The 112892-nt window shown below is 60.6% G+C and carries 109 protein-coding genes, 7 tRNA genes and 3 pseudogenes; 62 read left to right on the forward strand and 57 right to left on the reverse strand.

Annotated features, from left to right (window positions below; translation table 11 throughout):
- Positions 1-272 precede the first annotated feature (272 nt).
- Both glmU and FB009_RS18800 read right to left on the reverse strand, forming a co-directional pair.
- Positions 273-1643: a bifunctional UDP-N-acetylglucosamine diphosphorylase/glucosamine-1-phosphate N-acetyltransferase GlmU gene (gene glmU, locus FB009_RS18795; protein WP_011975561.1), complete on the reverse strand. Its 1371-nt coding sequence runs from the start codon at positions 1641-1643 to the stop codon at positions 273-275.
- A gap of 167 nt (positions 1644-1810) precedes the next feature.
- Positions 1811-3457: a Na/Pi cotransporter family protein gene (locus FB009_RS18800; RefSeq protein ID WP_011975562.1), complete on the reverse strand. Its 1647-nt coding sequence runs from the start codon at positions 3455-3457 to the stop codon at positions 1811-1813.
- A gap of 350 nt (positions 3458-3807) precedes the next feature.
- Here FB009_RS18800 and FB009_RS18810 point away from each other — a divergent pair, with 350 nt between their 5' ends.
- The 5 genes from FB009_RS18810 to FB009_RS18830 are packed head-to-tail and all read left to right on the forward strand — an operon-like array spanning position 3808 to position 9271.
- Positions 3808-5700, forward strand: coding sequence for a peptidylprolyl isomerase (locus tag FB009_RS18810; RefSeq protein WP_011975563.1), 1893 nt, complete (start codon positions 3808-3810; stop codon positions 5698-5700).
- 18 nt (positions 5701-5718) lie between these two features.
- The gene (trpD, locus tag FB009_RS18815) at positions 5719-6732 is read left to right on the forward strand and encodes an anthranilate phosphoribosyltransferase (RefSeq protein WP_011975564.1); all 1014 of its coding nucleotides are present in this window, start codon (positions 5719-5721) and stop codon (positions 6730-6732) included.
- A 9-nt stretch (positions 6733-6741) separates the two neighbouring features.
- Positions 6742-7557, forward strand: a complete 816-nt coding sequence (gene trpC / locus FB009_RS18820; RefSeq protein ID WP_102045594.1) for an indole-3-glycerol phosphate synthase TrpC — start codon at positions 6742-6744, stop codon at positions 7555-7557.
- Positions 7557-8051: a cyclic pyranopterin monophosphate synthase MoaC gene (gene moaC / locus FB009_RS18825; protein WP_011975566.1), complete on the forward strand. Its 495-nt coding sequence runs from the start codon at positions 7557-7559 to the stop codon at positions 8049-8051. The genes trpC and moaC overlap by 1 nt, the downstream gene beginning before the upstream one ends.
- Positions 8051-9271, forward strand: a complete 1221-nt coding sequence (locus FB009_RS18830) for a molybdopterin molybdotransferase MoeA (RefSeq protein WP_011975567.1) — start codon at positions 8051-8053, stop codon at positions 9269-9271. Before moaC ends, FB009_RS18830 begins: the two co-directional genes overlap by 1 nt.
- A 1-nt stretch (position 9272) precedes the next feature.
- On the opposite strand, the gene FB009_RS18835 is transcribed toward FB009_RS18830, so the two are convergent.
- The 9 genes from FB009_RS18835 to pcsA form a co-directional block, all read right to left on the reverse strand.
- Complete coding sequence (locus FB009_RS18835) at positions 9273-9854, reverse strand: hypothetical protein (protein ID WP_011975568.1); 582 nt, start codon at positions 9852-9854, stop codon at positions 9273-9275.
- A gap of 52 nt (positions 9855-9906) precedes the next feature.
- Positions 9907-11199 (reverse strand): hemolysin family protein, encoded by a 1293-nt coding sequence (locus FB009_RS18840; RefSeq protein WP_011975569.1) that lies wholly within the window; start codon positions 11197-11199, stop codon positions 9907-9909.
- A 113-nt stretch (positions 11200-11312) separates the two neighbouring features.
- Complete coding sequence (locus FB009_RS18845) at positions 11313-12065, reverse strand: FadR/GntR family transcriptional regulator (protein ID WP_011975570.1); 753 nt, start codon at positions 12063-12065, stop codon at positions 11313-11315.
- Positions 12066-12319: 254 nt separating this feature from the next.
- A complete protein-coding gene (locus FB009_RS18850; protein ID WP_011975571.1) occupies positions 12320-13390 on the reverse strand; it encodes a BMP family ABC transporter substrate-binding protein in 1071 nt (356 codons plus the stop codon).
- Between the two features lie 40 nt (positions 13391-13430).
- Complete coding sequence (locus FB009_RS18855; RefSeq protein ID WP_011975572.1) at positions 13431-14351, reverse strand: ABC transporter permease; 921 nt, start codon at positions 14349-14351, stop codon at positions 13431-13433.
- A complete protein-coding gene (locus FB009_RS18860) occupies positions 14351-15445 on the reverse strand; it encodes an ABC transporter permease (protein WP_011975573.1) in 1095 nt (364 codons plus the stop codon). The genes FB009_RS18855 and FB009_RS18860 overlap by 1 nt, the downstream gene beginning before the upstream one ends.
- The gene (locus tag FB009_RS18865) at positions 15435-17009 is read right to left on the reverse strand and encodes an ABC transporter ATP-binding protein (RefSeq protein WP_164830079.1); all 1575 of its coding nucleotides are present in this window, start codon (positions 17007-17009) and stop codon (positions 15435-15437) included. Before FB009_RS18865 ends, FB009_RS18860 begins: the two co-directional genes overlap by 11 nt.
- A gap of 106 nt (positions 17010-17115) precedes the next feature.
- The gene (locus tag FB009_RS18870; RefSeq protein ID WP_011975575.1) at positions 17116-18093 is read right to left on the reverse strand and encodes a quinone oxidoreductase family protein; all 978 of its coding nucleotides are present in this window, start codon (positions 18091-18093) and stop codon (positions 17116-17118) included.
- Between the two features lie 34 nt (positions 18094-18127).
- The gene (gene pcsA, locus FB009_RS18875) at positions 18128-18853 is read right to left on the reverse strand and encodes a phosphatidylcholine synthase (RefSeq protein ID WP_011975576.1); all 726 of its coding nucleotides are present in this window, start codon (positions 18851-18853) and stop codon (positions 18128-18130) included.
- Between the two features lie 405 nt (positions 18854-19258).
- Between pcsA and FB009_RS18880 the strand changes: the two genes are divergently transcribed.
- Positions 19259-20470, forward strand: coding sequence for a UbiH/UbiF family hydroxylase (locus tag FB009_RS18880; protein WP_011975577.1), 1212 nt, complete (start codon positions 19259-19261; stop codon positions 20468-20470).
- Here the strand turns inward: FB009_RS18880 and FB009_RS18885 are convergent.
- Positions 20438-21400 carry an AEC family transporter gene (locus FB009_RS18885; protein ID WP_145161879.1) on the reverse strand — a complete coding sequence of 321 codons (963 nt, stop codon included), beginning with the start codon at positions 21398-21400 and terminating at the stop codon, positions 20438-20440. The two genes, FB009_RS18880 and FB009_RS18885, sit on opposite strands and share 33 nt — an antisense overlap.
- Before the next feature lie 29 nt (positions 21401-21429).
- The gene (locus FB009_RS18890; RefSeq protein WP_011975579.1) at positions 21430-22173 is read right to left on the reverse strand and encodes a cytochrome c biogenesis CcdA family protein; all 744 of its coding nucleotides are present in this window, start codon (positions 22171-22173) and stop codon (positions 21430-21432) included.
- 261 nt (positions 22174-22434) lie between these two features.
- On the opposite strand from FB009_RS18890, the gene FB009_RS18895 reads away from it, so the two are divergent.
- From FB009_RS18895 to FB009_RS18920, 6 genes are all read left to right on the forward strand, one after another.
- Positions 22435-22510: transfer RNA gene (locus tag FB009_RS18895), tRNA-Lys, on the forward strand.
- A 428-nt stretch (positions 22511-22938) separates the two neighbouring features.
- The gene (locus FB009_RS33200) at positions 22939-23805 is read left to right on the forward strand and encodes an FkbM family methyltransferase (protein WP_234888284.1); all 867 of its coding nucleotides are present in this window, start codon (positions 22939-22941) and stop codon (positions 23803-23805) included.
- A gap of 11 nt (positions 23806-23816) precedes the next feature.
- Positions 23817-24080: a hypothetical protein gene (locus FB009_RS18905; RefSeq protein WP_011975581.1), complete on the forward strand. Its 264-nt coding sequence runs from the start codon at positions 23817-23819 to the stop codon at positions 24078-24080.
- Positions 24081-24198: 118 nt separating this feature from the next.
- Positions 24199-25083: a non-homologous end joining protein Ku gene (gene ku, locus FB009_RS18910; protein ID WP_011975582.1), complete on the forward strand. Its 885-nt coding sequence runs from the start codon at positions 24199-24201 to the stop codon at positions 25081-25083.
- A 12-nt stretch (positions 25084-25095) separates the two neighbouring features.
- The gene (ku, locus tag FB009_RS18915) at positions 25096-25911 is read left to right on the forward strand and encodes a non-homologous end joining protein Ku (RefSeq protein ID WP_011975583.1); all 816 of its coding nucleotides are present in this window, start codon (positions 25096-25098) and stop codon (positions 25909-25911) included.
- Positions 25912-26171: 260 nt separating this feature from the next.
- Positions 26172-27029 carry a class I SAM-dependent methyltransferase gene (locus FB009_RS18920; RefSeq protein WP_011975584.1) on the forward strand — a complete coding sequence of 286 codons (858 nt, stop codon included), beginning with the start codon at positions 26172-26174 and terminating at the stop codon, positions 27027-27029.
- Between the two features lie 91 nt (positions 27030-27120).
- On the opposite strand, the gene FB009_RS18925 is transcribed toward FB009_RS18920, so the two are convergent.
- Entirely contained in the window at positions 27121-27420 is a 300-nt protein-coding gene (locus tag FB009_RS18925; RefSeq protein ID WP_011975585.1) for a hypothetical protein, read from the reverse strand.
- 227 nt (positions 27421-27647) lie between these two features.
- Between FB009_RS18925 and FB009_RS18930 the strand changes: the two genes are divergently transcribed.
- From FB009_RS18930 to FB009_RS18940, 3 genes are all read left to right on the forward strand, one after another.
- The gene (locus tag FB009_RS18930; protein WP_011975586.1) at positions 27648-28049 is read left to right on the forward strand and encodes a DUF1236 domain-containing protein; all 402 of its coding nucleotides are present in this window, start codon (positions 27648-27650) and stop codon (positions 28047-28049) included.
- A gap of 868 nt (positions 28050-28917) precedes the next feature.
- On the forward strand, positions 28918-29325 hold the full coding sequence (locus FB009_RS18935) for a DUF1236 domain-containing protein (protein ID WP_011975587.1): 408 nt from the start codon (positions 28918-28920) through the stop codon (positions 29323-29325).
- A 234-nt stretch (positions 29326-29559) separates the two neighbouring features.
- The gene (locus FB009_RS18940; RefSeq protein WP_011975588.1) at positions 29560-29874 is read left to right on the forward strand and encodes a hypothetical protein; all 315 of its coding nucleotides are present in this window, start codon (positions 29560-29562) and stop codon (positions 29872-29874) included.
- 56 nt (positions 29875-29930) lie between these two features.
- On the opposite strand, the gene FB009_RS18945 is transcribed toward FB009_RS18940, so the two are convergent.
- Positions 29931-30956, reverse strand: coding sequence for a GlxA family transcriptional regulator (locus FB009_RS18945; protein ID WP_011975589.1), 1026 nt, complete (start codon positions 30954-30956; stop codon positions 29931-29933).
- A gap of 256 nt (positions 30957-31212) precedes the next feature.
- Between FB009_RS18945 and FB009_RS18950 the strand changes: the two genes are divergently transcribed.
- Both FB009_RS18950 and FB009_RS18955 read left to right on the forward strand, forming a co-directional pair.
- Positions 31213-31860, forward strand: a complete 648-nt coding sequence (locus tag FB009_RS18950) for an outer membrane protein (protein WP_011975590.1) — start codon at positions 31213-31215, stop codon at positions 31858-31860.
- Positions 31861-32082: 222 nt separating this feature from the next.
- Positions 32083-32346, forward strand: coding sequence for a hypothetical protein (locus FB009_RS18955; RefSeq protein WP_011975591.1), 264 nt, complete (start codon positions 32083-32085; stop codon positions 32344-32346).
- Between the two features lie 45 nt (positions 32347-32391).
- Here FB009_RS18955 and FB009_RS18960 read toward each other — a convergent pair whose 3' ends face one another.
- From FB009_RS18960 to FB009_RS18995, 8 genes are all read right to left on the reverse strand, one after another.
- Positions 32392-33249 carry a PCC domain-containing protein gene (locus tag FB009_RS18960; protein WP_186447672.1) on the reverse strand — a complete coding sequence of 286 codons (858 nt, stop codon included), beginning with the start codon at positions 33247-33249 and terminating at the stop codon, positions 32392-32394.
- Positions 33249-33995, reverse strand: coding sequence for an SDR family NAD(P)-dependent oxidoreductase (locus FB009_RS18965; RefSeq protein WP_026183471.1), 747 nt, complete (start codon positions 33993-33995; stop codon positions 33249-33251). Before FB009_RS18965 ends, FB009_RS18960 begins: the two co-directional genes overlap by 1 nt.
- A 2-nt stretch (positions 33996-33997) precedes the next feature.
- Positions 33998-35647 (reverse strand): acyl-CoA synthetase, encoded by a 1650-nt coding sequence (locus FB009_RS18970; protein WP_011975594.1) that lies wholly within the window; start codon positions 35645-35647, stop codon positions 33998-34000.
- Positions 35644-36813, reverse strand: coding sequence for an acetyl-CoA acetyltransferase (locus FB009_RS18975; RefSeq protein ID WP_011975595.1), 1170 nt, complete (start codon positions 36811-36813; stop codon positions 35644-35646). Before FB009_RS18975 ends, FB009_RS18970 begins: the two co-directional genes overlap by 4 nt.
- On the reverse strand, positions 36810-37658 hold the full coding sequence (locus tag FB009_RS18980) for an IclR family transcriptional regulator (RefSeq protein WP_011975596.1): 849 nt from the start codon (positions 37656-37658) through the stop codon (positions 36810-36812). The genes FB009_RS18975 and FB009_RS18980 overlap by 4 nt, the downstream gene beginning before the upstream one ends.
- A gap of 3 nt (positions 37659-37661) precedes the next feature.
- Positions 37662-38465, reverse strand: a complete 804-nt coding sequence (locus FB009_RS18985) for an SDR family NAD(P)-dependent oxidoreductase (RefSeq protein ID WP_011975597.1) — start codon at positions 38463-38465, stop codon at positions 37662-37664.
- Between the two features lie 100 nt (positions 38466-38565).
- On the reverse strand, positions 38566-39576 hold the full coding sequence (locus tag FB009_RS18990) for a TRAP transporter substrate-binding protein (protein WP_011975598.1): 1011 nt from the start codon (positions 39574-39576) through the stop codon (positions 38566-38568).
- Positions 39577-39624: 48 nt separating this feature from the next.
- Complete coding sequence (locus tag FB009_RS18995) at positions 39625-41487, reverse strand: TRAP transporter large permease (RefSeq protein WP_145161889.1); 1863 nt, start codon at positions 41485-41487, stop codon at positions 39625-39627.
- 531 nt (positions 41488-42018) lie between these two features.
- Between FB009_RS18995 and FB009_RS19000 the strand changes: the two genes are divergently transcribed.
- The 4 genes and pseudogenes from FB009_RS19000 to FB009_RS33940 all read left to right on the forward strand — a co-directional run.
- A complete protein-coding gene (locus tag FB009_RS19000) occupies positions 42019-42222 on the forward strand; it encodes a hypothetical protein (RefSeq protein ID WP_024311466.1) in 204 nt (67 codons plus the stop codon).
- A gap of 212 nt (positions 42223-42434) precedes the next feature.
- The gene (locus FB009_RS33935) at positions 42435-42608 is read left to right on the forward strand and encodes a hypothetical protein (RefSeq protein ID WP_018208413.1); all 174 of its coding nucleotides are present in this window, start codon (positions 42435-42437) and stop codon (positions 42606-42608) included.
- A gap of 238 nt (positions 42609-42846) precedes the next feature.
- A complete protein-coding gene (locus tag FB009_RS19010) occupies positions 42847-43152 on the forward strand; it encodes a hypothetical protein (RefSeq protein ID WP_011975601.1) in 306 nt (101 codons plus the stop codon).
- 71 nt (positions 43153-43223) lie between these two features.
- A pseudogene (locus tag FB009_RS33940) lies at positions 43224-43418 on the forward strand (IS481 family transposase); the annotation flags it as partial.
- Positions 43419-43462: 44 nt separating this feature from the next.
- On the opposite strand, the gene FB009_RS19020 reads toward FB009_RS33940, so the two are convergent.
- The 5 genes from FB009_RS19020 to FB009_RS19040 form a co-directional block, all read right to left on the reverse strand.
- Positions 43463-43539: transfer RNA gene (locus tag FB009_RS19020), tRNA-Arg, on the reverse strand.
- 30 nt (positions 43540-43569) lie between these two features.
- Positions 43570-43875: an ETC complex I subunit gene (locus tag FB009_RS19025; protein WP_145161892.1), complete on the reverse strand. Its 306-nt coding sequence runs from the start codon at positions 43873-43875 to the stop codon at positions 43570-43572.
- Between the two features lie 53 nt (positions 43876-43928).
- A tRNA-Pro gene (locus FB009_RS19030) sits at positions 43929-44005 on the reverse strand.
- Between the two features lie 93 nt (positions 44006-44098).
- On the reverse strand, positions 44099-44590 hold the full coding sequence (locus tag FB009_RS19035; RefSeq protein WP_011975603.1) for a DUF192 domain-containing protein: 492 nt from the start codon (positions 44588-44590) through the stop codon (positions 44099-44101).
- Entirely contained in the window at positions 44590-45168 is a 579-nt protein-coding gene (locus tag FB009_RS19040) for a cold-shock protein (RefSeq protein ID WP_011975604.1), read from the reverse strand. Before FB009_RS19040 ends, FB009_RS19035 begins: the two co-directional genes overlap by 1 nt.
- 196 nt (positions 45169-45364) lie before the next feature.
- Here FB009_RS19040 and FB009_RS19045 point away from each other — a divergent pair, with 196 nt between their 5' ends.
- From FB009_RS19045 to FB009_RS19070, 6 genes are all read left to right on the forward strand, one after another.
- On the forward strand, positions 45365-45805 hold the full coding sequence (locus FB009_RS19045; protein WP_011975605.1) for a VOC family protein: 441 nt from the start codon (positions 45365-45367) through the stop codon (positions 45803-45805).
- 410 nt (positions 45806-46215) lie between these two features.
- The gene (locus FB009_RS19050) at positions 46216-47517 is read left to right on the forward strand and encodes a YcbK family protein (protein ID WP_011975606.1); all 1302 of its coding nucleotides are present in this window, start codon (positions 46216-46218) and stop codon (positions 47515-47517) included.
- A gap of 176 nt (positions 47518-47693) precedes the next feature.
- Positions 47694-47769 (forward strand) — tRNA-Glu (locus FB009_RS19055).
- Positions 47770-47985: 216 nt separating this feature from the next.
- A tRNA-Glu gene (locus tag FB009_RS19060) sits at positions 47986-48061 on the forward strand.
- Positions 48062-48117: 56 nt separating this feature from the next.
- A tRNA-Glu gene (locus tag FB009_RS19065) sits at positions 48118-48192 on the forward strand.
- 185 nt (positions 48193-48377) lie between these two features.
- Positions 48378-48453, forward strand: a tRNA-Glu gene (locus tag FB009_RS19070).
- A gap of 63 nt (positions 48454-48516) precedes the next feature.
- Here FB009_RS19070 and recJ read toward each other — a convergent pair.
- The 4 genes from recJ to FB009_RS19090 form a co-directional block, all read right to left on the reverse strand.
- Positions 48517-50319 carry a single-stranded-DNA-specific exonuclease RecJ gene (recJ, locus tag FB009_RS19075; protein ID WP_011975607.1) on the reverse strand — a complete coding sequence of 601 codons (1803 nt, stop codon included), beginning with the start codon at positions 50317-50319 and terminating at the stop codon, positions 48517-48519.
- 127 nt (positions 50320-50446) lie between these two features.
- Complete coding sequence (locus FB009_RS19080; protein WP_011975608.1) at positions 50447-51769, reverse strand: homoserine dehydrogenase; 1323 nt, start codon at positions 51767-51769, stop codon at positions 50447-50449.
- A 78-nt stretch (positions 51770-51847) separates the two neighbouring features.
- A complete protein-coding gene (locus FB009_RS19085; RefSeq protein ID WP_011975609.1) occupies positions 51848-53065 on the reverse strand; it encodes an LL-diaminopimelate aminotransferase in 1218 nt (405 codons plus the stop codon).
- A gap of 124 nt (positions 53066-53189) precedes the next feature.
- Complete coding sequence (locus FB009_RS19090; protein ID WP_011975610.1) at positions 53190-53495, reverse strand: hypothetical protein; 306 nt, start codon at positions 53493-53495, stop codon at positions 53190-53192.
- A 109-nt stretch (positions 53496-53604) separates the two neighbouring features.
- Between FB009_RS19090 and phaC the strand changes: the two genes are divergently transcribed.
- From phaC to radC, 4 genes are read left to right on the forward strand one after another with little or no spacing between them, the layout of a single operon-like run.
- Positions 53605-55440, forward strand: a complete 1836-nt coding sequence (phaC, locus tag FB009_RS19095; protein WP_011975611.1) for a poly(3-hydroxyalkanoate) polymerase subunit PhaC — start codon at positions 53605-53607, stop codon at positions 55438-55440.
- A 43-nt stretch (positions 55441-55483) separates the two neighbouring features.
- Entirely contained in the window at positions 55484-56203 is a 720-nt protein-coding gene (sfsA, locus tag FB009_RS19100; RefSeq protein WP_102045590.1) for a DNA/RNA nuclease SfsA, read from the forward strand.
- A gap of 29 nt (positions 56204-56232) precedes the next feature.
- Positions 56233-57072 (forward strand): type I methionyl aminopeptidase, encoded by an 840-nt coding sequence (map, locus tag FB009_RS19105; RefSeq protein ID WP_011975613.1) that lies wholly within the window; start codon positions 56233-56235, stop codon positions 57070-57072.
- Positions 57069-57851, forward strand: coding sequence for a RadC family protein (gene radC / locus FB009_RS19110; RefSeq protein ID WP_145161894.1), 783 nt, complete (start codon positions 57069-57071; stop codon positions 57849-57851). The genes map and radC overlap by 4 nt, the downstream gene beginning before the upstream one ends.
- A 202-nt stretch (positions 57852-58053) precedes the next feature.
- Here radC and bla read toward each other — a convergent pair whose 3' ends face one another.
- Positions 58054-59058, reverse strand: a complete 1005-nt coding sequence (gene bla / locus FB009_RS19115; RefSeq protein ID WP_011975615.1) for a class A beta-lactamase — start codon at positions 59056-59058, stop codon at positions 58054-58056.
- Between the two features lie 61 nt (positions 59059-59119).
- On the opposite strand from bla, the pseudogene FB009_RS33205 reads away from it, so the two are divergent.
- From FB009_RS33205 to sthA, 4 genes and pseudogenes are all read left to right on the forward strand, one after another.
- Positions 59120-59299: pseudogene (locus FB009_RS33205) on the forward strand (helix-turn-helix domain-containing protein); the annotation flags it as partial.
- A 36-nt stretch (positions 59300-59335) separates the two neighbouring features.
- On the forward strand, positions 59336-59875 hold the full coding sequence (locus FB009_RS19120) for a LysR substrate-binding domain-containing protein (RefSeq protein WP_234888285.1): 540 nt from the start codon (positions 59336-59338) through the stop codon (positions 59873-59875).
- A 74-nt stretch (positions 59876-59949) separates the two neighbouring features.
- Positions 59950-60713 (forward strand): annotated as a pseudogene (locus FB009_RS19125) (IS5 family transposase).
- Between the two features lie 549 nt (positions 60714-61262).
- The gene (gene sthA / locus FB009_RS19135) at positions 61263-62666 is read left to right on the forward strand and encodes a Si-specific NAD(P)(+) transhydrogenase (RefSeq protein ID WP_024311462.1); all 1404 of its coding nucleotides are present in this window, start codon (positions 61263-61265) and stop codon (positions 62664-62666) included.
- Between the two features lie 121 nt (positions 62667-62787).
- Here sthA and sufA read toward each other — a convergent pair whose 3' ends face one another.
- From sufA to FB009_RS19170, 7 genes are all read right to left on the reverse strand, one after another.
- On the reverse strand, positions 62788-63180 hold the full coding sequence (sufA, locus tag FB009_RS19140; protein WP_011975618.1) for a Fe-S cluster assembly scaffold SufA: 393 nt from the start codon (positions 63178-63180) through the stop codon (positions 62788-62790).
- A 103-nt stretch (positions 63181-63283) separates the two neighbouring features.
- Entirely contained in the window at positions 63284-63664 is a 381-nt protein-coding gene (locus FB009_RS19145) for an SUF system Fe-S cluster assembly protein (RefSeq protein ID WP_018010696.1), read from the reverse strand.
- 10 nt (positions 63665-63674) lie between these two features.
- Positions 63675-64916, reverse strand: a complete 1242-nt coding sequence (locus tag FB009_RS19150; RefSeq protein WP_024311461.1) for a cysteine desulfurase — start codon at positions 64914-64916, stop codon at positions 63675-63677.
- 12 nt (positions 64917-64928) lie between these two features.
- Positions 64929-66206 (reverse strand): Fe-S cluster assembly protein SufD, encoded by a 1278-nt coding sequence (gene sufD / locus FB009_RS19155; protein WP_011975621.1) that lies wholly within the window; start codon positions 66204-66206, stop codon positions 64929-64931.
- A 22-nt stretch (positions 66207-66228) separates the two neighbouring features.
- On the reverse strand, positions 66229-66984 hold the full coding sequence (gene sufC, locus FB009_RS19160; RefSeq protein WP_011975622.1) for a Fe-S cluster assembly ATPase SufC: 756 nt from the start codon (positions 66982-66984) through the stop codon (positions 66229-66231).
- Positions 66985-67092: 108 nt separating this feature from the next.
- Positions 67093-68562 carry a Fe-S cluster assembly protein SufB gene (gene sufB, locus FB009_RS19165; protein WP_011975623.1) on the reverse strand — a complete coding sequence of 490 codons (1470 nt, stop codon included), beginning with the start codon at positions 68560-68562 and terminating at the stop codon, positions 67093-67095.
- Positions 68563-68716: 154 nt separating this feature from the next.
- Positions 68717-69883, reverse strand: a complete 1167-nt coding sequence (locus FB009_RS19170; protein ID WP_145161911.1) for a cysteine desulfurase family protein — start codon at positions 69881-69883, stop codon at positions 68717-68719.
- Between the two features lie 220 nt (positions 69884-70103).
- Between FB009_RS19170 and FB009_RS19175 the strand changes: the two genes are divergently transcribed.
- Positions 70104-70781: an alpha/beta hydrolase gene (locus FB009_RS19175; protein WP_011975625.1), complete on the forward strand. Its 678-nt coding sequence runs from the start codon at positions 70104-70106 to the stop codon at positions 70779-70781.
- An 87-nt stretch (positions 70782-70868) separates the two neighbouring features.
- Here the strand turns inward: FB009_RS19175 and FB009_RS19180 are convergent, their stop codons facing one another.
- Both FB009_RS19180 and FB009_RS19185 read right to left on the reverse strand, forming a co-directional pair.
- Entirely contained in the window at positions 70869-72065 is a 1197-nt protein-coding gene (locus tag FB009_RS19180; RefSeq protein WP_011975626.1) for a GGDEF domain-containing protein, read from the reverse strand.
- Between the two features lie 90 nt (positions 72066-72155).
- Entirely contained in the window at positions 72156-73304 is a 1149-nt protein-coding gene (locus FB009_RS19185) for an anhydro-N-acetylmuramic acid kinase (protein ID WP_011975627.1), read from the reverse strand.
- Between the two features lie 163 nt (positions 73305-73467).
- On the opposite strand from FB009_RS19185, the gene tyrS reads away from it, so the two are divergent.
- Positions 73468-74721, forward strand: coding sequence for a tyrosine--tRNA ligase (gene tyrS / locus FB009_RS19190; protein ID WP_011975628.1), 1254 nt, complete (start codon positions 73468-73470; stop codon positions 74719-74721).
- 42 nt (positions 74722-74763) lie between these two features.
- Here the strand turns inward: tyrS and FB009_RS19195 are convergent, their stop codons facing one another.
- Positions 74764-78150 (reverse strand): YhdP family protein, encoded by a 3387-nt coding sequence (locus FB009_RS19195; RefSeq protein WP_011975629.1) that lies wholly within the window; start codon positions 78148-78150, stop codon positions 74764-74766.
- A 418-nt stretch (positions 78151-78568) separates the two neighbouring features.
- Between FB009_RS19195 and bcp the strand changes: the two genes are divergently transcribed.
- The 5 genes from bcp (at position 78569) to FB009_RS19220 (ending at position 83465) form a co-directional block, all read left to right on the forward strand.
- Positions 78569-79036: a thioredoxin-dependent thiol peroxidase gene (gene bcp / locus FB009_RS19200; RefSeq protein ID WP_011975630.1), complete on the forward strand. Its 468-nt coding sequence runs from the start codon at positions 78569-78571 to the stop codon at positions 79034-79036.
- A gap of 17 nt (positions 79037-79053) precedes the next feature.
- Positions 79054-79881 carry a ferritin-like domain-containing protein gene (locus FB009_RS19205; protein ID WP_011975631.1) on the forward strand — a complete coding sequence of 276 codons (828 nt, stop codon included), beginning with the start codon at positions 79054-79056 and terminating at the stop codon, positions 79879-79881.
- 141 nt (positions 79882-80022) lie between these two features.
- Entirely contained in the window at positions 80023-81351 is a 1329-nt protein-coding gene (locus FB009_RS19210) for a M23 family metallopeptidase (protein ID WP_011975632.1), read from the forward strand.
- A 196-nt stretch (positions 81352-81547) separates the two neighbouring features.
- Positions 81548-83047, forward strand: coding sequence for a DEAD/DEAH box helicase (locus FB009_RS19215; protein ID WP_011975633.1), 1500 nt, complete (start codon positions 81548-81550; stop codon positions 83045-83047).
- Between the two features lie 10 nt (positions 83048-83057).
- Positions 83058-83465, forward strand: a complete 408-nt coding sequence (locus tag FB009_RS19220; protein ID WP_145161900.1) for an NUDIX hydrolase — start codon at positions 83058-83060, stop codon at positions 83463-83465.
- Between the two features lie 47 nt (positions 83466-83512).
- Here the strand turns inward: FB009_RS19220 and FB009_RS19225 are convergent, their stop codons facing one another.
- Genes FB009_RS19225 through FB009_RS19255 form a run of 7 tightly spaced genes read right to left on the reverse strand, consistent with a single transcriptional unit; the run spans position 83513 to position 89295 of the window.
- Positions 83513-83830 (reverse strand): TfoX/Sxy family protein, encoded by a 318-nt coding sequence (locus tag FB009_RS19225; protein WP_011975635.1) that lies wholly within the window; start codon positions 83828-83830, stop codon positions 83513-83515.
- A 3-nt stretch (positions 83831-83833) separates the two neighbouring features.
- Positions 83834-85450, reverse strand: coding sequence for an NTP transferase domain-containing protein (locus tag FB009_RS19230; protein ID WP_011975636.1), 1617 nt, complete (start codon positions 85448-85450; stop codon positions 83834-83836).
- Positions 85447-86154: an XdhC family protein gene (locus FB009_RS19235; RefSeq protein ID WP_011975637.1), complete on the reverse strand. Its 708-nt coding sequence runs from the start codon at positions 86152-86154 to the stop codon at positions 85447-85449. The genes FB009_RS19230 and FB009_RS19235 overlap by 4 nt, the downstream gene beginning before the upstream one ends.
- Positions 86155-86157: 3 nt before the next feature.
- Positions 86158-86490, reverse strand: coding sequence for an XdhC family protein (locus FB009_RS19240; protein WP_011975638.1), 333 nt, complete (start codon positions 86488-86490; stop codon positions 86158-86160).
- A gap of 56 nt (positions 86491-86546) precedes the next feature.
- Positions 86547-87836, reverse strand: a complete 1290-nt coding sequence (locus tag FB009_RS19245) for a vWA domain-containing protein (protein WP_011975639.1) — start codon at positions 87834-87836, stop codon at positions 86547-86549.
- Positions 87837-87841: 5 nt separating this feature from the next.
- Positions 87842-88771: an AAA family ATPase gene (locus FB009_RS19250; protein WP_011975640.1), complete on the reverse strand. Its 930-nt coding sequence runs from the start codon at positions 88769-88771 to the stop codon at positions 87842-87844.
- A 23-nt stretch (positions 88772-88794) separates the two neighbouring features.
- On the reverse strand, positions 88795-89295 hold the full coding sequence (locus FB009_RS19255; protein WP_011975641.1) for a flavin reductase family protein: 501 nt from the start codon (positions 89293-89295) through the stop codon (positions 88795-88797).
- 190 nt (positions 89296-89485) lie between these two features.
- Here FB009_RS19255 and FB009_RS19260 point away from each other — a divergent pair, with 190 nt between their 5' ends.
- From FB009_RS19260 to FB009_RS19290, 7 genes are all read left to right on the forward strand, one after another.
- Entirely contained in the window at positions 89486-90574 is a 1089-nt protein-coding gene (locus tag FB009_RS19260) for a branched-chain amino acid ABC transporter substrate-binding protein (RefSeq protein ID WP_011975642.1), read from the forward strand.
- On the forward strand, positions 90571-91578 hold the full coding sequence (locus tag FB009_RS19265) for a P1 family peptidase (RefSeq protein WP_011975643.1): 1008 nt from the start codon (positions 90571-90573) through the stop codon (positions 91576-91578). The genes FB009_RS19260 and FB009_RS19265 overlap by 4 nt, the downstream gene beginning before the upstream one ends.
- Positions 91579-91734: 156 nt before the next feature.
- On the forward strand, positions 91735-92415 hold the full coding sequence (gene rpe / locus FB009_RS19270; protein ID WP_011975644.1) for a ribulose-phosphate 3-epimerase: 681 nt from the start codon (positions 91735-91737) through the stop codon (positions 92413-92415).
- Positions 92412-93167, forward strand: coding sequence for a DUF2259 domain-containing protein (locus FB009_RS19275; protein WP_011975645.1), 756 nt, complete (start codon positions 92412-92414; stop codon positions 93165-93167). Before rpe ends, FB009_RS19275 begins: the two co-directional genes overlap by 4 nt.
- Positions 93167-93724 (forward strand): hypothetical protein, encoded by a 558-nt coding sequence (locus FB009_RS19280; RefSeq protein WP_011975646.1) that lies wholly within the window; start codon positions 93167-93169, stop codon positions 93722-93724. The genes FB009_RS19275 and FB009_RS19280 overlap by 1 nt, the downstream gene beginning before the upstream one ends.
- Before the next feature lie 64 nt (positions 93725-93788).
- Complete coding sequence (gene purB / locus FB009_RS19285; RefSeq protein ID WP_102045588.1) at positions 93789-95096, forward strand: adenylosuccinate lyase; 1308 nt, start codon at positions 93789-93791, stop codon at positions 95094-95096.
- Between the two features lie 130 nt (positions 95097-95226).
- A complete protein-coding gene (locus tag FB009_RS19290) occupies positions 95227-95532 on the forward strand; it encodes a PilZ domain-containing protein (protein ID WP_011975648.1) in 306 nt (101 codons plus the stop codon).
- Positions 95533-95601: 69 nt separating this feature from the next.
- Here FB009_RS19290 and FB009_RS19295 read toward each other — a convergent pair whose 3' ends face one another.
- Entirely contained in the window at positions 95602-96411 is an 810-nt protein-coding gene (locus FB009_RS19295; RefSeq protein ID WP_102045587.1) for a DUF2189 domain-containing protein, read from the reverse strand.
- Between the two features lie 162 nt (positions 96412-96573).
- Here FB009_RS19295 and FB009_RS19300 point away from each other — a divergent pair, with 162 nt between their 5' ends.
- Positions 96574-97128 (forward strand): RBBP9/YdeN family alpha/beta hydrolase, encoded by a 555-nt coding sequence (locus FB009_RS19300; RefSeq protein ID WP_024311453.1) that lies wholly within the window; start codon positions 96574-96576, stop codon positions 97126-97128.
- 253 nt (positions 97129-97381) lie between these two features.
- On the opposite strand, the gene FB009_RS19310 is transcribed toward FB009_RS19300, so the two are convergent.
- Positions 97382-97696: a DUF1476 domain-containing protein gene (locus tag FB009_RS19310; RefSeq protein ID WP_011975651.1), complete on the reverse strand. Its 315-nt coding sequence runs from the start codon at positions 97694-97696 to the stop codon at positions 97382-97384.
- 227 nt (positions 97697-97923) lie between these two features.
- Here FB009_RS19310 and purC point away from each other — a divergent pair, with 227 nt between their 5' ends.
- The 4 genes from purC (at position 97924) to FB009_RS19330 (ending at position 100234) form a co-directional block, all read left to right on the forward strand.
- The gene (gene purC, locus FB009_RS19315; protein WP_011975652.1) at positions 97924-98688 is read left to right on the forward strand and encodes a phosphoribosylaminoimidazolesuccinocarboxamide synthase; all 765 of its coding nucleotides are present in this window, start codon (positions 97924-97926) and stop codon (positions 98686-98688) included.
- Positions 98689-98706: 18 nt separating this feature from the next.
- Positions 98707-98949 (forward strand): phosphoribosylformylglycinamidine synthase subunit PurS, encoded by a 243-nt coding sequence (purS, locus tag FB009_RS19320; protein WP_011975653.1) that lies wholly within the window; start codon positions 98707-98709, stop codon positions 98947-98949.
- Between the two features lie 80 nt (positions 98950-99029).
- Positions 99030-99701, forward strand: coding sequence for a phosphoribosylformylglycinamidine synthase subunit PurQ (gene purQ / locus FB009_RS19325; RefSeq protein WP_011975654.1), 672 nt, complete (start codon positions 99030-99032; stop codon positions 99699-99701).
- Positions 99702-99826: 125 nt separating this feature from the next.
- Positions 99827-100234, forward strand: coding sequence for a hypothetical protein (locus tag FB009_RS19330; protein WP_011975655.1), 408 nt, complete (start codon positions 99827-99829; stop codon positions 100232-100234).
- 99 nt (positions 100235-100333) lie between these two features.
- Here FB009_RS19330 and FB009_RS19335 read toward each other — a convergent pair whose 3' ends face one another.
- The gene (locus FB009_RS19335) at positions 100334-100576 is read right to left on the reverse strand and encodes a DUF1127 domain-containing protein (protein WP_011975656.1); all 243 of its coding nucleotides are present in this window, start codon (positions 100574-100576) and stop codon (positions 100334-100336) included.
- An 80-nt stretch (positions 100577-100656) separates the two neighbouring features.
- On the opposite strand from FB009_RS19335, the gene FB009_RS19340 reads away from it, so the two are divergent.
- The 8 genes from FB009_RS19340 (at position 100657) to FB009_RS19375 (ending at position 109202) form a co-directional block, all read left to right on the forward strand.
- The gene (locus tag FB009_RS19340; protein ID WP_018208318.1) at positions 100657-102075 is read left to right on the forward strand and encodes an aminotransferase-like domain-containing protein; all 1419 of its coding nucleotides are present in this window, start codon (positions 100657-100659) and stop codon (positions 102073-102075) included.
- A 95-nt stretch (positions 102076-102170) separates the two neighbouring features.
- On the forward strand, positions 102171-102758 hold the full coding sequence (locus tag FB009_RS19345) for an acyloxyacyl hydrolase (protein WP_011975658.1): 588 nt from the start codon (positions 102171-102173) through the stop codon (positions 102756-102758).
- A 170-nt stretch (positions 102759-102928) separates the two neighbouring features.
- Positions 102929-105160 (forward strand): phosphoribosylformylglycinamidine synthase subunit PurL, encoded by a 2232-nt coding sequence (gene purL, locus FB009_RS19350; protein ID WP_011975659.1) that lies wholly within the window; start codon positions 102929-102931, stop codon positions 105158-105160.
- A 124-nt stretch (positions 105161-105284) separates the two neighbouring features.
- Positions 105285-105518, forward strand: coding sequence for a BolA/IbaG family iron-sulfur metabolism protein (locus tag FB009_RS19355; protein ID WP_003531391.1), 234 nt, complete (start codon positions 105285-105287; stop codon positions 105516-105518).
- Positions 105519-105523: 5 nt separating this feature from the next.
- Entirely contained in the window at positions 105524-105766 is a 243-nt protein-coding gene (locus FB009_RS19360; protein WP_011975660.1) for a hypothetical protein, read from the forward strand.
- Positions 105767-105928: 162 nt separating this feature from the next.
- Positions 105929-106264, forward strand: coding sequence for a Grx4 family monothiol glutaredoxin (grxD, locus tag FB009_RS19365; protein ID WP_011975661.1), 336 nt, complete (start codon positions 105929-105931; stop codon positions 106262-106264).
- Positions 106265-106598: 334 nt separating this feature from the next.
- Positions 106599-107846 (forward strand): multidrug effflux MFS transporter, encoded by a 1248-nt coding sequence (locus FB009_RS19370; protein WP_024311451.1) that lies wholly within the window; start codon positions 106599-106601, stop codon positions 107844-107846.
- A gap of 42 nt (positions 107847-107888) precedes the next feature.
- Positions 107889-109202, forward strand: coding sequence for a multidrug effflux MFS transporter (locus FB009_RS19375; protein WP_018208315.1), 1314 nt, complete (start codon positions 107889-107891; stop codon positions 109200-109202).
- A gap of 57 nt (positions 109203-109259) precedes the next feature.
- Here FB009_RS19375 and FB009_RS19380 read toward each other — a convergent pair whose 3' ends face one another.
- The 4 genes from FB009_RS19380 to rpsD all read right to left on the reverse strand — a co-directional run bounded on the left by FB009_RS19380 (position 109260) and on the right by rpsD (position 112770).
- Positions 109260-110084 carry an inositol monophosphatase family protein gene (locus FB009_RS19380; protein ID WP_011975664.1) on the reverse strand — a complete coding sequence of 275 codons (825 nt, stop codon included), beginning with the start codon at positions 110082-110084 and terminating at the stop codon, positions 109260-109262.
- A gap of 2 nt (positions 110085-110086) precedes the next feature.
- A complete protein-coding gene (gene ttcA, locus FB009_RS19385) occupies positions 110087-110968 on the reverse strand; it encodes a tRNA 2-thiocytidine(32) synthetase TtcA (RefSeq protein WP_011975665.1) in 882 nt (293 codons plus the stop codon).
- A 141-nt stretch (positions 110969-111109) separates the two neighbouring features.
- Positions 111110-112057 (reverse strand): glutaminase, encoded by a 948-nt coding sequence (locus FB009_RS19390; RefSeq protein WP_011975666.1) that lies wholly within the window; start codon positions 112055-112057, stop codon positions 111110-111112.
- A 95-nt stretch (positions 112058-112152) separates the two neighbouring features.
- Complete coding sequence (gene rpsD, locus FB009_RS19395; RefSeq protein ID WP_011975667.1) at positions 112153-112770, reverse strand: 30S ribosomal protein S4; 618 nt, start codon at positions 112768-112770, stop codon at positions 112153-112155.
- Positions 112771-112892 lie beyond the last annotated feature (122 nt).

A 112892-nucleotide genomic window follows, 5' to 3' on the forward strand; every position in this document is an offset into this window, starting at 1 on the left:
GCCGAATCATAGCCGCGATATTCCAGACGCTTCAAGGCTTCGACCAGCCGCTCCGAAACCGGCTGATGTCCAACGATACCAACAATCCCGCACATATCCCTCTCCGCGTCTCTTCACGCCTTAAATGCGTGTCGACTAAAATGCAGCGACCCTTGAGCGTCTGAACAGGACGCGCGGCGCGAAAGGTCACCCGTTGAAATCCTTGGTAGCGAAAATGCGCCGCTAGGCAATCCGTTTTGATTTCACTTTCAATGTCAGTATTTAACGCGCGTCTACTCCGCGGCCTTGGCGATCTTTCGTGCCAGCTTTTCAGCCTTGTAGCGTTCGCGCAAGATCGGTGCCCTGCCCGGCTTCACCTCCTGGCGTGCACGGCCAAAAGCAACGGCGTCCGCCGGTACGTCTTCCGTAATCACGCTTCCGGATGCGATGAGTGCCCCGTCGCCGATCGAGACCGGAGCGACCAGCGCCGAATTGGAACCGATAAAGGCGTTCGCGCCAATGCGCGTGACGTGCTTGTTCACGCCATCATAGTTGCAGGTGATTGTTCCGGCCCCGATATTCGTGCCGGCGCCGACAAAGGCGTCACCGATATAGGTAAGATGGCTGACCTTGGCCCCGGCCCCGATCTCTGCCTTCTTCACCTCGCAGAAATTGCCGACTTTCGAGTTCGCTCCGAGGTCGGCACCTGTGCGCAGGCGTGCAAAGGGCCCGACCGCTGCCCCGGCGCGGACGTGTGCGCCCTCGAGATGGGAGAAGGCGTGGATGATCGCGCCGCTTTCCACGCGCACGCCAGGTCCGAAGACGACGTTCGGTTCCACGAGAACGTCCTGCGCAAGCGCCGTATCCCAGGAAAGGAACACGGTCTCGGGTGCGACCATCGAGACGCCGGCCAGCATCAGTTCGTGACGCCGACGCTGTTGCCAGAGGCGCTCGATATAAGCAAGTTCGGCGCGGGTGTTGCAGCCGGTAAGTTCCTCTTCGGGCGCTTCGACGGCGATCGCTCGGCCGCCGAGGGACCGGACGATCTCGACGAGATCGGTGAGGTAGTACTCGCCCTTGGCATTGGTATTGCCGACGCGATCCAGCAGATCGAGAGCCTTGCGGCCGTCGATTGCCATGAGTCCGCCATTGCAATAGGTGATACGGCGTTCCTCCTCGGAGGCGTCCCTGTGTTCGCGAATGGCGACGAGTGCATCACCTTCAACGATGAGGCGCCCGTATCCGGTTGGATCCGCGGCCTGAAAGCCGATCACGACGACGTCGTTTCCGGCGGCAAGACCGTCACGCGCCGCCTCGAGGGGCGCGGCGGTGATCAGTGGCGTGTCCCCGAAAACGACCAGGATGTCATCATAGCCTTTCGCGATTGCCTCGCGCGCGGCAAGCACTGCGTGAGCGGTCCCCAGCCGTTCCTTCTGGAGAAGGGCGGTGACCGCGACGTCGCCTGTATTCGCGGCGGCGGCCACCGCTTCCGCGTCGCGTCCGACGACCAGCGCCACATCGGAGATCGATGCACTCGCCAGGGCATCCACGACGTGGCTGATCATTGCCCGCCCCGCGACGGGGTGCAGCACCTTCGACATGGCGGATTTCATCCGCGTGCTCTCGCCAGCTGCCAGGATGATCGCCAGGCAAGTCCGTTCCATACTCTGATCTCCTTGGTACTCTCCGGACAGCATCCGGAGCAGAATCGCAGGCCGTAGCCGCGCCGTTTTTCAGGCGTTCCTATCAGCAACATATTGCGAGAACCATAACTCGCACAATCACGTAGCATTAATTCCGTTCAAACCGGATGATACACGGGACTTTGCCGTCAACCCGGCGGCCGCAGCCGGCTTTCCGTCAGAAGGCCGCTTTCCTCGAGGATGGGATAGGCGACGGATGCGATATGCGCGTTGATGCGCTTCAGGTCACGCAGCATGTCGAGGTGCAGCGAACTGGTCTGAAGACTTTCGAGAAGACCGCCGCGCAACCGCTCCAGATGCCGCTCGGCCGAGCGCTTCTCCATATGACGCACGTTTACCTTTACCTCGATGAGATGGCGCGCAAGGTCGGCATTGCGCGTGACGAATATGGTCTGGGCGATGCGCAGATTATCGATGGTGAGATCGAAAAGGCCCTTCAGCTCCTGATAGCCTTCCTCGGAGAATCGCAGCCCCCCCCTCACCTTTTTGGCGATCTGCTCGCAAAGGCCTTTTTCGATGATGTCGCCCATGTGCTCCAGGTTGATGGCATAGTCGATGATCACGATCGAACGGCGGCCATCCTCTTCATTGAGACCATCGCGCCCCAGCCGCGAAAGGAAGATTTTCACTTCCTGCTGCAACAGGTCGACCTGCCGTTCGTATTTCTCAATGTCGCCGAGATCGTTGACGTCATTCCTGCTGAATGCCTCGGAGGCACGCATCAGCATGACCTCGATCAGATCGCCCACTCTCAGGACCTCTCGCGTCGCGCCGGAAAGGGCCATCACCGGCGTATCGAGCGTCGCTTCGTCGAGAAAGTGCGGCCCGGACTCCCCCGCTTCGTCGTCCGGGACGAACCGATTCATGGTGCGGGCGAGCAAGCCGGCGAATGGCCAGGCGACGATGGCCAAAAGGAGATTGAAAAGCAGGTGAATGTCGACGGGCAGGTTCTGTCGCGGCAGCGGCAGACTCTGCAGAAAATCGGCACTGACGCTAACGGCCGGAAGGGCGACCAGGCAGCCGATTCCGCGCACCACGAGATTGCCGAGCGTGACTCGTCGAGCGGCAGGCGCCGAACCGAGCGTGGTGATAACCGGCGGGATCGCCCCCCCGAGATTGGCCCCGAGCACCAGAGCGACGGTCAGTCCGGGTGAAAGCACCCCGGCAGAGGAAAGCGACAGCACCAGCATTACGACGGCAAGACTGGAGGATGACGCAAATGCGAGACCGGCCGATATGATCATCGCCACGGGCAACGCGCTATCGAGCATGCCGAGAAACGCTGCCAGAGCCTGGGACTGGCGCATCGGCTCGGTCGCGGCGCCGAGCAACTCGAGCGAAAGAAGCATCACGCCAATGCCCACAAGCGCGTAGCCCGCGCCCTGGCGGGCGCTCGACCGGCTCAGCCGGTGTGTCGCAACGCCCGCGAGGATGAGCAGCGGCGATAGCCAGCCGATGCCGAGGGCGACGATCCACGCTGTCATCGCCGTGCCGACATTGGCGCCGAGCAACACGATCTGCGCCATCTGCGAGCGGATCAGCCCCTTCTCCACGAAAGAGGCCGTCATGAGGGCCGTCGCCGTCGAACTCTGCAGGCCGAGGGTTGCGACGAGCCCCGTCGCAAAAGCCCGTAAGGGACCGTCCGTGCCGCGCGCAAGGCCTGATCGAAGCCGCGCTCCGAACGCACGCGTGACCCCTTCCTTGACGAGCGACAGGCCGAACAGCAACAGCGCGACTGCGCCGAAGAGATTGACCATCACGATGGTGGACTGCATGAATGACTTCCCGTAATGGCCCGCGGGTTGAAATTCCCACAGGATATGGAAGACACGATTCCCATCAGTTTGCCACAGGACGGCGCGCTTCCAACGCTTAATTTGCAGCCCATTTTAGATTGCCGGCTAACAAATTCCGACATTGCTTTCGTCATTGACGCCTTTGCTGGCTTTGTTATTGAAAGCTGGATGGTCCTTGTCATGCGACGCAGTCACGGGTGAACAGTGCGAACGCAAAGCTGCCAGCGGCAATTAGCACCGAACCGCCCTTCAATTCCTCTCTGGTTTGTTCTAAGGAACGAATTCATTCGGCGTCACGCCAGCGTATCCCAACGAGGTTTTCTGCCCACATGCTCGACTCCCTGAGAAACGCCGCCCAGACCCGGGTCGTCAAAGCCCTGCTGGCCCTTCTCATCCTCTCATTTATGGTGTGGGGTGGTCAGACGTTGATGGTGCCAAACACGCCCAATGCGGTGGTTACCGTCGGCGACATCAAGGTGTCGCCGAGCGACTTCCGGCTGGCCTACGAGCGGCAGGTGGCTTTGCTTTCGAGACAGCTCGGTACGCCGCTGACGCGTCAGCAGGCGCAAGCCTTCGGGGTTGAAAACCAGGTCTATGCCCAACTGGTGGCAGGCGCGGCACTCGACCAGCTCGCCACCGACATGAATCTCGGCCTGTCCGAGGACAGGCTGGCGCGGCTGATCGGCGAAGACCCGGCCTTCCACGGCGTCAACGGCCAATTCGATCGGCTGACATTCTCCAGCGTTCTGCGCAATGCGGGGCTGACGGAGCAGGACTACATTAACAACCGCAGCCAGGTTGCGGTTCGCTCGCAGATCGTCGATGCGCTCACGGACGGCTACACGGCGCCGAAGGTGTTGGTGGAGGCCGTCGACAAGTATCGCCACGAGACGCGCACGGTCGACTATCTCCTGCTCTCCAACGCAAATATCGACGCGGTCAAGACGCCGGGGGATGATGTACTCGCTCCGTGGTTCGAAAGCCGCAAGGCGAATTACCGAGCTCCCGAATACCGCAAGTTCAGCTACATCAAACTCGAGCCGGAGGACCTCGCCGCGTCCGATTCCGTGACGGAGGAAGAGCTCCGCGCCGATTACGACAAGCGCAAGGAAAGCTTCCGCACGCCGGCAACGAGAACGGTCGAACAGCTCGCCTTCCCGTCGCGAGAGGCAGCCGACGCCGCGGCCGCAAAGCTTTCCGCCGGAACGTCCTTCGACGATCTGGTCAAGGCCGAAGGCAAGACGTCGGCGGACGTTCTGCTCGGCGACTTCACCAAGGAGCGCATGCCTGACGCAAAGATTGCCGATGCAGCCTTTGCCGTTGCTCAGGACGGCGGCACCACGCCCGTGGTCGACGGCCCATTCGGCCCGGTCATCCTGCGCGTGACCAATATTCGGTCGGAAGCCGTTCGAAGCTATGATGAAGTGAAGGAAGAACTGCGCAAGGAGATCGCTCTCGACGCGGCGCGCGATCAGCTCGTCGGTCTTCACGACAAGATCGAAGACGAACGTGCCGGCGGCGTGACCGTCAAGGAGATTGCCGAACAGCTGAAGCTCAAGCTTGTCACTGTCGTTGCGGTAGACGCTTCCGGCAAGGATCAGAACGGCGATGATGTGAAGGACCTGCCGGAACCGCGGGCTCTTCTCCAGGAAGTCTTCAAGGCCGACGTGGGCACAGATACGCTCTCGGTCAATATCGGGCGCGACGGCTCCGTCTGGTTCGATGTCGAGGAGATCATCCCGGGCCGCGACCGGACTCTCGACGAGGTGCGCGACGAAGTGGCGGCCGACTGGACCGCGGAGCAGCAGCGTGCGGCGCTTGCGGCAAAGGCGAAGGAACTCAAGGAGCGCGTGGAAAAGGGCGCCAAGCTCGCCGATATCGCGAGCGAACTTGGCCTCGTGGTCGAGACCAAGACCGGGCTGACCCGCTCGACGAACGATGCGACGCTCAGTCCTGCTGCGGTGATCGCGGCCTTCGGAGGCGCGAACGGCCACGTTGCCAATGCTCCGGGGATTGGCGGCGACGGCCAGGTGCTCATGCAGGTCACGGCAGTCGAGGAGAAAGCGCCTGCCGACGCCCTCGACAATGACAGCCGTCAGATCGAAGCGATTGCGCGGGCGAGCGGCGACGACATCCTGGATCAGATGGTCTCGACACTGCAAACCGCCTATGGCGTCTCGATCAACCAGACGCTTGCCGAAACGGCGCTGGCGCAACGGTGACGACGGAGAAGTGAATTCATGAGTGATTTGAAACCGTTCGTCGCCAAAGTCGCAGCGCGCGAGGCACTTAGCCGCGACGATGCACGCGCGGCCTTCGAGATCATCATGTCCGGGGCGGCCACGCCGTCGCAGATCGGCGGCTTTCTCATGGCGCTCCGTGTACGCGGCGAAACGGTCGACGAGATCGTGGGTGCCGTCGGGGCGATGCGTGCACGCATGTTGCACGTGAAGGCGCCGGACGGTTCGATCGACATTGTCGGCACCGGCGGCGACGGCGCCGGCACCTACAATATTTCGACGTTGGCCGCGCTGATCGTTGCAGGCGCGGGGGTGCCGGTCGCCAAGCACGGCAACCGTGCGCTGAGCTCGAAATCAGGAACGGCCGATGCGCTCTCCTGCCTGGGCGTCAATCTCGAAATAGGGCCCGAGGCAATCTCGCGCTGCATCGGCGAAGCCGGTCTGGGCTTCATGTTCGCGCAGCAGCACCATTCGGCTATGCGCCATGTCGGTCCGACGCGGGTGGAACTCGGAACGAGAACGATCTTCAACCTGCTCGGCCCCCTCGCCAATCCGGCCGGCGTTCGGCAACAGCTCGTCGGCGTCTACGCGCCGCAATGGGTCGATCCGCTGGCAGAGGTGCTCCGCGATCTCGGCTCCGAGAGTGTCTGGGTCGTCCATGGCGAAGGGCTCGACGAGATCACGACGACCGGAGTGACCAAGGTTGCGGCGCTCAAGGACGGCACGATCACCAACTTCGAACTGACACCGGCCGATTTCGGGCTCGAGCGCGTTACGCTCGATGCCTTGAAGGGCGGTGACGGCGCCCATAACGCCGCCGCGCTGCAAGCTGTTCTCGACGGTGCGGAGAATGCCTACCGGGACATTTCCCTTGCGAACGCCGCCGCTTCGTTGATGATAGCGGGGCGCGCAAAGGACCTGATGGAGGGCATGGACTTGGCCCGGAAATCGCTTTCGAGCGGCGCCGCAAAGGTCGCCTTGCAGCGATTGATCACCGTTTCGAACGCGGCATGAGGAAAAGACATGACGGACATCCTGCGTCGGATCGAAGCCTATAAGCGCGGCGAGATCGCGGCCGCGAAAGTACGTCTTCCGCTGGCCGAATTGAAGGCGCGGATTGCCGAACAGTCGCCGCCGCGCGGATTCCGTGCTGCACTCGGGGCGCACCGGGAAAAAGGCGACTTCGGCTTGATCGCCGAAATCAAGAAGGCGAGCCCGTCGAAAGGATTGATCCGGCCGGATTTCGATCCTCCGGAACTGGCGAAGGCCTATGCCGCTGGCGGCGCTGCCTGTTTGTCCGTCCTTACCGACGCGCCGAGCTTCCAGGGTGCACCGGAGTTCCTGACGAAGGCACGCGAGGCCTGCCCGCTCCCGGCGCTGCGCAAGGACTTCATGTTCGACACCTATCAGGTTTTCGAAGCGCGGGCCTGGGGTGCCGATTGCATTCTGCTGATCATGGCGTCGCTTGCCGACGATGATGCTCGCCGGCTGGAAGAAGCTGCATTCGCACTCGGCATGGACGTCCTTGTCGAAGTACACGACGCGGAGGAAATGGATAGAGCACTTCGCTTGTCATCTCCGCTCGTCGGTATCAATAACCGTAATCTCAGGACGTTCGAGGTTGACCTTGCCGTCTCCGAAAGGCTCGCGACGATGGTCTCCTCCGACCATCTCCTGGTCGGCGAGAGCGGCGTTTTCACTCACGAAGACTGCCGACGCCTTGAGAAGAGCGGGATTACCACCTTCCTGGTCGGTGAAAGCCTGATGAGGAAGGACGACGTCGAGGCGGCAACGCGTGCGCTGCTGACCGGCTCCGCAAACATTCTGGCGGCAGAGTGATGAGCGGGCCTGCCCTCACCCATATCGACAGCGCCGGCGAAGCGAGCATGGTCGATGTCGGCGACAAGACCGAGACGGTCCGCGTCGCCGTCGCGGAGGGCTTCGTCAGGATGAAGCCGGAGACGTTGGCACTGATTCGCGAAGGAAATGCCAAGAAGGGCGACGTTATCGCAACCGCCCGGCTCGCGGGAATAATGGCCGCCAAGCAGACATCGAGCCTCATTCCGCTCTGCCATCCATTGATGCTGACGAAAGTGTCGGTCGAGATTGCCCCGGATGACGCGCTCCCCGGTTTGCGGGTAGAAGCGATGGCGAAGCTGACCGGCCGAACGGGTGTCGAAATGGAAGCACTGACTGCCGTCAGCGTCGCCTGCCTTACGATCTACGACATGGCCAAGGCCGCGGACCGGGACATGGAAATCGGCGGGGTGCGGCTGGTCAGTAAATCGGGCGGGCGTTCCGGCGACTATCGTCGCGAGGGAGACATGCGCTGATGTCGCTTCTTTCGGTCGAGGAGGCGCTGAAGAGAATTTTGGCAAAAGCGCGACCGCCGCAACGGGTGGAACGCGTGGCGCTCCATGATTGCCTCGGGCGGGTACTCGCCGAAGATGTCGCAGCCCGTCTAACCCACCCTCCCTTCGACAATTCCGCCATGGACGGCTATGCCGTTCGCTACGAGGATATTGCCGCAATCGGAACGGAGCTCACCGTCATCGGGCAATCCGCCGCCGGAAGCGGTTTTCGCGGTCAAATCAGATCCGGCGAGGCTGTGCGGATCTTTACCGGAGCACCTGTGCCTGCAGGGGCTGACACCGTAATCATTCAAGAAGATACGGAAAACCTGCCGGAGGGACGCATTCGCACGCTGTTTGCGCCGTCCAAAGGCCGGCACATCCGCCTGGCGGGCCAGGACTTTCTCGCGGATGACATAGCACTCACGGCCGGAACCGCGCTCGATGCCGGCCGGTTGACGCTTGCTGCCGGGATGAACCATCCGGAGTTGCCGGTTCTTGCACGACCCAGAATCGCAATCCTCGCCACAGGCGACGAATTGCTGCCGCCGGGGAGCGCTCCCGGGGTTGACCAGATCATCGCCTCCAACAGTTTCGGGGTGGCCGCGATCGCCCGGGAGAACGGCGCCGAAGTTCTTGATCTTGGCATTGTCGGTGATGAGCCCGCGGCAATCGCCGCGGCCGTCTCCAAAGCGCACGCGGCTGAAGCGGATGTGCTTGTCACCCTCGGTGGTGCCTCGGTCGGCGATCACGATCTCGTCCAATCGACGCTGCTCGGCTGCGGCATGACGCTCGATTTCTGGCGTATTGCAATGCGCCCGGGAAAGCCGCTGATGGTCGGCGATCTCGACGGTATGACGGTTCTGGGTTTGCCCGGAAATCCCGTTTCCAGCCTTGTTTGCGCCTTGCTCTTCCTCGAACCATTGACGCGAAAGCTTGCTTATCTTCCGGCCCGTTCACGACTGTCCCAGGCACGACTTGCCACCCCGCTGCCGGCCAATGACCGGCGCCAGGACTATATACGTGCCCGCCTGACCCGGGAGGCCGACGGATCGTTCCTGGCCCACCCGTTCCCGCGCCAGGATTCGTCGATGGTCAGCGTTTTCGCCCAGTCCGATGGCCTGATCGTAAGGCCGCCTGGTGCCCCCGAGGCCAAGATCGGAGAGGCATGCAGTGTTTTCAAGTTGAGGGATTCAGTCTGACCTAAAGCTGCGACCGGGAGGGCGTGCGCACCCGCGCCGCTTGCCGGAACAATGAGGCCGATGCGAGCCATAGCGCGACAAACAACGCATTGACCCCAAGGATTTCCAGCGGCGGACTTTCCGGGTATCCCATCCCTGCACTCACCGCTACCGCGGCGACCAGCCCTTGAGCAAGGGACGTCGCGAACAAGGCGCGTGCCATTCCGTTCGGCCGCAGGCGCGCAATGAAGACTCCGATAATGCCCACCGCCGGCACGCAGACGTAAAGGAGGTTGGCGGGCCCATCCTCGGTCCCGATGATCCCGAGTGCGAAATTCATCCAGATCAGGAAGAACGCTGTCGCGAGCGCAACGCCGACGGCAGCGCGGTAGGCGCCGTTGGCCGATATCCTCGTTGCCAACTCGTAGATGCCGCCTGAGCCGGCCAGCATGGCACCTAGAATCGCGAAATCCGCCTCGTCCCACGCTACTTCCCCGGTGACTTGCATTGCAAGCCAGGGTAACAGCATCAGCGCCGCAGCAGCACCCCACGCCGCTCTCCTCCAGGGCCTCCCGCGTCCGCCATCTTCCGCATTCGCTGCCATCTGCCTCACCTCGCGCATTCGTCCGCGTTGCGCGCCGACTTGCCCGGTGGTGTCAGGAAAGTGCCTCACCGGCTCGGCTGACCAGGATTTTGTCGATACGGCGGCCGTCCATATCGATCACCTCGAATCGATAGCCGTGAGCCTCGGCCGTGTCGCCCTCTTCCGGCGACTTGCGCAATTGCTGCACCAGAAAGCCCGCGATGGTTTCGAAATCGCTGTCGGCGTCAATGCCCTCGATGCCGATCTGAAGGTGGATCTCATCGATTGGCGTACGTCCGTCTACGAGATAGCTGCCGTCGTCGCGCAGGTGAATGAGGGCATGTTCGGAATCGTCATAGTTTGATGGAATGATGCCCACGATCGCCTCGAGGATATCGGCGGTGGTGATGATCCCCTCTGTGCTCCCATATTCGTCGACGATCATGGCCATATTGATGCTGGACGTCTTGAAGGCTTCGAGCGCCTTTAAGCAGGAGGCCGTCTCCGGCAGTGTGAGAATGTCACGGACATAATCGCGGATATTGAATTTTCCGGTTTGCGAAACATTCAATATCTCCTTTGCAAGGACTGCCCCGATCACATCGCCCGCAGGCCCGTCGACCACCGGATAGCGCGAGTGGCCGGACTGCCGGATCTTGTGTCCGATCGTCTCCAGATCGTCCTGGATGTCGATGAAGCTCACCTCGGTGCGATGCGTCATAATCGTTTTTACATTGCGGTCGCCAAGGCGAATGATCCGCCGCAGCATCTCGTGTTCGCTCTTTTCGATGGCGCCGCTTTCGACGCCTTCCGCCATGATCGCCTGAACTTCCTCTTCGGTCACGTGATCCGCGTCCTCGGGCCTCATTCCCATGATACGCATCGAAAGGTTGGCCGCGCCTTCGAACAGATAGACTACCGGGGCGACGATACGCGAAAGCAGCGCCATCGGACGGGCGACGAACATCGCCAGCGCTTCCGAGTTTCGAAGCGCCAACTGCTTCGGTATGAGCTCGCCGATGACCACCGACAGAAACGTGATCAGGGTGACGACGAGGGCGACCGCGACCGTATCGCCGTAAGGGCTGATCCAGGCGATGTCGTTCAGGAACGGCGCGATGTTGGCGGCGATTGTCGCGCCTCCATAGGCGCCAGCCAGGATACCGACCAGGGTGATCCCGACCTGCACCGTCGACAGGAATTTGCCTGGATCTTCCGCAAGCCTGAGTGCGGCTTCTGCGCGCGGGATTCCCTGCTTGACCATCTGACGAAGGAGCGGTTTGCTTGCCGACACGAGTGCCATTTCCGACAACGCAAAAAAGGCGTTGATCAAAAGCAGAAGCAAAATGACGAAAAGTTCGGCCATGGTCTCCGGTTCACCGTTTCCAATTGGGCTGCGCTGAAGACTGCCCTTGTTCCAGATAGGCTAGGCCGCGGGCGCGGGCAAGGTCGGCAGCAGGATTTCACGAAGCCTGGAGGTCAGGCTTTCGCCACGCTTCCGCTGAGCGCCTGACGGATACGTGCGCGCCCCACCTTGATCACGTGCTCCATTGCAAGGCGCGCGGTCGCCTCGTCCCGTTTGCCGACCGCCTCGACGATACGGATGTGGTTCCGTGCCACCTCGTCGATGCCGCCTTTCTCGGCGGTGGGTGAACTGAGCTTGAAGACGCCGACAAGGGCGGCCTCGATCAGGCCGCCGACCGTGCGCAGGAAGGGATTTCCAGAGGCTTCAATAACGGAAAGATGGAATTTGAGGTCTGCGGTGGCGAGACTCTCCGGCGTGTGATCTGCGTCCCCCATGGCGACCGCAAGACGCATCATCCCCGCGATCTCCGCGTCCGATGCATTTCTCGCCGCCAGAGCCGCAGCATGCGTCTCGAAGGCGAGCCGCACTTCGCTCAGATGGTAGAGAAAATCTTCGTCGACGCCACATGCGAAATGCCATGTGAGGATGTCGCTATCGAAGAGGTTCCATTCCTTGCGGGGGGTGACGCGTGTGCCGATTCGAGCACGCGGGACGATCATGCCCTTGGCTGCAAGCGTCTTCATGGCTTCGCGCAACACTGTGCGCGAAACCCGAAAGCGCATCGCCAGATCGGGGTCTCCGGGCAGGATGCTGCCGACCGGGAATTCGCCTGAAACAATCGCCTTGCCGAGTTGATCCACGACCTGTGCATGGCTCGTCCGTTTCGGCGTGCCGGATATCACGGTCTCAAGCAGGCTCTTGTTCAATCCATTCCTCCTCGGGAACTGTCCTCCCTGCTCGAGCGCTTCCGTCGCCGCGCCGGCGGCAGATCGATTCACATCAGATCGAATCGAACCACACTAGATCGAATAGACGATTCCTGAAAGCCTGCTGAGAAATGCAGGAAAAACTGCGGATCGAACAAGGTGACACCCCACAGGGAATGCACAGACCCCGCGTCAAGCGCGGGGTCTGCAAATCGTCAAGGTTCTATTCGGCCAACTTGTTCAGACTGGCCCTTTTATTGCGGCAGCTTGTCGTCGACGCCTTCGACATAGAAGTTCATGCCGAGCAGCGTTGCGTCGTCGGCGGTCTCGCCCTCTTTCAGCCAAGGGCTGCCATCCTGCTTGTTGAGTGGACCGGTGAACGGCTTCAACTCGCCGGATTTGATTTTCGCCTCTGTTTCTTCCGCCATTGCTTTCACGTCATCAGGCATGTTGGTGTAAGGCGCCATTGTCAAAATACCGTCCTTCAGGCCATCCCAGCTCGAAGACGTCGACCAGGTTCCATCGAGGAACGCCTTGGTGCGCTTCACGTAATAGGCGCCCCAGGTGTCGACGATGGCGGTCAATTGCGTCTGCGGTCCGGCCGCGATCATATCGGATGCCTGGCCGAAGGCCTTGATACCGCGCTCTGCCGCGACCTGCATCGGCGCCGTCGTGTCGGTGTGCTGGGTGATGATATCGACGCCCTGGTCGATGAGGGCCTTGGCGGCATCCGCTTCCTTGCCCGGGTCGAACCACGTGTTCGCCCACACGACCTTGATCTTGAAATCGGGGTTGACCGCCCGGGCGCCGATGACGAAGGCGTTGATGCCCATCACTACCTCGGGGATAGGAAAGGAGGCGATATAGCCGGCAACGCCCTTTTCGGACATTTTCGCGGCGATCTGACCCTGGATGTAACGGCCTTCGTAGAAGCGGCTGTTATAGGTGGCAACGTTCGGCGCGGTCTTGTAGCCGGTCGCGTGCTCGAACTTCACATCCGGGAATTTCGCCGCGATCTTGATCGTTGCATCCATGAATCCGAAGGACGTGGTGAAGATCAGGCCGCAGCCTGAACGCGCCAGCCGCTCGATCGCGCGTTCAGCGTCCGGGCCTTCCGGCACGTTTTCCAGGAACTGCGTTTCGATTTTGTCGCCGAGTTCCTTTTCCAGCTCCTGACGGCCGATGTCGTGCGCCTGGGTCCAGCCGCCGTCCGTCTTCGAGCCGACGTAGATGAAGCAGATTTTTGCCTTCTCCTGAGCGCTTGCAGCCGGCGCGATACCGAGCACGGCTACCGTGGTTGCGAGGGCGACGAGTAGTTTTTTCATTTTGACCTCTGTCGGTTTGAGAAATGTCCGTCTGTCTTGTTCACCGGTCCGGCACGAACGGCTTGCCGAGCGATGCCGGCGTATTGATCAGGGTCATGCGCCGGTTATGCGAGATAAGAATGAGTACGACGATCGTTGCGATGTACGGAAGCGCGGTCAGGAACTGTGACGGGATGCCGATTCCGAAGGCCTGAGCGTGCAGCTGACTGATCGAGACGGCCCCGAACAGATATCCTCCGGCGACGACTCGCCAGGGTCGCCACGATGCAAAGACCACCAGTGCCAACGCGATCCAGCCGCGGCCGGCCGACATGTTCTCCACCCATTGGGGCGTGTAGACGAGCGACAACTGCGCTCCGGCAAGTCCGGCGCAGGCGCCGCCGAACAGAACGGCAAGGTAGCGGGTGCGAATGACGTTCACGCCGAGAGCGTGGGCCGAGGAGTGGCTGTCGCCCACCGCCCGCAACTTCAATCCCGCACGGCTTTTGAACAGAAACAGGTGAACGCCAACCAAAATCGCGACCGAAGCATAGAATATGGCGTCCTGCCGAAACAAAAGCGGCCCGACGACAGGTATCTTCGACAGGAGCGGAATCGCGATCGGCTGCAGCTTGATCCCCTGCATGCCGAGAAAACTCTCGCCGAGCATCCCGGAGACGCCGAGCCCCAGAAGCGTGAGTGCCAGGCCGGTCGCAACCTGATTGGCAACCAGTGTCAGCGTCAGGAAGCCGAACAGCAGCGAAAACACCGCGCCGGCAGCAATACCGGCAAGGATTCCGGCATAGGGCGAGCCAATGAGCTGCGTCGCGGCGAAGGCGCAGACAGCTCCCATGATCATCATGCCCTCAACGCCGAGATTAAGCACGCCGGACCGTTCGGCGACGAGCTCGCCCAAAGCGGCGAGGACGAGCGGCGTCGCAGCGGTGATGACGCTGAAGAGGATTGCTTCGACTATGCCCATCAGTGCGCCTCTTCAGTCTTGACCGCTGCGAAGCGGTCCCACACCAGCCGGACGCGATAGTGAATGAGCGCGTCGCACGAGAGCACGAAGAACAGCAGCAGTCCCTGGAAGACGCGCGTTACCTTGTCGGATACGCCGATCGAAAGCTGCGCCGCCTCTCCGCCAAGATAGGTCAAGGCAAGGACAAGACCGGCAGCGGCGATCCCCAGCGGATTGAGGCGGCCGAGGAATGCGACGATGATGGCGGTGAAGCCGTAGCCGGGCGAGATCACCGGACGGAGCTGCTGCATCGCCCCGCTCACTTCCGAAATGCCGGCCAGCCCCGCCAGCGCACCGGAAAACAGCATAGAGAACCAGATCATCTTGCGCGAGGAAAAGCCCGCAAAGCGCCCTGCCCGCTCGGATTGACCGAGCACGGTGATTTCGAAGCCCTTCAACGTATAGCGCATCATGAACCACACCAGCACCGCTGCGACGATGGCGAAGGCGAACCCCCAATGCATGCGCCCCGAGGCGAGCATTTCGGGAAGGACTGCATCAGCACCGAACGTCCGCGTTTCCGGAAAGTTCATGCCTTGCGGATTGCGCCAGGGGCCTCGAACGAGCCAGTCGAGAAAGAGCTGAGCCACATAGACCAGCATCAGGCTTGTCAGGATCTCGTTGGTATTCATATGCGCCTTCAGAAAGGCCGGTATGGCCGCAAAAAGCGCTCCCCCTATCATGCCGAGTAGCATCATCAGCGGCAGTAACAGCGGCGACTGCCAATCGTAGAAAAGAACCGGAAGGGCCGAGCCGGCAATGGCGCCCATGATGAACTGACCCTCAGCGCCGATGTTCCAGTTGTTGGAACGGAAGCACACGGAGAGCCCGACGCCGATCAGGATCAGCGGCGCCGCCTTGATCGCCAGCTCGTGCAGCGACCAGACTTCGCTCAGCGGCTCGACGAAAAAGCTGTAAAGCGCTGTGACCGGATTCTTGCCCAGCAATGCGAACATCACGCCGCCGAAGAGGATGGTCAGTGCAAGGGCAATGAACGGCGACAGGATCGAGAACAGCGCCGAGGCCTTCGCTCGCTTTTCGAGTTCAATGCGCATGCGCTGCTCCCGCGCTTTCGGTCTTCCCGGACATGCCGCCCATCAGCAGCCCGATCTTTTCGCGCGAAAGTTCACGCGCCGGATAGGGATCGGAAAGACGTCCTTCGTTGATCACCGCGATTTCCGTCGCCACTTCGAATATCTCGTCGAGGTCCTGGCTGATCACCAGCACGGCGGAGCCGGCTTTTGCGAGATCGACGAGCGCCTGGCGGATACGGCTCGCTGCTCCGGCGTCGACGCCCCAGGTCGGCTGGTTGACGACGAGCACCGCCGGTTGCCGGTCCAGCTCCCTTCCGACGATGAATTTCTGCAGGTTTCCGCCCGAAAGTGAACCGGCCGGCGGGTCGTCGCCGCTCTTGCGCACGTCCATCGCCTCGGAAATGCGCCTCGTTGCCGCCTTGACCGCCCCATGACGGATGATCTTCAAGGCACCTCCGCCGAGGAACGCCTGCCGGTCGGATTGACTGCGCGCCAGGACGAGATTGTCGGAGAGAGACAACCCCGATATGGCGGCATGCCCATGGCGCTCTTCCGGTACGAAACCGGCCCCCATCAGCCGGCGCGCATTGATGTTCCTCGTGCCGACCGGCCGCTGGCGTATCTGGACGGCGTCGTCGTCAGCCACCGGATACTCGCCTGAAAGGGCGTCGAAGAGTTCGCTCTGCCCGTTGCCGGCCACTCCGGCGATGGCCAGCACCTCGCCCGCCCTGACCCTCAGACAGATGTCCTTGAGTGATACGGCAAAGGGCGTGCGCGCCGCGACCGAGAGATGTCGCGCCTCCAATTGCACGTCGCCTCTGGTGCTCGTCCCCTCTGGAGTCACGACGGTTACATCACTGCCGACCATCATCCGTGCGAGAGATGCGGGAGTCTCGGCGCGTGGGTCGCAGGCGCCGGTGACCTTGCCGTGTCTCAGCACCGTTGCGCGGTCGCAGATGCGCTGCACTTCCTCGAGACGATGGCTGATATAGAGGACGGAACGCCCCTCGGATCTCAGTTTCAGGAGCGTCTCGAAAAGCCGGTCGGCTTCCTGCGGCGTCAACACGGAAGTCGGTTCGTCGAGAATGATGAGCTGCGGGTTCTGCAGGAGAGCCCGGACGATTTCGATCCGTTGCCGTTCGCCGACGGAGAGATCGGCGACATGCGCCTTCGGATCGAGCGGCAGCCCGTAAATCTGCGATAACCGTGCTGCCTCCTCGGCAACGCGGGCGAGCGAAACGCTCCCATTCATCGAGAGAGCGATATTCTCCGCAACGGTCAGCGCCTCGAACAATGAAAAATGCTGAAAGACCATGCCGATCCCGAGGCAGCGGGCATCGCTCGGGCTGGTGATGCGGACATTCCGCCCCCGCCATCGGATCTCACCGGACGTGGGCGCGAGCACGCCGAAGAGCATCTTGACCAATGTCGATTTTCCCGCGCCGTTCTCGCCGAGCAGCGCGTGGATTTCTCCGGGTTCGATCTGCAGGTCTATTGCATTGCAGGCCGCGAACGAGCCGAACAATTTCGTAAGCTGGCGAACGGCCAGCAACGGGCCGCTCGCGGTTTGTCCCTTTACAGGCACGCTGCCCTCTTTCCCCTCTTCGATTTCCCCGGCCTTTGCTGCATGCAGCACTGGAACCATTACAGCGACCTACGCGCGTCTGACGCGCGGCGCTGCAAGGTTTCGGTCAGGGAATCAGCAATGTCGTTCCACTTGTTTTTCTTGTTTCGAGATCCGTATGCGCCCGACCGGCTTCGGCAAGCGGATAGGTCTGATTGATATTGATACGCACTTTGTTGCTTTGCACAACATCAAACAGGGAATTTGCACATGCCTCCAGGGCGGGCCGGGTCGCGACATAGGTGAAAAGCGTCGGGCGGGTCGCATAGAGCGCTCCCTTCTGCGCCAGGATGCCGATGTTGAAGGCATCCACCGGGCCGGAAGAGTTGCCGAAACTGGCCCAGAGACCGCGCGGCTTCAGACAGTCGAGCGAGGCAGGGTAAGTGTCACGACCCACCGAATCGTAGACGACGTCGACGCCGCGTCCTCCGGTCAGCTCCTTCACGCGCGTAACGAAATCGTCGGTGCGGTAGTTGATGACATGGTCGTAGCCATGGGCAAGCGCCAGGTCGATCTTCTCCTGTGATCCGGCCGTTCCGATCACCGTCGCCCCGAGTGCCTTTGCCCATTGCCCCGCAATGAGCCCGACGCCGCCGGCCGCAGCGTGAAAGAGCAAGGTCGTGTCCGGGCCGACTTTGAAGGTCTGGTTCAGAAGGTATTGCGCGGTCATGCCCTTGAGCATCATCGCAGCCGCCGTCTCCAGGCTGATCCCATCGGGCACTTTCAGTAGTTGCGACGCGTCAACGTTCCGTTCGCTCGCATAGGCCCCATCTGCCGACGCATAGGCGACGCGGTCGCCGACCGAAAACATGGTGACCCCGTCGCCGACGGCGGTGACTATGCCGGCGCCTTCCTTGCCGGGGATGAAGGGGAGCCCGGTCGCCGACTTGTAGAGACCAGTGCGGAAATAGACATCGATGAAATTGAGGCCGATCGCGACTTGCCGGATCTGCACTTCGCCAGGTCCGGGTGCCGCAAGAGTCACGCCCTCCATTTTCAGAACGTCCGGTCCGCCGAGTTCGCGAACGACGATTGCCTGTGTCATGACAAACTCCTTATTACGCGCAGCCTTTCGCGCTTCAAGCACGCCCGAGCTTCGGGAAGAGCTGCAGTATGAAACCGATGACGTAGAGATAAAGCCCCGTCGCAACGACGCCTACGACCACCCAGGCGGGGGTCTCGAAGTGCAGAAGCAGAGCATACATGCCGAGCGCCGACCAGATGAGGAAGATGCCGAGATTGAGCGGCCTCAGTCTTTCTACACGCACTGGATGAAGGAAGTTGATCGGCAGGAACGTCAATATCACGGACAGGAAAACGACAACCGATGCAGTCACTTCACTCGCCTGGATGACGAAAAGGGTGAAGACGACCATATTCCAGACGACCGGAAATCCGGAAAAGAAATACTCGTCCGTCTTCATCCCCATGTCCGCATAGTAGATTGCGCTTGATACCACGATCGCGCCGGCTGCCACGAAGGACCACGGTTCGCCGATCATCCCGCTCTGGTAAAGTGCGAAGGCCGGCAGCAGCACATAGGTCACGTAGTCGATAACATTGTCGAGCGTATCGCCGGACCAGTTGGGCAAAACTTCCTTGACCTGGACCTTGCGGGCAATCGGACCGTCAATGCCGTCCACAAGCAGAGCCAGGCCGAGCCACCAGAACATGTCGACGAAACGGTGCTCCGCCGCAGCGACAACGCCGAGAAAGGCCAGGAACGATCCGGAGGCTGTAAGGATGTGCACGGAAAAGGCGCGGATCTCGGCGTAAGGAACGCGTCTGTAATTGAAAAACTTCATCTGCGAAGCCGCCCTGTCCCTTGTCCCGTCTCGCGCCGCCAGTCAGCCGTTGTTTCAGCACAGGCGCCGCTTTGGCGGTAATATGCACCGTTTGCCGAGCATCGCCAGCAAAAACAAACCGTTCGCCGCTTTCGGGCTGCATTGACCTGTGGACATGCGGCAAGCGCCGGTGCGCCGATTCTGCCCATTTATTTCAATGGGCTAAGCGGCTAGAACGAATATTGCGATAGGATACGGGGACGGTCACGCAAGCGGATCGGCGGCTGTATTCCTTGCTGTGGCAGACACAGAAATGAGGAACGCGGAAGAAGCCTCGCCATTACTGCAACCGGAAGGCTGCCATGATAGTTAAGTCATGGACGTCGAGACGAAACTGCGGGTAGCCGCATCGGAGGTCCTGTCGACATGGATCACTATGACATTGCAATTATCGGCGCGGGACTTGCCGGTTCGCTGACGGCGATCGCCCTGGCCCGCAAGGGCCACCGGGTAGCGCTCGTCGGTCCGAAACCTGCGATAGCCGACGGACGAACCACCGCGCTCATGGACCAGTCGATCGGATATCTGAAGACGCTCGGCCTTTGGGACGAGACCGAGCCATTGACGGCGCCGCTTGTCGCCATCCGCATCCTCGACGGGACCAGGCGGCTCTTTCGGGCGCCCCCCGTCAACTTCCGCGCCTCGGAAGTGGGACTTGAGGCATTCGGCTATAACATACCGAATTCGCCGTTCCTGGATATCCTGGAAAAGCATGAAATGGCGCTTTCGACGCTCGAGCGTACGACCGCCGCGGCAGCGAGATTCGATCTCGGCGGTGCGGAGGTTCTAATCGGCCTTGGCGATGGCCGCACGATCTCGGCCGATCTGGTAATCGGAGCCGATGGGCGACGCTCGACCGTGCGGGAAGCCGCGGGGATCGATGTGAAAACCTGGTCCTATCCGCAGGCCGCTATCGTGCTGAATTTCGGCCACGAACTGCCGCACCAGGACGTTTCGACCGAATTTCATACAGAAAGCGGTCCCTTCACTCAGGTCCCCCTTCCCGGAAATCGCTCAAGTCTTGTCTGGGTTCAAAAGCCCCATGATGCAGAGGAGACGCTGAAGCTCGCGCCGGACGCGCTTTCGCGCACCATAGAGGATCGCATGCAATCGATTCTCGGCAAGATCACCACCGAAGGAACGCCTCAGTCGTTTCCGCTTTCCGGGCTTGCTGCCCGTCGTTTTGGCAAGGGGCGCATCCTCCTCGTCGGCGAAGCGGCCCATGCCTTTCCTCCGATCGGGGCACAAGGCCTGAATCTCAGCCTCCGAGACATCATGACCCTCGTCGATCTCATCGGCCGGCCGGCCGGAAGCCGCCTTCCGGCAGACACGGGCGACCGCTTCGACGGTCGCCGCCGCGCCGACATCGTCAGCAGGACGGCAAGCGTCGACCTGCTGAACCGTTCTCTTCTTTCGAATTTCCTGCCCGTGCAGGCCTTGCGTGCGGCGGGTCTGCATCTTCTCGCCTCTGCGGGCCCGCTGCGTGGCCTTTTGATGCGTGAGGGGATTCACCCGGGCAGCGCCCTGCAAGCGTTCAAGGAGGGCTTACGGGAACAGATCGGCCGGAAGAGCGCCTGAGCGTATGAGAAAAAGCAGGCCGGTTACCGTCGCGACCGAAAGCAGCGTCGTTATGAGAATTGTTGCCGATGCTCGTTCCTGCCAGACGCCGTATTGGTGGCCGATCACGAAGACATTGGTCGCGGTCGGCAGGGAGGCGAGCAGTACGGCCGTCTGGACCCAGATGGGATCGTAGGCACCGCCGAGGCTGAGCGCCAGATACATTAAAACCGGATGAAGCACGAGCTTGGCCGGGACGATGTAGCCGATCTCGGCTGGAATGCGTTTGAGAGGGCGCAAGGCAAGCGTGACTCCCATCGCAAACAGTGCGCAAGGCGCTGCCGCTTGCGCCAGATAGTCGATCAGCCGCTGGAGCGGCAATGGCGGCTCAAAGGATAGAAAAGCCGCAGCGACGCCGGCGAAGGTCGATAGAATGAAGGGATGAAACGCAATGCGGCGCGCAATGCCGAGCGCGAGAGCTGCGGGCTTCCGTCTGCTGCCGCCCGCCGCAGCCATCATCGCAGGAGCGACGGTGAAATGTGCCGCGTTCTCGAAGCAGAAGATCAAAGCCACCGGAACGGCCGCGGTTTCGCCGAGGGCCAGCAGCGCCAGGCCCGGGCCCATATAGCCGATATTGCCATAGGCGCCGGCGAAACCCTGCATCGTCGCTTCGGCAACGGTATTGCGACGCAGGAACAGACTTATCGCGAAGAGCAGCGCAAAGACGACATAGGTCGTGCCTACGCTGGTCAGAATGAAATCGGCGCGGGTGAGCTCTTCGACCGGCGTGCGCGAGACCAGCTTGAAGAATAGCGCCGGCAGCGCCAGATAGACGATGAACGTATTCAGCCACCCCATCGCCTCGCCCGGATGATCCACGAGACGCGCGGTCAGGTAACCGAGGAAGATGAGGCCGAAGAACGGCAGTACCAGACCCGTAATTTCCGCCATCGCCGTCCCCGCCGTTGCTCCGGGCGTGCTTAGCCGATTTGCGACAGAATTGGGAAGGTCTGTTGGAACCAGATTGCAACGGCGCTCACGAAACCGAAGAGGAAAGCAAAGCCAGTTGCGACGAGCAGACCCCCCATCAGCTTTTCGATGACCCCCAGATGCCGGCGGAAACGCGAAAGAAAACGCATGAAGGCGCCGGAAAATCCCGCAGCGATCCAGAACGGCACCGCAAGGCCGAGCGAATAGATCGCCAGGAGAGCAGCGCCGTCGGCAACCGTATCGCGGGCGGCGGCAACGCCCAGTATCGTCCCGAGCACAGGCCCGATACAGGGTGTCCATCCGAAGGCGAAGGCAAGCCCCATGACATAGGCCCCCGAGAGGGTCGCCGGCTTACCTCCCTGAAAACGTGCTTCGCGTGCAAGCAGTCCAATTCGGAATAGGCCAAGGAAATGCAGGCCCATCACGATGATGATAATCCCGCCTATGCGCGAGAGAAGATCGAGATGCTGCCTGAGCAAGAGACCGATCGAAGACGCTCCGGCACCGAGGGCGACGAAGACCGTCGCAAAGCCGAGCGTGAACAAAAGCGCCGCCGGCAGCACTGCCCTGCGCGTGCTCGCGGCTGCCACGGCCTCGCCGCTCCGGAACTCTTCAACGGAAACGCCGGCCATGTAGCACAGGTAAGGTGGGACCAGAGGCAGGACGCAAGGAGAGAGAAAAGACAGAGCGCCTGCTAGCACGGCGGTCCAGATGGAAATATCTGCGATCGACAATGGTTCAGAACTCCTGCACTCGGCTGGCGCCTTCTTACCCGGATGCGCCGGCTGAAACCAATCACCTTTTGGCGATCATTTTGCCGCACCGGACCACAGCTATGCCGAGGACCGGACCATGCAGCTCATTGGAATCGGGCAGGTCGGATTTGCGCGATCCGACCAAAAATCATCGTGATCGAGTGCAATTTTTGGGTTGACCGGCGCAAAGCGTGCGTGCATATGTCCGGCCACTTCCGCCGGGCCTCAGTTCCGGCATGGGAGCGCGTAGCTCAGCCGGTAGAGCAACTGACTTTTAATCAGTAGGTCCAGGGTTCGAATCCCTGCGCGCTCACCATATAATGGCAAATCATATCAACAGGTTGCGAACATTCCTTGCCATGCGATCCAGGCTGGAATTGCGATACTCACTGCAGATTTCCGCCCTTTCGGCCCATGACACATGAAAATCGGATGGCGGTCACCGCGGCGCAGCCGATGTGAATCCGATGCCATTTCGAAGGCCGCTCCGCCAGTTGGCAACGAGTCAGATCCGCCGCGTCGGAGGCACGATGTTCTATTATTGCTGGTTGTATTGGTACAACTTTTCTATTAATGGCGCGCGCGCCGAGGCAGGTTGTGTCATGGCTGGGATATATGACTACGCGCATTATCAGGTCGCTTCGGAAGAGGTTCCGGCGTGCATTTAAGCCGCGGACGGTTTCTATATTCGGGGTCAAACTTATCGCGGCAGACGAACGTGTTCCCCCGTATCTGCAAGACCTGATGTATCGCGAGGTCTACGAAGACACAGAGCGAAACATCCTTCTAAAGATACTGAAGCCAAGCGCAAGGGTTCTGGAAATAGGGACCGGCGTCGGCTTTATTGCCGCTCTCGCTGCCGCAATTTGCGGTCAGGATAACGTCTCGACATATGAGGCAAACAGCAGCCTTGCCAGCCTCATACGCGACAACTTCCGCCTGAATCAACTAGAGCCACATCTCGTCCTAAAGGCCGTTACTTCAGACGGCCGGACGGTTTCGTTCCATCAGGCCGAAAATGTCATCTCCTCAAGCATTTTCGACCGGAAGATTGTTGGACACACGATTGAAGTGGAGAGCGTGAAGTTTTCCCATATCCTCGATCGTCATCGGCCTGACGTTCTGATCATGGATGTCGAGGGTGCCGAGGACGAGCTCCTCCGCATCCCCGGCTTTGGCAGCGTCCAACATATTCCCGTAGAACTCCAGCCGCACACGGATAAGGTGGATGAGCTGAAGCGCATAGTTGAACTCCGCGGCTTCCGGCAGCGGTTCAGCGACCATCTCTCAGCTAGGCGCATCAAAACTATCAATGCCTTGCGTGCTGCCCCTCCTCTTGCCATGGATGCCGGATTGAAGATACTGGCGCCAGACGCAGTTTTCGCCACGATGGCGCAAGCGTGCCAAGGGGTCCGCGATCAGCTGAGACGTCATGAGAATCTTCATCCTCGCTGGAATTCTGATCGGAGCCTTGCTCGTGTTCTTGCTCGTATCGGGCATTGCAGACATCCCATGCCAGGCAGGCAGCTGGGATCCCGGCAAGTACACCTGCACTCATACGGGAGTCACGTCGTGACAACGAGAGCGCTCGCCCGTTTCACCCGTGCATGATATGAAGCTGCATGACCGACACCGAACAGCAGTATGAGTTTTCAGAATTCTCCGGCCAATTCGTCGACGACGGAGTCGTGGTGGTGATCGGCATCTACCGCCCGGCCGGCACCAACGCGGATTGGACCCTCGAAGTGGTGGATCAGGAAGGGTATTCCACGATTTGGGACGATTCATTCGCTACCGACCGCGAAGCATTCGAAGAATTTCTTGCAACGATCCAGCGTGACGGTATCCGCAGCTTCCTGGAGCAATCCATCCATTCGGTACACTGATCGCCTGGCTGCGGCACCTTTCCTCAGCAAGATGGGGATCGGATGAATATATCGTCCGGTCCGGAACAAAGCAGAAAGCCTGTCGGTTGACTCCCTTGGTTATGCAAAGGAGTTTTTCATGGCAGTCGCTGCACGAGCCCTGTGGAAGGGCTACGTTCGGTTCGGCGAAGTGACCGCCCCAGTGGCGCTCTACACCGCCACCTCGACTTCCGAGCGGATCTCTTTCCACACGGTGAACAAGGAAACGGGCAACCGTGTACGGCGAGAGTTCGTCGACAGCGCGACCGGCAAGCCGGTAGAGAAAGAAGACCAGGTCAAGGGTTACGAGCTCGACAACGACAGATACGTCGTCCTCGATCCGGAGGAAGTTGCCTCTGCAGTGCCCGAGAGCGACAAAACGCTTCGAGTACAGGCATTCATCACCTGTGACGACATCGAAAAGGTCTATTTCGACAAGCCCTATTACCTGACCCCGGACAAAATGGGCACCGAGGCCTATGCACTTTTGCGGGACGGCATGCAGAAGAAGAATGTCGCGGCGATCGCGCAGACAGTGCTCTTCCGCCGAATGCGCACAGTGTTGCTGCGCGCGCACGACAAAGGGCTGATCGCCACCACACTCAACTTCGACTATGAGGTCAGAAGCGCCAAAGAAGCCTTCAAGGACATTCCGGACATTAAGATTGAAGGCGAGATGCTGGAACTCGCAAAGCACATCATAGGCACGAAGAAGGGGACATTCTCGGCCGACGAGTTCGACGACCGCTATGAAGCCGCGCTCGCCGAGCTGATCAAAGCGAAGCTGGAAGGCAAGGCCCTGCCGAAGCGCGCTGCCCCGAAAGTCTCGAAAGCAAACGATCTGCTGGAGGCGCTACGCCAGAGTGCGGGCATGAAAAAGCCGCCGGCAGCGTCGAAGAAGCGTACCGGCAAGGCAGCAGCGGCTGAAGGCAAGAAAAAGGCGGCTGAGGAGGGCGCACCTGCCCAGCGTCGCCGCGCAGGTTAAGAGAGGTGAACGATGGCGCCCCCTCGTCCATATTGGAAAGGCTACCTGAAGCTATCGCTCGTCACCTGCCCGGTCTCGATGATGCCCGCGACAAGCGAGTCCGAGAAGGTCCGCTTCCACACCCTGAACCGCAAGACGAACAACCGCCTCGTCTCCAGATATGTCGACGCGGAAACCGGGAAAGAGGTCGACGAAGAGGACGAGGTGAAAGGATATGAGCGCGCCGAAGGCGACTTCCTCGTAATCGAAGATGAGGAGTTGGAAAGCGTGGCACTTGAAAGTGCCAGGACCATCGACATCGAGAAGTTCGTGCCTCGGAATACGATCGAATGGATCTGGTTGGAGAAACCCCACTACCTGTCACCGTCTGACGAGGTCGGCCATGAAGCCTTCAGCGTTATCCGGGACGCGATGGAGCGCGAGAAGGTCGTCGGCATGTCGAGGCTCGTGATCGGCCGGCGCGAGCGTGCCGTGATGCTCGAGCCATGCGGGAAAGGCATTATCGTTTGGACGCTGCGCTATGGAGACGAAGTGAGAAAGCCGGAACACTATTTCGGTGACATCGCCAACAGCGACAATGACCCCAAGCTGATGAGCCTGATTACGACGCTGATCGAGGAGCGAAGCAAACCGTGGAGCCCCGACATGGTCGGCGATCCAGTGCAGGAGAAACTCCTGAAAATCATCGAGAGCAAGCGAAAGTCGGCCAGGAAAGTCGCCGAGCCGAAGGGCAAGGACAAAGCGCCTGCGCATGCCGGAAACGTCATCGATCTGATGTCGGCCCTGAAGGAGAGCCTCGAGAAAAAAAAGGGCAGCAAGAAGTCATAGCTGGCCGCCGGGATTGTCGATCGGTCTCATTCGCGACACCGTTTTGACACAATAACGCCTATGATAGCCCGTTCGCCGTGGTTTCGGTATATAGGTTTACATATATGCGCATGGCACTAGCAAAGTCGTCCGGTCGACGGACTTAATTTTAGTTCTTAGAAAAATGAGTCCTGACCCCTCCTGCCCGTCGAAGGTGCAGGCGTGGCTCTCTGATTCGTTTGCACAATTTCCTTTATGAATTTTCATCGTGGAGAATAACGATGGATCATCTTCAAACATCTGGTTCTCACCACAGAGCGAAAAGCAAAAGCGAAATCCAGGCGACGGTCCGCCGCCTCGCGCCCTTCCATCACGCCATCGACTTGCCCTTTGGGCTCAGTACGTTTGTTCCTGAACTTTCCCGGCAGACACGAGAACGTACCAGACTGCAGACGTTCCTCGATCACGCCTGGGGAAGTATTCTCACCGCCTGCGGAGGTTCGTTGAAAGGCAAAAGAGTTCTGGACATCGCATGCAATTGCGGCGGCTTCTCGGTCCACGCGGCAAACTCAGGGGCAGACTATGTGTTCGGGATCGATATTGACGCCCATTACGTAGAGCAGGCGAGCTTCGTCGGAGATGCTCTCGGACTATCGAATGTTGAGTTCCAGCAGCTTGATCTTCTGGATCTCGACCCTTCCACTCACGGCAAATTCGACCTCGTCCTCTGCCTCGGCATTCTTTACCACCTGGAAAACCCGGTTCTGAGCATGAAGCGCATTTCAGCCGTGACCGGAGACGTTCTGGTCGTTGACACGACACTTATGAAAGTCCCGATCATCAATCCCGTTCTGGACCGGTGGCCATTGTGGCACATGCGCAGAGTCTCGGGGACCACTTCCGATGCAACCAACATCAGCACATCTCGCTGGCGACCCGATGAATTCTGCCAATTCTCCCCCAACAGCCCTGCTGTCCGGAACCTCTTGGAGTATTGCGGCTTTACCGAGATTGCGCGGCTCAAAGCGAAGGCAAAGAATTTGGAAAAGCGCTACTACAGCGGCCGAAGGGCGACGTTCATAGCGCAAAGACGCAGATCCTCACAGGGGGACGCTTCCCCCACTCTTACGGCGGCATGAATATGCCTCGCCACCATCCCGAGACGAACCGGGCGGGCTCGGATAAAGCGCGTCCGTTTCTCGCCGGTCGATCAGGCATATAAGATCGGCACTAAAAATTGAAATAGACAGTTACGCCCTGCCGGGGATGGTAGCGGTGATAGTCCCGATAGCTGTAGTGCCTGTAATGCCGAGGATAACACCTGCCGTAATAGCGGCAGGAGCGCGAAGCATGTCGCTTGTTCCAGTGGCGCTCCGAGCGCCAATGACGATGGCGCCAATGATTGACCTGCTCGACAGCCCCTGTTTTCACTTGCTCCGGTATAGGCACGAAGATCGGCGCCGCGTTTACCGGCAAAGCGAAAGACGCGGCCAGAACTGCGGCTGCAAAGGCGTATGAGAGCTTTCTCATGGCTGACTCCTTTTTGCTGTTCATCAGATTGATCTTTCGGGTCTGAACCGTCGATGAACACCGCAGTGCCGTACTTTCTGAAGAACTGCGACTATCTTCCAAATATACCCGCGGAGATCGCGTGTTTAATCGGGCGATCGTCTGAGTCGGAATCAGACCAAAGTCCAAAGATTGGAACAGACTCCGTGCTTGCCCGTTGAGTGACGAGTTCAACGAGAGGAAATGCTATGAAGAAGCTAGTATATATTACCGCGACCGCAGCGCTGCTTGCCAGTGGTGCGGCCGCACAGCAGTCCGACGGCACAAACGCAGCGACCGGCATGGTGGGCGGCGCCGCAACCGGGGCCATTCTCGGGGGCCCGGTCGGAGCTGGAGTAGGCGCGGTGGTCGGCGCCACCCTTGGCGGCGCGCTGACCCCTCCGCCTGCCGAGGTGGTCACCTATGTACAGCAGCAACCGGCACCCCCATCAGTGGTCGTTCAGCAACCTGTCGCAGTCGGCAAACCCATTCCTGAAACGGTCGTGCTGACGCCGGTTCCGGAGAACCCGACCTACGCATACGCAGTGGTCAATGAACGCCGCGTCATCGTGGAGCCGAAATCGCGTACGGTCGTCCAGGTTGTCAACTGACCCTGGTTGTCAATGCGGGCATCCCCCACCGCGTGCGCATGTGAAGGCGGAGTTGGGTTTGTACTCAATTCCGCCCTTCGCGCCCCGTCACCAGCGCACCGCGTTTAGCGCTCGCCTGGAACTTACCTGCGCCATGCCCGTTCACTCGTGATGAAAGGAGTTGAGCGATGAATCAGATTATCTATCTCGTTGGCCTGGTCGTTATCGTAATCGCCATCTTGTCGTTCTTCGGCTTGAGCTGAGTTGAAAGTCGAACAGGCCTGGTCGTTACAGCTTACCAGCAGCTCTAACGGAGAATCCGCCGCAGGTTTATTCGCAGCGGAGTACCGGAATCAGAGATTCAGACCTTCCCACCGCCTCTGCTCAGAGATAGCGTCCAAGCCGTAGTTCCGTTGGAATTACATCTTTCCCCGCATTTCGTTTGCCAAGCGGATGCGTGCCTGCCCCGCCATCGAGCGGGGCTTTTTTATCCCCCGATGGCCCTGCATCCCCTGCGATCGGACTTTGGTCCCGCCTTCCTAAGGCTCTTGGCCGACCAATGGTCCGATACGCTTTGCTCCCGGCTGCTATATCGTTCGCGATAAGATTGCAGCCAAACCTTGGCTGCAGAGAGATCGCGAGGCTTGGCAACCAGCCGCCGCTGGACAGCAGACCCGCGAGCGGTCCTAGAGCGGCGGCCCAGTAGTCCCTTCGGGTACCGCCGCTCTGGGGCCTCACTCGAGAGCGTTGCAGCGCCACGCAACAGGTAACGGATTATTTCAGCCGGGTAACTTATTTTTATTGATGAAATACTGATAGCGCGAAATAAAATCAGGAACAATGTTTAAGGATGTTCGTTCTTCCACTGTATAGCAAGGGAGTACGACAGATGAACGCCAAGATCTTCATTGTTACTGCGATCGCAACGGGCATCGTTGCCGCGCCCGCTATTGCAAATGACAGCAATCAAGGTGCCGTAACGGGCGCTGCGGGCGGAGCGGTTACTGGTGCAATCGTTGGAGGCCCCGTTGGAGCCGCCATCGGTGGAGCGGTCGGGCTCGTCGCCGGAGCGGTTATCGCCCCTCCGCCGCAGCAGGTCGTAACTTATGTCCGGCAGCAGCCGGTTCCAGCCGATACGGTCGTCTTGCAGGAACGGATCGCCGTCGGGCGCCCGCTACCGCGCAGCGTTATGCTGACGCCCGTCCCGGAGAACCCCTCCTATGCCTTCGCCGTGGTGAACAACCAACGCGTGATCGTCGACCCTAAAACCTACACGGTCGTCCAGGTCGTTCAATAAGAAACACCGCGACTGCCGGCGGCGCCCGAATGTTGGCACCGCCGGCGCTCTTGCCATTGCGACCGGACCACCGGCAGCGTCGGGCTGTGTGGCTGATACACATCGCTGGCCCGCAAAAATCTATCTTCATTAAAATGCCACTTCCTTCCGAATCGGAATCGCTCTCTACCCAAAGGGAACCAAGAAACTGTCCCACCGTTTCCCAATAGGTTCGCTTTCCGGAGGGCTGCCATCATGTTTACCGCCGTCTTGTTGATCGCCTCGCTCGCGGTGCCCTCGAATCTCGTCTCGGCCAACGCAACGGTGGATGATCTCCAGTCCGATTTCGAAACCGCCGTGGCTTGCCGCCAGATAGACGGACGGAATGTGTGGAAGGGTGAGTTGGCCTATTACATCCAGTCTTATGTCTACGAAGGCGATGTGGCCGCTTCGGCCGACCGGGCCGATGTGGCTGATGCCGTGCTGCCGGAGGACAACGAGCCGGAGACCGTCAAAGCGTTCGAAGAGGCTTGTTCGCTTGCCGGGTCAACCGGACAAGCACGACGCTGAACGCCGGAGAGGAATGAGGAAAAGCGGTGCGGTTCCCGCCCCCGTTTTAAGTGTCGTCAGGGGCGCGCGTGGCGTCCGCCTTCATCTGACATCTCAGAAGCGACGCTTGCGCTGCGTGCGCTGCGCATACCCGTAGGGCTCGTCCCGTATTCGCGTCGGTAGGCACGCGAAAAGGCCGAGAGACTGTCAAACCCGCAGCGAAGGGCGACATCCCGCATTGGAATTCCGGTATCGCGAACGAGCCGGTGGGAGACCTGCAGCCTGAGGCGCAGGTAATAGGCGCCCGGGCTGGTCGAGAGGCCTTTGGCGAAGAGCATTTCAAGCTTGCGTTGTGAGACGGATAGCCGGCGCGCAAGCGCCGCGACCGTCATCGGCCGTTCGAGTGTGCGCTCCATCAGCCTTATGGCCGCGGCGAGCTCCGGATCTCGTGCTTCCATGCGGCCGAGCGAGACGAAGGGCTGTACGTCCGTGGGACTGTGCATCTGATCGTAGACAAAAATGCTCGCTACATCCAGCGCGATAGCCGGCCCCAGCCTCTCCGCAATGAGGTGCAGCATCATGTCGAAAGTCGGCGACGCGCCACCGGAGGTCCAGTACTTGCCGTCGGTCACGAAACGGTCCCCAATCACCTGCAGCTCGGGAAATGCCCGACTGAAATCCTCGAGCTCCTCCCAGTGGGCGGTTGCCTTGCGGCCTTTGATAAGCCCGGAACGCCCGAGCAGCCAACACCCGGACTCAACGCCCGCGACGATATCGAAATGCCGCGCGCATTCCTGCAGAGTAGCGAGGAAGCGCTTGCCTGCATATCTCTCGAGATTGAACCCGCCGATGATGAGAAGGAGATCCCCGACGATCGGCAGGGCGAACCGAGCATCCACCGGAATAGATAAGCCGCAGGTGAGCATCACCGCGTCACCATCGGCCGAGAGCAACCGCCACCGGAAGACCTCGTGCCCGGTCACCCGGTTTGCCGCGCGCATCGGATCGAGGACGGAAGCAAGGGACATGATCGACGACTCGGGCAGGATAATCACCGCGACCTCGATCGTAGATTGTGCAATCCTGTTCGCAACCATGCGCATAACGTCAAATTTTCTGCGCTACATGTCAATTCGGAAACATCCTTTAAGGCATTATCGGCGGGCACATCGATCTCTCTGCGGGCATTTGCAGGCCCGCTCCGAGATGTTCCCCTTTTCCGCGATCTTTCGGAAGGGCCGGCCGGGACGAGCCGCCGGCCCTCTTTTCTCTTCACCCGAGGGCCGCCGGGGGCGTTGTTTTTCGCAGACTCGCATCCGATATGTTGTTAATCTTTGCCGACAACAGGAGGCGTCTGTGATGATCAGAAATGTGCTTGTTGCGATCTTCGCGGCCTTCATGCTTGGCGGAAAGGCGCATGCAGCCGATCTGGCACAGCCACCGGAGCCGACACCGACGGTCGAGACAGTCCACAGCTTCGTCTGGACTGGCGGCTATCTCGGCTTGCAGGGCGGCGGTGGCTGGCTGAACAGCGATCTGAGCGTTCCCGGCGGCGGCGGCTCGAAGCGGTTCAGTGGAGGCCTCTTGGGCGCCTTCGCCGGCTACAATTACCAGCATGGTGACTGGGTCGTCGGCGTGGAGGGCGATGTCAGCTACAACTGGAATGATGAGACCGTCACCGTCTTCGGCACGAACACCGATGTGGGAACGGATGTTTCCGGATCCGTGCGCGCCCGCCTCGGATACACCGTCAACGACAGGACGCTCCTCTATGCCACAGGCGGCTGGGCGGTAACGCGCGGTTTCGTCGACGTTGCCGGCGCGCCGAAGGAGAAGGAAACCTTCAACGGCTGGACCATCGGTGGCGGCGTCGACTACGGGTTCACGGACAGCGTCTTCGGACGCGCGGAGTATCGCTACAACGATTTCAGCGACAAGGATGTCGGCGGCGTCGATGTCGACCTCGACCAGCACCAGTTCACCATTGGTGTCGGCGTAAAGTTCTGATCGCCTGGCGCGTTTCGATCAAGAACCCGGCAATTGCCGGGTTTTTCTGTGGAAGGAATTTCGACCACTTTTCGGGAAGTGCTCCAAACATCGGATGACGCGATTTTCGGATCGACCTAAAGTCGTGAACGTGATTGATTCTACCAGGTTAGAACGGGATGCGGGCATCCAACCGCACACACTTTCCCTCATCCCGCTCCAAGATTTGTACGGGGAGGAAGGATGGGAAAGTTTCTGGAGTTCTTGGGTGGCACGATCGTCATCGGTACGCTTGCTCTGCTGGCGATGACCCTTGTGCCCACTCCCGACGTGAAGACCCTTGTCGCTGTCCTTCCCTGGGCCTTTCCGGCAATCGCCAGCGGCCTCATCCTCGTCGCCTTCGGTGCCATGCTTGGCCATTTAGCCGCCATACGTTCGGCGGCAGACAGGCAGGCCGATATTTTTCAGCAATTGCTCGACCGGCGAAGCACAGCCAAGAAGGAGTGAGCGGTTTAAGGACGCTCTGCCTTACCGTGATCTTGCGATCGACCGTTACTCTTCGACAATCAGCAGTTCGAAGGTAATGCAAACGGCATCGGTGCCATTGGCAATCTCACCCTCGTATATGGCACGTTCCGTGTCGACGATCGCGATATCGAGTCTCGCTTCAGCCTTTCCATTCTGATCCGGTGAAAGCGTCCCCTTGCGAATAAGCAATTCCGATGCGGCCGACTCCATGATCCGGCCGTCGGTGAAAGTGCAGCCTACGAGGCTGCCGATGCCGTGCAAACTTGCCCGTTCGATACCGTGCTCACCCGCCGTGCGCTCGATTGCCTGATGAATTGGTTCATTCGGCTTCATCCGGCAGAGAACAGCGCGCCGTGAGGCGGTCGCAGAGGCGGCGGAATGGGGTACAGGCGTGAAGAGACGGAACCGGGTCTCGCTGTCCTCCAGTTGATCCATGATCGCGCCCGACAGGACCCAGGCTTCCGCCTCCACCGGTCCGCCAAACTGCGTGTCTTTCGGCATGACGTGCCCTGCTCCGCGGAATCCGTCCTCATGCCGCCAGACGCCATGAGCATGCAGGAACGGCTCTCCATCGCGCCGGCCGAATGTCATGACCAGACCCTCGATGATGGCGGGGCCTTTCGGCGCATGTATGTCGCTGTACCAGGCCGCATGAAGGCCGCCGCCGTCCAGGGTGGGCGTGATGTAGGCAAGCGGCTCGAAGGAGCCGCCCCGTACCTGGATTATTGCGCTGTCGAAGCCTGTTTCCGCAAGCGCCTCATGGACGGCGTCGAGCACATTGCGGTCGGGTTTGAAGGTCAGACGCATCCTCTCGGCGTGGCATTCAAGTGAAAGCACCCGTGGCGCAAGCGGTGCGCCGGGCTGGAGAATCCTGCGCATCATCATCCTTTCAGAACCAGGCCTGCATGAGCGAAACCACCATCGACCGCAAGAACCTGGCCGTTGATATAACTGGCTTCTTCCGAGATCAGGAACGCTGCGCTTTGCGCGACTTCGCGCGATGTTCCATAGCGACGCTGCGGAATGCGCTCGTGCCATTGTGCGCGCACGTCTTCCGTATGGACGGCCCGCGACAGAGGCGTATCGATGGCGCCCGGCGCGATGGCATTGACACGAATTCCATCCTGTCCAAGCTCGGTCGCAAGTATGTAAGTGAGCAGATTGACGGCCCCTTTCGAGGCGCCGTAAGCCGCCCGCCCCTTGTTGCCGACGAGGCCCGACACGGAGGAAATATTGACGATCGCACCGGGGGCGGCTATTGCCAGCCAGTGACGTGCGGCTTCACGGCATACGATGAAGGTGCCGGTCAGGTTGACGTCGAGGATGCGGCGGAAATCATCGACGCTGGTGTCGACCGCCGGCCTGTCCATTGCGATGCCGGCCGAATTGATGATCGCTCCGAGCGGCGCGGACGACGCGGCTGCCTTAATGGCCGATCGCACCTGCTCTTCATCCGTTACGCTGCAGGCGAGCGCCTGGGCGGGATCGAGCGAGATGACGCTGCAGGCATCTGCCAATGCACCGGCATTGCGATCGGCAAGATAGACCTTCCAGCCACGCCGGTTCAGAAGCGTCGCTATTTCGAAGCCGATCCCGGAGGCGCCGCCAGTTATGAGGACGGATTTCACGCTCACGGGGCGACACTCCGGCTCTCCGCGCCGCCAGGCGAAAGGTCATTCAGCTCCCCGCGCCGCTCAAGCTCCTCGCGGATCATCTTCTTGGCGATTTTGCCATAGGCCGACTTCGGCATTTCGGGCCAGAAGACGATCTTCTTCGGTAGCTTGTAACGGGCGACTTTCCCGTCCAGCCATTCTCTCAAGCCCGCCGCATCGAGTGTCGCCCCGTCGCGAGCGACGCAAACCGCGACGCCGACCTCCCCCCATACCGGATCGGGAACACCGACGATCGCCGCTTCGCTGATATCCGGATGCATGAGAAGCTTCTCCTCGATTTCGCGCGGATAGACGTTGGATCCGCCGGAGATGAACATGTCGGAAGCGCGACCGGTGATGTAGAGGAAGCCCTGCGTATCGACATGACCGAGGTCACCGGTTCGAAACCAGCCATTGCGAAACGCTTTCGCGTTCGCCTCGGGATTCCGATAGTAGCCGGCAAAAACCGCCGGGCCGATCACGCAGATTTCGCCGCTACAACCCGCCGCGACCTCGTCTCCGTTTTCGTCCTGGATCTGCACCTGCATGCCCGTCCGTTCGAAGCCGCAGGTACCAATTCGCGCATCCGGGCCGTCTCCGAGACTGTGGAAGGCGGGAGGCAGGACTGTGATCGCTCCGGTTACTTCGCCGAGGCCGAAATATTGCACCAGGACAGCGCCGAGTTTCTCGAGCGCCGTCTGCTGGTCGGCGCGATACATCGGCGCACCCGCATAAATGACATAGCGTAGCGACGAATGGTCGTACCGGTCGACCGACGGGTCTTCGACGAGCAGCTTCACGATGGTCGGGACGGCGAAGAGATTGTTCACCCTCCATTTTTCGACGAGAGTCCAGAATTGCGGGATGTCCAGTTTTTCGGACGGGAGAAGAATGGTCGTCGCACCTCGCGCGACCTGACAGAGCTGATGCACGCCGGCACCGTGGGACAGCGGCGCGACGACGATGGACTTGTCGCGATGCGTCGTCGCCGGAAAAAGATCGCCGATATGGTTGTTGACGACAAAGGCCATTTGCCCGTGCGTCAGCACGGCGGCCTTTGGCCGGCCGGTCGTGCCCGAGGTGTAGAAGTACCAGCATGGGTCGTCGCGGTCGACGGCAGCCGGCGAAACGCCCCGTCCGAGATTGCGCGCAACGATTGCGTCATAGTCCTCGCCGATCGGCGATGAACCGATCGAAACGAACGATTCGATCCTCTCGCCCGTAGCGCGGCACGCCTCGGCGTGCGCGTCAAAGGCGGCCTGGAAAATCACCATTCGGGCACCGCTCGACTGCGCCAGATAGGCGACTTCCTCCGGCATTTGCCGGAAATTTGTGGGCACCCAGATCGCCCCCACCCTGAAAACCGCGAACATGGATTCGAACATCTGATTGCAGTTCGCGGAGTGGACGAGAATACGGTCGCCTTTCCGCACCCCGAATTCGTGGACGAAGGCGTATGCCATGGCGTCGACGCGTTCCTCAATCTCCCGCCACTGCCACTGAACGTCGCCGCGAATGAGCGCAATCTCGTCGGGATTTCGTCTTGCCGCCTGCGAAAGCAGGTTTGCGAGGTTCATGACACGCGTCGAAACCGGGGTGACGCCGCCCTGCGGTTCGTCGCTCGTCATTTCACCCGCTCCAGGATCGAGACATAATTCGCTACGGCAGCACCGCCCATGTTGAAAATGCCGGCGAGCCCTGCGTGAGGGATCTGCATCTCACCTGCCTCACCCATGAGCTGCATGGCCGAGATGACATGCATCGAAACCCCTGTCGCACCGATCGGATGGCCCTTGGATTTCAAGCCGCCGGATGGATTGACTGGCAGCCGTCCGCTTCTGGTGGTGGTGCCGTCACGGATTGCTCGGTAGCCTTCGCCGGGCGCGGTCAGGCCCATGGCCTCGTATTCGATCATCTCGGCTATGGTGAAACAGTCATGTGTTTCAACGAAGGAAAGATCTTCGAGCGTGACGGCAGCCTGCGACAGCGCCGCTTTCCACGCCCGTCGTGGCCCGTCGAATTCCGCCATGTCCCGACGGCTGAGCGCAAAGACGTCATTGACATGGCTGCGCGCCCGGAACGCGACCGCCCTTTGCAGAGTCGCAGCCGTTTCCGCAGCGGCGAGCACCAGGGCTGCGGCCCCATCCGAGACGAGCGAGCAGTCGGTGCGGCGCAACGGGGCGGCGACGATCGGGTTCTTCTCCGAAACGGTGTTGCAGAATGAGAAACCGAAATCCCTGCGCATGTGCGCATAGGGATTGGCAACTCCGTTCGCGTGGTTTTTGGCGGCGATCATCGCCAGTTCCTCGGAACGGTCGCCGTAACGCTGAAAGTAATGCTGCGCTATGCGTCCGAAGACGCCGGCAAAGCCACCTTCCACATCGCCTTCCTCTTTGCGGTAGCTGCCGCCCAGGAGAATGTCGCCGACTTGCGCCGTCGGAACGGCGGTCATTTTCTCGGCGCCGATAACGAGAGCAATGCGGCCGCGGCCGGCCTCAATGAAATCCATCGCCGTATAAATCGCCGCCGAGCCTGTCGCGCATGCGTTTTCCAGTCGTACGGAAGGAACATGAGCAAGCGCCTCGTCGGCCATACCGACAAGTGCGGCCTGAAACTCCTGCTTTGAGAAGCCGCCATTCATGACGCCGACAAAGATGCCGTCGATATCAGAGGCAGCCACGCCGGCATGCGCAAGTGCCGGCGCCGCGACCGCAGCCATCAGCGCCTCGGTATCCGGGTAGTCGGTTTTGCCGAACTGGGAGTGGGCCCAGCCTACGATCTGCGCTTCGGTCATCTGGGCGATCTCCTTTTGAGAGGTCTTGCAACGGCTGCAATGTGTCGCGTCCGCCTGTCGCGGAACTGCTCGGCGAGCTTGATCTCGATGCGTGATGCTTCCTGTCTGAGAAGGACCGCCAGCTCGCTCTGTCGCGGCTCCTGCATGCGGCTGTCTATGGCGGCAATGCTGACGGCTCCAGCCACGCCGCCGTCCGGATAGCGGATCGCGACGCCCACCCCCCAGGAATTGGCCAGGATAAGGCCCGGATTGACCGCATAGCCCTGGATGCGGGTAAGTTCGACGCGCCGGCGCAGTTCGTCGGGAGCAAGCATCGGAAACTGGTTCTCGAGCACGGCGGCATTCTGCTCCAGCACGGCTGAAACCTCCTCGTCCGGCAGGGCTGACAGCATGGCAAGAGAGCCGGCGCCGACTCCCAGAGGATGCACGGAGCCCGCCTGGAGTGCGTGGGTGCGAATTGGAAAGCTCCCCTCCTCCCGGTGGAGACAGACCGAGGACGCTCCGCGGCGCACGGAAAGAAAGCAGGAGTCGCTGGTCTTTTGAGCAAGGCGATGCAGGCTTTCCGTCGAAAGGCGCAGCAGCCCGTGCCGGCCCGATGCGAGCGTTCCAAGCACATAGGCTTCTTCGCCGATATAGTAGCGCCGGTCGCGGTCGTCCTGCTCCAGAAGGCCGGCCCTGATCAGGGCCAGCAGCAGGCGACGCACCGTGGGTTTGTTGAGCCCGCTCTTCTCGACCACGGCGCTGAGGGTCATGCCGTCCGCCTGTCGTCCGACCAGCGATAACAGCTTCGTCGCCCGATCGACGCTTTGGGAGCCGGTCATGTCCCTGATGGCGACGTCGTCCATGTCTCAGCGCGCTCCCATGATCGTGCAGCTCTGACCGCCATCGACCGGCAGACAAACGCCGTTGATGAATTTCGCTTCGTCGGAGGCAAGGAAAAGCGCGGCATTGGCGACGTCCCAGGCATCGCCCATATGCCCGCTTGGGAGCGCCGCGTTGCGGGCAGCAACCATTTCATCCGTGGAAGCATAATGCGAGGAGATCTGCTTGTAGATCAGCGGCGTGTCGATCAGGCCGGGGACGACACAGTTGGCCCGGATTCCCTGCCGCGCATATTGAACCGCGATCGCGACAGTCGCCTGGTTGACTGCCGCCTTCGTCGCGTAATAGGCAAAATAGGGGTAACCGGTCCACCGGATAGCGGCAAGCGACGAGATGTTGACGATTGCACCGCCGCCGGCCTCGATCATATGCGGGATCACTGCCTTGGCAGTGCGGAACACCGAGCCGAGGTTGAGATCGACGGATTGCTGGAACTGCGCTTCCGACAGCTCCACCGGCCCACCCATATGCGTTACGCCCACATTGTTATGCAGGATCGAAAGGGTGCCGTATGCCTGCCGCGCGGCAGCAACGGCGGCTTCGATCGATGCGAGGGCGGTAACGTCCGCGGCAATGGCGATCGCCTCGCCGCCTTCTTCCGCAATGATCGCCGCCGTTTCCCCGGCGGCCTCGATGTCGAGGTCGACGCATGCGACCTTGGCGCCCTCGCGCGCATAAAGCACGGCGGCCGCCTTGCCGTTCCCCCAGCCGGGGCCGGAGGAACCTGCACCGAAGACGATTGCCGATTTTCCTCTAAGACGGTCTGCCATTCGAAACCCCGGAAGGCGCCCGCACGCTCGCGTGCCACATCGCTGATCGGTCGGTGAGCGGCCGGATGAAACGGCCGCCCGCCCCTTCATAGTCCGGTCCTCAGCCCAGGCTGGTCCCTACCGCCTTTTCCAGGATGGCCCACGCCTCGTCACCGAACTTGCCCTTCCATTCGGCATAGAAACCCGCCGACCTCAGCGTTTTGCGGAACGCAGCCTTATCCGGATCGGTGAAAGTCATGCCACTCTGCGTCAGTTGTTCGCGGACTGTGTCGTTCACCTTGGCGGTATCGGTCCGCTGGGCCGTGGCCGATTCGTTCAGGTTTCTGGCTGCAATCTCCCTGATGTCTTCAGGCAGTCTCTCCCAGGCCTGCTTGTTCGCCAGCATCCAGAAACCATCCCACATATGGTTGGTCATGGCGCAATGCTTCTGAACCTCATAAAGCTTGGCGGTGGATGCGATTGCCAACGGATTTTCCTGGCCGTCCACCGTGCCGGTGCTGAGCGCCGTGTAGACCTCGGCAAAATTGATCGTGGTCGGTGCGGCGCCGAAGGCTGTGAACATGGATTGCCAGAGCGGGCTCGGCGGCACACGGATCTTGAATCCTTTGAGATCCTCCGGCGTGTTGATCGGCTTATTCGAGCTGGTGATCTGCCGAAAGCCGTTGTCCCAGATCTTTTCCATGGGCACGAGACCCTTTCTCTCGATCTCGCCGCGTGCATAGGCACCGAGCTCTCCGTCCATGGCCTTCCAGACGGTGTCGTAGTCGGGGAAGGCGAAGCCGATACCGCTGATGGCGGCGTTGGGAACAAGGGTCGACAGGATCAGCGGCGAGAGCGAGAAGAACTCGGTTGCGCCGTTGCGAAGCTGCGAAAGGGTTTCGGTGTCGTTGCCGAGCTGGCTGCTCGGGAAGATGTTGATCTTCAGCCGACCTCCAGTCTCCTCCAGAATCTTGTCGGCCGCTTCCTTCAGGCGGATGTTGAGCGGGTGGGTAACCGGCAGGTTGTTTGCCAGCTTGTAGGTGAAGTCCGCCGCATGAGCCTTTGTGCGGATCGACGCCCCGATGGCCACTGCCCCGGTGCCGAGCAGCATCGTTCTACGGGTAATCTTCATCGCTCTGTTCTCCTCCTGATCGTCGATGATGAATGTGGGATGGCGTGCTCACAGCAATGCGAGCGAGAACCAGGGAACGGCGGCGATCAGCAAAAGGCCAAGCACCATCGCGCCGATGTAAGGCCAAATCGCACCCATTGCCTCGTCGGGCGAGACGTTGCCGATCTTGCAGGCAATGTAGAAGCCTATGCCGATCGGCGGCGCCATAAGTCCGACATTCATGGCAGTGACGATGACCATGGAATAGTGGACGTCATGGATGCCCATCGCACGCGCGATCGGGAACATGATGGGCGCTAGGAGGACGATTGCCGGGAGGCCTTCGAGCACGCAGCCGAGCAGCATGAACAAGGCGATCGATACCAACATGAATGTGAACCATCCGCCCGGCAGGCCGCTCATCATGTCGGTGAGCTCGAAGGCGAACCCGGTCTGGGTGAGCGCCCAGGCCATTGCCGCGGCGGTACCGAGAATCAGAAGGATCGCACCGCTCATCGCGGCCGTCTCGACCAGCATCTTATAGGTTCGCCGAATACCGATGCCACCATAGAGCACAGTGCCTATGATAAAGGCGTAGACCACTGCGATGGTCGAGACCTCCGTCGCAGTCGCCGCTCCGCTCGCGACCGCGCTGCGGATGATGAACGGCAACACCAGAGCCGGCGCAGCGATCAGGGCCGTGGCGCCGATGCGTTTCAGCGACGGGCGTATGACGCCATCGACATTTTCGCGGGCCGCCTTGATGCGGGCAAGCGCGGCGAGCGCGACAAGCAACACGAGAGCGATGGCGAAACCGCTGGTGAACAGCGCCGCTATCGAGACGCCTGCCACGGAGCCGAGCACGATCAGCACGATGCTCGGCGGTACGGTATCGGCCATGGCCGCGCCGGTCGCCAGAAGTGCTATCATCTCCTTCGGTTTGTGACCGCGCCGCTTCATCTCGGGAAACAGTGCCGGGGCGACCGTTGCCATGTCCGAGACCTTCGATCCAGATATGCCGGATACCAGAAAGAGCGACCCCAGCAGAACATATGACATGCCGGCCTTCACGTGGCCGAGCATGGACGCAAGAAAATCGACGATCGCCTTCCCCATGCCGGTCGCGTCCAGAATGCAACCGAGGAGCACGAAGACCGGGACCGACAGCAGGATGAGACTGGACATTCCCTCGTCCATACGGCCGATCATGACGACCAGCGGCATCGATGTCGTGAAGGCAAGGAATAGAAGCGTCGCGATGCCGAAGCAAAATGCGATCGGAACGCCCATTGCGAGGCAGACGGCGGCGCCGCCGACGAGAAAAATCAGAATGTTGCCATTGCCGAACGATGTAAGTGCCGGCGAAAGCAGCCAGAGCGCCGATGCTACGGCGGCAACGGCCGCGACCGCTACGTCCAGCGCCCTCGCGGTTCTGAGCAATTGCGCCACGGCCAGCAACACCATCAGAACCATGCCGACGGCAATCGCCGCGGCGCGATAACCGGCAGGAATGTTCAACGCCGACGAGGTGATGTCCATTTCCCCGGAGGCATACATATAGGCGGCAGGCAGCAAGACGAGAAGGAATGCCATGATCGCCACCATGCCGAGCGTCTCGGTGAACTGTCGGGCCCGTTCACCGAGAGCATTGAGAAAGATGGTCAGCCGCAGGTGCTCACAACGGTCGATCGCGATCGCCGATCCGAGCATGGCCAGCCACAGGAAGGCAATCGACGCCGCTTCGTCTATCCAGACGATCGGTCTGGATAGACCATAGCGAAAGACCACGCCGGAAAGCAGCATGGCGATAATGGCCAGAAGCAGAACGGCAGACAGCGCTTCGACCGGGCGCATCAGCCGCGAACCCGGTCGGGCCTCCATCGTTTCGGCGAGCACGGCGAATTCGGAAACGCCCTCCGTCGTGGTGGTCATTCTTTTCCTCCCTTTTGAACCGTCCGAACGCGTTCCGCGCTGCGCGAACCACGCCGATCGAACAGCGTCAAAGCTCCTCCCAGAGGCGTCGCCCGAACCAATTGGCACCATCGGATCGACATTCCAGATCGTCCGGCGCCCTCCAAAGCGCCACCCGACGGGGTCCATTTTGTAGGCCACAGAAGCGACACAAGCAATAAACAAAGCCAATTACCTGAAATTACTCCACGATTACGTTTGGCAATGGTCCATATTGTGAACCAGTTTAAGTTGGGCGCGGTTCTCGGCGCGCGTTGGCTCCCTCCCTTTTCTGATCGGCACGGCCGCGGTGAGCGTGGTTCCAATGCGTTGAGCGCGGGATGCGAGCGGGGAACTGCTTAGGCTTTTCCTCATCGCGCTCTCGCATTTGCAACTGTTGAGGCGTCGCCATTCCCGCGGATAGGCGTAGGCTTCGACGATCATCGGCTTGTGGCACGGGCGCCGATGGCCGGGAGATATCGCGCTTTCGCCCCAACTGAGGAGTTGCGCGCTGTGACGGCATCCCGGAACTACTCACAAGCGTTTCGTCCCGGCGAAATCGATTTGCTCGGCCGTGTATTCGAGCAGTTGCTGGAAGAACGTCAGGTACCCAACTGCGGCGATCAGGCGGAGGCATTGGCCGCAAGATTGATCTCGGTTTATCAGTCCGGCGAACGACGGATCGATAAGCTGAAGAAGCTCACGCTGCATTCCTAACCAGCCTACCTGAAGGCCGGCTGCGGAACGGAACGGCTTCTCCGTTCCCATTGCCGTGCCCGTCAACGATGCAGTGTAACTGCGTTGCGCCGAGTCGGTGCGTCCTCCCGTCAGGCAGATAGATTCAGGCAAATTTAACCATGACGGTGATCCATGGCTCTGCGCCGGATGTCTGCCCCGCTTTGCGCGCATTCGGCTCGCCATGATGGGGAATGGATAAAGCGGGATTAGCCTTTCTGGTGCTTATACTCGTGCTCATCTCGATCGTGATGAGCATACTTGCGGTCGAGCGGGAACCCGAGCCTCCGCCAACGGGCTCGATTATCGCTCCAGCCGTCAGGACGCGTCACGGCTGTAGAGACCACCGCAAAACCCGGACGTTCTAGCAGTAGTGGCTATCCATCCGAAGCGAGCCGCCAACGCGTTCCCGTTTCCTGCGGATCGGGGCAGAGCGGCGTGCCTTTTTCGCGGCCGGCTTGATAAAGCGGCGTTGCCGGCAAAGATAGCCGCCCGGATCCGCGAGCGATTACTGAGTCTGGCCGATGCGATACGCGCGCTCTTGCGTTTATCGGCAGCCTGGGCGAACTTCTGATTCCCCACATATCGAACTGGCATGCGAAACCGATGAGCAACAAGATTTTTGAAACTTTGACCGGCATGTACTTCACAGTCGACGACCCAGATGGGAGCTATGCCACGGGTCAAGTGATCCGCCTTGCAGCCGAAGGGCTCTATTTCGTTCGCTTCGACGGGAACGAGGTGACGTTGCCGCTGGAACTTGTCACCGTCGGTGAGATGCTGGACACCACCGAAGAAGAATACAAGCTCTGGCGGTTCTTCGACACGATCGAGGAAAGGGACACGTGGATCGAATGGCTTGACGCGCCATCCAAGCCGCGAGTCATCTCGCTTGTGAAGCCGACCAAGTAGGAACGGCGAAGAGCCGACATCCGTGATCAGCTCAGTTGACGTAGCCTAACTGGCTTCCTGTGGCCTCATCGCTCTGCGTCTATCGCAAGAAGATCAACATCTCCAACGTGCAGGCCGGACAGAAGCTTGGAATCAAAGGAAGTCCCGACGACGGTATTTGGCTCGTCAGCTTCAACCATTATGATCTGGGATATATCGACCTGGAGCAGAGGACTCTGCAAACCGTAGACATTCCGTTCGGCACGAGATTGTCACCCATGTCTTAGGTACGATCTGTTACCTAAGTCTCCGGTATGGACATTTGGTTTTTTGGCGACCCCTGCAGGACTCGAACCTGCGACAACCTGCTTAGAAGGCAGGTGCTCTATCCAGCTGAGCTAAGGGGCCGTCCGGTGCCCTAAACGAGCACCGTGAGCCTCAATGGGTCCAGGGCTGCGTCCGGTTGAAACGAAAATTGTCCGAGTAGGAAACGTTCTTACGAGCCGCATCCTTGGGTGCGATCACGCGATATTCGATGCCGTTGCGCTCGGCATAGGCAATCGCCTGCTCCGCACTCTCGAAGGTCAGGCGAACCTGCTGCCGTGTATCGGCGGAGCTGGTATAGCCCATGATCGGGTCGATCGTGCGCGGTCTTTCCTGATCAAACTCCAGCACCCACAGATGCGTCTTGGCTTTGCCGGACTGCACCGCTGTCTTTGCGGGACGGTAGATCTTCGCGGACATTGTTTCGAACGGCTCCCGTTTAACCAAGAGATCAATGCTCTCACGTGATTGGATGGTCGGAGTGGAGAGATTCGAACTCCCGACCCTCTGGTCCCAAACCAGATGCGCTACCAGACTGCGCTACACTCCGCACCACGAAGGCGGAGATACACGCTTCGCCCTGCGGCTGCAACAGCAAATTTCGTGAAGGAGGGCCGTGAAGGAGGGTGGAGTGACGAACGCTTCAGTTCGCCTTTTCCGTGGACGGAAGGCCCGCGCCTTCGAGCCGGTCCCCTGGGCTGATGCCGAGCCTTTTCACGCTTCCTGCGTTGAGCTCGAGCACGTATGCCACGGGTTCCCGGGAATCGATGATCGCCTCGGAAAGCGGGACCGCATTCTCGTGGATGGTGCGGATCGTGCCATCGCTGGCTATGAAGAGCATGTCGAGCGGCAAGTAGGTGTTTCTCATCCACATCATCACCGGCCGCGTCTCGCCGAAATCGAACAGCATGCCATGATTTGGCGCCATCTGGCGGCGATACATCAACCCCTGCTCGCGCTGGCCCGGCTCTCTCGCGAGCTCCACCGTAAGATCGTGCGTTCGTCCGCTCGCCGTAATCAGCCGGATCCGCTCCTTGGCAAAGGAAACCTCGGCCATGGCCGAGGCGACGAGCAGCGACAACAAAAAAAGCGCCGTGAGGGCGCTTCTTGCGGCTATAACAGCAACCCGGGACATCAGTGCGACCGCGTCGTCGGCGTCGGTCCGTCGGGGTGGATTTCCGCCGCCATCAGGCCCTTTTCCCCGTCACCGAAACGGCAGAGCACCACCTGTCCGGGCCGCAACTCCGTCAGCCCGAAACGGCGCAGCGTTTCCATATGCACGAAAATGTCCTCAGTGCCTTCGCCGCGGGTCAGGAAGCCGAAGCCCTTGGTCCGGTTGAACCACTTCACCAGCACGCGCTCCAGCCCGCTCGTCGGCGTCACCTGGACATGGGTTCTGACCGGTGGCATCTGGGAGGGGTGAACGGCGGTTGACTGATCCATGGAGAGAATACGGAACGCCTGGTAGCCGCGATCCCGCTTCTGGATCAGGGCGACGACACGCGCACCCTCCAGAACCGTCTGGTATCCGTCGCGCCTGAGGCAGGTCACATGCAGCAAAACGTCTTGCATGCCGTTGTCCGGAACGATGAAGCCGAAGCCCTTGGCAACGTCGAACCACTTGATAACGCCGGTGATTTCGGTGAGGTCAAGGGCGTCGTTGCCGAATTCGCCATTATGGATGACGTCTTTAGAAGATGTCCTGTCAGCCATTCTCGCAGCCCCTCGTTACGCGCAACACTTCGATACGGTTAACTGATTCTTATGGGCCAGAATAACATCGTCCCGCAGCGCGTGTGCAAGTCCCCCGACGTATTTTGGTCTGAGACGTTTATAGGGACGCAGCCTTGCGTCTGGCTTGCCGCCGTTTCACTATACGCCATCTTTCACCAAACAGGGACATTCTCCAATGCGGTATCTGCATACGATGGTTCGCGTCAACGACCTCGACAAGGCCCTTCATTTCTATTGCAAGCTTTTCGGGCTCCAGGAGATTCGCCGATACGAGAACGAGAAAGGCCGCTTCACGCTCGTTTTCCTCGCCGCTCCCGGCGATATCGATCGCGCCAAAAGCGAAGCCGCGCCATGCCTGGAACTCACCTATAACTGGGACCCGGAGGAGTATACCGGCGGGCGGAATTTCGGCCACCTCGCCTATGAGGTCGACGATATCTATGCGTTCTGCAAGCACCTGATGGATGGTGGCGTTACGATCAACCGTCCGCCTCGCGACGGCCACATGGCTTTCGTGCGGTCGCCCGACGGCATCTCCATCGAGATCCTGCAGAAAGGCGAGCGCCTTCCCGCCCAGGAACCCTGGGCCTCCATGGCCAACACAGGCGAATGGTAAGTACGGGCGCGTGGTAAGCCTCGCGCAATTGCCCCCGGTTACACCTTAGACGCCGCCGGTCATGCTGAGCGGCGCGGGCGGCGCCGGTGCAAAAGGATCGAAAGAACAGCTGACGATCTTCAGGCCCGGTTATTACCGGGCCTTCGCGTATGTTTCGCGAAGCTGAAATAGGTTGTGCAGGTTTACAAATCATGCGGCTTTCATTACCTTGCCGCAGCAGACGTTGAAACGGGGCTCTGCTTCGTCGTCACTTGCGGGGATAGCCCTATACTTGCCTGACCTTTCCCGTGGGGAGCCGAGCGCTCTCCGCGTGAAAATGTTATTGCCGGGTCGGACGGTGTTCCTGAGTCGGATCGTGCGGCGTGCGCGGTGCAGAGCCACCCGCATGCACGAAGAGCGGGGAAAAGGCGTTGCAACATCTGGAAACAGGACGCGGTCTCCTGACAATCGGACGCGCCGCGGCATTATCCGTATCGCTGCTGGCACTCGCCGGATGCGTTTCCGCCGTTGCGGATGGCGAGACGATCGACCCCCTCAAATCGCAGCAGACGGCGGAAGCATCATTGGCAGGCTCCCAGGAAATATCGCCGGGTAAGCAAGAGGCGGTGCCTGACGACAGGACCGCGCAGGCGCCCGACGGCGCGACGGCGGATGCCGGACAGAGCGCAGCCGTGCAGCCCGGCCTTACCATGCAGGGAACTGCGCTACGCGCCACATCATCGAGTATTTATGGAGAATCGCCGGCGGCGACATCCGCAGCCGTGCAGCCGGACCCAAGCAACCAGCCGACGCCAGCCGCCGCAGCACCGAGAATGAATGCCAGGACCAACAGCCTGTTCAGCAACGGGCAATCCGAGGCCCAAACGGCGAATCAGCCGCCGCAGGGGGCCTCGGCAGGGCAAACTCCTGCGGCAAACGAAACGATTGCGGCTACAGGTCCGACTGCCGCAGTCGATATGCCCGTGTCGGTACCGTTGCCTTTGAGCGCGCAGGCAGCACTGTCAGGAGCGACCGCGTCGGCCCTGCAACCGGTCGAAGTCGCTTCCGCAGCGGCGGTGAGCACGCCTTCCGCGGGCCCCGGCGAAGGCGAGAAGGAGACAAAAGGGGCGAAGAAGACCTGGACCCTGGCGAGCCTGTTCGCGCCCAAACGCAAGGAAATGCCGCGCGAAACACACGCTGCGCAAGCAAGCCGGAAGAAGACGATAACCGTGAGTAATGCGGGTCAGCCTCAGATCGCATCTCTCGCCTATGCTTCCCTGCCGGGCGTCAATATGAATCCGCTCTTCAGCGTGGAGCACGATGCGCATGCTGCCGACGAGGACGACGCGCCCTTGGAAGTGGCCAACCTCTCCGGCCTCGCCCGACTCACACCGAACGGCCTCATACTGCAAACCGAGAAGGTGGAAACAGGCTGCTTCAAACCGGAGCTTCTCAACATTTTGAGAACGGTGGAAGCGCATTACGGCCGCAAGGTCATGGTCACCTCGGGCCTGCGCGCCATCAAGGTCAACCGCAAGCGCCAGTCCCGACACACACGATGCGAGGCGGCCGACATTCAGGTGGCGGGCGTCAGCAAATGGGAGCTTGCAGATTTCCTGCGCAAAGTTCCGGGCCGCGGCGGCGTCGGCACCTATTGTCACACCGAATCCGTACACATCGACATCGGCCCGCAACGGGACTGGAACTGGCGGTGCCGCCGCCGCAAGGGTTGACCACCGAGAGCCACGTCAAGCTAACCGTGGAGGCGAATGAGATGTCGCGACCGGCCGGTCATTTTTCTGGGAAAAAATGAAACCTGCCACTTGCGGGAATCCGAAGCCCTCTCTATAAGCCGCCTCGTCTTACAGCGACTGTCGTCTTTTCAGACGCACAAACGTCGTTGCAGCAGGCGCCCATCGTCTAGCGGTCTAGGACGCCGCCCTTTCACGGCGGAAACACGGGTTCGATTCCCGTTGGGCGTGCCATTCTTTCCAGAGTTTTACTTGTCGATACTTGTCCTGGCTCGGGGCCTGCAGGTCCTATGCTGGATCATCGCCATAGGTCGAAACGATCTTCATGGGCTTTCGCAGAAAAATCAAAATTATCGCTTTTCGTCGCTTGCATGAATACGATGTGCTCTCTATAAGCCGCCTTGTCTTACAGCGACCTGCGCCTTTAACCGCAGAAAGTCGCTGCAGCAGGCGCCCATCGTCTAGCGGTCTAGGACGCCGCCCTTTCACGGCGGAAACACGGGTTCGATTCCCGTTGGGCGTGCCATCCACCTCTTTTCTATTCCGTGTTTTTCATAGTATGGTGCTTACAGTCACCACCAGGCGCCCATCGTCTAGCGGTTAGGACGCCGCCCTCTCACGGCGGTAACACGGGTTCGAGTCCCGTTGGGCGTACCATTCCCTTGTGTCGAATTCGCGCGATTCGATGTCGAGGTGAGCGTGAGACATCTCCGAATATTATCTCGGAAAAATCGAATTTTACGGCATGCGGTCTCTTGCGAGAATCCAAAGCGATCTCTATAAGCCGCCTTGTCTTACAGCGACTTGTGGTCTTTCCAGACGTACAAACGTCGTTGCAGCAGGCGCCCATCGTCTAGCGGTCTAGGACGCCGCCCTTTCACGGCGGAAACACGGGTTCGATTCCCGTTGGGCGTGCCACTTGTCTTCAGGAAAATGCCGTAAGCCATTGATGCGCTGCGCGTAGTCGCATCACGTTGAACCTCAATGGGCTTTCGCAGCATCCGTCAGGCGCAGCTGCACCTTGCGTGTTCCCTGCCAGAGATCCGCCGACACGGATCCCGCGGCATGGACCGTAGCGCCGCGATTGCCAAGCAGGAACGCGCCCAGCGGCGTCTCGGTGGCACGGAAGGCGATTCCTTCGATTCGACGGCCGTCCTGTCCTTCGAGAGTCACCTTAACGTGATTGGCGCCGACCTGCCTGCTGTCCCGCAGCCGATGTTGCGGGAAGGCGAAGAGCGGCTGCGGATGCCCTGAGCCGTAAGGCCCTGCCTGATCGAGAAGGTCGACGAGGTCCAGCGTCGCCCCGGCAGCTGCCATTGCACCATCGACCTTGAGTGTTTGGACGGCCACGAGATCGCGAACTGCAGTTTCGGCGCGTTCTTCGAAGAATTGCCGAAGTTGTCCGAGCTTACCTCTCTCGACCGTCAGCCCGGCAGCCATTGCATGCCCGCCACCCTTGATCAGAAGGCCGCTGTCGACGGCCGCGCGCACGAGCCGCCCCATGTCAAAGCCGTTGATCGAACGGCCGGATCCGGTGCCTCGACCGTTCGGGTCGAAGGCGATAGCGAAGGCCGGCCGACGGAATTTCTCTTTAATACGTGCGGCAATCAGTCCGACGATCCCGGGATGCCAATTCTCCCGGGCAGTGATAATTACGGACGCGCCCTCGCCTGTCCCGTATTCAGCCAGCACCTCGGCTTCAGCCTCCGCCAGCATGGCCGCTTCCATCGCCTGGCGATCGCGATTGAGTTCATCAAGCTGGCCGGCGATGATTTCAGCCTCCGCGGCGTCATCGAGGGTCAGCAGCCGGCTCCCGAGCGCAGCGTCACCGATACGCCCGCCGGCATTTATCCGTGGTCCCAGCAGGAAGCCGAGATGATAGGGCGTCACGGGTCCGCCGATCGCCGCCTTGCGCAGGAGCGCCGCGAGACCCGCATTGCCCATGTGCCGTGCAGCAATCAATCCTTTCACGACATAAGCCCGGTTGAGCCCCTTGAGCGGCACGACATCGCAGACGGTCGCGAGCGACACAAGGTCGAGCAGCGAAAGGAGGTCGAAGGACGCGACGCGCGAATCGCCCTTCAGGCGCAGCACGCGCAATGTGTTGACGAGCACCAGGTAAACGACGCCAGCAGCACAAAGGTGCCCCTGGCCCGACAAATCGTCCTCGCGATTGGGATTGACCAGTGCATGGCAAGGGGGCAGCGTCGAGCCGACCTGGTGGTGGTCGACGACCACAACGTCGGTCCCGCGCTCTGCCGCCACTGCAAACGATTCGTGACTGGTGGAACCGCAGTCGACGGTGACGATCAGTTCCGCGCCCCGATCGATCAACTGTTCGATCGCCTGCGGGTTGGGGCCGTAGCCTTCGAATATACGGTCGGGGATGTATATCTCGGTCGTTAGATCGAAATGGCGCAGGAAACGCACCATCAGCGCTGCTGAAGCCGCACCATCCACGTCGTAATCGCCAAAAACCACGATCTTCTCGCGGCGGCGTATCGCATCTGCAAGCCGCTCGGCAGCCTTGCGGCAATCGGTCAATATATCGGGGTCCGGCATCAGTGCGCGCAGCGTCGGATCAAGGAAGGCGCCGGCGTCGTCAAGTCCGACCCCACGCCCGGCAAGCACGCGCGCGATGAGCTCGGAATAGCCGTGAACCTGACTTATGGCCAGTGCACGGTTCTGGCCCGCCTGATCGAGGCGCGACACCCACCGTTGTCCGCTTACAGAGCGTTCAACGCCGAGAAAAGCCCGCTGGATCGGATCCGCCAAAACGTCCATTGTCTACCCGCCCGAAGTCCTACCGTTCTTAACGAAGATTTCGGCCCGGAAAAACCGAGGAGCGCGAACTTCGGCCCGCAAGGCACGAGTCGGAGCCGCTTCTCAACAGTTTTAATCAGGAAGTGCGCTACCAAGCCTTCGGACGCTCGATCCGAATCACCTGCGGTTCCCCGACAAGGTATCCCTCGGCCTTGATCGAGACGATCGCTTTGCGCACGGAAGCCTCAAAGGTCGCATGCGTAACGAGGATGATCGTCTTCGGCTCGGCAGGATCGGCATAGTGCTTGGAATGCTGCATGATAGATTCGAGCGAAATGTCGTTGTCCGCCATCTGCTTCGCGACATTGGCGAAGACTCCGGTGCGGTCGACCACTTTGAGCCGGATGAAGTATCCGCCCTCGTGGCTCTGCATTCGGGCGCGCTTATAGGGAAGAAGCGCGTTCGCAGGGCGGCCGAATGCCGGAACGTGCTGCGCGCCGGGGCGGCTTTTCGCGATATCCGCGATATCGCCAAGCACTGCCGATGCGGTGGCATCCCCTCCGGCGCCGGGGCCGACCATCAGGAGTTCGCCGAGAATATCGGATTCGATCGCCACGGCATTTGTCACCCCATCGACCTGCGCGATGACGGTGTCATGTGGGACCATGGTCGGGTGTACGCGCTGCTCGATACCGCTTTCGGTACGCTGGGCGACCCCGAGAAGCTTGATGCGGTAACCGAGATCGGCGGCCGCCTGGATGTCCTCGATCGAGATGTTGGTAATGCCCTCAAGGTAGATATCGTCGGCAGCGATTGCGGTACCGAAGGCAAGGCTCGTCAGGATAGAGAGTTTATGCGCGGTGTCGTTGCCTTCGATGTCGAAGGCCGGATCGGCTTCGGCATAGCCCAGACGCTGAGCTTCCTTGAGGCAGGCCTCGAAGGAGAGACCCTCTTTCTCCATCTTCGTCAGGATGTAATTGCATGTGCCGTTCATGATCCCGTAGACGCGCGAAATCGTGTTCCCGGTCATCGATTCGCGAAGCGCCTTGATGACGGGAATGCCACCGGCGACAGCCGCTTCATAGTTCAGAAGCGCACCATGCTTCTCGGCGATTTCCGCCAGCTCGATTCCGTGTGCTGCCAGAAGTGCCTTGTTGGCGGTCACCACATGGACGCCGTGCGTGAGCGCCGCCTTGACCGAGGCATAGGCCGGATCTCCGGTGCCGCCCATCAGTTCGACAAAGACGTCTATGCCTCCTTGCGACGCCAGAGAAACCGCGTCGTCGAACCAGGTGATGCCGGCAAGATCCACGCCCCGATCCTTTGATCTGTCCCTTGCCGTTACGGCCGTAATCTCGATCGCCCTTCCACATGTAGTCGCCAGTGTCTCATGACGATCCTGGAGGATCCGCACGAGCGAGGCACCGACTGTCCCCAAGCCCGCAATGCCGATTTTGAGGGCATCTGCCATAGCAAGTTCCTAACATGTAGAGGCGCCCCGCCAGACCGGGCGGGGCAATTTGGGTACGGAAACGGGCAATCCCGCTCCCTACCGATGTGCGTTGAGCGAGATGACGTTGTGCATCGTCTCGTCGGCCGAGGACAGGAAGCGCTTTATGTTACGCGCGGCCTGGCGGATCCGGTGCTCGTTTTCCACGAGTGCGAGACGGACATAGTCGTCGCCCTGCTCGCCGAAGCCGATGCCGGGCGCGACCGCGACATCCGCCTTCTCGACGAGAAGCTTGGAAAACTCGAGCGAGCCGAGATGACGGAACTTCTCGGGGATCTTTGCCCAGGCGAACATCGTCGCCGGCGGCGGCGGCACTTCGAAACCTGCTTTGCCGAAGCTCTCCACCATGACGTCACGGCGCCGTTTGTAGATGGAGCGCACCTCGGCTATATCGCTGCCGTCACCGTTCAGCGCCTGCGTCGCCGCCACCTGAATCGGCGTGAAAGCGCCGTAGTCCAGATAGGACTTGACCCGCGTCAGCGCCGCGATCAGTCGCTCATTGCCGACAGCGAAGCCCATGCGCCAGCCCGGCATGGAAAAGGTCTTCGACATCGACGTGAATTCGACAGTCACATCGGTCGCACCGGGAACTTCCAGAACCGAGGGCGGCGGCGCGTCATTGAAGTAGATTTCCGAGTAGGCGAGGTCCGAGAGCACGATGATATCGTGTTTCTTCGCAAAGGCGACGACGTCCTTGTAGAAGTCGAGCGTGGCGACCTGCGCCGTGGGATTGGAGGGATAGTTGAGAACCAGAGCCAGAGGCTTCGGAATAGAATGCCGTACGGCGCGCTCCAGCGGAGGAAAAAAGGACTCGTCCGGCTCGACTGAAATCGAACGGATGACGCCTCCCGCCATCAGGAACCCGAATGCGTGGATGGGATAGGTCGGATTTGGGCAGAGGATGACGTCGCCGGGTGCGGTTATGGCCTGCGCCATGTTGGCGAAGCCTTCCTTGGAGCCGAGGGTCGCGACGACCTGCGTCTCCGGATTGAGCTTGACACCGAACCGACGTGCATAATAGGCGGCCTGGGCCCGTCGCAGACCCGGAATGCCCTTCGATGACGAATAACGATGCGTCCGCGGGTCCTGTACGACCTCGCAGAGCTTGTCGACAATGGATTGCGGGGTGGGAAGATCCGGATTGCCCATACCGAGGTCGATGATGTCAGCACCGGCCGCTCGCGCGCTAGCTTTCAAACGGTTGACCTGTTCGAAAACATAAGGCGGCAAACGCCGGACTTTATGAAACTCTTCCATCTCCAGACCTCATTTGGCGCGCGGCTTTGCGAGCCCCTTGGGCTTTTGCTCGACATGCGCGGGGTGAACGGCCGTCACTGCGGCCATTCAACGCTTTGCGGCCAAATCACGAGAAAGGCAAGCTCTAATTCTCGATCTCTTTCAGGGTATCGGCGCCGTGCTGCTCGGCCAGAAGCTGCAATTCCTTCAGGCGGCGCTGATACTCCGCCTCGGAGATCGCGCCGGACCGGCGTTGCCCGGCAAGTGCGGTCAGCCGCCCCTGCATGTTCAAGGCTTCCTCATTGGTCATCTGCGGCATGGCGGCGGGCTTCTGGCCGTAAACCGAGGGATAGGTGGCAAGGTCTGCTGTCGAATTGCAGCCCGCGAGGACGCTAGCGAAAATCAGTGCGGAAATCCGAGAAAGAGAACGCTGTTTTCCGACGACTAGCATGCTGACGATCACCTCTGTTTCCACGGCGCGACGATGCGCTAGCCCTTGTAATCATTTTCGGGCAGAATGTAAAAATACAAAACAAACAAGATGCTGTGGAGGAAACCGGGTGACAGCAGAGAAGGCCGAGGGCGCTAAGGGCTTTGCCGGCTTCGACCCGAAATCGGTCGAGCCCTACATCGTCAAGGACCCCGAAAACCTGGCCATCAACATGGCTCGCGCGGCCGAGCAGCTAGGAAAAGCTGCTTCCGCCTGGCTTGCGCCCCGCGAATCCGGAGAAAAGACGGATAGCTTCGCCGAGCCGGTCTCCGATATGGTCAAAACGCTTTCCAAAGTCTCGGAATACTGGCTCACAGACCCACGGCGGACACTCGAAGCCCAGACTCATCTTCTCGGCAGTTTCTTCGATATGTGGTCCCGGACGGTCCACCGGATGGCGGGCGACGCAGTCGACGAGCCGGCCAGCCTTCAGCGCAACGACAAGCGCTTCTCCGACGAAGACTGGGTGAGGAATCCCTTTTTCGATTTCATACGTCAGGCCTATTTCGTTACGTCGGACTGGGCGGAGCGCATGGTGAACGACGCCGAGGGCCTCGACGACCATACCCGGCACAAGGCCGCCTTCTATGTTCGCCAGATTGCCAGCGCCCTTTCCCCGACCAACTTCATCACCACCAACCCGCAGCTATATCGCGAAACAGTGGCGACCAGCGGCGCCAATCTCGTGAAGGGCATGCAGATGCTGGCGGAGGACATCGCCGCCGGCCGCGGCGAGCTTCGCCTGCGGCAGACTGACACAAGCAAGTTCGCCATCGGCGAAAACATCGCGGTTACGCCGGGAAAAGTCATCGCGCAGAACGATATTTGCCAGGTGCTGCAATACGAGGCCAGCACCGAAACCGTACTCAAGCGGCCGTTGCTCATTTGCCCGCCCTGGATCAACAAATTCTACGTGTTGGATCTCAACCCCGAGAAATCCTTCATCAAATGGGCGGTCGACCAGGGCCACACGGTCTTCGTCATTTCCTGGGTGAACCCTGACGAGCGCCATGCAACGAAGGACTGGGAAGCCTATGCGCGCGATGGCATCGGCTTCGCGCTGGACATCATCGAACAGGCAACCGAAGAGCGCGAAGTCAATTCCATCGGCTATTGCGTCGGCGGCACGCTGCTCGCCGCCACCCTGGCGCTGCATGCCGCGGAAAGGGATGACCGCATTCGCTCCGCGACGCTCTTCACCACCCAGGTGGATTTCACCCATGCGGGCGATCTGAAGGTCTTCGTGGACGACGACCAGATCCGCCACCTCGAGGCCAATATGAGCGCCACCGGATATCTGGAAGGCTCGAAGATGGCGTCCGCCTTCAACATGCTGAGGGCCTCGGAGCTGATCTGGCCTTATTTCGTCAATAATTATCTCAAGGGTCAGGATCCCCTGCCCTTCGACCTGCTCTACTGGAATTCCGACTCGACACGGATGCCCGCGGCCAACCACTCCTTCTATCTCCGCAATTGCTATCTGGAGAACAGGCTTGCCAAAGGCGAGATGGTGCTTGCCGGTCGTCGGATATCCCTCGGCGACGTCAAGATCCCCGTCTACAATCTCGCGACGAAGGAGGATCACATCGCGCCGGCAAAATCGGTGTTTCTCGGAAGCAGCAGCTTCGGCGGCAAGGTGACGTTCGTGCTCTCCGGCTCGGGGCACATCGCGGGTGTGGTCAACCCCCCGGCTCGCGGCAAGTATCAATACTGGACGGGAGGGCCGCCCAAGGGCGACGTCGAAACCTGGATGAGCAAGGCAAAGGAAACGGCCGGCTCCTGGTGGCCGCATTGGCAAAGCTGGGTCGAACGGCTCGACAAACGCCGTGTTCCGGCCCGCAAGGCCGGGGGTCCGCTCAATTCGATCGAGGAAGCTCCGGGCTCCTACGTGCGTATGCGCGCCTGACCCGCACTTCTCCTGTAAGTGCTCTACTAGAAAGTCCCGTTCCTTGAAGTTCACCGGCCCGCTCGTCCCTGCGACGCTCGTGCAGCGTTATAAGCGCTTCCTGTTCGACGCCATTCTCACCGACGGGATGGCAATTACCGGTTCATGCCCGAACACCGGCTCGATGCGTGGACTGACGACGCCCGGTTCACGGATATGGCTGTCGGAGCACGACAGCACGACGCGCAAATATCGCCACATGTTGGAGATCGTCGAGGCGGACGGTACGCTCGTCGGCATCAACACGGGTTTGCCGAACCGGATTGCAGAAGAAGCGATCAGTGCAGGACAGGTCAGCAATCTCGACAGCTACGATACGCTTCGGCGCGAGCAGAGATACGGCCGCAATTCGAGGATCGACATTCTGCTCAGCGATGCGGAAAAGGGCCTTGCCTATGTCGAGGTGAAGAACGTTCATTTCAGCCGCCTCAGCGGTCTCGCCGAATTCCCCGACAGCCCTACCGAGCGCGGCGCCAAACATCTCGAGGAACTGGGGGATATGGTCGCGGCGGGACACCGCGCGATCATGCTCTATCTTGTTCAGAGAGATGATTGCAGCCGCTTTCGAATATGCCGTGAACTCGATCCGGTTTATGCGCGTGCGTTCGAACGGGCGAGCACACGCGGAGTCGAGGCCTATGCCGTGAAATGCCAGGTGTCGCCCCTGCAAATCGTGGCGACGGGACCGATGATGGTGGACGAAGCGGTCCCTGCTGTTTTATGAAAACCGCCTGAAACAACGGAAGTTCTGGAATGGTAACCTACATCGATGCCGGCGCGGCCCCCTACAAAAACACCGGCGTCATTCGTCTTTACGGAGCGGAGGGATTTGAAGGCATGCGCAAGGCCTGTCAGGTGACCGCACTTTGCCTGGACGAACTCGTGACGCGCGTGAGCCCGGGCGTGACGACGGAGGAGATCGACCGCTTCGTCTTCGAGTTCGGCATGGACCACGGTGCGCTGCCTGCAACGCTTAATTATCGCGGCTATACCAAGTCGTCCTGCACCTCGATAAACCATGTGGTCTGTCACGGCATCCCGAACGATAAGCCGTTACGCGAAGGGGACATCGTCAACATCGACGTGACCTATGTCGTCGATGGCTGGCACGGCGATTCCAGCCGTATGTATCCTGTCGGTGAGATAAAGCGCGCCGCCGAGCGCCTGCTGGACGTTACGCATGAATGTCTGATGCGCGGCATAGCCGCGGTTCGCCCAGGCGCGCGCACCGGGGCGATCGGCGAGGCGATCCAGCACTACGCCGAATCCGAGCGTTGTTCTGTCGTGCGAGACTTCTGCGGCCATGGCGTCGGCCGGCTTTTTCACGACGCACCCAATATCCTTCATTACGGCAGCGCCAATGAGGGACCGGAGCTCAAGGAGGGCATGATTTTCACGATCGAGCCGATGATCAATCTTGGCCGCCCGCATGTGAAGGTCCTTTCCGACGGCTGGACGGCGGTCACGCGAGATCGTTCGCTGTCGGCACAATACGAGCACACGGTCGGCGTCACTGCCGAGGGCTGCGAAATATTCACGCTTTCACCGGCCGGCCTTTTCAAGCCCGGTATTCAGGTTCCGGGCGACGCGTGACGAAGACACCGCCCGCCCCCGAACCCGACGTCCTTTTCGGCGCCACGGACGAACGTCAGTTTATCCCGCAGCAGCAAACGCCCGCCGCCGCGCCGGCGCCCACAGAGGATGCTCACTATCACGGCCATCGGGATCGCCTGCGGGCTCGCTACCGTGAATACGGCGACGCGGCGCTGGCGGATTACGAAATTCTCGAACTCATTCTCTTCCGCCTCATCCCCCGCCGCGATACGAAGCCGATCGCCAAGGCCCTGCTCGCCCGGTTCGGCACGCTCGCCGGCGTCTTCGGTGCCCCTTTGCACCTGCTTCACGAAGTGAAGGGAGTTAAGGAATCCGTTGCGCTCGATCTAAAGCTCGTCGCCACCGCCAGTCATCGCATGCTCAAGAGCGAATTGCGTAATAAGCAGGTTCTCTCCTCCTGGAGCGCCGTGATCGATTATTGCCATGCAGCGATGGCGCATGAGACGAAGGAGCAGTTCCGCATCCTTTTTCTGGACAAACGCAACACGCTGATCGCCGACGAGGTGCAGCAGCAGGGAACAATCGACCACACGCCCGTCTATCCTCGCGAGGTGGTCAAACGCGCACTGGAGCTTTCCGCCACTGCGTTGATCCTCGTCCACAACCATCCCTCCGGCGACCCGACGCCGTCTTGCGCCGATATCGAGATGACGAAGCTCATCGCCGAGGCCGCCAAGCCGCTCGGCATTGCGCTTCACGATCACGTCATCATCGGCAAGGACGGCCACGTCAGTCTCAAGGGGCTTCAATTGTTCTGATAATAGGTCGGTCGGTAGCAGGCGCATTCTGGACGCATCACTGCGGCATTTTCGGATCGTTCGACGACGGCTGCCCCGAGCTTCCCGCGTCATTCCTGATGTTATTCGTGAATAGCTGCGGCTTGCCTTCGTCATTGAGCCAGGCGTTCATTCATGAATGCTTGTCAACCCAGCGCCGCCGATCCGGAGCCGGCCACAACTCCTATTCGTAAGCCGCGGTAATGGCCCGGGCGGCCGCTGCAATCATGGCTGCACGCTCTTCGTTGCCGGTCCGCGATTCCGCAACGAATGCGGCTACCGCTACATGTCTGCCATCGGGCGCGGTCAGAATGCCGACGTCGTTGGTCACGCCATTGATACCGTTTCGGGTCCGGCTCGTGCCCGTCTTGTGCCCGATCGTCCAACCGGAAGGCACGCCGGCACGTAAGCGATCGGGAAACGTGACCGTCTTTTTCATGACCTCCAGTAGGTGAGCGGTCGAGGACGCGGACAGGAGTTGTCCCGCCGCCAACTTATGCAGGAAGCCAACCATGCCGCGGGGGCTGGCGGTGTCGCGCGGATCCGTGAGATAGGCTTCGAAAGCGGCCTGGCGCTTGGCTTCGGCAACCTCCTTGCGAGCCTGTTCGAGGCGTTCCGGGAATACGAACTTCGGTGTCCATCTCAGCCCGTCAGTTTCGGTTTGAAGCTCTCGCTCCGTTCGATCGATCCTGATGCCATGCAGCCCTGATTCACCGAGAAACGCCTGTATCGCCTTCGTGCCTCCCAGGCGCGAAATCAGCATGTCGGTGGCGGCGCTATCGCTTTCCACCACTGCACGACGAAGAAGGTCCCCAAGACTGGTTTCAAAGGAGCCTCTTTCGCTGACGATATCGGCTATGGGCTGGATATTAACGCTCAGATCCTCACGGCGAACAGTAACGCGGTCTGACAAGGCGACACGCCGCTCGTCAACCGCCCGCATCACGGCCGCGGCCACGACAAGCTTCATCACGCTCTGCAATGAGAAACGTTGCTCGCCATTCACGCAGATTGGGGGCGACGTTGGATCCTGCACGCAGATACCGACTCGCCCGGGATGCGCGCTGGCGAGAGCCGCGAGTTCAGTGTGAAGATGATTTCTATCACCTAGACCGCCTGCGGTCGGCTGAGTTGGAACGAGACTTACAACAAGTGTGACCGCAGCGGCCAGCCTAACGCCCTTTGACATGATTTCACCAGTTTGAGGATGTGGTCGAGACGTTATTGCCACATCATAAAAACTGAGCCAAATGATAGATTATCATCGTAACCTGAACAGCATTCAGTTCGCGTGGATTGGCGCAGGATCGACCTCAATCTTCTCAAGGTGCTGGCAGTTATGTTGGAAGAACGTAGCGTCGCTCGCTGCCGAACGCCTCTTTGTTTCTCCTTCTGCCGTCAGTCACGCGCTCGCAAGGCTGAGAACGATGTTTTCGGATCCCCTGTTCGTCAGAACGGGAAGCGGGATGCTGCCAACCGCACGTGCACAAAGCCTGGAGCGCTCGCTGTCGCTTCTGAAAGCGCTGCTGGCCGCCGAGCTGGAAACAGATCGAGTGAGTGCGACAGAGGTGCCGTTCGAACCCGGCGAATCGGTGCGCGACGTTCGAATCGTCTCCCCAGGGGCCCTGGAGCTCTCGCTCCTGCCGACGTTGGCGACGATGTTGCGAGCGCGGGCGCCGCAGTGGTCGCTCACGATCGAACCGTTCGAGCGGCGCAGCTACGAGACCGATCTCGCCACAGGCCGGGTCGACTTCGTCCTTTCGGTCGGAGGCACAACACCCATCGGACAACTCGTCGATGCTGACGTCCTATGGGAGGATGAATTCGTTGTCCTGGCCGGTCCGCGCTCGGTGCTTCATGAAGGTTTCGATCGGATTTCGACCGAGCTCTACCTGGCGCAGCAACACATCTATCCGCTTCCCTGGCCGACTTCACAGAACTACCTTGATGTAGAGCTCGCTCGAGCCGGCAGACACCGCAAGATTGCCTTCTCCGTGCCGAGTTAGGTCGTAAACTCATAAAATCACTTGTTGTTTAGTCGCGCCGATGATTCAAGGCTTCCGAATGAGGGAGCCTTGGAATGACGCGCCGCCGCTACGAACTCACCGACCACGAATGGTCAATCCTGTCGCCGCTGTTGCCCAACAAACCGTGTGGTGTTCCCCGCGTCGATGATCGGCGGGTGCTGAATGGCATCCTCTGGCGGTTTCGGACAGGCTCGCCCTGGGCGGAAATCCCGGAGCGCTATGGTCCGCCGACCACCTGCTACAACCGCTTCGTCCGCTGGCGGAAGGCCGGTGTCTGGGATCGGCTTCTTGAAGCCGTTTCCGAGGCTTACGATGGCGACATCGTCATGATCGACTCAACCTGTGTCCGCGTTCACCAGCACGCGGCCACGGGAAAAAGGGGGATGGAGACGATGGCGGCATGGGACGTTCCTGTGGCGGGCTCACGAGCAAAATCCACGCGCTCGTCGACGCCGAAGGTCGCCCCGTCAACCTCCGTCTGACCGGCGGGCAGATCGCCGACTGCACCGAGGCCGACGCGCTGACGGACGAGCTCGGCGAGGGAGATATCCTGCTGGCTGACAAGGGCTACGACAGTAATGCCATCCGGGCCAAGGTCGCCGAGCGAAAGGCCTGGGCCAACATTCCGCCGAAGACCAACCGTAAGGGCTCATTCGTTTTCTCGCGCTGGGTCTACCGGCAGCGGAACCTCGTGGAGCGGTTCTTCAATAGGATCAAACAGTTCCGAGGCATCGCAACCCGCTACGATAAGCACCCGGAAAACTACCTCGCCGCCGTAAAGCTCGTCGCCGCGAGGATATGGTGTCAAAGTTTATGAGTCGACGCCCTATGCCGCCCTGGGTTACGTACTCGATACCACGGACCTCATAGCTTCGATGCCGGACCGGTCGGCACGAGCCCTGATGTGCTGCCATCCCGATTTGAGGCTCATTCACCTTGACCCTCCCCGAAAGTCACAGCTTTCCTTGCTTTGGGGTATATCTGCCTTGCGAGAGCCGGCGATTTCGTGGGTCCGAACCATAATTCGAAACGCCGCAGCCGCATATGACGGCGCCGACGGAGGAACCATCCGGAGCATCAACAGCGATCAAGTCTAGATTACGATGCTTTTAGATCGGATCGACCTAAAAACAGGATTGTGATCGATGCCAATCAACAGATGTCGTGTAGATGCAAACGTATCATCGTGGGGCGCGTTCTCCTCGAAAGGACGTCCATCGTTCTGACGAAAACGTGCAGCAGACGCATCCGGGACAGAGTGATGCCGCATTGCACGTCATCAAACGGTGCGATTGACGATATAGCTGTGCGTGCGCGAAATATGCCGCATCGCACAACGATTCTCACAGGATCAGGGGAAGCGTTCATGAACCAGTACGATCTCATCGTCGTCGGCAGTGGTCCGGCCGGGCGCAGGGGTGCTATCCAGGCTGCGAAGCTCGGCAAGAAGGTGCTCGTCATCGAACAGGGGAAACGGGTCGGTGGCGTTTCCGTCCACACCGGAACCATCCCGTCGAAAACCCTGCGGGAAACGGCGCTCAACCTGACAGGCTGGCGCGAGCGCGGCTTCTACGGCCGTTCCTATCGGGTCAAGCAGGAGATCAGTGCCGAAGATCTGCGCCGGCGTCTCATTATCACCCTCAACCATGAGGTGGAGGTGCTCGAACACCAGTTCGCGCGAAACCGGGTGCAACACATTCGCGGCCGGGCAAGCTTCGTTGGACCGACGACTCTCGAGATCTCCAAGGACGACGACGAGAGCATGCTCGTCTCCGGCACCAGCATCCTGCTTGCGGTGGGAACGAAGCCTTTTCGGCCGGACGACATGCCTTTCGACGGCAGAACGGTCGTCGACAGCGACGAATTGCTGGATATCCAGGAACTGCCGCGCTCGCTCGTGGTGATCGGCGCCGGCGTCATCGGAATAGAATACGCCACCATCTTCAGTGCTCTGGACATCCAGGTGACGGTCATTGATCCCAAGACGACCATGCTCGATTTCATCGACCGGGAGATTGTCGAGGACTTCACCTATCAACTGCGCGACCGCGCCATGAAGCTCAACCTTGGCCAGAAGGCGGAAAAGGTCGAGCGGCTTGAGGACGGCAAGGTACTGCTCACCCTCGACAACGGCCGCAAGATCACGACCGAAATGGTATTGTTCGCCGCCGGCCGGATGGGTGCAACCGACGCGCTCAACCTTCCCGCCGCCGGCCTCGAGGCGGATGCCCGCGGGCGGCTGAAGGTCAATCCCGAGACCTTCCAGACGACGGTTCCGAACATCTACGCCGCAGGCGACGTCGTGGGCTTTCCGAGTCTTGCTTCGACCTCGATGGAGCAGGGCCGCGTCGCGGCTCGCGTGGCTGTCGGCGCGATCGCCAAGGAACCGCAGAAGTATTTCCCTTACGGAATTTATGCCGTGCCGGAGATCTCGACCTGCGGCCTCTCGGAAGAAGAGGTCAAAGAGCGGGGAATTCCGTACGAATGCGGCCTTGCGCGCTTCCGGGAAACCTCACGCGGACATATCATGGGCCTGGATTCCGGCCTCTTGAAAATGATCTTTTCGCTGAGGACACGGCGGCTGCTGGGCGTACATATCATCGGTGAAGGTGCTACCGAGCTCGTCCATATCGGACAGGCCGTGTTGAATCTGAAAGGCACCGTCGAATACTTCGTGGAGAATACTTTCAACTATCCCACGCTCGCCGAAGCCTACAAGATCGCCGGCCTCGACGCATGGAACCGCATGGGAGAGATCAAGTCGGAGTAGCGGAAGGGATTGCCGGCACTCATCCGCCTGCCGGCACGTTCTACGCGTTCTGACGGGAGAAGGAGATTCGCCGCTCCTGCCTCGCCAACTCCTGGGGGCTTGAACGCCGCAGGTGCTGAAATCAGCTGGCGCGGACCACCGCGTCGCCTCGTGCGGCAAGTGCGGCCAGATCGGCTGGCTTCAACTCGACCGATTCACCGCAGCCGCAGGCCGAAGTCTGATTCGGGTTATTGAAGGTGAAGCCGGAGCGCAGGGTTGTGGTCTCGAAATCCATCTGAGTACCGAGAAGATAGAGCACCGCCTCGGGGGCGACCCAGACTTTCGCACCCTCATGCTCGACCAGGTCGTCCTTCGAACTGGGTTCAGTGACCAGATCGATGGCATATTCCATGCCCGCGCATCCGCCCTTCTTGATGCTGACGCGAATGCCCTTAGCCTCGCCTCCGGCATTTTCCACGATCGACCGGACTCGGTTGGCGGCGGCATCGGTCAGGCTCATTATGGCAAAGCCCATGGGCTTCATCTCCTTCGCGTCGCCGGGGTAAAGGCCCGGCGCTTCCAGATTGAATGTAATGCCCGCTTGCTGGCGGATCAATATCGGCAAGTGCTCAATGCGCTCAATACCAGCCGAGCGCCACCTGTGCTTCTTCCGACATCCGGTCAGGCGTCCATGGGGGGTCGAAGGTCATCGACACTTCTACGCCCGAAATACCCTCGACAGTGCCGACGGCATTCTCGACCCATCCCGGCATCTCACCCGCAACCGGGCAACCCGGCGCGGTCAACGTCATGTCGATCTTCACCATCCGATCATCCTCGATGTCGATCTTGTAGATGAGACCGAGTTCAAAGATGTCGGCGGGGATCTCCGGATCGTAGACCGTCTTCAGAGCGGCGATGATGTCGTCGCTGAGGCGCGCCAGTTCCTCCGGCGGAATCGCCGAATGAACGATACCTTCGCGGACGTCGATTTTTTCTTGTGTTTGCTCGAGACCCATGTCCGTTTCCCTAAGCGAAAAATTTGCGTGCGTGTTCCAGCGCGTCCGCCAGCGCGTCGACCTCGGCGCGGGTGTTGTAGAGACCGAAGGACGCTCGGCATGTGGAGGTGACGCCGAACCGATTCAAGAGCGGCTGCGCACAATGCGTGCCGGCCCTGACCGCTATGCCGGCACGGTCGATCACCATGGAGACGTCGTGGGCGTGGATGCCGGCGAGCTCAAAGGAAAAGATGCTTCCCTTGCCGGCCGCGTCGCCAAAGACGCGGAGAGAATTGACCCCGGACAGACGTTCGCGGGCGTAGGTCGTCAGATCCGCCTCATGCGCCCTGATGGCTTCACGACCGATCTTTTCCATGTAATCAAGCGCATAGCCGAGCCCGATCGCTTGGACGATCGGCGGCGTGCCGGCCTCGAAGCGGTGGGGCGGATCGTTATAGGTGACGCGTTCCTCGGTGACTTCCTCGATCATCTCGCCGCCTCCCATGAAGGGGCGCATTTCCTTCAACCGTTCGGTCTTGCCGTAGAGAACGCCGATGCCGGAAGGACCGTAGAGCTTGTGACCAGTCATCACATACCAGTCGCAATCGATGTCCTGGACGTCGACGGGCATATGCACCGCGCCCTGGCTACCGTCGATGAGCACCGGGATTCCACGCTCGCGGGCAATGCGGCAAATCTCCTTCACCGGAACAACCGTACCCAGAGCATTCGACATGTGTGTGACGGCAATAAGTTTAGTGCGCTCCGTCAGGCACGCGACGAAATCCTCGATGTGAAACGCGCCATCGCCATCGACTGGCGCCCAAACGAGCTTGGCGCCCTGCCGCTCGCGTATGAAGTGCCAGGGCACGATGTTGGAGTGATGCTCCATGATCGAAATTACGATCTCATCCCCCTCGCCGAGCCTGGGCATTCCGTAGCCGTAGGCCACGGTGTTGATCGCCTCGGTCGAGGACTTGGTGAAGATGATATTGTCGACCGATGGCGCATTCAGGAAACGGCGTACCTTTTCGCGCGCCTGCTCATAAGCCTCCGTCGCGGCATTCGACAAAAAATGCAAGCCACGATGGACGTTGGCATACTCGTTGGAATAGGCATTGGAAACAGCATCGATGACGAGCTGCGGCTTCTGCGCCGATGCGCCGTTGTCGAGATAGACGAGCGGTTTGCCGTAGACCGATCTTGAGAGGATCGGAAAGTCCTTTCGGATCGCTTCTACGTCATAGGCCGGCACCGGCACAGAATGTTCCATATTCTTGTCCAATCAGGCGTGTTTTTCGAGCCAGGCCGAAATCACGCTCTCGAGCGACTCAACCAGGTCTTCGTCGTCTTCCAGCTCCTCGACGATCTCGGCGACGAAGGCGTTGACGAGCATCGCACGCGCCTTGTTCTCCGGTATGCCGCGTGCGAGCAAGTAGAAGAGTTGCGTATGATCGATATCGATGACCGTCGCACCGTGACCGCACTGAACGTCATCAGCGAAGATCTCCAGCTCAGGCTTTGCCGAGAAGTCCGCATCGTCTGACAGGAGCAGCGTGTTGCACGACATTTTCGCGTCGGTTTTCTGCGCATCCTGCGCGACCAGGATCTTGCCCTGAAACACGCCCTTCGCCCGGTCGAAGACGACGTTGCGGATGATCTCGCTCGATGTCGTGTGCGGCACATCATGGCTCAACGTGAACGTCAGATCCGTGTGGCTTTCACCGCCGAGAAGGTTGATCCCACGTAGCGTGAGGTCAGCGCCTTCTCCAGTCGCCCGGCCATGGAGCTCCTGACGGACCAGCTTTCCGCCGGCATTGATGACGAAGAGGTGCAGCTTCGCGTCCTTGCCGAGATCGAAGCGAATCTGGCCGAGATGCGTATCCGCAGGTCCCTGCTGCTGCAGGATGATCCAGATCACGTCCGCACCTTCAGCAAGCGTCACGTCGCTGACCGAGGATACGAAGCTCTGCTCCGCGTTCGTCGAAAGATGCCGCTCGATTACGGTCGCTTTGGCACCGGCTCCGAAAGAAACCGGAAAGCGCGTATGCGCCTGTCCATGGCTCTGGACCACCTGGATTTCGACCGGAGCCTCGATCTCAACACCGGCTGCGACCGCGATTTCCAGTCCGCCGCGCACGAGCCCGCCATTGATCCGTCCGATCGCATCATCCGCGCCGAGCACGGAGAGGCCGGCTGCTGCCGAACCATCGAGCAGGCTCTCGGTGTATGAGCGCACGGTCAGCTGTTCCGGAACGTTCTTGATGTCGGCCTGTCCGTTGCGCACCGAGAGAACCGACGAACCCGGAACGAGCGGATCGACGCGTTCGGCAAAGGCAGTCGGATCCGCCGCTGGTACAGCCCGCAGCAGCGTGCGCAGGTCCGTATAATGCCATGCCTCGACGCGACGGGTCGGCAGGCCGGAAGTTTTCAACTCGTGAACCAGCGTGTCGCGCAGCGAGAGCACGGCGCCGTCACCCGGCAAATCACCGATCTGCGCCGTATAGGCATCGACGAGCGCCGTTTCCGCCGCCGTCATTTTAATGGCCTGTTGCATATTCATTCGAACACTCCTTCAACAGGCTTCAGGCCGCCGCCTCGATGATTTCAGCGTAGCCGTTAGCCTCGAGTTCGTGCGCCAGCGTCTTGTCACCGGACTTGATGACCTGCCCTTTGTAGAGGACGTGGACGGTATCCGGAACGATGTAGTTGAGAAGACGCTGATAGTGCGTGATGACCACGACCGCACGATCGGGCGAACGCAGGGCATTGACTCCATCGGCAACGATCTTCAGCGCGTCGATGTCGAGACCGGAATCGGTTTCGTCGAGAACGCAGAGCTTCGGCTCGAGCAGAGCCATCTGCAGAATTTCCGCGCGCTTCTTTTCACCGCCGGAGAAACCGACATTGAGCGGACGGCGCAGCATTTCAGGCGCGATCTTCAGCTCGGCGGCGGCTTCCTTGACGCGACGCATGAATTCCGGCGTGGTCAATTCGTCTTCGCCGCGATACTTGCGCTGTTCGTTCATCGCCACCTTCAGGAACTGCATGGTCGCGACGCCCGGGATCTCCACCGGGTACTGGAACGCCAGGAAGATGCCCTTTGCGGCTCGCTCGGAAGCGTCGAGCTCCAGAATGCTTTCGCCGTTATAAAGGATGTCGCCTTCGGTCACTTCGTAATCTTCGCGTCCGGAGAGAATATAGGAGAGCGTCGATTTGCCGGAGCCGTTCGGCCCCATGATGGCCGCGACCTCGCCGGCCTTTACCGTCAGGTTCAGTCCGCGGATGATCTCGGTGCCGTCCTCGGCAATACGTGCGTGCAGGTTCTTGATTTCAAGCATTTATGTTCGTCCTCTTGGGCAACGAAATCTTCATTGCGCACAATTCCGTGCGCCGGTTCGGTATTCGGTCGGGACCTGGATTACGATGATCTCAGGTCCTCGTCCCGCTTAGCCCACGGAGCCTTCGAGCGAGATGCCGATCAGCTTCTGCGCTTCGACGGCGAATTCCATCGGCAGTTCCTGGATGACTTCCTTAACGAAGCCGTTGACGATCAGAGCGATCGCCGCCTCTTCCGGGATGCCGCGCTGCAGGCAGTAGAAGAGCTGGTCTTCGGAAATCTTGGACGTGGTCGCCTCGTGCTCGAACTGAGCCGTCGAGTTCTTCGCCTCGATATAGGGTACCGTGTGGGCGCCGCACCTGTCGCCGATCAGAAGCGAGTCGCATTGCGTGAAGTTGCGGGCATTCTCCGCCTTACGATGCGCAGAAACCTGACCGCGATAGGTGTTTTCCGAGACACCCGCCGCAATACCCTTCGAGATGATGCGGCTCGAAGTGTTCTTGCCGAGATGGATCATCTTCGTACCGGAGTCGATCTGCTGATGACCGTTGGAAACAGCGATGGAATAGAATTCCCCGCGCGAACCGTCGCCGCGCAGGATGCAGGACGGATACTTCCAGGTGATCGCCGATCCGGTCTCGACCTGCGTCCAGGAGATCTTCGAGTTCTTGCCGCGGCAATCGCCGCGCTTGGTCACGAAGTTATAGATGCCGCCCTTGCCCTGCTTATCGCCAGGATACCAGTTCTGCACGGTCGAATATTTGATCTCGGCATCGTCGAGCGCAATCAGTTCGACCACTGCCGCGTGAAGCTGGTTTTCGTCGCGTTGCGGTGCCGTGCAGCCCTCGAGATAGGAGACGTAGGCGCCTTCGTCGGCGATGATGAGCGTCCGTTCGAACTGACCCGTGTTCTTCTCGTTGATACGGAAGTAGGTCGAAAGCTCCATCGGGCACCGAACGCCTTTCGGCACATAAACGAAAGAACCGTCGGTGAAGACCGCGGAATTCAATGTCGCATAGAAGTTATCCGACTGCGGCACGACCGTACCGAGATACTTCCGCACGAGATCGGGGTGTTCCCGCATCGCCTCGGAGATCGACATGAAGATCACGCCGGCCTTCTTCAGCTCTTCCTTGAACGTGGTGACGACGGAGACGGAGTCGAACACCGCATCGACTGCGATCCTCGATTTCTCGACGCCGGCGAGAATCTCCTGCTCTTTCAGCGGAATTCCGAGCTTCTCATAAACCCTGAGCAGTTCCGGATCGACCTCGTCGAGCGACTTCGGCCCGCTCGTGCTTTTCGGCGCGGCGTAATAGTGGAGATCGTTGAAGTCGATCTTGGGGTAGCGCACGCGCGCCCAGCTCGGCTCCTCCATGGTTTGCCAGCGGCTATAAGCCTGGAGGCGCCATTCGAGCATCCACTCCGGTTCGTTCTTCTTGGACGATATCAGGCGGATGATATCCTCGGACAGACCCTTCGGTGCCTTGTCCATCTCGATCGTCGTCTCGAAGCCGTATTTATACTGGTCCACGTCGATCTGGCGGACCTGATCAATGGTTTCCTGCACGGCAGGCATGTCGTTCTCCAATCTCGCCGGATCAAAGGTCCGGCAGCTTGTCAATACGATGCAAGTATTCGCGCACCGCTTATGTAATGGCTAAAAGGCGCTTTTCACCCCATTTGCCAAGCGGAAAATTGCTTTTCCGCAATTTCATCCAAGGCTCTGCGTCTCAGGCCGCCTGTCCGGTCGAGGGTCGCCGCGCCGCCACTTTCGCGAATATCGCGGCGCAGCGCTCGATTTCCACCTGCGTCGTCGCTTCGCCGATCGAAATCCTGAGCGCGCCCTGTCGCGGATCGTAGCCCATAGCCGTCAGAACGTGACTTTGCCCGACCTTCCCGGATGAACAGGCCGAACCTGCCGACAAGGCGACGCCCTCGAGATCGAATGCGATCTGCCCCGTTTCCGCCTTGAGGCCTGGAAGGGTAAAGAAGCACGTATTTGCGAGGCGCGAAACGCTCTGCCCATGGATGATCACGTCAGGCGCGCTGGATCGCATTTTCATTTCGAGACTGTCGCGCATTGCGGCGACAGCGGCCATCCGCCCATCTATATGCCTGGCGGCGGCGCGGGCCGCGGCCGCAAAGCCCGCCAGTGCCGCTGCATTCTCGGTCCCCGAACGATGTCCCTTTTCCTGTCCGCCTCCGCGGATCAAGGAAGACGGCATCATGATTTCGCCTCGGGCGACGAGGGCGCCGGCCCCCTTCGGTCCGCCGATCTTATGCGACGACAGGATGAGGAAATCCGCACCGAGCGCCTCGATCGAAAGCGGGAGGCGCCCGGCCGCCTGCACCGCATCGACGACCAGTATGCCGCCATGCGCGCGCACGATGGCCGCAACGTCCGCGATCGGCTGGACAACGCCCGTTTCATTGTTGGCAAGCATGACCGCCACCATGGGTAGACCGGTCTCACGGTCATGCGCCTGCAGCTGGGTTTCGAGCGCTGCGCAGTCGATGATCCCGGCGCTTGTCACCGCTATCTCACAAGTATTATCGCGCGAGAAGCGCCCGCCCTCTCGAACTGCCGGATGCTCGATCGCCGAAACATAGAGCTTCCCCGCCTTCAGCGGCGTGCGCCCCATGCGAAACTCCGGCGTCAGCACCATATTCGCCGCTTCCGTGGCGCCACTGGTGAAGACGACCGCCGCGGCTTGCGCGCCGCAGAGCGCGGCAATATCGCGCCGGGCGCTCTCGACAAGAGCCCGGACAGCACGCCCCTCGCCGTGAACAGAAGAAGGATTGCCGAGATGATCGAGCGCGGACACGAGCGCCTCGCGCGCTTCGGGCAGAAGCGGCGCCGTGGCGTTCCAGTCCATATAGATGCGCGATCCCGACATCGATCCTTTACCAGAGCCTCGGCCGATCGCATCGATCGGCACCGTTGCATTTTCCTTGAATTTTCCGCGCCGCTTGCCTTAAGAGACGAAGCACATGCGGAATTCCGCACCGAAGTTTTGAACGGTTCTAAAGTAGTTTCTAGAAAAGCTGACTGGTTTAGTCAAGACAGATCGGCGCGAAGAACCACGAATTTGAACCAGAAACACTCCCGGAGAGCCAATGCCCGAAATCATCTTCAACGGACCGGCCGGTCGCCTCGAGGGCCGTTATCAGCCTTCGAAGCAGAAGAGCGCACCGATTGCGATCATCCTGCACCCGCACCCGCAGTTCGGCGGCACGATGAACAACCAGATCGTTTACCAGCTCTTTTACATGTTCCAGAAGCGGGGCTTTACCACCTTACGCTTCAATTTCCGGGGTATCGGGCGCAGCCAGGGCGAATTCGACCATGGTGCAGGCGAGCTTTCCGACGCCGCATCCGCGCTCGATTGGGTGCAGAGCCTGCACCCTGATTCGAAGAGCTGCTGGGTTGCAGGCTACTCGTTCGGCGCATGGATCGGCATGCAGCTGCTGATGCGGCGCCCTGAAATCGAGGGCTTCATGGCCGTCGCGCCGCAGCCGAACATCTACGACTTTTCATTCCTGGCGCCCTGCCCCTCGTCCGGCCTGATCATCAATGGCGATTCGGACAGGGTCGCGCCGGAGAAAGACGTCAATGGGCTCGTCGAGAAGCTGAAAGCACAGAAGGGCATCCTGATCACGCACAAAACGGTGCCGGGTGCGAACCACTTCTTCAATGGCCAGGTCGAAACCCTGATGGCCGAATGCGAAGACTATCTCGACCGCCGCCTGAACGGTGAACTGGTACCGGAGCCTGTGGCGAAGCGGATTCGCTGAACGGAACGCCACGTAAATTACAACCCGAGAATCGAGCTCGTTTCTCGGGCTGTTCCATATCTTCGGCTTTACCACATCGGTGGCGATCTATTGCCTCATCCACTGGGAGACAACCGGTGTGACGACGCGGGCCGTCGGCTCGGCACATTCGACACGGTTTCGCCCGGCGGCCTTGGCCACATAAAGCGCCTTATCCGCCCTTTGCAGCGCCATTTCCAGTGACTCTCCCGGAGCTATCGCCGCAACGCCGAAACTTGCGGTAATCGTGGCCGTCTCCGGAAGGTCGGCAATCGGCGTCGAGGCGATCGCGGCTCGCATTCCTTGGGCAACCACTCGTGCATCGGCCAGGTCGACGCCGGGGAGGAAAACGGCAAACTCCTCGCCGCCCAGGCGTGCCGCCGCGGCGCGGCTGGGGATCAGGTCGAGAAGCACACGCGCGAACTGCCGAATGACCTCATCGCCGGTATGATGGCCATAGGTGTCGTTGACGCCCTTGAACCGGTCGAGGTCCGTAAGGATCAACGCGCCGGGGCTCTTGGCGTTGCGGCTCAGCAACCAGGGCGCGACGCGCTCGATGAAGCCGCGCCGGTTCCAGAGGCCCGAGAGGGAGTCGATCTCGGAGCTGGCGCGGGCCGCGTCGACGATATCCTTGACCATGACGCCGAGGATCGCCACACCAGTCCCGACGATCAACGCGGCGCCGAGCGCCTGCGAGATCAAGGCGAATGGGCTCTGAAGATAGTCGGATGCCGTGGAGCCCGCCCCCGCGGCTATCGCGGCATAAACCTTCCCGAGGAAATGAAGAGCATTCAGCACCAGGAGTCCAACGAGAATCCTGTCTGCATAGGAACGGCGCGGGGAACGCATGATCGCGGCCGCGGTCCAGGCCTGAATGAGGAAGAAGGGCATTTGATAGAAGAAGGCGTGCTGCAGCGTTCCGCGCGGAAGGTCGTAAATCAACAGATCGACTACCACCGAAACGATCAGGAAAGCCGCAAGCGCCGCTGGTTTTGCCGGCACCCCATAAAAGAGTCCCAGGCCAAAACGCAGCAGGCAGAAACCGGCAAGGACACTTGCAAAGGCCCCGACGGCAAAAAATTTGGGCACCGGTGTAAACGGCAGGACGGCTTCGCAAATCGCAGCCAGAGAGGCTATGGCGAATCCAGCGGCGCACCAGGCGGCGGCCCGGCCGTGCCGGCTTTTTACCGCAATGACGAGAAAGGCCGCCACGAATATCTGGGCAATGACGAAATTCACTGCCAGAAGTGAAATTGCACCACCCATCGACAATTCCCGAAAGTCCTTACCCAGCCAACGAATCCCGGGATCTCCGCGGTCGTGAAACCATGTTAACGAAGGTGCACGAAAAAATCATTAAGCGGTTTCCGCTCTCGACGGCTTCCGTGCCAGCCGTCCTCCGCTGACAGGACGGCTGACGCCGGTCGTCCCGGGGTAAGTCAAAGGCAAGCCGCATCGCGATCTCACCGCGAGATAGGCCCAGGCCTCCGCCTCCATGGAGTCTCCATTCAGACGCAGCGCTTCCGCTGCGACCACGCGCGCTCCCTCCGCTTCGGCTAGCATATGAAGGTCGCGCATGATCACGGGATTAAGGCGCCCGCCGCCACAGACAATGTAAGTCTCGGGGCGTGCCGGAAGGTGCTGCGCGGACCGGATGATTGCGGCGGCCGTCACATGCGCCAGGGTGCGCGCTCCATCTTCGAGGCTCGCCGCTTCGCCGGAGGGCGGCGCGAAGTCGTTCCGGTCGAGCGAGCGGCGTTTCTCTGCGCTGAAAAAGGGATGGGAAAGATAGCTCTCTGCGAGTTCCCGCATCACGCTGCCCTCGCTCGCGATCATGCCGCCCTGATCGAAGGGAATGCCGGCATGCGCCTCCACCCACTGATCGATCAGCGTGTTGCCGGGGCCACTGTCATAGGCGACGATTTCATCCCTCCAGCCAATAAAAGTGAGATTGGAAATGCCGCCGATATTGACGAATACGGCGGGCGCAACGATTTCACCGTTTTTTGAGAGTTCGTGCGCAAGGGCGGCGTGATAGGCCGGAATGAGTGGTGCGCCCTGACCTCCATGGGCCATGTCATTTGCCCGCATATCGTAGACGACATCGATCCCGGTTTCCTGGGCCAGGAGATCGCCGTCGCCAAGCTGCACCGTCAGTGCCTCATCAGGCCGATGCAGGACAGTCTGCCCGTGAAAACCTACTACATCAACACTTTCTGACAGTATGTTGTTTTGATGTAGGAATCCTCGAACAGCATCTGCGTGTCTGAGGGTCAGTTCATGTTCGAGGTCAGCCAGCGTTCCCGGACGCTCCTCTCGTTTGACAATCGATCGCGCATCGTCGAGACCCGTCTTAAGGCGCGCCCGGAACGCAGGATCATAGGTATACCCGGCAGACGGGCCGCGATCGACGATTGTCTCGCCATCCGTTCGCAAAAGCGCCACGTCTATGCCGTCCATGCTCGTGCCACTCATCAGGCCGATCGCCGTTACTGTCTTGCCCATGCATTTTCTCCGCAACGTTCCTGCGATTGAGGTGACGTCAGCGCCGCCTCCGCCTGCACCCATGTTCATAGCAAAAAGGGTCGCCAAGCAAAAACGTGCACTTTCGACGAAACAGTGATAAAGGCGCGGCGCACACGTTCTACCCAGACGAAAGAGACAGCTTATGTCCGAGTTCAAGTCCGATTTCCTGCACACCCTCAGCGAACGCGGTTTCATCCATCAGACGTCGGATAATGGCGGTCTCGATCAGCTGTTCCTGACGGAAACCGTGACTGCATATATCGGCTTCGATCCTACGGCTGCGAGCCTGCATGCAGGCGGCCTTATCCAGATCATGATGCTGCATTGGCTGCAGGCGACCGGACACCGCCCCATTTCGCTGATGGGCGGCGGCACAGGCATGGTTGGCGATCCGTCCTTCAAGGACGAGGCGCGGCAACTGATGACGCCTGAAACGATCGCCGCCAATATAGCGAGCATCAAGACTGTCTTCTCGAACTATCTGAAATACGGCGACGGCCCCAAGGACGCGCTGATGATCAACAATGCGGACTGGCTGCTCGGTATCAACTATCTCGAATTCCTGCGTGATGTCGGCCGGCATTTCTCGGTGAACCGCATGCTGTCCTTCGACAGCGTGAAGATGAGGCTCGAGCGCGAGCAGTCGCTCTCTTTCCTCGAATTCAACTACATGATCCTACAGGCCTACGACTTCGTCGAGCTCTACCAGCGCACTGGCTGCCGGCTCCAGATGGGCGGTTCGGATCAGTGGGGCAATATCGTCAACGGCATCGATCTCGGCCATCGCATGGGAACGCCGCAGCTCTACGCGCTCACCTCGCCGCTGTTGACCACTGCCTCCGGCGCAAAGATGGGCAAATCGCTGAGCGGCGCCGTCTGGCTCAATCCGGATATGCTCGGTCCCTACGAGTTCTGGCAATACTGGCGAAACACGGAGGATGCAGACGTCACGCGCTTCCTCAAGCTCTACACCACGCTGCCGATGGCTGAGATCGACCGACTGTCGAAGCTCGGCGGCTCCGAGATCAACGAGGTTAAGAAGGTGCTGGCAACCGAGGTCACTGCCATGCTGCACGGGCGCACGGCGGCGGAACAGGCCGCCGAGACGGCGCGCAAGACCTTTGAGGAAGGTGCGCTTGCCGAGAACCTGCCCTCGATCGAAGTACCCGCTCGAGAATTCGAATCGGGGCTCGGGCTGCTTGCATTGATGGTACGTGCCGGTCTTGCCGCTTCGAACGGCGAAGCTCGGCGCCATGTTCAGGGCGGCGCCGTCCGGATCAACGACGATCAGGTCACCGATGAGCGCCGTGTCGTCGGAAGCCGTGACGTGTCCGGGGACGGCGTGATCAAGCTCTCGCTGGGCAAGAAGAAGCATCTGCTCGTCCGGCCCGTGTGAATCCGAGGCCGGCATGAGATCGTAATGTTTCGGGTCGGCCTCTCATTGAAACTCGAAGATATTGCGGAAGACGCCCGGCGCTATGATCGACAGCGGGTTGATCGTCAGACTTGGCTGGCTGAACGGTCCGGCGAGTTTGAACGTGATCCCCAACAGGCCCCGGTCGCGCCCATTTCCGAGCAGGACACCGATCAGCGGCAATTCCCCGAAGAGCCGGTTTAATCCGTAAGCCGGCATGAACGTACCCGTCATGTCCATACGACCATTGGCGTCGCGGACAGTTCCCTGGAAGGTCGCGCCCACATCGATACCGCGGACCACTCCGCTGCCGACCCGAATTGCGCCCTGATCCAGCAGGAGTTGCGCGAAGCCACGCTCGAACTGAGCCGTGCTCACGTCGATATCGCGTCGAACCGCTTCGTTGAGACTGCGACCGTCCTGGCCCGCCCGGGTCGAGACCATCGATTGCAGCCTTTGTTCGCCGACCAGCGAGAACTTGCGGATGTCCACGGTTCCGCGCCACGAGTTGGCACCGCGATCACGCAGGCGCAAATTGAGGAGTCCGCCCCGCATATTGCGGTAGATGTCGATGAAGCGTGCAAAGGCTCCGGCATCGCTTGTCGTCAGTTCCAGCGTGTTGTCCGCACCGGCCTTGACCAACCTGGCAACGACTGCCTGGCCGCTTGCCGTTATCGCTGAAAGGTTGACATCGTCGATCTGCTGGCCGCGGCTCGAATAGGTGAGATCAACATTCGACAGGACTTCGCCGTTGAAACCGGTGACCCGGTCGAGCCGCGCCTTGATCTTCACATTGCCGCCATCCTTTGAACTCGCGCCGCCCTTGACGCGAGCGAGCGCCGGTCGGATATCCGCTGCGGTGCCGGTTAGGTTTACCGAATAGCCTCCCTTGCTGCGTCCCACTGTGACGGAAAAATCGTCGCCGCTTGCCAGGCGCACGCCGCTCAGCCGCGCCGCTGCAAGGCCGGATTCGTCTACGCGCAATTCGCCATTGCCGCCAAAACCTTCTCCGGTGAGCCGCAGGTCGTTTATCTCCGTGATGCCACCGGCCGCCCGAATTGTGAATTGCGCCTTTGCTGGGATGCCCGAGCCCTTGCTCCAGCCAATCCAGGGAAGCGACAGCACGGCCTTTCCGAGGTCAACCTTGACCGACTGGCTGCCGTCTTCCGCAAGCGAAACGTCTATGCCCACGGGCCCGCTGACGATTCCGGACAGGGCCGGAGCGATTTTCGCCCGCGCCGCGTCGTCGAGCGTTCCGGAGATTTCGCGCGTTCTCGCCACATTGGCCGAGGTGCCAACCGGCTCGGTGAGCGCGACGCGCATCTTCGCACCGTCGATTAGGGCGTTCGCCTGGAGCACTGCACGCTCGTTGTCGATCCTCATCGTCCCGTCGAGATCGGCGATCGAACGTCCTGCAACGGGCCGCTTTATCGTCACGTCCTCAAGCTCCATTTCCACCTGCCACAGTGGACGTGGCGGCTTCTGGTCGGAAATGAGACCAAACCGCGCACCCACCAGCGCCGTCATCGGGCCGGTAAAATCCTCGGGAGTGAAAGGCGTCTTCCGAAGCGCCTCTATCGGTTTGTAGCGGACGAGCTCGGCTATCGCGTCCGCCTCGCCCGCGACCTTGATCTTCATTTCCGCCATCAGCGGCTTTTTATAGACGTCGGCAATGATGAAATCCCCGCCATTCAAGGCGACGGAGCGACCGGACGGGAAGAAGGCGGCGCCCTTCTCGACGGCGACGGACATCCGCTCGCCGCTCAGGCTGAAGCGTCCGGCCGTGTCACGCAACGGCGGTATCTCTCCCGCGATGTTGATGCGCGTCTCGTCGACGGCAAAGTTGATGTTGAGCTCCTTTTCGTTGAGCCTCAATTCTCCGCCGCTACTGGCAATACGCCCCTCCGGAATCGAGACCTCGATGCGTGCGTCGCTTACCATGCCTCCGAAGAGGTTTCCTAACGCCCAGCGACGAGCCCCCTTCGCCAGCCACCAGGGCCACAGCTGCTTGACGGCGCTGGAGTGCATCCTGTCGCTGACCGCAGCGAAACTGATGCGCGGCGACGTCTTGCCGAAGGCGACCGAAAGCGAACCCGCCATGGAGCCAAGCGGACTCGATATCGCGAGTTGATCGAAGATCAGCCGGTGGGTGTCGGACTCGAAACGCCCGCTTGCCTTGGCATCGAAGGCAAGCGGGGGCGCCTGCATGTCCTCAGGGTCGGAGCTGGCGTTCTTGAACAGGAGATCGACCGCGAATCCTTTCCGGTCTGCGCCGGCAATCTTGTCGAGATCGATCAGGGCTCCCGTGAAGGGGAAGCTCGACCGGCCGATCCTGACCATCGACGACAATATCTCGACCGAGGCTCGCTCGAAATCGTAGGAGACGTTCAGTTCCGCGGAGTTGAGTTTGGAGGCGAGGCCGCCGGCGTGGAAGGAGCCCCTGGACGTCTTCACGGCCGCCGTGAGTGCCGGCTTCGTGCCATCCGCAGCGCGGGCGGCTTTGAGCGTCACATTGGCGGTGGCTTCGATGCCGAAGGCCTCCTCATTGCCCGACTTGCCGTGATGGAGGAACGGCGAAAGCGGCAGCGCGTCGAGCCCGGCCTCGAAGGCGGCGATGCGCCCCCTGTCGCCGAGAGCCTTTGCCGTAAGCTGAGATTCGATGCCGTCAACCGCAATCGTGCCCTCAACTCGCATCGAACTGTCGGGGTCGTGACTGAATTGCAGTGTCTTGATTTCGACGGGAACGGCCCGCCCACGCGTGCCGCTGACCGTTAGGCTGAAGTCAGAGAGGACGACGGTCTGGGTCGACCGTCCGGCGGTCAAGCGCGACATCCGATCGCCCTGTGCGAACAATTCTTCGAGGGCAGTGCCTACGTCCGCTATGCGGATGGCTGTAAGATCGATGGGCTCGCCGCGCGGCAGGAGCCCGGTGTCGAGCTCGCCACCCTCCGCTTCAAGCCTCGAGACATTGATGCGGCCGGTCGCCAGGGCAAATGGATCGAGGGCGATCGAAATTGCACCGAGCTTGGCGAGATGCCGGCCGGATCCGCGCTCCTTCAGCGTCACGCCCCGCGCCTTGAGCGCAAGTGCGCCGCCGCCGGTCAGCCGGATCACCGTGCTCTCGACATCGGCGCTATAATCCTGTCCGAGTGCGGTGTTGAGCGCCGTCCTGGCCCTGGCATTCAGCGGCCCGTCTACAATTCCGCTTTCTATTATGGCGATAAGCGAAGCAACGGCGATGAAGACGAGCAGCGAGCAGCAGAGCAGAATCCTTCCGCACAGGCGCCAGGCACCGCCAGGCCGCGGCGTGTGCACGATGACCGGGTCGTGAGCTTGAGCCGAGGGCAAAGCGTGCAGCGCGACGATGTCTTCCCTGCGAAAGTCCACTCTTTCGCCGCGGATGTCACTCATCGGCGCGAGCGCCCCCGACCTGATTGCCCCATTGCATGCCTTCCACCGGGCCCGCTACCATTTTAGCGACGGCCGGATCTTCCATTCGCCCCATCTAGATCACAACTCGTAGAACCAAGCCATCGCGATTCGCCTCTGGCACAAACGCCAAGGCATGGCCATGTCCATCCGCAAAGATTGCTTCACTCCCCTTGTGCTCGGTACCGCTTCTCCCTCCCGTCGAATCCGAATTGAAGGACAAAGCGGTAGCTACGTAGCCGTCCGGCAGCTGTCAAATTTATCACAAATCCGCTGGACGGCATCCGGCCATCTTCGATATGCCCCTAAAGCAGATTGCATTCGGGTCATGTGACACATTTTTCGCGACATGCATTAACCGTGGAATGTCCATAAAAATTGACGCAAGAAAGGTTTGATCATGGCAGGATTGAGACAAGGCGATGTCGCTCCTGAGTTTGAACTTCCTCGCGAAGGAGGTGGCACTATCTCACTCGCTGCCCTGCGCGGCGGGCCCGTCGTTCTCTTCTTTTACCCGAAGGACGATACGAAAGGCTGCACGCAGGAGGCCATCTCCTTCTCGGCTCTGAAGGAGGAGTTCCAAAGCGCGGGAATTATGATCATCGGCATATCGCCCGATTCGGCCAAGAGCCACGATCGCTTCACCAGGAAACACGGCCTCACCGTTGCACTTGCTTCGGACGAGGACAAGGCCGTGGCCAGCGCCTATGGCGTGTGGGTCGAGAAGAGCATGTATGGCCGCAAATATATGGGTGTCGAACGGACCACCTTCCTGATTGACAGGCAGGGCGTCATCAGCCGCGTCTGGGAGAAGGTCAAAGTGCCCGGCCACGCCGACGAGGTTCTGGCTGCGGCGAAGGCAATTTGAGCAGGTTCGGCGAGACAATGGCGAACCTTCCGCAATTCCACAGCCTGCGCGGCGCGGCTGTCGAAGCGATCCGCGCCGCCGACCTTAGCGTCAAGACCGAGCTCGCTCAGGAAGCGTCGCGGCGCTGGCAGGCGCGAAAGCTGTCCTTGCGCTCTCCCCTGGACCGCGCCGTGCCCGAGCGGCCGGGCCGCCCGGAAAAGCCCGTTCTGACACCCCCGACTCAGGTCAAGCGGCGCTCGCTCGGTTCGCTGAAGGGACGTGTCGCCTTGCTTCACGCCATTGCTCATATTGAACTGAACGCCGTAGATCTGGCTCTCGACATCGTCGCACGCTTTGCGTCCGAACCGGTGCCGAATTCCTTCTTTGACGGCTGGATGCAGGTCGCCTTCGAGGAAGCCAAACATTTTCGAATGGTTCGGCAAAGACTGAACGATCTGGGGGCCGACTATGGCGACCTTCCCGCACATGACGGCCTTTGGCAGGCGGCGCATGACACGCGCAACGACCTGACCGCCCGCCTCGCCGTCGTGCCGCTCATTCTAGAGGCCCGCGGTCTCGATGTGACACCCGCATTGCGCGCGAAAATGCGAGAGACCGGCGACAACGAGAGCGCCGCTGTGCTCGACGTGATCTATGAGGACGAGAAGGGCCATGTCGCAATCGGAGCGAAATGGTTCCGCTTTCTTTGCGCCCGGCAAAGGAAGGACCCGGCCGTCGCCTTTCAAACCCTCGTGCGGGCAAACTTCCGCGGCCCGCTGAAGCCCCCCTTCAACGACATTGCCCGCGCCGAGGCGGGGTTGACCCCCTCGTTTTATCGGTCAATGACTGCCGCCACCAACATCTGATCAAGCGTCGGCACAAACGCTTTATTAACCCTAACGAAGTGTAATCATCCGGAAGAAATGCGAGCTGGAGCGGAATGAAGGACAAGCGCCTGCGCTTCTCCTTCGGACGCGCGAAGTGAGCGCATCGTCGGGGGTGATGTGGTGTCTGCTGGTTCGGAAAACGTCTTCGCGAAGCGTAGGCAAAGCCATGTCCTGATTCTGGCGAGCGGCGACAGGGTTCGGCACATGACGGTCCGTCCATGGATGGCTGCGCTGATCACCTGCTTCGCCGGCGTGTTCGGCACTGGATATCTTGCAGCGACAACCTACCTCGTGCTTCGCGACGACCTGATTGGCGGAACGATCGCGCGGCAGGCGCGGATGCAGCACGAGTACGAGGACCGGATCACTGCACTGCGCGCACAGGTGGATCGTGTGACGAGCCGTCAATTGCTGGACCAGCAGATTGTCGAGGAAAAGGTCGAAAAACTGCTGCAGAGGCAATTGGAACTGACCTCCAGGAGCGCAAAGTTCGGAGAGTTCTCGGAAGCCGGCGACGCTTTTTCAGATACGGGGAAGGATGACGTTTCGCCGGGCACTGGGTCGCTGGGGGACGGCAATCAGGCAGGAACTGAGACCGGCGTCAAGGCAATCGAGGCGATGATGGGCATTGCCGGCAACGATATTGGTCGCTCTCCTCACTCCGCCGCACTCGGCTATGCCCCGACCTCCGCGGGAAGTTCCGGTGGCGAGAGCGCTTCCGACCGTGCCGATCGAGTTTTTTCCAGTGCTACGCTTTCACTCAAGGGATTGGAACTCGAACAGATGGCGCAGATGAAGCACATGACGGACACGGCGCTCAGGACGTCGGAGACGATCAGGGCGATCGTCGAAGATGCGGGTTTCACAATGCCGGTAGTCGAGGAAGCGCTCAACGTGGACAGGTCGGCAGAGCCGGGTATCGGCGGTCCTTTCATCGAACCGCAGAACGGAGACGGGTTCGACCGATCGCTGCTCGACCTCGACACCGCTCTTGTGAAACTCGAGCGGACCCGCGAGGCCGCAAAAAGGCTTCCTCTCGCCAGTCCGGCACCGGCAGCCGACGTCACCAGCAGCTTCGGAAACCGCGTGGATCCTTTCCTCGGCCGATTGGCGCTGCATGCCGGGATAGATTTCCGGACGGCGACCGGCACCCGCGTCCGCGCGACCGCCGGCGGCATCGTCACGGCAGTAGGCTCGGCCGGCGGCTATGGAAACATGATTGAGATCGATCACGGCAATGGCGTGTCGACCCGCTATGCGCATCTTTCGACCATTCTCGTCGATGTCGGCGAGGAAGTGAAGGCAGACGCGGTCATCGCCAAGTCGGGAAGCACGGGACGATCGACCGGACCGCATCTTCATTACGAGGTCCGTCTGAACGGGCGGCCCGTCGATCCGGCGCGGTTCCTGAGGGCCGGAACGGAGCTTTCCGGCTTCCTCGATCGATAGGCCGCAAGGCCGGTCGCCATCTCTCGCGGACTTGATCAAAATGCAACAGATTCGGCTGATTTCAACTTCCGGTGTTTCAACGGGCTGGATTTCTTGACTTTCGGCGCCTTTGGTCGTATGAGCGCCGCCACATGCTGCTGCATTTTCCCTCGATCGAACAGAGTTCATCAGAACCGGAACGGAAACAGTTTCCCCTTTGACCAATTTCGCTGACCTTGGCTTGAGCCAGAAAGTTCTTTCCGCAGTTACCGACGCGGGCTACACGATACCGACACCGATCCAGATTGGTGCAATCCCGCCGGCGCTTCAGCGCCGCGACATTCTCGGCATCGCCCAGACCGGCACCGGCAAGACCGCATCCTTCGTGTTGCCGATGTTGACCCTTCTGGAAAAAGGACGCGCCCGCGCACGGATGCCGCGCACGCTTATACTTGAGCCGACGCGCGAGCTCGCGGCCCAGGTCGCCGAGAATTTCGACAAATACGGCAAGAATCACAAGCTTAACATCGCGCTTCTGATTGGTGGCGTTTCCTTCGACGAGCAGGACCGCAAGCTCGAGCGCGGCGCCGACGTGCTGATTTGTACGCCCGGCCGGCTGCTCGACCACTGCGAGCGTGGCAAGCTTTTGATGTCAGGCGTCGAAATTCTTGTCATCGACGAGGCTGACCGAATGCTCGATATGGGATTCATTCCTGATATCGAACGTATCGCGAAGCTCATTCCCTTTACACGGCAGACCTTGTTCTTCTCAGCCACGATGCCGCCCGAAATCCAGAAGCTTGCGGATCGCTTTCTGCAGAATCCGGAGCGGGTCGAAGTGGCACGCCGGTCATCGACAGCCATAACGGTCACGCAGCGTCTCGTGGCAGCGCACGGCAAGGACTACGAAAAGCGAGCCGTCCTCCGTGAGCTCATTCGTTCCCAGGAAGACCTGAAGAACGCGATCATCTTCTGCAATCGCAAGAAGGATGTCGCCGAGCTTTTCCGCTCGCTCGACCGTCATGGCTTCTCGGTCGGCGCGCTGCACGGCGACATGGATCAGCGGTCGCGCATGGCCATGCTTGCCAATTTCAAGGACGGCAACATCAAGCTGTTGGTCGCCTCCGATGTCGCGGCGCGCGGGCTCGACATTCCCGACGTGAGCCATGTATTCAATTTCGACGTGCCGATCCATGCGGAAGACTATGTCCATCGCATCGGACGAACCGGGCGCGCTGGCCGTTCCGGTGCCTCTTTCACAATCGTCACGAAGCGCGACATCAAGTTCGCCGACGCCATCGAAAAGCTGATCGGCCAGGAAGTCGAATGGCACAATGGCGACCTTTCGGAACTGCCCGAACCGATGGAAAGTCACGACAGCCGTCGTGACCGCGGCAGCGACGGGCGCAAGGATCGGAAGAGGGAGCGACCCGTGAAGACCCGCTCCGATCACAAAGCTGTCACGGCCGTAGACAATAATACTGAAGAACTCGAAACAGTCCCGGAAAGGGTCGACACGGTGAAGATCGAACGCAATGCCGAGAGCAAGGATCGCCATAACGGCCGCAGCGACCGTCCTGGCCGCGCGCAGAATGCGGCTAATGACGACAATCGCGATCGTCGGCAGCGTCACCGCCGCGACCATGACGACGGCCCTACGCCCGTGGGTTTCGGTGATGACATCCCAGCCTTCATGCTGATCGTCGGCAAGGCCTGACCCTTCGCTCATGGCACAGCCCGGTGTTGACTTCCCCGGTCTCGGCTGTGGTCTGGCGATTGTAAGGGATGGAAAAATCCTCCTCTGTCGTCGCCTGAAGGCGCCGGAGGCCCGCCACTGGAGCATTGTCGGCGGCAAAGTCGACCAGATGGAGCGTGCGCAGGACGCGGCACGGCGTGAAGCGCAGGAGGAAAGCGGTCTTTCCATCCATTCGATCCGCTTTCTGTGCATCAGCGAACAGTTGATCGAGGCCGAGCGGCAGCATTGGGTCTCGCTGATCTATGTGACGGAGGACTTCTCCGGCGAGCCGCGCCTCACTGAGCCGGACAAGCTTTCCGACATTCGCTGGTTCGACCTGACCGCCCTGCCCCAGCCCCTATCCCGCTTTGCTGCCGACGCAATTCGCGCGCTCGCCTGAATGTTGTCGACACCGCCAGGAGGATTGGGCTTTCGCGGGTCCGCGCATCACTTCTTCGACCTGAGCGCGGCCTCGTAGGCAAGTCTCACCCAGCGGGCCATGTCGTCCGGATCGTCCCAGGCCGCTTCGGGCGTACTCCAATAGGGCATTTTCACCCGCTTGCCCTTGCCTTCGTAGGTCCATTGGCGCGCGCCCGCTTCCTCGAACGCCTGCGCCGTTTCTGCATCCCCCTTCAGAAGAATCTCGCCGTTCACCTCCAGTGCAAGGATGATGCCGTCGACATAGATGCCCTTGCCGCCGAACATGCGGCGGATCTTGACCGGGCCAAGTGTTTCGAACATCTCCTCGATTGCCGCATTATCCATCGCTCAATCCTTCAAAATCCCACCCGCAGCCAGGATCGCCTCCGGTGTGTCGAGATCGAGACGCGCAGCAGGGCCGAGTTCGACATCGATCACCGGCAAGCCGCACCGCTCGACGATGTGCCTGGCCCCGACGTCGCCGACGAGCTGCCGGACGGCGTGGAATGTCTCCTTTGGCAGAATGACCGGATTGCCGCGCTGCCCACCGGCGACGGCACGCACCACTGCTCGGCCGGACTCGACTTCGAAGGCGGCGATCAATTCTGCCAGGTGTTCCGATGTGATCCCCGGCATATCGGCAAGCATGACGAGCATGCCGCCAGCACCGGTGTCGAGAGCGGAGAGGCCCGCAATCAACGAAGATGCCATCCCGCCCGCGTAGTCGGGATTTGAGACGAAGTTGGCGGACAAGCCTGCGAGTGCCGCCTGAATCTCGGCCTCCCTGTGCCCGGTCACCACCGTCACTCTGCCCGGAGCCGCGCCGATGGCCGCCTCCACTGACCGCCGCACGAGCGGCATCCCTTCGAACTCCGCCAGGAGCTTGTGCCGGCCCTCCGGCCCCATCCGGCTCGCCCTACCGGCTGCCAGAACGACGAGCTCAACAGGGCCGGCGCGCTTGTCGGCGATGCCTTCCCGTGGCTGCGGACGAGTCGGTATTTCCTTGAGCAACCCGCCGACGCCGAACCCTGTAATGTCTTCGCTGCTCGGCCACTCACCCGCGAGCAAACGATCGAGGATCCAGTCAAAGCCGTTTTCCCGCGGGCTTCGAGCACAACCGGGAGCACCCAGGACAGGAATTTCGCCAAGTCTACCGAGCACAAGCAGATTGCCTGGATCGACGGGCATTCCGACATGTTCGACGACACCGCCGGCGCGCCGGATGGCAGCCGGGATAACATCGTCGGGATCGGCCACGGCCGAGGCGCCGAAGACGATGATCAGGTCATGCGTCGAGGCGGCCTCGACGATTGCTGCCGCGACCGCTTCGGTCGTATGCGCCACGCGTCGCTCGCTATCGAGCCGGCTGTCCGATTGCAGCAGCCGCGTGGTGAGAACGGCGCGCGTCTTGTCCATTACCTGGCTCTTCAGGGAAGGCAGCTCGGTTGCCACCAGGGCCGCGCGCCGAGGCGTGAACGGCTTGACCTCGAAGGCCCGGTCCGCCCGAAGCAGTGCCTGCGCTTGCTCCACGAGCACTTGCTGCACCGCAAGAGGGATGATCTTGATCGTCGCCACCATGTCGCCGGCCTCGACGGCAACATGATCGGCAAGGCAGGCGAGCGTGATCGCCGGATCTATGCGGTTCAGCAGATCGACAACGGCGCGATTGGCCACGAAAAGACCGGCAGCGGTGGCATAGATGTTGACCCGGCCGGTCGCCGCCCGCGAGAATCGCAGATGATCCGGGGCGATGGCGGCCGCTATGCGTGACGCGGCTTCGTCCTCAGGCAGGTCGTCGGGCTCGAGCACCGCGACAATGACCTCCGTTACATCCGCTTCTGCAAGCGCCGCGACATCGTCGGGGTTCAGGCGATGTCCCTTCGATAGCTTCACTGTGCCGATCTTTACCGAATGGCCGAGAAGAGCGCCTTCGGCATCCGCAGGCCGCACAGGTCCGAACCTCATTTGCCCCCCTCCGCCGGCAGGTCAACGTCGCGACGTCGCAGCGCCCCGATGATCTCGGCGAGCACCGCGACGGCAATCTCCGCCGGGCTGGCGGCACCTATATCGAGGCCGATCGGTGCCTTGATACGCGCAACTGCCTCCGTCGCCACTCCTTGCGTCTGCAGGCGTTCCGACCGCGCCGCGTGGGTCTTGCGGCTGCCAAGCGCGCCGACATAGAAGCACCCTGCCTCCAATGCCGCTCTGAGCGGATAGTCATCGATCTTCGGATCGTGCGTGAGAGCGGCGAGTGCCGTATAGCGATCGAGCGGCCGATCCGGCAGAACGTCTTCGGGCCAGTCCGCAAGAAGCTCGACGCCATGGAAACGCTCGGCCGTTGCAAAGGCCGTGCGCGGGTCGATGACCGCCATGTCGAAACCTGCGACCGGCGCCAGACGCGACAATGCCTGCGAAATGTGAACCGCACCGATCGCAACGATACGCGGGGGCGGCAGATGCACGTTGAAGAAAAGCGCCCTTTCCTCGATCGTCAGAAGGCGGGGCCGGCCCGAATGAAGCACTTCGGAGACGGGCGCTGCCCATTCAGCGCGAATGCGGTCGCCTTCGATGAAAGCCTGACTGGTGCCTTCCGAAAGATCGGTGACGACGACGGCAGCGCGGCGCGACGCGCGCGCGACATTGAGTGCCTGCAGTGTGCTCAGTTCCATCGTTCAGCCGTCAATTCGTTCGACATAGACACGGATCCGGCCACCGCAGGACAGGCCGACACGCCATGCGGTTTCGTCGGCTACGCCGAATTCGAGAAGCCGCGGGGTACCGGACGTAATCACGTCGGCAGCCTCCGCGATGACCGCGCCCTCGACGCAGCCGCCGGAAACGGAGCCTTGGAAATTGCCTTCCCCGTCGATTACCAGATGGCTGCCGACGGGACGGGGCGCCGAGCCCCAGGTTTCGATCACGGTCGCGAGCGCCACGGCACGACCTTGCTCGTGCCAGGTTTCAGCGACCGCCAATGGATCGAGGATGTTCGGCTCGTTCTGCATTCTGCATCTCCGAAAACTGCACTCAGGCAAGCATCCTGCATCGGATCAAGTTACAATCACTGTGGCGCATTCGCCGGCGCTCGGTCAACGGCAAGCCGTCCATGGTTGAGGAAACGCCGTGGGTCGGCATCGCGTCCTCCCTGGCCGGACAGCGATTTCACCAGGTCGGAGACCGATTCGAGATTGTGTATAGGCCGGAACTCGTCAACGTGTGGCAACATGGCCCTCACGCCTCTCGCGCGCGCCTCGAAACCGTCGAAGCGCAGCAGCGGATTAAGCCAGACGAGCCGGCGGCAGGATCGATGCAGTCGGCCCAGTTCAGCCTCCAGACCCGCTGTGTCATCGCGCTCCAGCCCATCGGTCATCAGCAGCACGACTGCGCCCTGTCCTAATACCCGCCGCGACCAGCGCCGATTGAACGCGTGCAGCGTCTCTCCGATACGCGTGCCGCCCGACCAATCCTTGACCGCGGCAATGCACTCGTCCAGCGCCTCGTCAGGGTCGCGGTTGCGCATCTGCCTCGTGACATTCGTCAGCCGCGTTCCGAAAAGAAACGTCTGCACACGCTGCCGCTGTTCCGTCAGCGCGTGCAGAAAATGCAGGAATATTTTTGTGTACTGGCTCATCGATCCAGAGATATCGGCAAGCACGACCAATGGCGGATGAACGAAGCGTGGCTCGCGAAATCGCGGCAGGATGAAATCCCCTCCAAGCCGCATCGCGTCGCGCATGGTGGCGCGCGGGTCGATTCGCACTGGACGGCGGGAGGGGCGATAGCGGCGCGTGCGTATCCGGTCCAGCGGCAGCAGGATCGAGGACAAGGCCCTTCTTGCCTCGGCGATCTCCTCGGCGGTCATCTGGCCGAAATCCGCTTTGCGCAAGAGTTCGCGCCCCGAAACGGTATAGCGTGCATCGACCTCGACCTCCGGCGCCTTGCTCGGCTGCTGTGCACCGTGCCGACCGGCAAGGAGCGCATCACGCATGCGTGCTTCGCCGGCACGCCGACGCCGGTCCTCCCCGGAGCGAGGCAAGGCAATGGGCGACATGAGCGCGATCATCTTGTTCACAAGGTCCGGAGAGCGCCAGAAGAGCCGGAACGCTTCGTCGAACACGGCCTGGTCTTCATGGCGCTTGACGAAGGTGCATTGGAGCGCCGCATAGAATTCGCCACGGGAACCGATTCCGATCAGCCTGACCGCATCGATCGCGTCAGCGACGGCGGCGGGGCCGATCCGCAATCCGGCGCGCCTCAGCGCGCGGGCGAAGAAGACGATATTGTCGGCAAGCCGTCCCTGTCCTTCGCGGGATGCAGAAGAGTTGGTCTCACCCGAATTGGCGCCGGTCATGATGTTCAGCCCTGCGCCAGCAATTCGGCTTTCACTTCGCCGAGCAGGCGGCTGCCTTCAGTGCCTTCGATCCGGGCAATATCATCCTGGTATTTGAGCAGGGTGCCGAGCGTGTCGGCCACCTTCTCGGGATCGAGTGCAAGAGCGTCTAGTTCCGTCAATGCGGTCGCCCAGTCGATCGTTTCCGCCACACCCGGGTTCTTGAAGAGGTCGAGCGTTCTCAATCTCTGAACATAAGCGACGATCTCGCGAGACAGCGCCGCGCTGCAGCCCGGCACCTTGCGGCGGATGATCTCCAGTTCCTGCGCCGCATTCGGGTAATCGACCCAATGATAGAGGCAGCGCCGCTTCAAGGCATCGTGAATTTCGCGCGTTCTGTTGGTGGTGATGATGACGATCGGCGGCTCGTCCGCTTTGATCGTCCCGATTTCGGGGATTGTGACCTGGAAGTCGGAAAGCACCTCCAGGAGAAAGGCTTCGAAGGCTTCGTCGGTGCGATCGAGCTCATCGATCAGAAAAACCGGCGCGCCACCGGCGGTTGTCGATATCGCCTGCAACACCGGCCGCCTTATGAGGAAGCGTTCGGAAAAGATGTCGCTTTCCACCCTTTGCCGGTCGACCATTCCGGCCGCTTCCGAGAGGCGAATTTCCAACATTTGAGCAGGATAGTTCCATTCGTACACGGCCGAGGCGACATCCAGTCCCTCGTAGCACTGGAGCCGGATAAGGGGACGGTCGAGGGCGCGCGCCAGAACCTTGGCGATTTCGGTCTTGCCGACGCCGGCCTCACCTTCGAGGAAAAGCGGGCGCTTCATCCTGAGTGCGAGAAAGAGAACGGTCGCGAGCGCGGTTCCGGCGAGATAGTCCTGTGCTTCCAGCAGTGCCCTCGTCTCGTCAATGGACTGGGGCAACTTTCCTCTAACCTGTCTCGCCATGCTTCCTCCGCCTGGAGAAAAACTTATAGCGTGTGGTATCCACGGTCCACATAAATAAGCGGCGGCTGCTTCTCGCCGAGCTGGACGTCGACCACTTCGCCGATGAGGATGAGATGCGTCGCCACGATCTTGACTTCGATCAGGCGGCAATCGAAAGCAGCGATCGCATCGACGAGGATAGGCGCGCCGGTCGTGCGCTGCACCCATCGGCCGAGGGAAAAACGTCGCTCCATGTCGAGCTGATCGCGGCCCGAAAAGGCGTGAGCCAATGCGTGATGCCTGTCGCTCAGGAGGTTCAGCGCAAAACCGCCCCCGCGCGAGAAAATATCATTGCGCCGATTCGCCGCGTTGAGGCAAGCGAGCACGGTAGGCGGATCGTCCGATACCGAGCAGGACGCGGTGATCGTCACGCCTCGCCGCTCATTGCCATCGGCCGCAGTGATCAGCTGCACATGCGACGACATGCGGCTCATCGCGTCACGGTAGGTTATCGGGTCCAGCCGGGTTTTCTCCAACACACACATCTCGCTCCGGAACGGATATCTCGCACATACATAGACTCTCGCGAAAAATATGAAACCCGGCGAGGCGAGAATCTTGCGGATCGGCGGCACCTGGGAACAAGTCAGCGACAATGCCTGCAATGCCTCTATCTTTTCCTTTGACGAGCGCGACGACATCCTTAAAACATGGCGCTCGATAGCGGGAAAAAACATGCGGAAACCAATCGCCACCAGCATCCTAGTCGCCGCGCTCACGCTGAGCGGCCCTGCTTTCGCCGCCGGCGTAAAAATCGCCGTCGTAGCGCCCGCAGAAGGGCCCTTCGCCGCGTTGGGCAAGCAGATTTCTGCCGGAGCAGCATTCCAGGCCGGCGATCGTGGAAGCCAGGTAATCCCGATCAACGAAAGCTGTGATCCAGCGGGCAGCGATGCGTTGACGAAAGCTCTGCTTGCGAGCGGCGCCGAAGCCGCGGTCGGATTTCTTTGCACCGAAAGTCTGGAAGCCGCGCTGCCGGCGCTCGCCGGAGCCGGCATTCCGGCCATTACCGTCAGCGTCCGCTCGGATATCCTCATGGAGGACGCGCTTAAGAAAAACTGGCCGTTCTACCGCCTTGCGCCCAGTGGAAAGTCGGAAGCGGCAGCGGTCACCGATGCCATCGTCTCCAACTGGAAAGGCAGGCCACTCGCACTCATAGATGACGGGACGATCCAAAGTCGCGAACTGGTGGAAAGTGTACGCAACGGCTTGGCCGAGATCGGCGTCACCCCCGTTTTCACCGACACCTACCGCCCTTCGCAGGAACAGCAGGTGAGCCTCGTGCGCAGACTGGCGAAGAGCGGTGCAACGCATGTCTTCACCGGAGGTGACCGTAACGACACCGCGGTGATTGCGCGCGACGCGAAGGCGGAAAATGTTCCAATTACCCTTCTCGGCGGCGATACACTGAAAGCCGCCGATCTCGACGTGCCGCTGGAACACGGCGTTCTCGCCATGACCATACCTGATCCCGCCCGTTCTGCGGAAGCCGCGCCGGTAGCGAAGGCGATGCGTGCAGCCGGGATCGAGCCGGAAGGCTATGTGCTTCCAGCCTTTGCCGCGGTGTCCCTGCTCGAACAGGCGAAGGACCAGGCAGAAAAAGATGACAACACGCTCGCCGTTGCTCTGGCGAAAGGGTCCTATACGACAGTCCTCGGGCCGATAGGGTTTACTCGCTCGCACGAGCTCGCCGAAACTCCCTTCAGGCTTATGCGATGGCAGGATGGACACTTCGTCGATGCAGCCAATAATGGCACGACCGAATGATGCAGAAGGGCGCCAGAAATCTGATCACGGACGTTCCGGGCTTGCTGGTGGGCAATGCTGAAGACCATCACCTGAAATCCGGTGTCACGACGGTGCTCTGCGATCCACCGGCGACGGCGGCGGTTCAGGTATTGGGTGGCGCCCCCGGCACGCGCGAAACCGACCTGCTCGCTCCGCACAACATGGTGCAGGCGGTCGACGCCATCGTGCTTTCCGGTGGCTCGGCCTTCGGCCTTGACGCAGCCTCCGGCGTGCAGGCGGCACTGCGCGAGATGGGGCGCGGTTTCGCCGTCGGGCCACACCGCGTACCGATCGTGCCTGCGGCGATCCTCTTCGATCTTGCAAATGGCGGCGGCAAGGATTGGGCGCGCTACGCTCCCTACCGCGAGCTCGGCTACGAAGCGGCATATGCCGTATCCGCGGATTTCGTCACAGGCAGTTCCGGCGCAGGTACGGGCGCGCTCACGGCCACCTTCAAGGGAGGCCTCGGCTCAGCCTCGACGGTGCTGGCCAACGGAATCACGGTCGGTGCGCTGGTGGCGGTGAATGCCTTCGGTTCCGCGACCGTTGGCGAGACACGCCATTTCTGGGCCGCGCCCTTCGAGATGGAAAGAGAGTTCGGCGGGCTTGGCCAGCCATCGCCCTGGCCGGCGGACGCCGCTACCCCCCGGTTCAAGTTTCGGGAGCGGCAAGTCTCCCCGGCAAACACGACCATCGCCGTCATCGCCACCGATGCGTTGCTCAGCAAAGCGGAGGCGAAGCGGCTGGCAATCGCAGCCCATGACGGCTTTTCGCGCGCGCTCTGGCCCTCTCATACGCCGCTCGACGGCGATCTCGTCTTCGCGCTTTCGACCGGCACGAGTGGAAAAGCTCCGTCGCTTCAGGATTCCATCGATCTCAGCGCCGCAGCCGCCGCCACTATGGCCCGCGCGATCGCGCGCGGCGTTTATGACGCATGCGATACAGGCAACGATCTGATACCAGCCTGGTCGGCCCGCTTCTGATCCCCGCGCCGGTTGTTCGGGAGGCTCCGCAATGCTACTCCATACGGTGAATCCCAGCCGATTCAAACAACATGCCGCGGATCAAATACAGCACAGATTTTCGCGTGTCTGACGGATGCGCGGCGCTGTACGGCGCGGGAAAGAGCCGGAGCCCTGATGATGACCCACCCCATTCGCATTGCCCCGTCCATCCTGGCGGCCGACTTCTCCAAGCTCGGCCAGGAGGTTCGCGACGTCACCCAAGCGGGCGCCGACTGGATTCATCTCGATGTCATGGACGGGCATTTCGTGCCTAACATCACGTTCGGACCCGATGTCATCAAGTCGCTGCGCCCGCACACCCAGGCGACCTTCGACTGCCACCTGATGATCGCGCCGGCCGACCCCTTTCTCGAGGCATTTGCGAAGGCCGGTTGCGATATCATTACCGTTCATGCCGAAGCAGGTCCGCATTTGCACCGTTCGCTGCAGACGGTGAGGTCCCTCGGAAAAAAGGCCGGCGTCTCGCTTAATCCGGCGACGCCGGAGGACGCTCTCGAATACGTGCTTGACACTGTCGACCTCGTTCTGGTCATGACGGTGAATCCGGGATTTGGTGGGCAAAAATTTGTCGACGCGACCGAGGAGAAGATCCGCCGGATAAAGGCAATGATCGGTAGCCGTCCGATCGAAATCGAGGTGGATGGCGGTATAGCGCCTGAAACGGCAGCAGTCGCGGCCAAAGCGGGTGCCAACGTACTGGTCGCGGGCTCAGCCATCTTCAAGGGCGGCTCCGTCGAATCCTATCGCGGCGCCATCGAAACGCTACGCGCACGGGCGGAAAAGGCGCGCGGATGAAATTTTGCCCGACAACCGCAAGCATGATTGCCGCCGCAAGCGCGATGGCGGCCGCGCTGACCGCATCGGGTGCCGCGGCCGGCGATTATGCCGCCTTTCAACCCATCGGATTTTCGTCTGACGGCAACGTCTTCGCCTTCGAGGAATACGGAATCCAGGACGGCTCCGGCTTTCCCTATTCAACGATCTACGTTCTCGACACGAATACAGACCGCTTCCTGCCGGGCGCTCCTGTGCGCGCCGTCGAGGAGGAAGACGGCGCCCATCTGCACAGAGCGCGTCGTCAGGCCAACAAGCGCTCCGCGCCCCTCATCGACGCTTACCGTCTCCACGACACGCCGGGAGTGCTCGCCGCCTATAATCCTGTAACGGAACTCGATGCGGCGCCGCGCACCCTGACCTATTCGTCATTTCCCGCCGATCCATCCTTTCGAAAGATCTATTCGCTGAAGCTCGAAGAGAAAACCTTCGAGCCGGAAGGGATCTGCAAGGAATTTCTGAAGGAGGTCAAAGGCTTCCGCCTCACGATGAACAAACAGGCCGGCAAGCCGGTGGCGCAGGTGCTCGAAGACGATCAGCGGATTCCGCTCAGCCGCCGCTGTCCGACGGGCTACCGCATCGGTGCCGTCGTGACCCATGTCAATACCGATGGGTCCGAGGTTCACGCGGTGATGATCCTTGTCGAGTCGCTCGGATTCGAAGGTACGGCCGACGGGCGCTGGATCGCGGTGCCGGTACGGATTCCCGGCTGATGGAGGGGAAAACCGCCGTCGGGGAGAAAGTCTTCACAACGGACCAGAGCCGGCCGGAGCGTTTCCGCCTTGCGCACTCGGTTCCGAACCTGCGGGAAACGGTCGTGGGCGCGCTGTGCTGGGGTTTCATGATGGCGCTGTCGGCATGGCTCGCATTGTGGTGCCGTGAAACCGACGCGGCTTTCCGTCTCGAGGCCATCCTTACTCTTTACGCAACCGGCGGGCTCATGGCCTGGCCGCCCGCGCTATTTGCCGCTCGTTGCCTGTCGCAGAACCGAACTGCCGAAACACGCTTTGCTGCCTTTTTCCTGTGCCTCGCCGCGGCGACGATCGGGACGACGGCATTCCTCTTCGCGCTCGACTACCGCTCTTTCTATGCACAGTGGCATGCAATGACTGGAACCCGCACCTGGCTGTTCCAATTTGCGTTCACCTCGCTTGCCGCCTTCTACCAGTTCCTGGTTCTCGGCGTTCGCCTTTACCTGCCCCTCGGAGCCGTCGCGCTCATGGCCGCAAGTCTGCTGCTCGCGCGATCGGACGCACGGCAACGGCGTTGAGCTTAGCCGCCATCTTTGATAGAGGCACTGCCATCCCTCCACTCTCGACGAAAGCTTGAAGCCCATGATCCCCCGTTACTCCCGGCCGGAAATGGTGGCCATCTGGTCGCCGGAAACCAAATTCCGAATTTGGTTCGAGATCGAGGCGCATGCCTGCGATGCCTTGGCCGAAATCGGCGTGATTCCCAAGGAGGCCGCGAAGACCATCTGGGAAAAGGGTGGCGCCGCCAAGTTCGACGTCGATCGCATCGACGAGATCGAAGCGGTCACCAAGCACGATGTCATTGCCTTCCTGACCCATCTCGCCGAATTCGTCGGTCCCGACAGCCGCTTCATTCACCAAGGCATGACCTCGTCCGACGTTCTGGATACCTGCTTCAACGTTCAACTCGTCCGCGCGACGGATCTCATGCTCGCCGATCTTGACAAGTTGCTCGAAGCGCTGAAGCGGCGTGCCTTCGAACACAAGGACACGGTGACGATCGGCCGTTCTCACGGTATCCACGCCGAGCCGACCACCTTTGGTGTCAAACTTGCACTGGCCTATGCGGAGTTCGACCGGTGCAAGCAACGCCTTCTCGCCGCCCGCGAGGAAATTGCAATCTGTGCGATTTCCGGAGCAGTGGGCACCTTCGCCAATATCGATCCAAGGGTCGAGGAGCACGTTGCAAAGGCGCTTGGCCTCAAGCCTGAGCCCGTCTCGACCCAGGTGATCCCGCGTGATCGCCATGCGATGTATTTCGCGACGCTGGGCGTCATCGGCTCCTCGATCGAGCGTCTCGCAACCGAGATCCGGCATTTGCAGCGCACGGAGGTCCTGGAGGCGGAAGAGTATTTCTCTCCGGGTCAGAAGGGCTCTTCGGCGATGCCGCACAAACGTAACCCGGTGCTGACGGAAAACCTGACCGGTCTTGCCCGCATGGTTCGAGCCTTTGTCGTTCCGGCCATGGAGAACGTCGCGCTATGGCACGAACGCGATATCTCGCATTCCTCCGTCGAGCGCATGATCGGCCCGGATGCGACAGTCACGCTTGATTTCGCTCTGGCGCGCCTCACGAGCGTGATCGACAAGCTTCTTGTCTACCCGGAGAACATGCTGAAGAATATGAACAAGTTCCGCGGGCTTGTTCATTCGCAGCGCGTTCTCCTGGCCCTCACGCAGGCAGGCGTGTCACGCGAGGACGCCTATCGGCTCGTCCAGCGCAACGCCATGAAAGTGTGGGAGCAGGGTAAAGACTTCCTCGAAGAACTGCTCGCCGACACTGAAGTGCGCGCGGCACTCTCCGAAGAGGAAATCCGTGAGAAGTTCGACCTCGGCTATCACACCAAGCATGTCGACACGATCTTTCAGAGGGTCTTCGGCGCCGTTTAGAGCGTTCTGTTTTAGCGCTGGTTTTCGCCCGCATCTGACATCCGATGTTCAAATGCGGGCGAAGTCTTTAGCAGTCCTTTAGGTGCTCCATGAGAAGATCGAACCTGCGCAATCTGGTTCCGAGGAAGCCATGGTTTACAAGGAAAGCGTTCAGCGGGCCGCTCCACGCGAGCGGACCAGGATAACCGGTTCGGTAACCTGCAAGACGGGCTCCAGCAACGGTGTCGTTGTCGATCTTGCCGGCGAAGGAATTTGCTTCCAGCTGCTTTTCGATATCGGCGCCAGAATCGGCCAGGAAGTCACGATTCGAAGCGAGGAGCTTGGCTTTCTTTCCGGCATGGTGCGCTGGGTGCGCGGCGACAGGATCGGCATCAAGCTGAACCTGAATTCGAACACGGCCGCCCAGATCTCGTCCTATTACAAATTCTTTCGCTGATTGGTTCGATAACCGATTGAGAGACGGGACGTTGAAGACGATGAACGTTCCAACGTCCCTCTCCGAGCGCTATCGTGCCGTCCCGGGCGGCACGACCAGCTTGCGGTAGAGATGCCACGTGGCATGGCCGAGGATCGGCATGACCACGGCAAGCCCCACGAAGATCGGGATAGAGCCGATCACCAATCCGGCTGCGATGATCAAACCCCACAAGGCGACCGGTACGGGGTTGGCGAGCGTCGCCCTGATCGACGTCTCGACAGCCGTCAGCGCACCCACGTCTCGATCGAGGAGCAGCGGGAAGGTCACCACGCTGATCGATAGCACGACGACCGCAAAGACGAAGCCGACGAGATTGCCGACCAGGATCAGGTTCCAGCCCTGCTCCGTGCCTATCACATTGTTCCAGAACTCCGAGATCGTGGCCGGAGGCGTCGGCCCGAACATGGTCGTGTAAAGGCCTTGGGCGACCAGCAGCCAGACAACGAAGATGACGAACAGAATGGCGGCTACGGCAAGGATCGACGGGATCGCCGGATGGCGATGCAGCCGCATGACATGCGGCCAACGCGCATCCATGCCGAGTTCCCGGCGCCTGCTGACCTCGTAGAGGGCAATGGCAGCAACCGGCCCGATGAGGGCAAAGCCGGAGGCGAGCGGATAAAGCAGCGGCAACATGTTTGCTCCCGCGCTCCACGTCATCAATACGACGCCGGCGATGGGATATATGAGACAGAGAAACACATAATGCGACGGTTTCTCCCGGAAATCATCGAGCCCGAGACGCAACGCGTCGAACACATCTGCAATGCCAATCTTTCGTATGCCGGGATGCGTGACAGTAGGATCTGCCCCCGACAGAACATGGAAGGTTGTCATGGCTCACACTCCTCAACGAACCAGAGCGGCCACGGACCGCGACAGCGGCGTAACAAAAAGGCCGCTGCCGAACCGCGACCGTAAAGGCGATTATACATAAAATGCCGCGTCTGTCGCCTCCGCCTTGACTTCGGCCTTTTTCGTCGCCAAATCGCGATGATCATGAAGGTTTCCGAAACTCACATCCTCATCGTACCGGGTTACACCAACTCGGGTCCGAACCATTGGCAGACCCGATGGGAGCGCAAGCTGTCGACCGCACGCCGTGTCGAGCAGGCCGAGTGGTCGAAGCCGGTGCGGGAGGATTGGGTGGCCCGCATGATCGAAGAGGTGAATGCCGCCGAGAAGCCGGTCGTCATCGTCGCGCATTCGTTGGGCGTTGCCACGGCGATCCACGCGCTGCCACACTGCACGCAGCCGATTGCCGGCGCGTTCCTGGTCGCCCCGCCGGACGTCGCCAATCCCAAGATCCGGCCGAAGCACCTCATGACCTTCGGCCCCTATCCGCGCGATCCCCTTCCCTTTCCATCGCTCATGGTGGCCAGCCGCAACGATTCCTTCGGCTCTTACGAGCACGCCGGCGACATCGCCAATGCCTGGGGATCACTGCTCGTCGATGCCGGAGATGCGGGCCACATCAACACCGAGTCCGGCCACGGGCCCTGGCCAGAAGGATCGATGGTATTTGCTCAGTTTCTGAGCCGCCTGCGGGCTTAACGCTAAGCCTGACCCAGACCCGCTGCCGCAACTCGGAGATAGTCGAGAATGGTTTTCTGAAGCCTGCTCGGCAACCAGTTCTCCCGCACGGTGATACCGATGGTCCGCGTCCGGAGCCGGCTGCGCACTCGAGAAGAACCTGCAAAATAATGGCACTACCACATTTCCTTCATCAAACAGATGAAGTTCAGGCGACCAATCCGCCAAGGCCTACCGCCCGGTCGCATCCGGGCGGCGACATGCGTGCATCAATTCAGCTTTTCTGAACCTGCGTGACCGCTTCCGAGAGCAATTCCACCATCCGGAGGCGAATGTCGTCGTCCGAAATGGCTACGCCAGCCGCGTCGAAATCGGCCTTGATCTTGCGCACGACGTCCTCATGGCCGGCTTCCTCGAAGTCTGCGGCGACGATTTCGCGCGCATAGGCCTCCGGGTCCGACTTGGCGAGAAGACCGGCCGCCCAAAGGCCGAGCAGCTTGTTCCGGCGCGCGACGGCCCTGAACCTCAATTCCTCGTCCAGCGCAAACTTCGCCTCGAAAGCCTTCTCGCGGTCCTGCATCGTGTTCATCAGTCGATCTCCCTCAAATTTGCTGCCCGAAGCACCATCGTCATTAACCAAAAGGCTCCCGAAAGTGCAATGCGCCTTTTCGCCTTCGGCGGCTTTCATGATAGCCTAATCTAATTCGGGGATGGAAAGACAGGCCGATTGTTAATTGTCTTCTTTTCGGATATGGACCCGCTGAGAAAATTCCCAATGCGCCTCCCAAGAGCGCCAACAACCACAGAGACAAATCCATGAATCGTCGCCGCCGTATCTACGAGGGCAAGGCCAAGATCCTTTACGAGGGCCCGGAACCGGGTACGCTGATCCAGTTTTTCAAGGACGACGCCACCGCCTTCAACAAGAAGAAACATGACGTCATCGACGGCAAGGGCGTGCTCAACAACCGCATTTCCGAGTACATTTTCACCCATCTGAACAAGATCGGCATTCCGACGCATTTCATCCGCCGCCTCAACATGCGTGAGCAGTTGATCAAGGAAGTGGAGATCATCCCGCTCGAGATCGTCGTGCGCAATGTTGCTGCCGGCTCTCTCTCCAAGCGCCTTGGAATCGAGGAAGGCACAGTGCTGCCGCGCTCGATCATCGAGTTCTATTACAAGGCCGACGCGCTTGACGATCCGATGGTCTCCGAAGAGCACATCACAGCTTTCGGCTGGGCGAGCCCGCAGGAACTCGACGACATCATGGCGCTCGCCATCCGCATCAACGATTTCCTTTCCGGCCTCTTCCTCGGCGTCGGCATCCAGCTCGTCGATTTCAAGATCGAATGCGGCCGCCTCTACGAGGGCGACATGATGCGCATCATCCTTGCCGACGAGATTTCCCCCGACAGCTGCCGTCTCTGGGACATCGAGACGAAAGAAAAGATGGACAAGGACCGCTTCCGCCGCGATATGGGCGGTCTCGTCGAAGCCTATCAGGAAGTGGCCCGCCGCCTCGGCATCATCAACGAAAACGAGCCGCCGCGCGGTTCGGGTCCGGTGCTGGTCAAGTAATCTCGAGGGTAAGTCAAAGTGATCAAGGCACGCGTAACCGTGACGCTTAAGAACGGTGTTCTCGACCCGCAGGGCAAGGCGATCGAAGGCGCGCTCGGCGCCCTCGGCTTTGACGGCATAGGCCTGGTTCGGCAAGGCAAGGTCTTTGATCTGCAGCTGGAAACAGCCGACAAGGCGCAGGCTGAGGCCGACCTCAAGGCGATGTGCGAAAAGCTGCTCGCCAATACTGTTATCGAAAATTACAGCATTTCCCTCGCCTGACGGCGGGGGCGCCATTGCACTGCGTTGAAACGGCCCCGGAAGTCCTTATATGCCGGGGGCAAAGGCAAGATAGGTACGTCATGAAATCCGCCGTCGTTCAGCTTCCAGGTCTCAATCGCGACCGCGACATGATCGCTGCCCTGACCAAGATCTCCGGCAGCGCGCCAGTCACCGTCTGGCAGACCGAGACCGAGATCCCGGACGTTGATCTGATCGTCATCCCCGGCGGCTTTTCCTATGGCGATTATCTGCGCTGCGGCGCGATCGCGGCACGCATGCCCGTGATGCAGGCGATCAAGGCCCGGGCGGAACAAGGTGTCCGCGTCCTCGGCGTCTGCAACGGCTTCCAGATCCTGGTCGAAGCAGGCCTCCTGCCCGGCGCGCTGATGCGCAACGCCTCGCTGAAATTCGTCTGCCGAGAGGTGAAGCTGGAAGTCGTCAACTCGGACACGGCGTTTACCCGCGCCTACGCCAAAGGCCAGGTGATCCGCAGCCCCGTTGCCCACCACGATGGCAACTATTTCGCCGATGCGGAAACGTTGAAGGCGGTAGAAGGCAATGGCCAGGTCGTGTTTCGCTATGCCGAAGGAACCAATCCCAACGGCTCCGTCAACGACATTGCAGGCATCATAAACGCGAAGGGCAACGTGCTCGGAATGATGCCGCATCCGGAGAACCTGATCGAGTCAGCGCATGGCGGCGCCGACGGCCGGGGACTGTTCGCCTCCGCGCTCGACGTCATCGCTGCCTGATCTTCATTCACCGCGATTCCAGACGGAACCCGCACGCACATTTCCTGAAATTGCTTGGCCTTGTCTGAAATTGCTCCAGTTGCTGCTGCAAGGCGGCATTCGCAACGATCTCCCGCGGGACTCCTATGCAATCCATCCGTTTCGGACGTTTCCTTGCTCTCGCCTGTGTTACCGCGAGCCTGACGCTCATCACCGCTTGCCAGTCGGGACGTCCCGCAGCGCCGGCCGCCAGCTCCGCCGCCCTGCCGACGATGGAGCGCGTCGCTCTCGGGGCGAACGGTTGCTGGTTCAAGTCGGGCGATGCAGCGTTCAAGGCCTATCGCCTCGCTCCGGAACTCAACTCATTCTCCGGACGTCCCCGCATCCTGATCGTCCCGCGCAACTCACCGGAATCACGGCCGCTTGCCGTGGTGGAGGCCGAGGGTCACCCCGCCAGACTGCAGGCCTTCGGCCCTCTGATGAGCGAGCCGGTAGGCACGCGCATGGCCGCCGACGTGCGCCGTTGGGCAGTGGGCGGCAAGGGCTGCAGCTGATCTGTCATCTGCGGCAACGCGACCGCCGCGTTGCCGCGCTCTGCCTCCCGTCACTCCCGTTCTGTGGCAGGAGTGAGGAAGGAAGCATTGCCTCACACCCTACCGCCAGAACGGGACCGCAGACTCGCGCCGCGCCTGGGATTCGCTCACACCTATGTCGTCGAGCAGATGTGTGCTCAGTTCATCAAGCGCCAGACGGCTGCGCCGTTTGGCAGCCAAGGCGCAGTAAAACTGCCAGAGCCGTGAAAACAGGTTTCCCGCATTCCTAACCGGATCAATGTCGAAGTGAACCGGCGGCGGCGGCAGCCGCTTCAGAGGTCGAATTGTATCAATTGCACCCATTGTACCACCAATGTCCTCATTGCACTCCTACGACAGAGATAATTGACAGCGTTTGGCGCGCAATATAGATAATTGTCACTATGACAACTTGGCTGCCAGACATCGAACAGGGCCACGGCCCGCTTTACGCGCGCATCGCCGACCAGATTGAAGAGGCGATAGGCAACGGCACCCTGCCCGTCGGCACGAAGTTGCCGCCCCAACGCAATCTTGCATTCGATGTCGGCGTGACGATCGGCACGATCGGACGCGCCTATGGGATTGTCCGCGAGCGAGGCCTGGTCAGCGGCGAGGTCGGGCGCGGTACCTACGTTCTCGACCACCCGGAGAGCCGGCCGCCGGAACAGTCGGACCCGCTGACGACGTCGCTGTCAGGGACGCGCCCGCTCATCGCCCCTGCCGGAAAGCTCCGCTTCGACAGCACGGCCGCGCCCGACATAGGACAGGGTGACATTCTGGCTAGATTGCTCAGCGAGATCAGCCGCGAGCATCATCGGGACATTGCGAGCTATGCCCGCAATTTTCCAGAGCATTGGTTCGAGGCAGGGTCTCAATGGCTCGCACGGGAGAGCTTCCGCCCGGCGCCGGAAACGGTGGTTCCGACGCTCGGCGCCCACGCCGCAGTCGTCGCGGTAATCTCCGCCGTCACCTCGCCTGGCGATCGCATTGCCTTCGAGACTCTGACCTACTCCCAGATCAGCCGCAGCGCAGGCCTCATCGGCCGGCGGATCGCACTGGTCGAGAGCGACGAGTTCGGAATGCGGCCGGAAGACTTCGAGCGCGTCTGCGCACAACAGCACCCGAAACTCGCCTTTCTCATGCCCGGCGCCCAGAATCCGACCGTCGCCGTCATGCCCCTCGACCGGCGCCGGGCGATTGCCGATATAGCGCGCAAGTACGGCGTCTGGCTGATCGAGGACAACCTCTACGGCTCGATGACCGGAGACCCGCTTCCGCTGCTCGTGGAGCTTGCGCCCGAGCGGACTTTTCTTGTCGGCGGGCTCTCGAAGTCCGTTGCAGCCGGCGTACGCGGCGGCTGGGTCGCTTGCCCGCCGCATTTCAGTCAACGTATTCGCGTGGCCCATAAGATGGTGAGCGGCGGCCTGCCTTTCATTCTCGCAGAACTATGCGCCCGCCTGGTCCTCTCGGGATCCGCATCCGTATTGCGTAATCGCGGCGTGGAGGAAATCGGTGCGCGCGTAGCGTTGGCTCGCGAAATCTTTTCCGGGTTCGAGTTCAACTCGCATTCCAAGATCCCGTTTTTCTGGCTGAAACTGCCCGAGCCGTGGCTTTCCGGAACATTCAAGCAGGCCGCTCTTCAGGAAGGCGTGCTCATCGACGACGAGGACGAGTTCAAGGCCGGACGTTCCGACCGGGTTTTCCATCGCATCCGCGTCGGCTTCTCCTCTCCCGTCGACCGATCGGAGGTGAAGCGAGGCTTCGACGTTCTGCGGCGTCTGCTCGACAGTGGACGCGTCGGATACGACAGTTTCGATTGACGGTCCATTCTCGAATGGTGACTTTCGCGCAAGCCTCGGCAATCTATCCACGCTTTTGATACCGCGTTGATTGATTCGCACTGGAAGGTTTCAGCATGAGAGATTTTCGCTCGTTTGCAGGTCGGGGCAGAAAGGCCTTCGTTGTCGCTCTGGTCTTGTCAAGCGCTTCGATGGCCGGCATTACGCAAGCGAGTGCTGCAGAGATCTTCGATGAGCTCCGGTTCGGCGCTACGGCCTCGATCAGTGACGGCTCAAATCAGGAGAATGGCGCCTTTCCCTCCCTCACAGTTTTTTTTGACCCGCTCGGCGCCGACAGCGCGAACGGCTTGGTGGAAAAAATCCTGCGGCCCCGGTTCCATGCCGGCGCGTCCGTTGCGACGTCGTCAACCGGAGTGAGCGAGATCTACAGCGGCCTCAGTTGGACCGCCGACGTCACCGAGCGGTTCTTCGTCGAGATCGGCGCCGGCGCTACCGTTCATGACGGCAATCTCAACGATGATGGATCCGAAGGTCCAAAACTCGGCTGTCGCCTGTTGTTTCGCGAATATGCAGCCGCGGGCTACCGGTTCGACGACCACTGGAACCTCTCGGCCACAGTCGAACATGCATCCAATGCCAACCTTTGCGACGGCCCGAACGACGGCCTGACGCGTGCGGGGCTGATGCTCGGATACGAGTTCTAGAGGGATCGATTCGACCTGAAAACATCGTCCGATAGAACGCCTTTCCGTGATACAAATCTGCGCCGACGCCCTGTTGATCGCCCGTATTTTTCTGTCGCACCATGCCGCGGCATAGGCTAAAGAAGCCGCAAAGTGCCCTATAGCGCCGCGCGAAGGATTGACGGTCGACGATGACGATTTCCAACACCCGCCCCATCACCCCGGACCTGATCGCTTCGCACGGGCTCAAGCCTGACGAATACGAACGCATTCTGAACCTGATCGGGCGCGAGCCGACCTTTACGGAGCTCGGCATCTTCTCGGCAATGTGGAACGAGCATTGCTCATACAAATCCTCGAAGAAATGGCTGCGCACGCTTCCGACCAAGGGGCCGCGCGTCATCCAGGGACCCGGTGAGAACGCCGGCGTGGTCGACATCGACGACGGGGATTGCGTCGTATTCAAGATGGAAAGCCACAACCACCCCTCCTACATCGAACCCTACCAGGGCGCAGCTACGGGCGTCGGCGGCATACTGCGTGACGTCTTCACCATGGGTGCGCGTCCCATTGCGGCGATGAACGCGCTGCGTTTCGGTTCTCCGGATCACCCGAAGACCCGGCACCTCGTCTCCGGGGTCGTAGCTGGCGTCGGCGGTTACGGCAATTCCTTCGGCGTGCCGACCGTCGGCGGCGAAGTCGAGTTCGACGCGCGCTATAACGGCAACATTCTCGTCAATGCCTTCGCGGCAGGCCTCGCCAAAACAGATGCGATCTTCTATTCCAAGGCGGAAGGCGTCGGCCTCCCCGTCGTCTATCTCGGTGCAAAGACCGGCCGCGACGGCGTCGGCGGTGCGACCATGGCATCTGCCGAGTTCGATGAATCGATCGAAGAAAAGCGCCCGACCGTTCAAGTCGGCGATCCCTTTACAGAGAAGTGCCTGCTCGAGGCCTGCCTGGAGTTGATGCAGACCGGCGCGGTCATCGCGATCCAGGACATGGGCGCGGCCGGCCTCACCTGCTCGGCCGTCGAAATGGGCGCCAAGGGCGATCTCGGCATCGAGCTCGATCTCGACAAGGTGCCGGTGCGCGAAGAGCGCATGACCGCTTACGAGATGATGCTTTCCGAAAGCCAGGAGCGCATGCTCATGGTGCTGCGCCCGGAGAAGGAAGAGGAAGCCAAGGCGATCTTCGTCAAATGGGGCCTCGATTTCGCAATCGTCGGCAAGACCACCGACGACCTGCGTTTCCGTATCCTGCATCAGGGCGAAGAAGTGGCGAACCTGCCGATCAAGGAACTCGGCGACGAGGCACCGGAATATGATCGGCCCTGGACGCCGGCCAAGGTGCCCTCGCCGCTCGCCACCAATGACATCCCGCAGGCTGATGTCGCCGATACACTCTTGCAACTCGTCGGCTCCGCCAACAATTCCTCGCGCCGCTGGGTTTATGAGCAGTATGACACGCTGATCCAGGGCAATTCGCTGCAGCTTCCGGGGGGCGACGCCGGCGTGGTTCGCGTCGAGGGCCATGAGGCCAAGGCGCTTGCATTCTCTTCGGACGTGACGCCGCGCTATGTCGAAGCCGATCCGTTCGAGGGTGGCAAGCAGGCAGTCGCCGAATGCTGGCGCAACCTGACCGCGACCGGCGCGCTGCCGCTCGCCGCAACCGACAATCTCAACTTCGGCAACCCCGAGCGTCCCGAGATCATGAGCCAGCTCGTCCATGCGATCAAAGGCATAGGTGAAGCCTGCCAGGCGCTCGACTTTCCGATCGTCTCCGGAAACGTGTCGCTTTATAACGAGACCAACGGACAGGCTATCCTGCCGACCCCCACGATCGGCGGCGTCGGCCTCGTCCGCGACTGGTCGAAAATGGCGCGGATACGCTTTGCTGTTGCGGACGAAACCATCCTTCTTGCCGGCGCTCCAAAAAGCTGGGGAACACACATTGGCCAGTCCGTCTACATGCGCGACATTCACGGCCGCACGGATGGTCCGGCGCCGCATGTCGACCTCGCCCATGAACGCAAGGTCGGCGATTTCGTTCGCGGGCTGATCGGCGACGGTCTGGTCACGGCCGTCCACGACTGCTCGTCGGGCGGACTTGCACTGGCCGTGGCCGAGATGGCCATGGCTTCCGGCATCGGCGCGACGATCGCGGCACCGGCGGAGCACGACGCGATTCCGGTCTTCTACGGCGAGGATCAAGGTCGCTATGTCGTAACCGTCGCAAATGGCGCGGTCGAGACGGTGGCTGCTCGGGCAAAAGCCGCCGGAGTTGCGCTGCCGGTAATTGGCAGGACCGGCGGAGATGCGGTGAAGCTCGGGGATGCAAGACCCGTTTCGGTAAACGCCTTGCGTTCCGCGCATGAAGCGTGGTTCCCCAATTATATGGGCGGCGATCTTGCGCCGGACAATTGATCCGCCGACCGGGCGGACGGCGGAAACAGCATTTGCGTTCGGCCCCTGAATCGTGTTTCCCTTGGGACCATAGCGAGCGGCAGCAATGTTGCCGCCCCAAAAATGACAAGGGAGTTGGCGTATCATGCCCATGGCACCAGGCGATATCGAAGACATGATCAAAGCCGGGATTCCGGGTGCGAAGGTCACGATCCGCGATCTGGCCGGTGACGGCGACCACTATGCCGCCGAAGTCGTGGCCGAAGCGTTTCGCGGCAAGACGCGCGTGCAGCAGCACCAGATGGTTTACAATGCTCTGAAGGGCAATATGGGCGGCATTCTTCATGCACTTGCCCTGCAGACCAGCGCGCCGGAGTAGCCGGAATGGCCAACCTGGTCAAGGAGCTCGTGAGCGGGGTCGTTGACAGCGCACTGAAAGAGATACTCAAGAAAACGAGAACGACCGCGACCAAGCGGACCAGACGGCGAAACAGAAAAACCGCATCCGACGGCGGCATACTGGCGGATATCGTTGAGGTGGCTTTCCGTAAGCCGGCAAAAAAGCAGGTGAGCCGTCGCCGGACCGCGGCCTCCCGGAATAAACTGCGCCGCCGCGCAAAGTCGTAATCGCGTTCAGCTTCCTCATTCCGCTGCTAGAGTGGTGCGGAAGCCGAACTTTGAGGGCCCATCAATAATTTTGTGATTGGGTGGTGAAAACCACGCGCATGCGTGCTATCTAGACCCCGATCGACATCCGGTCCTTGAAACCGGTGCAGGAAGGAAGACGAGATGAGCGGAATCAACGATTTCATCGACGCCGAAGTCAAGACGAACGACGTCGTTCTTTTCATGAAGGGAACGCCCCAGTTTCCGCAGTGCGGCTTCTCCGGCCAAGTGGTGCAGATCCTGGATTATGTCGGCGTCGACTACAAGGGCATCAACGTGCTCGCCGATGCGGATCTGCGCCAGGGCATTAAGGATTATTCCAGCTGGCCGACCATTCCGCAGCTTTATGTGAAGGGCGAATTCGTCGGCGGCTGCGACATCGTGCGGGAAATGTTCCAGGCGGGAGAGCTTCAGTCGCTTCTTCAGGGACAGGGCATCTCCGTCAAGGGTGCCGCGTAGCAACGCTCCAACACCTCCGAACCGCATCTTTGCGTTTATCGGAAAAGGCGGGTAACCGCCTTTTTTGATTCCCAAGCAATATGCCGCAGCTCTAATTTTCGATGCGCTTCATGAGCGAGCGGCGATACTCCAATCAGATATGACGCGCCGTAAGCATCGGCGTGCCTGCTTTTTTCGGGCATCTTCTTCGATCTCCGCCGAATAGCGTACTGCGTCCATTTCGATCCAACACAACAAAAGACTGAATATTCAGTGAACTCGATCATTGCGAAACGTGCCACGCACTGGCTCAGCGCGGCAAAGAACCGGCTGCGGGCAAGCTGCAGCCGGCAGGATGTATGAAATGACAAGGCCACTAGATCAAACTGCCACCCTCTCCGGATTGACCAAGGTTCAGTTCATTGCTCTCATGGCAATGCTTATGTCGATCAACGCGATCTCGATCGACATCATGTTGCCGGGGCTGCAGGAAATCGGCGCGAGCCTCGGTGTGGCCGATGAGAACCACCGGCAATACGTCATAACCGCCTACCTGCTCGGCATGGGATTTGCGCAGCTGTTCTTTGGCCCGCTATCCGATCGTTTCGGGCGAAAGGCACCCTTGTTGGGAGGCCTGGCGCTTTACGGCGTCTGCGCACTCGCGATCGTCTTCGTCCCGACATTCACGACGCTCCTGTTCCTTCGGCTCGTACAGGGCGTAGGCGCGGCGGCAACCCGCGTCATCACTGTCTCAATAGTGCGCGATGTCTATGGCGGGCGGCAAATGGCAGAGATCATGTCGCTGGTCATGATGGTGTTCATGATCGTCCCGGTCATTGCACCGAGTATCGGGCAATTGATCATGCTGTTTTCCGAATGGCACATGATCTTCGTCGTAATCGGATTGTTTGCGGTCGCCGTCGCGCTTCCCGTATCGCTGCGGCTTCGTGAAACCCTGGCCCCCGAGAACCGGCGCGCCTTCACGGCGTCATCCGTGATCGCCGGCTTCCGCATCGTCCTGACGAACCGGCTGGCGCTCTTCTACACCCTGGCAACCTCGGCGCTTCTCGGCGGCCTGTTCGGCTTTATCAACTCTGCGCAGCAGATTCTCGTCGGAGTCTATGGTCTCGGCGTCTGGTTTCCGGCTGTTTTCGCCGCTTTCGCCGGCATGATGGCGGTCGCCTCCTTCACCAATTCGCGCCTCGTGCGGACGTTCGGCATGCGGGCATTGTCGCATGCCGCACTTCTCGGCTTCACGCTGGCGAGTTTCATCTGGATGTCGGCTTCCCTGATCGGGCCGCTGCCTCTGCCGCTCTTCATGCTTCTCCATGCCGCCACCATGTTTCAGTTCGGGCTGATAGCCGCAAACTTCAACGCCATGGCGATGGAGCCGCTCGGTCACGTGGCTGGCACCGCCTCCTCTGTTCTTGGTTTCACGCAGACGATCGGCGGCGGCATCATCGGTGCGTTCATCGGCCAAGCCTTCGACAATAGCGTCACGCCCCTTGCGATCGGCTTCTTTACAGTGGCCGTCGTCGCCCTGGCCTGTGTGCTGATCGCAGAGGGCGGAAAGCTATTCAAACCGCACAATCCGGCGGGTTAGCCGGATTCCCCAGTTTTCCCCATCCATTTCGGAATTTCAGACATGTCTTCCGTTTCCCAGCAATCTTCACTCGGTGAGCAGTCATCCGGGCACAGCAATCAGGTCTCGGGTGCCGCGCGCCTCGGAATGGGCCTCGTCGAATTCATCGTCACCATAGCGGTCATGACCGCAAGCATCGCGCTGGCGATCGACAGCATGCTGCCGGCTTTGCCGGCCATCGGCCGGACGCTCAACGTTGCCAATGCCAACGACACGCAACTCGTGATCGGCGTCTTCTTTCTTGGATTCGGTCTCTCCCAGATCTTTTTCGGAAGCCTCTCCGATACATTCGGTCGCCGGTCGGTGCTGCTTGCGGGCCTTGCCCTCTTCAGCCTGTCGATGTTCGCCGCCTCCTGGGTCGAAAGCATCGAAGCGCTGCTGTTGCTCCGCTTCGTTCAGGGTATCGGCGGTGCCGCCGTGCGCATTACGACCATGGCGATCGTCCGCGACTGTTTCGGGGGCCGTGAGATGGCGCGCGTCATGTCCTATGTCATGATCGTCTTCATGATCGTGCCGATCGTCGCCCCGACGCTTGGCCAGCTGGTGATCGCCTATGCCGATTGGCACTGGATCTTCATCCTGATCGGCGTCGTCGGCGCGGCCCTTTTCGTTTGGGCACTTACCCGAATGAAAGAGTCGCTGCCGAGGGAGGAGCGCCTGCCGCTTTCAGTCGGCGCGGTTTTGTCCGGTTTTCGTACGGTCCTTACAAACCGCATCACCTGTGGCTACATGATCGGTATGACTCTGTTCACGGCCGTCATTTGCGCCTATGTCGTCAGCGTCCAGCAGGTCTTCGGTGAAGTCTACAATCTCAGCGACTGGCTGCCGATCGCCTTTGCGGGCACCGCGGGCGGCATTGCGGTCGCGAACTTCGCCAATGGCTATTTCGTGCGCAGTTTCGGAATGCGGCGCATCTCGCACACAGCCATGATCCTCTTCACCGTCGTCGCGGCAATCGGATACGTTCTTTCGCTCGCGGGCACTCCGGCTTTCACCATCAGCTACCTGCTGTTTTCTCTTTTGCTGATGTTCTTTGCCGTCATCGCCACCAACTTCACCGCCATAAGCCTCGAACCCATGGGGCATCTCGCGGGAACAGCAACCGCGATCACCGGTTTCGTCTCGACCACCGGCGGTGCGCTGATCGGCGGCGCCGTCGGCCAGCTCTTCAACGGCACGCTGCAGCCACTCTTCGGCGGCTACGCTCTTTTCGGAGTGCTGACCATCCTCGCAACGCTCTGGGCCGAAAACGGGAAGCTGTTCACCCATCCGGGCGATAGCGATACGACGCACGAACACGGCGGCGGCCATTTGTGACGAAAGAACCCGCCCGGCAATCGGGGCGGGTTCCATCTCGCCGGCGATGTCTTCCGATCAGACGGTGAAGACCTCTCGCCGCAATTCCTGCCAGCTCTCCTTGTCGGTCGCCAGAAGCAATCCGCCATCCGTATGCGCCGGCAGATAGCGCGAACCGTTGAAGCGAGCCGCATAGGCGCCGGCCTCTTCGGCGATCAGGGTACCGGCAAGGTGATCCCAGGGCATCAGCTTCTGGTACATGAGGAAGTGCAGATGGCCCCCGGCGAAGATGCGGTATTCATGCGCCGCGCAGCGATAACTGGTGGCCATCCGGACCTTGGCCATATTTCCCATGACGATACGGCGCTCGGCCTGCTTGTAGAACCCGGCCGAAGCAACGCCAACCATGTTCTCAACAGGCACCCCCGCGGTAACCGATAGCCTCTCCTGCGTGCCGTCGGCCCGGCACATCCACGCACCGGAACCTCGCTCTGCGATTACCCAGTCGTTTCCGAGCGGATCGTAGATGATCCCGGCAACGGTCTCGCCCCCCGCGACGACGCTCGCCATGACACCGAAGAGCGGCAGGCCAGCAGCGAAATTGAAGGTGCCGTCGATCGGATCCACGATGATGGCCAGATCGGCGCCGGCTAGCTTCTCAAGCAGGGCGGGATCAGCGGCCACGGACTCCTCGCCGATGAACACGGCCCCCGGCGCGATGGAGCCGATCTTCTCCTTGATCAGCCTCTCGGCTGCTTCGTCGCCTTCGGTCACGAGGTCGATCGCTTCCGATTTCATCCGCACGTCGCCGGAGCCCAGATTGCGAAAGCGCGGAAGGATCTCCTTTACCGCCGCCTCTTGCAGTAGGTTGGCAAGTGCGGCGATGTCGACGGAATGGCTCATTCTTAAGGCTCCGGAGAGAGGGACTGGAAATCGAAAAGTTTCGGGTCGAGCAGATGCGAGGCATTCACATGTCCGAGCGCGCGAAGCATCGTATCCTTGCGGCCCGGCATGCGCCGCTCGATATCGGAAAGCATCGCCTTCATCGCGTTGCGCTCGAGCCCGTCCTGCGAACCGCAAAGATCACAGGGGATGATCGGAAACTCCATGGCAGCGGCGAATTTCGCGATATCGTCTTCCGCCGCATAGGCAAGCGGCCGAAGAACCATCAGGTCGCCCTCGTCGTTCAAAAGCTTCGCCGGCATCGACGCGAGGCGCCCGCCATGGAAAAAGTTCATGAAGAACGTTTCGAGGATGTCCTCGCGGTGATGGCCAAGCACCAAAGCGTCACAACCCTCCTCCCGGGCAATGCGGTAAAGATTGCCCCGCCGAAGCCGCGAACAGAGCGAACAATAGGTGGCACCCGCCGGCACCTTCTCCTTTACGATCGAATAGGTGTCGCGGTATTCGATGCGATGCCTGACCCCTATCGACTGAAGATAGTCGGGCAACACATGCTTCGGAAAATTCGGCTGTCCCTGGTCCAGATTGCAGGCCACAAGCTCGACGGGAAGCAGACCACGCCACTTCAGATCCATCAGGAGTGCAAGAAGGCTATAGCTGTCCTTGCCGCCCGACACGCCGACGAGCCATCGCTTGGAGCCCTTGAGCATGCCGAAGTCGTCAAGTGCCTGACGCACCTGCCTGAGCAGGCGCTTGCGCAGCTTGTTGAAGGAGACGGAGGACGGCATGCGGGAGAAAAGCGGATGGGCACCGGCGTCGAAGACGGCCTCTTCGCCGGCGGAGATCTCCGTCGTTTCGTTCAAGGATGATTGTGCGAGTTCCATGGCGGCAGTCTCGGGTTCTGCTGGCGACGGTGACGCGCCCTGCTGTAGTCGTTACCAGCACTTGCCCCGTACGGTAGCGAAGATCAAGGAAAAACAGACCGTGGGCGGCCAACGACCGCTGAGGCCGCCGATCAACCGCACTTACGGTCCGAACACCGACCAGCCAGTCCGCGCAGCCAGCATCTCCAGCGCCAGCGATCCCAGGAGCGAATTGCCATAGTCGTTGAGGCCCGGCGACCAGACGGCAATGGATGCCTTGCCCGGCGCCACCGCCATGATGCCGCCGCCGACGCCGCTCTTGCCGGGCAAACCGACCCGGTAGGCGAAGTCGCCGGAGCCGTCATAATGGCCGCAGGTAAGCATAAGCGCATTGATGCGTCGCGCGCGCTGGCGCGAAACGACCGAATGGCCGGTCAGTGGATTGGTTCCGCCGGCGGCAAGAAACAGCCCCGATCTGGCAAGCTGGCTGCAGGTCATGGCGAGTGCGCAGTGATGAAAATAGACGCCGAGCACATGTTCGACCGGATGATCAAGGCAGCCAAATGACCGCATGAAATTCGCTAGCGCTATATTGCGATATCCGGTTGCGGCTTCCGAACGCGCGACCTCATGGTCGATTACGATATTCTCGTCGTCCGCAAGATAACGAACGAACCGCACGATCTCGCCGATCAATTCTTTCGGGGTATGGCCGGCAAGAATGAGGTCGCTTATCCTGATGGCACCGGCATTAATGAACGGGTTGCGCGGCTTGCCACCCTCATGCTCGAGCTGGACAATCGAATTGAAGGCCGAGCCCGATGGCTCGCGACCCACCCGGCTCCAGATGTTCTCGCCGTGCTTGCCCAGCGCCAGCGTGAGCGTGAACACCTTGGAGATGCTTTGGATGGAGAACGGCACCTCAGCGTCGCCGGCACGATAAAGCTCCCCGCCGGTCGTGACGACTGCCATGCCGAAGTGGCGCGCATCGACTCGTGCAAGCTGAGGAATATAGTCCGCGACCCTGCCTTCGCCGAGGCGCGGCGTCAGTTCCCGATAGATGTCGTCGATGATCGACTGAAGGCCTTTTTGCTGTTCTAGATCGCGCATGATGCACTTTCTCACTTCGGAAGCGTCGTCCAACATCTTCCTACAAAAAAACCGCCCGTTTCCGGGCGGTTTTAAACTCGTCAGGCGCGGCCTGATTAACGCGAATAGAATTCGACGACCAGGTGCGGTTCCATGATGACGGGGTACGGCACGTCAGCGAGAGCGGGAACGCGAACGAAGGTCGCGACCATCTTGTTGTGATCGGCTTCGATATAGTCAGGAACGTCGCGCTCGGCCAGCTGCACGGCTTCGAGAACCGTAACGAGCTGCTTGGACGATTCCTTAACTTCGATGACGTCGCCCGGCTTGCAACGATAAGAACCGATGTTGACGCGAACGCCGTTGACCTTGACGTGGCCGTGATTGACGAACTGGCGCGCGGCGAAAACGGTCGGAACGAACTTGGCGCGGTAAACGATCGCGTCGAGGCGAGACTCGAGCAGGCCGACCAGGTTTTCCGGGGTGTCGCCCTTGCGGCGAGATGCTTCGGCGAAGATCGCACGAAACTGCTTTTCACGGATATCGCCGTAGTAGCCCTTCAGCTTCTGCTTGGCGCGCAGCTGCACGCCGAAGTCGGAAAGCTTGGACTTGCGGCGCTGGCCGTGTTGACCGGGGCCATATTCACGGCGGTTGACCGGGGACTTCGGACGGCCCCAGATGTTTTCGCCCATGCGGCGGTCAATTTTATACTTGGACGATTCGCGCTTGCTCATCGCATTTCCCTTCAAAGTGTTATGCCGGCTTGTTACCAAACCGGGTCAAGGAAACACGCCCTCCTCTGAACCCATTTTAGGATTCTGACAGGCCTCTCACGATCACGCTGCCGGAGAAGCCA

Origin of the sequence: Sinorhizobium medicae (assembly GCF_007827695.1) — a bacterium.
In the GTDB taxonomy this organism is placed as follows: domain Bacteria; phylum Pseudomonadota; class Alphaproteobacteria; order Rhizobiales; family Rhizobiaceae; genus Sinorhizobium; species Sinorhizobium medicae.

What these genes read in the sequence shown, in the direction of transcription:
- glmU (WP_011975561.1), bottom strand. Translation starts at nt 1,643, where the DNA reads ATGGAACGGACTTGCCTGGCGATCATCCTGGCAGCTGGCGAGAGCACG.
- FB009_RS18800 (WP_011975562.1), bottom strand. Translation starts at nt 3,457, where the DNA reads ATGCAGTCCACCATCGTGATGGTCAATCTCTTCGGCGCAGTCGCGCTG.
- FB009_RS18810 (WP_011975563.1), top strand. Translation starts at nt 3,808, where the DNA reads ATGCTCGACTCCCTGAGAAACGCCGCCCAGACCCGGGTCGTCAAAGCC.
- trpD (WP_011975564.1), top strand. Translation starts at nt 5,719, where the DNA reads ATGAGTGATTTGAAACCGTTCGTCGCCAAAGTCGCAGCGCGCGAGGCA.
- trpC (WP_102045594.1), top strand. Translation starts at nt 6,742, where the DNA reads ATGACGGACATCCTGCGTCGGATCGAAGCCTATAAGCGCGGCGAGATC.
- moaC (WP_011975566.1), top strand. Translation starts at nt 7,557, where the DNA reads ATGAGCGGGCCTGCCCTCACCCATATCGACAGCGCCGGCGAAGCGAGC.
- FB009_RS18830 (WP_011975567.1), top strand. Translation starts at nt 8,051, where the DNA reads ATGTCGCTTCTTTCGGTCGAGGAGGCGCTGAAGAGAATTTTGGCAAAA.
- FB009_RS18835 (WP_011975568.1), bottom strand. Translation starts at nt 9,854, where the DNA reads ATGGCAGCGAATGCGGAAGATGGCGGACGCGGGAGGCCCTGGAGGAGA.
- FB009_RS18840 (WP_011975569.1), bottom strand. Translation starts at nt 11,199, where the DNA reads ATGGCCGAACTTTTCGTCATTTTGCTTCTGCTTTTGATCAACGCCTTT.
- FB009_RS18850 (WP_011975571.1), bottom strand. Translation starts at nt 13,390, where the DNA reads ATGAAAAAACTACTCGTCGCCCTCGCAACCACGGTAGCCGTGCTCGGT.
- FB009_RS18855 (WP_011975572.1), bottom strand. Translation starts at nt 14,351, where the DNA reads ATGGGCATAGTCGAAGCAATCCTCTTCAGCGTCATCACCGCTGCGACG.
- FB009_RS18860 (WP_011975573.1), bottom strand. Translation starts at nt 15,445, where the DNA reads ATGCGCATTGAACTCGAAAAGCGAGCGAAGGCCTCGGCGCTGTTCTCG.
- FB009_RS18870 (WP_011975575.1), bottom strand. Translation starts at nt 18,093, where the DNA reads ATGACACAGGCAATCGTCGTTCGCGAACTCGGCGGACCGGACGTTCTG.
- pcsA (WP_011975576.1), bottom strand. Translation starts at nt 18,853, where the DNA reads ATGAAGTTTTTCAATTACAGACGCGTTCCTTACGCCGAGATCCGCGCC.
- FB009_RS18880 (WP_011975577.1), top strand. Translation starts at nt 19,259, where the DNA reads ATGGATCACTATGACATTGCAATTATCGGCGCGGGACTTGCCGGTTCG.
- FB009_RS18885 (WP_145161879.1), bottom strand. Translation starts at nt 21,400, where the DNA reads ATGGCGGAAATTACGGGTCTGGTACTGCCGTTCTTCGGCCTCATCTTC.
- FB009_RS33200 (WP_234888284.1), top strand. Translation starts at nt 22,939, where the DNA reads ATGTATCGCGAGGTCTACGAAGACACAGAGCGAAACATCCTTCTAAAG.
- FB009_RS18905 (WP_011975581.1), top strand. Translation starts at nt 23,817, where the DNA reads ATGACCGACACCGAACAGCAGTATGAGTTTTCAGAATTCTCCGGCCAA.
- ku (WP_011975582.1), top strand. Translation starts at nt 24,199, where the DNA reads ATGGCAGTCGCTGCACGAGCCCTGTGGAAGGGCTACGTTCGGTTCGGC.
- ku (WP_011975583.1), top strand. Translation starts at nt 25,096, where the DNA reads ATGGCGCCCCCTCGTCCATATTGGAAAGGCTACCTGAAGCTATCGCTC.
- FB009_RS18920 (WP_011975584.1), top strand. Translation starts at nt 26,172, where the DNA reads ATGGATCATCTTCAAACATCTGGTTCTCACCACAGAGCGAAAAGCAAA.
- FB009_RS18925 (WP_011975585.1), bottom strand. Translation starts at nt 27,420, where the DNA reads ATGAGAAAGCTCTCATACGCCTTTGCAGCCGCAGTTCTGGCCGCGTCT.
- FB009_RS18930 (WP_011975586.1), top strand. Translation starts at nt 27,648, where the DNA reads ATGAAGAAGCTAGTATATATTACCGCGACCGCAGCGCTGCTTGCCAGT.
- FB009_RS18935 (WP_011975587.1), top strand. Translation starts at nt 28,918, where the DNA reads ATGAACGCCAAGATCTTCATTGTTACTGCGATCGCAACGGGCATCGTT.
- FB009_RS18940 (WP_011975588.1), top strand. Translation starts at nt 29,560, where the DNA reads ATGTTTACCGCCGTCTTGTTGATCGCCTCGCTCGCGGTGCCCTCGAAT.
- FB009_RS18945 (WP_011975589.1), bottom strand. Translation starts at nt 30,956, where the DNA reads ATGCGCATGGTTGCGAACAGGATTGCACAATCTACGATCGAGGTCGCG.
- FB009_RS18950 (WP_011975590.1), top strand. Translation starts at nt 31,213, where the DNA reads ATGATCAGAAATGTGCTTGTTGCGATCTTCGCGGCCTTCATGCTTGGC.
- FB009_RS18955 (WP_011975591.1), top strand. Translation starts at nt 32,083, where the DNA reads ATGGGAAAGTTTCTGGAGTTCTTGGGTGGCACGATCGTCATCGGTACG.
- FB009_RS18960 (WP_186447672.1), bottom strand. Translation starts at nt 33,249, where the DNA reads ATGATGCGCAGGATTCTCCAGCCCGGCGCACCGCTTGCGCCACGGGTG.
- FB009_RS18970 (WP_011975594.1), bottom strand. Translation starts at nt 35,647, where the DNA reads ATGACGAGCGACGAACCGCAGGGCGGCGTCACCCCGGTTTCGACGCGT.
- FB009_RS18975 (WP_011975595.1), bottom strand. Translation starts at nt 36,813, where the DNA reads ATGACCGAAGCGCAGATCGTAGGCTGGGCCCACTCCCAGTTCGGCAAA.
- FB009_RS18980 (WP_011975596.1), bottom strand. Translation starts at nt 37,658, where the DNA reads ATGGACGACGTCGCCATCAGGGACATGACCGGCTCCCAAAGCGTCGAT.
- FB009_RS18985 (WP_011975597.1), bottom strand. Translation starts at nt 38,465, where the DNA reads ATGGCAGACCGTCTTAGAGGAAAATCGGCAATCGTCTTCGGTGCAGGT.
- FB009_RS18990 (WP_011975598.1), bottom strand. Translation starts at nt 39,576, where the DNA reads ATGAAGATTACCCGTAGAACGATGCTGCTCGGCACCGGGGCAGTGGCC.
- FB009_RS18995 (WP_145161889.1), bottom strand. Translation starts at nt 41,487, where the DNA reads ATGACCACCACGACGGAGGGCGTTTCCGAATTCGCCGTGCTCGCCGAA.
- FB009_RS33935 (WP_018208413.1), top strand. Translation starts at nt 42,435, where the DNA reads ATGGATAAAGCGGGATTAGCCTTTCTGGTGCTTATACTCGTGCTCATC.
- FB009_RS19010 (WP_011975601.1), top strand. Translation starts at nt 42,847, where the DNA reads ATGAGCAACAAGATTTTTGAAACTTTGACCGGCATGTACTTCACAGTC.
- FB009_RS19025 (WP_145161892.1), bottom strand. Translation starts at nt 43,875, where the DNA reads ATGTCCGCGAAGATCTACCGTCCCGCAAAGACAGCGGTGCAGTCCGGC.
- FB009_RS19035 (WP_011975603.1), bottom strand. Translation starts at nt 44,590, where the DNA reads ATGTCCCGGGTTGCTGTTATAGCCGCAAGAAGCGCCCTCACGGCGCTT.
- FB009_RS19040 (WP_011975604.1), bottom strand. Translation starts at nt 45,168, where the DNA reads ATGGCTGACAGGACATCTTCTAAAGACGTCATCCATAATGGCGAATTC.
- FB009_RS19045 (WP_011975605.1), top strand. Translation starts at nt 45,365, where the DNA reads ATGCGGTATCTGCATACGATGGTTCGCGTCAACGACCTCGACAAGGCC.
- recJ (WP_011975607.1), bottom strand. Translation starts at nt 50,319, where the DNA reads ATGGACGTTTTGGCGGATCCGATCCAGCGGGCTTTTCTCGGCGTTGAA.
- FB009_RS19080 (WP_011975608.1), bottom strand. Translation starts at nt 51,769, where the DNA reads ATGGCAGATGCCCTCAAAATCGGCATTGCGGGCTTGGGGACAGTCGGT.
- FB009_RS19085 (WP_011975609.1), bottom strand. Translation starts at nt 53,065, where the DNA reads ATGGAAGAGTTTCATAAAGTCCGGCGTTTGCCGCCTTATGTTTTCGAA.
- FB009_RS19090 (WP_011975610.1), bottom strand. Translation starts at nt 53,495, where the DNA reads ATGCTAGTCGTCGGAAAACAGCGTTCTCTTTCTCGGATTTCCGCACTG.
- map (WP_011975613.1), top strand. Translation starts at nt 56,233, where the DNA reads ATGGTAACCTACATCGATGCCGGCGCGGCCCCCTACAAAAACACCGGC.
- bla (WP_011975615.1), bottom strand. Translation starts at nt 59,058, where the DNA reads ATGTCAAAGGGCGTTAGGCTGGCCGCTGCGGTCACACTTGTTGTAAGT.
- FB009_RS19120 (WP_234888285.1), top strand. Translation starts at nt 59,336, where the DNA reads ATGCTGCCAACCGCACGTGCACAAAGCCTGGAGCGCTCGCTGTCGCTT.
- sthA (WP_024311462.1), top strand. Translation starts at nt 61,263, where the DNA reads ATGAACCAGTACGATCTCATCGTCGTCGGCAGTGGTCCGGCCGGGCGC.
- sufA (WP_011975618.1), bottom strand. Translation starts at nt 63,180, where the DNA reads ATGGGCTTTGCCATAATGAGCCTGACCGATGCCGCCGCCAACCGAGTC.
- FB009_RS19145 (WP_018010696.1), bottom strand. Translation starts at nt 63,664, where the DNA reads ATGGGTCTCGAGCAAACACAAGAAAAAATCGACGTCCGCGAAGGTATC.
- FB009_RS19150 (WP_024311461.1), bottom strand. Translation starts at nt 64,916, where the DNA reads ATGGAACATTCTGTGCCGGTGCCGGCCTATGACGTAGAAGCGATCCGA.
- sufD (WP_011975621.1), bottom strand. Translation starts at nt 66,206, where the DNA reads ATGAATATGCAACAGGCCATTAAAATGACGGCGGCGGAAACGGCGCTC.
- sufC (WP_011975622.1), bottom strand. Translation starts at nt 66,984, where the DNA reads ATGCTTGAAATCAAGAACCTGCACGCACGTATTGCCGAGGACGGCACC.
- sufB (WP_011975623.1), bottom strand. Translation starts at nt 68,562, where the DNA reads ATGCCTGCCGTGCAGGAAACCATTGATCAGGTCCGCCAGATCGACGTG.
- FB009_RS19170 (WP_145161911.1), bottom strand. Translation starts at nt 69,883, where the DNA reads ATGTCGGGATCGCGCATCTATATGGACTGGAACGCCACGGCGCCGCTT.
- FB009_RS19175 (WP_011975625.1), top strand. Translation starts at nt 70,104, where the DNA reads ATGCCCGAAATCATCTTCAACGGACCGGCCGGTCGCCTCGAGGGCCGT.
- FB009_RS19180 (WP_011975626.1), bottom strand. Translation starts at nt 72,065, where the DNA reads ATGGGTGGTGCAATTTCACTTCTGGCAGTGAATTTCGTCATTGCCCAG.
- FB009_RS19185 (WP_011975627.1), bottom strand. Translation starts at nt 73,304, where the DNA reads ATGGGCAAGACAGTAACGGCGATCGGCCTGATGAGTGGCACGAGCATG.
- tyrS (WP_011975628.1), top strand. Translation starts at nt 73,468, where the DNA reads ATGTCCGAGTTCAAGTCCGATTTCCTGCACACCCTCAGCGAACGCGGT.
- FB009_RS19195 (WP_011975629.1), bottom strand. Translation starts at nt 78,150, where the DNA reads ATGAGTGACATCCGCGGCGAAAGAGTGGACTTTCGCAGGGAAGACATC.
- bcp (WP_011975630.1), top strand. Translation starts at nt 78,569, where the DNA reads ATGGCAGGATTGAGACAAGGCGATGTCGCTCCTGAGTTTGAACTTCCT.
- FB009_RS19205 (WP_011975631.1), top strand. Translation starts at nt 79,054, where the DNA reads ATGGCGAACCTTCCGCAATTCCACAGCCTGCGCGGCGCGGCTGTCGAA.
- FB009_RS19220 (WP_145161900.1), top strand. Translation starts at nt 83,058, where the DNA reads ATGGCACAGCCCGGTGTTGACTTCCCCGGTCTCGGCTGTGGTCTGGCG.
- FB009_RS19225 (WP_011975635.1), bottom strand. Translation starts at nt 83,830, where the DNA reads ATGGATAATGCGGCAATCGAGGAGATGTTCGAAACACTTGGCCCGGTC.
- FB009_RS19230 (WP_011975636.1), bottom strand. Translation starts at nt 85,450, where the DNA reads ATGAGGTTCGGACCTGTGCGGCCTGCGGATGCCGAAGGCGCTCTTCTC.
- FB009_RS19235 (WP_011975637.1), bottom strand. Translation starts at nt 86,154, where the DNA reads ATGGAACTGAGCACACTGCAGGCACTCAATGTCGCGCGCGCGTCGCGC.
- FB009_RS19240 (WP_011975638.1), bottom strand. Translation starts at nt 86,490, where the DNA reads ATGCAGAACGAGCCGAACATCCTCGATCCATTGGCGGTCGCTGAAACC.
- FB009_RS19245 (WP_011975639.1), bottom strand. Translation starts at nt 87,836, where the DNA reads ATGACCGGCGCCAATTCGGGTGAGACCAACTCTTCTGCATCCCGCGAA.
- FB009_RS19250 (WP_011975640.1), bottom strand. Translation starts at nt 88,771, where the DNA reads ATGGCGAGACAGGTTAGAGGAAAGTTGCCCCAGTCCATTGACGAGACG.
- FB009_RS19255 (WP_011975641.1), bottom strand. Translation starts at nt 89,295, where the DNA reads ATGTGTGTGTTGGAGAAAACCCGGCTGGACCCGATAACCTACCGTGAC.
- FB009_RS19260 (WP_011975642.1), top strand. Translation starts at nt 89,486, where the DNA reads ATGCGGAAACCAATCGCCACCAGCATCCTAGTCGCCGCGCTCACGCTG.
- FB009_RS19265 (WP_011975643.1), top strand. Translation starts at nt 90,571, where the DNA reads ATGATGCAGAAGGGCGCCAGAAATCTGATCACGGACGTTCCGGGCTTG.
- rpe (WP_011975644.1), top strand. Translation starts at nt 91,735, where the DNA reads ATGATGACCCACCCCATTCGCATTGCCCCGTCCATCCTGGCGGCCGAC.
- FB009_RS19275 (WP_011975645.1), top strand. Translation starts at nt 92,412, where the DNA reads ATGAAATTTTGCCCGACAACCGCAAGCATGATTGCCGCCGCAAGCGCG.
- FB009_RS19280 (WP_011975646.1), top strand. Translation starts at nt 93,167, where the DNA reads ATGGAGGGGAAAACCGCCGTCGGGGAGAAAGTCTTCACAACGGACCAG.
- purB (WP_102045588.1), top strand. Translation starts at nt 93,789, where the DNA reads ATGATCCCCCGTTACTCCCGGCCGGAAATGGTGGCCATCTGGTCGCCG.
- FB009_RS19290 (WP_011975648.1), top strand. Translation starts at nt 95,227, where the DNA reads ATGGTTTACAAGGAAAGCGTTCAGCGGGCCGCTCCACGCGAGCGGACC.
- FB009_RS19295 (WP_102045587.1), bottom strand. Translation starts at nt 96,411, where the DNA reads ATGACAACCTTCCATGTTCTGTCGGGGGCAGATCCTACTGTCACGCAT.
- FB009_RS19300 (WP_024311453.1), top strand. Translation starts at nt 96,574, where the DNA reads ATGAAGGTTTCCGAAACTCACATCCTCATCGTACCGGGTTACACCAAC.
- FB009_RS19310 (WP_011975651.1), bottom strand. Translation starts at nt 97,696, where the DNA reads ATGAACACGATGCAGGACCGCGAGAAGGCTTTCGAGGCGAAGTTTGCG.
- purC (WP_011975652.1), top strand. Translation starts at nt 97,924, where the DNA reads ATGAATCGTCGCCGCCGTATCTACGAGGGCAAGGCCAAGATCCTTTAC.
- purQ (WP_011975654.1), top strand. Translation starts at nt 99,030, where the DNA reads ATGAAATCCGCCGTCGTTCAGCTTCCAGGTCTCAATCGCGACCGCGAC.
- FB009_RS19330 (WP_011975655.1), top strand. Translation starts at nt 99,827, where the DNA reads ATGCAATCCATCCGTTTCGGACGTTTCCTTGCTCTCGCCTGTGTTACC.
- FB009_RS19335 (WP_011975656.1), bottom strand. Translation starts at nt 100,576, where the DNA reads ATGGGTGCAATTGATACAATTCGACCTCTGAAGCGGCTGCCGCCGCCG.
- FB009_RS19340 (WP_018208318.1), top strand. Translation starts at nt 100,657, where the DNA reads ATGACAACTTGGCTGCCAGACATCGAACAGGGCCACGGCCCGCTTTAC.
- FB009_RS19345 (WP_011975658.1), top strand. Translation starts at nt 102,171, where the DNA reads ATGAGAGATTTTCGCTCGTTTGCAGGTCGGGGCAGAAAGGCCTTCGTT.
- purL (WP_011975659.1), top strand. Translation starts at nt 102,929, where the DNA reads ATGACGATTTCCAACACCCGCCCCATCACCCCGGACCTGATCGCTTCG.
- FB009_RS19355 (WP_003531391.1), top strand. Translation starts at nt 105,285, where the DNA reads ATGCCCATGGCACCAGGCGATATCGAAGACATGATCAAAGCCGGGATT.
- FB009_RS19360 (WP_011975660.1), top strand. Translation starts at nt 105,524, where the DNA reads ATGGCCAACCTGGTCAAGGAGCTCGTGAGCGGGGTCGTTGACAGCGCA.
- grxD (WP_011975661.1), top strand. Translation starts at nt 105,929, where the DNA reads ATGAGCGGAATCAACGATTTCATCGACGCCGAAGTCAAGACGAACGAC.
- FB009_RS19370 (WP_024311451.1), top strand. Translation starts at nt 106,599, where the DNA reads ATGTATGAAATGACAAGGCCACTAGATCAAACTGCCACCCTCTCCGGA.
- FB009_RS19375 (WP_018208315.1), top strand. Translation starts at nt 107,889, where the DNA reads ATGTCTTCCGTTTCCCAGCAATCTTCACTCGGTGAGCAGTCATCCGGG.
- FB009_RS19380 (WP_011975664.1), bottom strand. Translation starts at nt 110,084, where the DNA reads ATGAGCCATTCCGTCGACATCGCCGCACTTGCCAACCTACTGCAAGAG.
- ttcA (WP_011975665.1), bottom strand. Translation starts at nt 110,968, where the DNA reads ATGGAACTCGCACAATCATCCTTGAACGAAACGACGGAGATCTCCGCC.
- FB009_RS19390 (WP_011975666.1), bottom strand. Translation starts at nt 112,057, where the DNA reads ATGCGCGATCTAGAACAGCAAAAAGGCCTTCAGTCGATCATCGACGAC.
- rpsD (WP_011975667.1), bottom strand. Translation starts at nt 112,770, where the DNA reads ATGAGCAAGCGCGAATCGTCCAAGTATAAAATTGACCGCCGCATGGGC.